104 protein-coding genes, 3 rRNA genes and 1 pseudogene (2 of these 108 only partly in view) are annotated in these 114953 nt (G+C 62.9%); 64 read left to right on the forward strand and 44 right to left on the reverse strand.

Going from position 1 to position 114953, the window contains the following annotated elements:
- Both FA94_RS24920 and FA94_RS24925 read left to right on the forward strand, forming a co-directional pair.
- Positions 1-426: the 3' portion of a GGDEF domain-containing protein gene (locus tag FA94_RS24920; protein WP_035562963.1), read on the forward strand. 738 nt of this gene lie to the left of the window's left edge; 426 of the gene's 1164 nt are visible here — the last part of the coding sequence; its start codon lies beyond the left edge, outside the window; its stop codon occupies positions 424-426.
- 178 nt (positions 427-604) lie between these two features.
- Positions 605-2932: a bifunctional diguanylate cyclase/phosphodiesterase gene (locus FA94_RS24925; RefSeq protein WP_035556227.1), complete on the forward strand. Its 2328-nt coding sequence runs from the start codon at positions 605-607 to the stop codon at positions 2930-2932.
- 49 nt (positions 2933-2981) lie between these two features.
- On the opposite strand, the gene hpaI is transcribed toward FA94_RS24925, so the two are convergent.
- Genes hpaI through FA94_RS24960 form a run of 7 tightly spaced genes read right to left on the reverse strand, consistent with a single transcriptional unit; the run spans position 2982 to position 8987 of the window.
- Positions 2982-3791, reverse strand: coding sequence for a 4-hydroxy-2-oxoheptanedioate aldolase (gene hpaI / locus FA94_RS24930; protein ID WP_035556229.1), 810 nt, complete (start codon positions 3789-3791; stop codon positions 2982-2984).
- 8 nt (positions 3792-3799) lie between these two features.
- Positions 3800-4603: a 2-oxo-hept-4-ene-1,7-dioate hydratase gene (hpaH, locus tag FA94_RS24935; protein ID WP_035556232.1), complete on the reverse strand. Its 804-nt coding sequence runs from the start codon at positions 4601-4603 to the stop codon at positions 3800-3802.
- 37 nt (positions 4604-4640) lie between these two features.
- Positions 4641-5039, reverse strand: coding sequence for a 5-carboxymethyl-2-hydroxymuconate Delta-isomerase (locus FA94_RS24940; RefSeq protein WP_035556234.1), 399 nt, complete (start codon positions 5037-5039; stop codon positions 4641-4643).
- Between the two features lie 30 nt (positions 5040-5069).
- Positions 5070-5933 carry a 3,4-dihydroxyphenylacetate 2,3-dioxygenase gene (hpaD, locus tag FA94_RS24945; protein ID WP_035556236.1) on the reverse strand — a complete coding sequence of 288 codons (864 nt, stop codon included), beginning with the start codon at positions 5931-5933 and terminating at the stop codon, positions 5070-5072.
- A 10-nt stretch (positions 5934-5943) separates the two neighbouring features.
- Positions 5944-7401 carry a 5-carboxymethyl-2-hydroxymuconate semialdehyde dehydrogenase gene (gene hpaE, locus FA94_RS24950; protein ID WP_035556237.1) on the reverse strand — a complete coding sequence of 486 codons (1458 nt, stop codon included), beginning with the start codon at positions 7399-7401 and terminating at the stop codon, positions 5944-5946.
- Between the two features lie 45 nt (positions 7402-7446).
- Positions 7447-8205, reverse strand: a complete 759-nt coding sequence (locus tag FA94_RS24955) for a fumarylacetoacetate hydrolase family protein (RefSeq protein WP_035556240.1) — start codon at positions 8203-8205, stop codon at positions 7447-7449.
- Positions 8202-8987 (reverse strand): fumarylacetoacetate hydrolase family protein, encoded by a 786-nt coding sequence (locus FA94_RS24960; RefSeq protein WP_035556242.1) that lies wholly within the window; start codon positions 8985-8987, stop codon positions 8202-8204. The genes FA94_RS24955 and FA94_RS24960 overlap by 4 nt, the downstream gene beginning before the upstream one ends.
- A 179-nt stretch (positions 8988-9166) precedes the next feature.
- On the opposite strand from FA94_RS24960, the gene hpaR reads away from it, so the two are divergent.
- Positions 9167-9574, forward strand: coding sequence for a homoprotocatechuate degradation operon regulator HpaR (gene hpaR, locus FA94_RS24965; RefSeq protein ID WP_035556244.1), 408 nt, complete (start codon positions 9167-9169; stop codon positions 9572-9574).
- Between the two features lie 9 nt (positions 9575-9583).
- On the opposite strand, the gene FA94_RS24970 is transcribed toward hpaR, so the two are convergent.
- On the reverse strand, positions 9584-10720 hold the full coding sequence (locus FA94_RS24970) for a response regulator transcription factor (RefSeq protein ID WP_035556246.1): 1137 nt from the start codon (positions 10718-10720) through the stop codon (positions 9584-9586).
- A gap of 467 nt (positions 10721-11187) precedes the next feature.
- On the opposite strand from FA94_RS24970, the gene FA94_RS24975 reads away from it, so the two are divergent.
- The 5 genes from FA94_RS24975 to FA94_RS24995 all read left to right on the forward strand — a co-directional run bounded on the left by FA94_RS24975 (position 11188) and on the right by FA94_RS24995 (position 16553).
- Complete coding sequence (locus tag FA94_RS24975; protein WP_051980723.1) at positions 11188-12195, forward strand: porin; 1008 nt, start codon at positions 11188-11190, stop codon at positions 12193-12195.
- A gap of 115 nt (positions 12196-12310) precedes the next feature.
- A complete protein-coding gene (locus FA94_RS24980) occupies positions 12311-13561 on the forward strand; it encodes an MFS transporter (protein ID WP_035556249.1) in 1251 nt (416 codons plus the stop codon).
- A gap of 56 nt (positions 13562-13617) precedes the next feature.
- The gene (locus FA94_RS24985; RefSeq protein WP_035556251.1) at positions 13618-14745 is read left to right on the forward strand and encodes a histone deacetylase-like amidohydrolase; all 1128 of its coding nucleotides are present in this window, start codon (positions 13618-13620) and stop codon (positions 14743-14745) included.
- Between the two features lie 165 nt (positions 14746-14910).
- The gene (locus FA94_RS24990) at positions 14911-15750 is read left to right on the forward strand and encodes a MoaF C-terminal domain-containing protein (protein ID WP_035556253.1); all 840 of its coding nucleotides are present in this window, start codon (positions 14911-14913) and stop codon (positions 15748-15750) included.
- Positions 15747-16553 carry an SDR family oxidoreductase gene (locus FA94_RS24995; protein WP_035556255.1) on the forward strand — a complete coding sequence of 269 codons (807 nt, stop codon included), beginning with the start codon at positions 15747-15749 and terminating at the stop codon, positions 16551-16553. The genes FA94_RS24990 and FA94_RS24995 overlap by 4 nt, the downstream gene beginning before the upstream one ends.
- Positions 16554-16638: 85 nt before the next feature.
- Here the strand turns inward: FA94_RS24995 and FA94_RS25000 are convergent, their stop codons facing one another.
- The gene (locus FA94_RS25000; RefSeq protein ID WP_035556257.1) at positions 16639-17424 is read right to left on the reverse strand and encodes an SDR family NAD(P)-dependent oxidoreductase; all 786 of its coding nucleotides are present in this window, start codon (positions 17422-17424) and stop codon (positions 16639-16641) included.
- A 248-nt stretch (positions 17425-17672) separates the two neighbouring features.
- On the opposite strand from FA94_RS25000, the gene FA94_RS25005 reads away from it, so the two are divergent.
- From FA94_RS25005 to FA94_RS25045, 9 genes are all read left to right on the forward strand, one after another.
- On the forward strand, positions 17673-18398 hold the full coding sequence (locus FA94_RS25005; protein ID WP_035562969.1) for a helix-turn-helix transcriptional regulator: 726 nt from the start codon (positions 17673-17675) through the stop codon (positions 18396-18398).
- A gap of 13 nt (positions 18399-18411) precedes the next feature.
- Positions 18412-18879 carry a hypothetical protein gene (locus tag FA94_RS25010; RefSeq protein WP_051980725.1) on the forward strand — a complete coding sequence of 156 codons (468 nt, stop codon included), beginning with the start codon at positions 18412-18414 and terminating at the stop codon, positions 18877-18879.
- Positions 18880-19052: 173 nt separating this feature from the next.
- Positions 19053-20552, forward strand: coding sequence for an aldehyde dehydrogenase family protein (locus FA94_RS25015; RefSeq protein ID WP_035556258.1), 1500 nt, complete (start codon positions 19053-19055; stop codon positions 20550-20552).
- A gap of 56 nt (positions 20553-20608) precedes the next feature.
- A complete protein-coding gene (locus tag FA94_RS25020) occupies positions 20609-21949 on the forward strand; it encodes an aspartate aminotransferase family protein (RefSeq protein WP_035556260.1) in 1341 nt (446 codons plus the stop codon).
- A 273-nt stretch (positions 21950-22222) separates the two neighbouring features.
- Positions 22223-23164, forward strand: a complete 942-nt coding sequence (locus FA94_RS25025; protein WP_035556262.1) for a helix-turn-helix domain-containing protein — start codon at positions 22223-22225, stop codon at positions 23162-23164.
- A 308-nt stretch (positions 23165-23472) separates the two neighbouring features.
- The gene (locus FA94_RS25030; RefSeq protein WP_035556264.1) at positions 23473-24921 is read left to right on the forward strand and encodes an APC family permease; all 1449 of its coding nucleotides are present in this window, start codon (positions 23473-23475) and stop codon (positions 24919-24921) included.
- Between the two features lie 137 nt (positions 24922-25058).
- Positions 25059-26792: an arylsulfatase gene (locus FA94_RS25035; RefSeq protein WP_051980727.1), complete on the forward strand. Its 1734-nt coding sequence runs from the start codon at positions 25059-25061 to the stop codon at positions 26790-26792.
- Positions 26793-26803: 11 nt separating this feature from the next.
- Complete coding sequence (locus FA94_RS25040) at positions 26804-27913, forward strand: formylglycine-generating enzyme family protein (protein ID WP_081936098.1); 1110 nt, start codon at positions 26804-26806, stop codon at positions 27911-27913.
- Between the two features lie 86 nt (positions 27914-27999).
- Complete coding sequence (locus FA94_RS25045) at positions 28000-29148, forward strand: porin (protein ID WP_063771799.1); 1149 nt, start codon at positions 28000-28002, stop codon at positions 29146-29148.
- Positions 29149-29179: 31 nt separating this feature from the next.
- On the opposite strand, the gene FA94_RS25050 is transcribed toward FA94_RS25045, so the two are convergent.
- The 3 genes from FA94_RS25050 to FA94_RS25060 form a co-directional block, all read right to left on the reverse strand.
- On the reverse strand, positions 29180-30337 hold the full coding sequence (locus tag FA94_RS25050) for a DSD1 family PLP-dependent enzyme (RefSeq protein ID WP_035556266.1): 1158 nt from the start codon (positions 30335-30337) through the stop codon (positions 29180-29182).
- Positions 30338-30362: 25 nt separating this feature from the next.
- Complete coding sequence (locus tag FA94_RS25055; protein ID WP_035562981.1) at positions 30363-31019, reverse strand: HAD family hydrolase; 657 nt, start codon at positions 31017-31019, stop codon at positions 30363-30365.
- Positions 31020-31152: 133 nt separating this feature from the next.
- Positions 31153-32058 (reverse strand): LysR family transcriptional regulator, encoded by a 906-nt coding sequence (locus FA94_RS25060; protein WP_035556268.1) that lies wholly within the window; start codon positions 32056-32058, stop codon positions 31153-31155.
- 263 nt (positions 32059-32321) lie between these two features.
- Here FA94_RS25060 and FA94_RS25065 point away from each other — a divergent pair, with 263 nt between their 5' ends.
- The 7 genes from FA94_RS25065 to FA94_RS25095 all read left to right on the forward strand — a co-directional run bounded on the left by FA94_RS25065 (position 32322) and on the right by FA94_RS25095 (position 42814).
- Positions 32322-33434 carry a hypothetical protein gene (locus FA94_RS25065; protein WP_231585028.1) on the forward strand — a complete coding sequence of 371 codons (1113 nt, stop codon included), beginning with the start codon at positions 32322-32324 and terminating at the stop codon, positions 33432-33434.
- A 243-nt stretch (positions 33435-33677) separates the two neighbouring features.
- A complete protein-coding gene (locus FA94_RS25070; RefSeq protein ID WP_035556269.1) occupies positions 33678-35201 on the forward strand; it encodes a CoA-acylating methylmalonate-semialdehyde dehydrogenase in 1524 nt (507 codons plus the stop codon).
- Between the two features lie 240 nt (positions 35202-35441).
- Entirely contained in the window at positions 35442-38207 is a 2766-nt protein-coding gene (locus FA94_RS25075) for a type VI secretion system Vgr family protein (RefSeq protein WP_035556271.1), read from the forward strand.
- 22 nt (positions 38208-38229) lie between these two features.
- Positions 38230-39480 carry a VRR-NUC domain-containing protein gene (locus tag FA94_RS25080; RefSeq protein WP_035556273.1) on the forward strand — a complete coding sequence of 417 codons (1251 nt, stop codon included), beginning with the start codon at positions 38230-38232 and terminating at the stop codon, positions 39478-39480.
- A 34-nt stretch (positions 39481-39514) separates the two neighbouring features.
- On the forward strand, positions 39515-40852 hold the full coding sequence (locus FA94_RS25085) for a type VI immunity family protein (RefSeq protein ID WP_035556275.1): 1338 nt from the start codon (positions 39515-39517) through the stop codon (positions 40850-40852).
- A 139-nt stretch (positions 40853-40991) separates the two neighbouring features.
- On the forward strand, positions 40992-42329 hold the full coding sequence (locus tag FA94_RS25090; RefSeq protein WP_035556277.1) for a type VI immunity family protein: 1338 nt from the start codon (positions 40992-40994) through the stop codon (positions 42327-42329).
- Entirely contained in the window at positions 42326-42814 is a 489-nt protein-coding gene (locus FA94_RS25095) for a hypothetical protein (RefSeq protein WP_035556280.1), read from the forward strand. The genes FA94_RS25090 and FA94_RS25095 overlap by 4 nt, the downstream gene beginning before the upstream one ends.
- 109 nt (positions 42815-42923) lie before the next feature.
- Here the strand turns inward: FA94_RS25095 and FA94_RS25100 are convergent, their stop codons facing one another.
- The 5 genes from FA94_RS25100 to FA94_RS25120 all read right to left on the reverse strand — a co-directional run bounded on the left by FA94_RS25100 (position 42924) and on the right by FA94_RS25120 (position 47892).
- Complete coding sequence (locus tag FA94_RS25100) at positions 42924-44264, reverse strand: MFS transporter (RefSeq protein ID WP_035556282.1); 1341 nt, start codon at positions 44262-44264, stop codon at positions 42924-42926.
- Between the two features lie 64 nt (positions 44265-44328).
- Positions 44329-44892, reverse strand: coding sequence for an isochorismatase family protein (locus tag FA94_RS25105; protein WP_035556284.1), 564 nt, complete (start codon positions 44890-44892; stop codon positions 44329-44331).
- A gap of 17 nt (positions 44893-44909) precedes the next feature.
- A complete protein-coding gene (locus FA94_RS25110) occupies positions 44910-45383 on the reverse strand; it encodes a MarR family winged helix-turn-helix transcriptional regulator (protein ID WP_035556286.1) in 474 nt (157 codons plus the stop codon).
- 150 nt (positions 45384-45533) lie between these two features.
- Positions 45534-46676: a porin gene (locus tag FA94_RS25115; RefSeq protein WP_035556288.1), complete on the reverse strand. Its 1143-nt coding sequence runs from the start codon at positions 46674-46676 to the stop codon at positions 45534-45536.
- Positions 46677-46977: 301 nt separating this feature from the next.
- Positions 46978-47892: a LysR substrate-binding domain-containing protein gene (locus tag FA94_RS25120; protein WP_035556290.1), complete on the reverse strand. Its 915-nt coding sequence runs from the start codon at positions 47890-47892 to the stop codon at positions 46978-46980.
- A 121-nt stretch (positions 47893-48013) separates the two neighbouring features.
- Here FA94_RS25120 and FA94_RS25125 point away from each other — a divergent pair, with 121 nt between their 5' ends.
- The 6 genes from FA94_RS25125 (at position 48014) to FA94_RS25150 (ending at position 54313) form a co-directional block, all read left to right on the forward strand.
- Entirely contained in the window at positions 48014-48901 is an 888-nt protein-coding gene (locus tag FA94_RS25125) for a HalD/BesD family halogenase (protein WP_035556292.1), read from the forward strand.
- Positions 48902-48946: 45 nt separating this feature from the next.
- Positions 48947-50173 carry a M24 family metallopeptidase gene (locus FA94_RS25130; protein ID WP_035556294.1) on the forward strand — a complete coding sequence of 409 codons (1227 nt, stop codon included), beginning with the start codon at positions 48947-48949 and terminating at the stop codon, positions 50171-50173.
- Positions 50174-50265: 92 nt separating this feature from the next.
- Positions 50266-51303: an ABC transporter substrate-binding protein gene (locus FA94_RS25135; RefSeq protein ID WP_035556296.1), complete on the forward strand. Its 1038-nt coding sequence runs from the start codon at positions 50266-50268 to the stop codon at positions 51301-51303.
- A gap of 143 nt (positions 51304-51446) precedes the next feature.
- The gene (locus FA94_RS25140; RefSeq protein ID WP_035556298.1) at positions 51447-52415 is read left to right on the forward strand and encodes an ABC transporter permease; all 969 of its coding nucleotides are present in this window, start codon (positions 51447-51449) and stop codon (positions 52413-52415) included.
- 63 nt (positions 52416-52478) lie between these two features.
- On the forward strand, positions 52479-53312 hold the full coding sequence (locus tag FA94_RS25145; protein WP_051980731.1) for a quaternary amine ABC transporter ATP-binding protein: 834 nt from the start codon (positions 52479-52481) through the stop codon (positions 53310-53312).
- Positions 53313-53443: 131 nt separating this feature from the next.
- Positions 53444-54313: a hypothetical protein gene (locus tag FA94_RS25150; protein ID WP_156126701.1), complete on the forward strand. Its 870-nt coding sequence runs from the start codon at positions 53444-53446 to the stop codon at positions 54311-54313.
- Between the two features lie 113 nt (positions 54314-54426).
- Here FA94_RS25150 and FA94_RS25155 read toward each other — a convergent pair whose 3' ends face one another.
- The 4 genes from FA94_RS25155 to FA94_RS25170 are packed head-to-tail and all read right to left on the reverse strand — an operon-like array spanning position 54427 to position 58954.
- Positions 54427-56130 carry an ABC transporter permease gene (locus tag FA94_RS25155; RefSeq protein ID WP_051980733.1) on the reverse strand — a complete coding sequence of 568 codons (1704 nt, stop codon included), beginning with the start codon at positions 56128-56130 and terminating at the stop codon, positions 54427-54429.
- On the reverse strand, positions 56130-57104 hold the full coding sequence (locus tag FA94_RS25160) for an ABC transporter substrate-binding protein (protein ID WP_035556302.1): 975 nt from the start codon (positions 57102-57104) through the stop codon (positions 56130-56132). The genes FA94_RS25155 and FA94_RS25160 overlap by 1 nt, the downstream gene beginning before the upstream one ends.
- A gap of 13 nt (positions 57105-57117) precedes the next feature.
- Positions 57118-57798 (reverse strand): ABC transporter ATP-binding protein, encoded by a 681-nt coding sequence (locus tag FA94_RS25165; protein WP_035556304.1) that lies wholly within the window; start codon positions 57796-57798, stop codon positions 57118-57120.
- A 10-nt stretch (positions 57799-57808) separates the two neighbouring features.
- Positions 57809-58954, reverse strand: coding sequence for a porin (locus tag FA94_RS25170; RefSeq protein WP_035556305.1), 1146 nt, complete (start codon positions 58952-58954; stop codon positions 57809-57811).
- A 247-nt stretch (positions 58955-59201) separates the two neighbouring features.
- On the opposite strand from FA94_RS25170, the gene FA94_RS25175 reads away from it, so the two are divergent.
- Together FA94_RS25175 and FA94_RS25180 are read left to right on the forward strand one after the other, a co-directional pair.
- Positions 59202-60218: a YncE family protein gene (locus tag FA94_RS25175; protein ID WP_035562989.1), complete on the forward strand. Its 1017-nt coding sequence runs from the start codon at positions 59202-59204 to the stop codon at positions 60216-60218.
- A gap of 68 nt (positions 60219-60286) precedes the next feature.
- A complete protein-coding gene (locus FA94_RS25180) occupies positions 60287-61294 on the forward strand; it encodes a sterol desaturase family protein (protein ID WP_035556308.1) in 1008 nt (335 codons plus the stop codon).
- A 90-nt stretch (positions 61295-61384) separates the two neighbouring features.
- On the opposite strand, the gene FA94_RS25185 is transcribed toward FA94_RS25180, so the two are convergent.
- Positions 61385-62182 carry an AraC family transcriptional regulator gene (locus FA94_RS25185; RefSeq protein ID WP_035556310.1) on the reverse strand — a complete coding sequence of 266 codons (798 nt, stop codon included), beginning with the start codon at positions 62180-62182 and terminating at the stop codon, positions 61385-61387.
- A 97-nt stretch (positions 62183-62279) separates the two neighbouring features.
- Here FA94_RS25185 and FA94_RS25190 point away from each other — a divergent pair, with 97 nt between their 5' ends.
- The 5 genes from FA94_RS25190 (at position 62280) to FA94_RS25210 (ending at position 65009) form a co-directional block, all read left to right on the forward strand.
- Complete coding sequence (locus tag FA94_RS25190; protein ID WP_231585141.1) at positions 62280-62591, forward strand: hypothetical protein; 312 nt, start codon at positions 62280-62282, stop codon at positions 62589-62591.
- Positions 62588-63541 (forward strand): quinone oxidoreductase family protein, encoded by a 954-nt coding sequence (locus FA94_RS25195; protein WP_035556312.1) that lies wholly within the window; start codon positions 62588-62590, stop codon positions 63539-63541. Before FA94_RS25190 ends, FA94_RS25195 begins: the two co-directional genes overlap by 4 nt.
- A gap of 143 nt (positions 63542-63684) precedes the next feature.
- The gene (locus FA94_RS25200) at positions 63685-64146 is read left to right on the forward strand and encodes a VOC family protein (RefSeq protein ID WP_035556315.1); all 462 of its coding nucleotides are present in this window, start codon (positions 63685-63687) and stop codon (positions 64144-64146) included.
- 3 nt (positions 64147-64149) lie between these two features.
- Positions 64150-64506, forward strand: a complete 357-nt coding sequence (locus FA94_RS25205) for an ArsR/SmtB family transcription factor (protein WP_035556317.1) — start codon at positions 64150-64152, stop codon at positions 64504-64506.
- Positions 64503-65009 carry an SRPBCC family protein gene (locus tag FA94_RS25210; protein ID WP_035556319.1) on the forward strand — a complete coding sequence of 169 codons (507 nt, stop codon included), beginning with the start codon at positions 64503-64505 and terminating at the stop codon, positions 65007-65009. Before FA94_RS25205 ends, FA94_RS25210 begins: the two co-directional genes overlap by 4 nt.
- A 15-nt stretch (positions 65010-65024) precedes the next feature.
- Here FA94_RS25210 and FA94_RS25215 read toward each other — a convergent pair whose 3' ends face one another.
- Entirely contained in the window at positions 65025-65672 is a 648-nt protein-coding gene (locus tag FA94_RS25215) for a VTT domain-containing protein (protein ID WP_035556322.1), read from the reverse strand.
- A gap of 138 nt (positions 65673-65810) precedes the next feature.
- Between FA94_RS25215 and FA94_RS25220 the strand changes: the two genes are divergently transcribed.
- Positions 65811-66338: a GNAT family N-acetyltransferase gene (locus FA94_RS25220; protein ID WP_035556324.1), complete on the forward strand. Its 528-nt coding sequence runs from the start codon at positions 65811-65813 to the stop codon at positions 66336-66338.
- Between the two features lie 144 nt (positions 66339-66482).
- On the opposite strand, the gene FA94_RS25225 is transcribed toward FA94_RS25220, so the two are convergent.
- The 3 genes from FA94_RS25225 to FA94_RS25235 all read right to left on the reverse strand — a co-directional run bounded on the left by FA94_RS25225 (position 66483) and on the right by FA94_RS25235 (position 68428).
- A complete protein-coding gene (locus tag FA94_RS25225) occupies positions 66483-67544 on the reverse strand; it encodes an alkene reductase (protein ID WP_035556325.1) in 1062 nt (353 codons plus the stop codon).
- An 83-nt stretch (positions 67545-67627) separates the two neighbouring features.
- Complete coding sequence (locus tag FA94_RS25230) at positions 67628-67945, reverse strand: ArsR/SmtB family transcription factor (protein WP_035562994.1); 318 nt, start codon at positions 67943-67945, stop codon at positions 67628-67630.
- A 168-nt stretch (positions 67946-68113) separates the two neighbouring features.
- Positions 68114-68428 carry a DUF6566 family protein gene (locus FA94_RS25235; protein WP_035556327.1) on the reverse strand — a complete coding sequence of 105 codons (315 nt, stop codon included), beginning with the start codon at positions 68426-68428 and terminating at the stop codon, positions 68114-68116.
- Between the two features lie 178 nt (positions 68429-68606).
- Here FA94_RS25235 and FA94_RS25240 point away from each other — a divergent pair, with 178 nt between their 5' ends.
- The gene (locus tag FA94_RS25240) at positions 68607-68987 is read left to right on the forward strand and encodes a TraR/DksA family transcriptional regulator (RefSeq protein WP_035556328.1); all 381 of its coding nucleotides are present in this window, start codon (positions 68607-68609) and stop codon (positions 68985-68987) included.
- A 63-nt stretch (positions 68988-69050) separates the two neighbouring features.
- Here FA94_RS25240 and FA94_RS25245 read toward each other — a convergent pair whose 3' ends face one another.
- Positions 69051-69725 (reverse strand): HAD family hydrolase, encoded by a 675-nt coding sequence (locus tag FA94_RS25245; protein WP_035556331.1) that lies wholly within the window; start codon positions 69723-69725, stop codon positions 69051-69053.
- A gap of 236 nt (positions 69726-69961) precedes the next feature.
- Here FA94_RS25245 and FA94_RS25250 point away from each other — a divergent pair, with 236 nt between their 5' ends.
- Complete coding sequence (locus FA94_RS25250) at positions 69962-71350, forward strand: cytochrome ubiquinol oxidase subunit I (protein WP_035556334.1); 1389 nt, start codon at positions 69962-69964, stop codon at positions 71348-71350.
- Between the two features lie 4 nt (positions 71351-71354).
- Entirely contained in the window at positions 71355-72362 is a 1008-nt protein-coding gene (gene cydB / locus FA94_RS25255; protein ID WP_035556336.1) for a cytochrome d ubiquinol oxidase subunit II, read from the forward strand.
- Positions 72363-72452: 90 nt separating this feature from the next.
- Here cydB and FA94_RS25260 read toward each other — a convergent pair whose 3' ends face one another.
- Entirely contained in the window at positions 72453-73256 is an 804-nt protein-coding gene (locus FA94_RS25260) for a family 1 encapsulin nanocompartment shell protein (protein WP_035556339.1), read from the reverse strand.
- On the reverse strand, positions 73253-74344 hold the full coding sequence (locus tag FA94_RS25265; protein ID WP_051980735.1) for a Dyp-type peroxidase: 1092 nt from the start codon (positions 74342-74344) through the stop codon (positions 73253-73255). The genes FA94_RS25260 and FA94_RS25265 overlap by 4 nt, the downstream gene beginning before the upstream one ends.
- A 209-nt stretch (positions 74345-74553) precedes the next feature.
- On the opposite strand from FA94_RS25265, the gene FA94_RS25270 reads away from it, so the two are divergent.
- On the forward strand, positions 74554-74994 hold the full coding sequence (locus tag FA94_RS25270; RefSeq protein ID WP_035556340.1) for an ester cyclase: 441 nt from the start codon (positions 74554-74556) through the stop codon (positions 74992-74994).
- Between the two features lie 88 nt (positions 74995-75082).
- Here FA94_RS25270 and FA94_RS39245 read toward each other — a convergent pair whose 3' ends face one another.
- From FA94_RS39245 to FA94_RS25285, 4 genes are all read right to left on the reverse strand, one after another.
- Positions 75083-75241, reverse strand: a complete 159-nt coding sequence (locus FA94_RS39245) for a hypothetical protein (protein WP_176059233.1) — start codon at positions 75239-75241, stop codon at positions 75083-75085.
- A gap of 190 nt (positions 75242-75431) precedes the next feature.
- The gene (locus tag FA94_RS25275; RefSeq protein WP_035556342.1) at positions 75432-77438 is read right to left on the reverse strand and encodes a bifunctional DedA family/phosphatase PAP2 family protein; all 2007 of its coding nucleotides are present in this window, start codon (positions 77436-77438) and stop codon (positions 75432-75434) included.
- 113 nt (positions 77439-77551) lie between these two features.
- Positions 77552-78289, reverse strand: a complete 738-nt coding sequence (locus FA94_RS25280; protein WP_035556345.1) for a glycine zipper 2TM domain-containing protein — start codon at positions 78287-78289, stop codon at positions 77552-77554.
- Positions 78290-78402: 113 nt separating this feature from the next.
- Positions 78403-79047: an HD domain-containing protein gene (locus FA94_RS25285; protein WP_035556347.1), complete on the reverse strand. Its 645-nt coding sequence runs from the start codon at positions 79045-79047 to the stop codon at positions 78403-78405.
- Between the two features lie 699 nt (positions 79048-79746).
- On the opposite strand from FA94_RS25285, the gene FA94_RS25290 reads away from it, so the two are divergent.
- A complete protein-coding gene (locus tag FA94_RS25290; protein ID WP_035556350.1) occupies positions 79747-80223 on the forward strand; it encodes an OsmC family protein in 477 nt (158 codons plus the stop codon).
- A gap of 98 nt (positions 80224-80321) precedes the next feature.
- On the opposite strand, the gene FA94_RS25295 is transcribed toward FA94_RS25290, so the two are convergent.
- Together FA94_RS25295 and FA94_RS38795 are read right to left on the reverse strand one after the other, a co-directional pair.
- On the reverse strand, positions 80322-81980 hold the full coding sequence (locus FA94_RS25295) for an NRAMP family divalent metal transporter (protein WP_035556352.1): 1659 nt from the start codon (positions 81978-81980) through the stop codon (positions 80322-80324).
- A gap of 130 nt (positions 81981-82110) precedes the next feature.
- Positions 82111-82266: a hypothetical protein gene (locus FA94_RS38795; protein ID WP_156126702.1), complete on the reverse strand. Its 156-nt coding sequence runs from the start codon at positions 82264-82266 to the stop codon at positions 82111-82113.
- Positions 82267-83406: 1140 nt separating this feature from the next.
- On the opposite strand from FA94_RS38795, the gene FA94_RS25305 reads away from it, so the two are divergent.
- Positions 83407-84987: a carbohydrate porin gene (locus FA94_RS25305; RefSeq protein ID WP_231585029.1), complete on the forward strand. Its 1581-nt coding sequence runs from the start codon at positions 83407-83409 to the stop codon at positions 84985-84987.
- A 39-nt stretch (positions 84988-85026) separates the two neighbouring features.
- On the opposite strand, the gene FA94_RS25310 is transcribed toward FA94_RS25305, so the two are convergent.
- Positions 85027-85260, reverse strand: coding sequence for a hypothetical protein (locus FA94_RS25310; protein WP_035556356.1), 234 nt, complete (start codon positions 85258-85260; stop codon positions 85027-85029).
- Positions 85261-85334: 74 nt separating this feature from the next.
- Positions 85335-85802 (reverse strand): Lrp/AsnC family transcriptional regulator, encoded by a 468-nt coding sequence (locus FA94_RS25315; protein ID WP_035556359.1) that lies wholly within the window; start codon positions 85800-85802, stop codon positions 85335-85337.
- A gap of 154 nt (positions 85803-85956) precedes the next feature.
- Here FA94_RS25315 and FA94_RS25320 point away from each other — a divergent pair, with 154 nt between their 5' ends.
- On the forward strand, positions 85957-86598 hold the full coding sequence (locus tag FA94_RS25320) for a LysE family translocator (protein ID WP_035556361.1): 642 nt from the start codon (positions 85957-85959) through the stop codon (positions 86596-86598).
- A gap of 98 nt (positions 86599-86696) precedes the next feature.
- Here FA94_RS25320 and FA94_RS25325 read toward each other — a convergent pair whose 3' ends face one another.
- Positions 86697-86870: a DUF1289 domain-containing protein gene (locus FA94_RS25325; protein WP_035556363.1), complete on the reverse strand. Its 174-nt coding sequence runs from the start codon at positions 86868-86870 to the stop codon at positions 86697-86699.
- 172 nt (positions 86871-87042) lie between these two features.
- Complete coding sequence (locus FA94_RS25330; RefSeq protein ID WP_035556365.1) at positions 87043-87552, reverse strand: DUF1993 domain-containing protein; 510 nt, start codon at positions 87550-87552, stop codon at positions 87043-87045.
- Positions 87553-87866: 314 nt separating this feature from the next.
- Between FA94_RS25330 and FA94_RS25335 the strand changes: the two genes are divergently transcribed.
- The 6 genes from FA94_RS25335 (at position 87867) to FA94_RS25355 (ending at position 93146) form a co-directional block, all read left to right on the forward strand.
- Positions 87867-89426, forward strand: coding sequence for a S53 family peptidase (locus FA94_RS25335; protein WP_035556367.1), 1560 nt, complete (start codon positions 87867-87869; stop codon positions 89424-89426).
- Between the two features lie 51 nt (positions 89427-89477).
- Positions 89478-91133: a S10 family peptidase gene (locus tag FA94_RS25340; protein WP_035556368.1), complete on the forward strand. Its 1656-nt coding sequence runs from the start codon at positions 89478-89480 to the stop codon at positions 91131-91133.
- Between the two features lie 154 nt (positions 91134-91287).
- Complete coding sequence (locus tag FA94_RS25345; protein ID WP_035556370.1) at positions 91288-91950, forward strand: hypothetical protein; 663 nt, start codon at positions 91288-91290, stop codon at positions 91948-91950.
- 128 nt (positions 91951-92078) lie between these two features.
- Entirely contained in the window at positions 92079-92429 is a 351-nt protein-coding gene (locus tag FA94_RS25350; RefSeq protein ID WP_035556373.1) for a hypothetical protein, read from the forward strand.
- Positions 92430-92715: 286 nt separating this feature from the next.
- Positions 92716-92874, forward strand: a complete 159-nt coding sequence (locus FA94_RS39250) for a hypothetical protein (RefSeq protein WP_197070244.1) — start codon at positions 92716-92718, stop codon at positions 92872-92874.
- Positions 92875-92879: 5 nt separating this feature from the next.
- Positions 92880-93146 (forward strand): RNA-binding protein, encoded by a 267-nt coding sequence (locus FA94_RS25355; RefSeq protein WP_035556375.1) that lies wholly within the window; start codon positions 92880-92882, stop codon positions 93144-93146.
- 226 nt (positions 93147-93372) lie between these two features.
- On the opposite strand, the gene nadE is transcribed toward FA94_RS25355, so the two are convergent.
- Positions 93373-94233 carry an NAD(+) synthase gene (gene nadE, locus FA94_RS25360; RefSeq protein WP_035556377.1) on the reverse strand — a complete coding sequence of 287 codons (861 nt, stop codon included), beginning with the start codon at positions 94231-94233 and terminating at the stop codon, positions 93373-93375.
- Between the two features lie 301 nt (positions 94234-94534).
- Between nadE and FA94_RS25365 the strand changes: the two genes are divergently transcribed.
- Positions 94535-95569: a L,D-transpeptidase gene (locus FA94_RS25365; RefSeq protein ID WP_035556380.1), complete on the forward strand. Its 1035-nt coding sequence runs from the start codon at positions 94535-94537 to the stop codon at positions 95567-95569.
- A 131-nt stretch (positions 95570-95700) separates the two neighbouring features.
- On the opposite strand, the gene FA94_RS25370 is transcribed toward FA94_RS25365, so the two are convergent.
- Together FA94_RS25370 and FA94_RS25375 are read right to left on the reverse strand one after the other, a co-directional pair.
- Positions 95701-96573: a DMT family transporter gene (locus tag FA94_RS25370; RefSeq protein ID WP_035556382.1), complete on the reverse strand. Its 873-nt coding sequence runs from the start codon at positions 96571-96573 to the stop codon at positions 95701-95703.
- Between the two features lie 135 nt (positions 96574-96708).
- Positions 96709-98268 (reverse strand): ABC1 kinase family protein, encoded by a 1560-nt coding sequence (locus FA94_RS25375; protein WP_035556384.1) that lies wholly within the window; start codon positions 98266-98268, stop codon positions 96709-96711.
- Between the two features lie 175 nt (positions 98269-98443).
- Here FA94_RS25375 and FA94_RS25380 point away from each other — a divergent pair, with 175 nt between their 5' ends.
- On the forward strand, positions 98444-99199 hold the full coding sequence (locus FA94_RS25380) for a DeoR/GlpR family DNA-binding transcription regulator (RefSeq protein WP_035556386.1): 756 nt from the start codon (positions 98444-98446) through the stop codon (positions 99197-99199).
- Positions 99200-99210: 11 nt separating this feature from the next.
- On the opposite strand, the gene FA94_RS25385 is transcribed toward FA94_RS25380, so the two are convergent.
- A complete protein-coding gene (locus FA94_RS25385) occupies positions 99211-100323 on the reverse strand; it encodes a 2-aminoethylphosphonate--pyruvate transaminase (protein WP_156126704.1) in 1113 nt (370 codons plus the stop codon).
- 383 nt (positions 100324-100706) lie between these two features.
- Here FA94_RS25385 and phnS point away from each other — a divergent pair, with 383 nt between their 5' ends.
- The 11 genes and pseudogenes from phnS to rrf all read left to right on the forward strand — a co-directional run bounded on the left by phnS (position 100707) and on the right by rrf (position 114679).
- Complete coding sequence (gene phnS, locus FA94_RS25390) at positions 100707-101798, forward strand: 2-aminoethylphosphonate ABC transporter substrate-binding protein (RefSeq protein WP_035556390.1); 1092 nt, start codon at positions 100707-100709, stop codon at positions 101796-101798.
- Positions 101799-101944: 146 nt separating this feature from the next.
- Positions 101945-103045 carry a 2-aminoethylphosphonate ABC transport system ATP-binding subunit PhnT gene (gene phnT / locus FA94_RS25395; protein WP_035563002.1) on the forward strand — a complete coding sequence of 367 codons (1101 nt, stop codon included), beginning with the start codon at positions 101945-101947 and terminating at the stop codon, positions 103043-103045.
- Positions 103023-103979: a 2-aminoethylphosphonate ABC transporter permease subunit gene (gene phnU / locus FA94_RS25400; RefSeq protein ID WP_035556392.1), complete on the forward strand. Its 957-nt coding sequence runs from the start codon at positions 103023-103025 to the stop codon at positions 103977-103979. The genes phnT and phnU overlap by 23 nt, the downstream gene beginning before the upstream one ends.
- Positions 103969-104831 (forward strand): annotated as a pseudogene (gene phnV, locus FA94_RS25405) (2-aminoethylphosphonate ABC transport system, membrane component PhnV). The gene phnU and the pseudogene phnV overlap by 11 nt, the downstream one beginning before the upstream one ends.
- Before the next feature lie 76 nt (positions 104832-104907).
- Positions 104908-105654 carry a phosphonate utilization associated transcriptional regulator gene (locus FA94_RS25410; protein WP_035556393.1) on the forward strand — a complete coding sequence of 249 codons (747 nt, stop codon included), beginning with the start codon at positions 104908-104910 and terminating at the stop codon, positions 105652-105654.
- A gap of 54 nt (positions 105655-105708) precedes the next feature.
- Positions 105709-106998 carry a phosphonoacetate hydrolase gene (gene phnA, locus FA94_RS25415; RefSeq protein WP_051980739.1) on the forward strand — a complete coding sequence of 430 codons (1290 nt, stop codon included), beginning with the start codon at positions 105709-105711 and terminating at the stop codon, positions 106996-106998.
- On the forward strand, positions 106995-108446 hold the full coding sequence (gene phnY / locus FA94_RS25420; protein ID WP_035556395.1) for a phosphonoacetaldehyde dehydrogenase: 1452 nt from the start codon (positions 106995-106997) through the stop codon (positions 108444-108446). The genes phnA and phnY overlap by 4 nt, the downstream gene beginning before the upstream one ends.
- A gap of 4 nt (positions 108447-108450) precedes the next feature.
- Entirely contained in the window at positions 108451-109011 is a 561-nt protein-coding gene (locus tag FA94_RS25425) for a phosphonate degradation HD-domain oxygenase (RefSeq protein ID WP_035556397.1), read from the forward strand.
- 555 nt (positions 109012-109566) lie between these two features.
- Positions 109567-111097 (forward strand): 16S ribosomal RNA (locus FA94_RS25430).
- A gap of 388 nt (positions 111098-111485) precedes the next feature.
- Positions 111486-114366, forward strand: a 23S ribosomal RNA gene (locus tag FA94_RS25435).
- A 199-nt stretch (positions 114367-114565) separates the two neighbouring features.
- Positions 114566-114679: ribosomal RNA gene (rrf, locus tag FA94_RS25440) — 5S ribosomal RNA — on the forward strand.
- The 16S, 23S and 5S rRNA genes sit together here, the layout of an rRNA operon.
- Before the next feature lie 246 nt (positions 114680-114925).
- On the opposite strand, the gene FA94_RS25445 is transcribed toward rrf, so the two are convergent.
- Positions 114926-114953, reverse strand: the 3' portion of a protein-coding gene (locus tag FA94_RS25445; RefSeq protein ID WP_035556399.1) for a LysR family transcriptional regulator. The gene runs 965 nt beyond the window's last position; 28 of the gene's 993 nt are visible here — the last part of the coding sequence; the start codon falls outside the window, past its right edge; it ends in the stop codon at positions 114926-114928.

Genomic DNA, 114953 nt, shown 5'->3' on the forward strand with positions numbered 1-114953 from the left:
CGGCAAAGCGGTTTGCCGCTGGCGCTGGCGATCATCGACATCGATTCGTTCAAGGCCGTCAACGACCGCCACGGTCACGCGGCCGGCGACCAGGTGCTGAGCCATTTCGCGACGTTCGTCACCGCTCATCTGCGGGACGGCGATGTGCTCGGCCGACTCGGCGGCGAAGAGTTCGGCGTACTCTGTCCGGCGACCGGCGCCGCCGAAGCGGTGAACCTGCTGGACCGGCTGCGCGCCAGGCTGGCCGCGGCCACGTCGGCCGAGTTGCCGCCCGGCGGCTTGCGCTACACCTTTAGCGTCGGGGTGGACCAGCATCGGCAGGATGAATCGCTCGCGCAGTTGATGGTGCGCGCCGACAACGCGCTGTATGCCGCCAAAGCTGCCGGGCGCAATCGCGTGATGGCCGCCACGGCACAAGCCGCGTGAAGCGCGTGGGAAGAGGGGGGAGGTAGCTTTGATGCAGCCCAAAGCAACCCAAAGCGGCCTGAAGCAGCCGTAAGCGAACAGGCGTTCGTATCGATTTGCGTGGAAAGGTTAAATATTAGTCAGATGTTTGCCGATAACCATGGGCAGAGTGACCGGAACGAGCCTGATACCAATCAATATGCTTTCGAACTCCACGCAACATCTGTCCGATTCCGGTTTACGCGATCGCTTCCATCGACGATCGCTTGAACACCAGCGCCCACTCTCCACAGTGACCATGGCGTTCACGGTGGTCGCGTTCCTATGCTTCGTCGGGGCGCGCAACCTGGTCGGCGGTCCGGCCGCGCCGCTCGCCTACCGGCTCGCGTGCGCGCTCGTGCTCGCCCTGCTGGTGCTGGCGATTCCGCGCGCCCGAACCATCTGGCTATTCGGCGCGATCGGCATCGTCTATCTGCAGGTGCTGGTGGCCGGCATGGCGTTGAACGTCGCCGGTGTCGAAGCGCCGCTGCTGTGGGTGCTGCCGGCCCTCGCGGTGATCCCCATCTGCGCCGCGCCGCTGTGGCTCACGCCCACGCATTTCTTCACCGGCACCGTGCTGTTCTATGCGGCGGCCCTCGCGCTGCTGTCCGGCGAGCCGCGCCCGCATGACGTCAACGTGGTCGTGTGGATGTGGATCGCGGCGATCGGCATGCCGACGTCGGCGGTCTTTCACTTCGGGTTCTACCGATTCCGGCGCAATCACTTTCTCCTTGAGAGCCAACTGGCGCAACTCGCGGCGACCGATCCGCTGACCGGCCTGCAAAACCGTCGCGCGTTCGTCAAGCAGGCCGAGCGCCGGCTCGACGCCGGCGCGCCCGACGAGCGCATCAGCGCGATCTTTCTGGACATCGACAGTTTCAAATCGCTGAACGACCGCTTCGGCCATGCGGTCGGCGACCACGCGCTGTATCAGGTCGCTCAGGTGCTGATGGAGGAGACCTCGGCGGAAGACAGCGTGAGCCGGATCGGCGGCGAGGAGTTCGCGGTGCTGCGGCGCGACGGGCTGGCCGGCGCGTTGCATCTGGCCGAGCGGCTGCGCGGCGCGATCGCCGCGATCGAGCGGCCGGACGGTCATCTGACCGCGAGCTTCGGCGTGGCCGAACACCGGCGCGGCGAAAGCATCATGGTGCTGCTCGATCGCGCCGACGAGGCCTTGCTGCGCGCCAAGCACTCCGGCCGCAACCGCGTGTGCGCCGAACGCGCGCTGCCGCTCGAAGCGCTGCAACTGCTCGGCGACGATTTCTTCACGGACGGGGAGGTACGCCGGCATCGTTGGGAAGAGTATTACCTGACCTCGCACTTCCAGCCGCTCTACAGCCTGTCGCATCAGAAGCAGGTCGGCTTCGAGGCTTTGCTGCGCGGCGAACAGGACGACGGCACGCTCGTGCCGCCCGTGGTGCTGTTCGCGCCGAGGCCGTCCAGCGACGAAGGCGCGCTCGACCGCGCGAGTCATGCAGTCCACCTGGGCAATGCGCGCAAGTCGCTGCCCGCCGATGCGTGGCTGTTCCTCAATATTTTGCCGGCCACCTTCATCGCCGAGGGTTACGCGGATCAACTCGCGAAGATCGTGCGGGCGGTCGGGCTCGATCCCGAGCGCGTGATCCTCGAAATTCTCGAATCGCATGGCGGCAGTGTGGACGACATGTCGCGCGCGGCGGCCTTGTATCGCGAGCACGGCTTCCTGATCGCCGTCGACGATTTCGGCGCCGGTCAGTCGAATCTCGACCGCTTGCTGCGTATTCGCCCGGACCTCGTCAAGCTCGACGGCGAACTGATTCGCGCGACCAGTCACGGGACCGAACAGCCGATCCTGCCGAAGCTCGTGTCGCTGCTGCACCAGGCGGGCATGCTGGTGGTGGTCGAAGGCGTGGAGACGACCGAGGAGCTGATTCTCGCGGTGGAGTCGAACGTGGACTTCGCGCAGGGCTATCTGCTCGGACGGCCGGCGGCGGAGATCGCGCCGCCGGAGTCGGTGCATCGGCGCATCGACGACGCGTTCGACGTGATCGCGCAAGGCCGCGCGCATCAGCATGCGTTGTTTGAGTCGGAGGTGGAGCCTTACCGGGTGGGTTTGCGCGCATCCGCGGACGCGTTGCTGGCGGGCGTCGTGATGGACGACGCGTTTGCCGCGCTGTCGCGCTTCGAGCGCTGCATCAGTTGCTTCATTCTCGACGACTCCGGCCGGCAGGTCGGGCCCGAAGTGCCGGGGCCGGCGCATAACAGCGAGGGCGCGTCGCTGCATCCGGTCGCGAATCCGCGCGATGCGCGCTGGGATCACCGGCCGTATTTCCGCAACGCGGTGCTGCTGCCGGGCGTGGCGGTGGCAAGCAATCCCTACCTCTCGCTGGCGAGCGGCCGGCCGTGTGTCGCGGTGACGTTGGCGGTGCAGTTCGCGGCCGGGCGCTCGGTGATCGGCGTGGAGCTGGACTGGTCGGCGCTGGGCTTGCCGTGGCCGGCGGGGGATTAGCGATTAGGCTGGGCGATAAGGCTGAGCGGCTACTAAATCGGCTACTGAATCAATACCCGCCTTTAACCGGCGCGGCCGCGCCCGCCGTGTTCTTATACGACGCCGCCAGATCCGCCGCCGCGCGACTCAGCAAGCCGGTGTCCGTGCCGACCGCCACGAACGTCGCGCCCGCCGCGAGATAGTCCGCCGCGAGCGCCGGGTCCGGCGCCAGCACACCCGCCGCCTTACCCGCCCGCCGCACGATGTCGATACCTTGACGGATCGCTTCGCGCACGCCCGGATCGCCGGGTTTGCCCAGCAAGCCCATCGACGCGCTCAAATCCGCCGGCCCGAAAAACACGCCGTCGACGCCGTCCACCGCCGCGATGGCCGGTAAATTCTCCATGCCTTGCACGGTTTCCACCTGCACCAGCACGCACAACTCGCTCGCCGCCGCGTTCAGATAATCGGGAATCCGGTTCCAGCGCGAGGCGCGCGCCAATGCGCTACCCACCCCCCGAATGCCTTGCGGCGGATAACGCGTGGCGGCGACCGCGTCGGCGGCTTGCGCGGCGGTATCGATCATGGGCAGCAGCAGGGTCTGCGCGCCGATGTCGAGCAACTGCTTGATCAGCGCGCTGTCGCTGCGTACCGGCCGCACCACCGGATGCGACGGGTAAGCGGCCACGGCCTGCAATTGCGCGAGCGTGCTGCGCACGTCGTTCGGTGCATGTTCGTTGTCGATCAGCAGCCAGTCGAAACCGGCCGTGGCCAGCAATTCGGTGACGTACCCATCGGCGAGCGCGGCCCACAGGCCGAATTGCGGTGTGCCTTCGCTCAGCGCGCGTTTGAAGGGGTTCTGCGGTAGGGATAAGGACATGAGCCGCCTCAGATGAAATTCAAACCGATGCCGCCCAGCGGACCGTAGTCGACATGGAACGTGTCGCCCGCGCGCGCCGGGATCGGGCTCGTGAAGGAGCCGCTCAGGATCACGTCGTTGGCGTTCAGCGATTCGTCGTAAGGGGCGATCTTGTTCGCGAGCCAGGCCACGCCGGTTGCCGGATGGTTGAGCACCGCGGCGGCCAGGCCGCTTTCCTCGACTGCGCCGTTCTTGTAGAGCAGCGCGCCGACCCAGCGCAGATCGACGTCCAGCGGTCGCACCGGTCGACCGCCGAGCACGATGCCCGCATTGGCCGCGAAGTCCGAGATCGTGTCGTAGACCTTGCGCGGCGCTTTGGTATCGCGGTCAAACTGTTCGATGCGCGCGTCGATGATCTCCACTGCGGGGGTCACGTAGGCGGTGGCGTCGAGCACGTCGAACAGCGTCACGCCGGGGCCTTTCAGCGGCTTGCTCAGCACGAACGCCAGTTCCACTTCCACGCGCGGCGAGATGAAGCGATCCGCGCGAATGTCCTGGCCGGCTTCGATAAACATGCTGTCGAGCAACGGCGCGTAGTCGGGTTCGTCGATCTGCGACGAACGCTGCATGGCGCGCGACGTCAGGCCGATCTTGCGACCCTTGATCACGTGGCCCGCGGCGAGTTTGAGCTTGACCCACTCGCGTTGAATCGCGTAGCCGTCCTGGACGGTCATGGTCGGAAACCGGGCGGAGAAATGGCGCAGTTGCGTGCGGGTTTTCTCGGCGTGGTCGAGTTCTGCCGCGAGGTCGCGGATAGTTTGTTCGTCTAGCATGATGGGTTCTCGATGAGCCGCGCTTTTTCCGGTTGGATCAGGCCTTGAGCCGTGCGTGCAGATTGTTGTGCTTCCATGTGCCGGCTTCGCTGAACTCGTTGATCTCCAGCGACAACGCGAGGCCGTGCTGCTCGAATTCCGTGGCGAAGTGCTGTTTGATCAACGCGAACAGGGCCTCGCCGGTGGCCTTTCTGGCGGCCTCCGAGCGGCCCGCGCCGATCTTCAGATTCGCGTGCAGGAACGCGGCGTCGGGGCGGCCGTCGGCAATGCAGTACTGCTCGCAGCGCAACGCGCGCACGCGGATGCCGCCGAGCGGATAGACCCGTTGTTCGTTTTCGCGCTGGGCGTCGAGGCACTGCGCGAGTGCGTTGCACAATTGCCCGATACTGTCGGCGTTCGCGAGATTGGCGCTGTATTCGAGTGTGAGATGCGGCACGTTAGGCTCCTAACTCTGATTCAGGCGAATTCAAACGGGCAGCGGTGTGACCGGAAAGATCGCATTGATCTGGCCGGTGCCCGAACTGCCGAAATACGGCGTGACGACTTCAACCTTGCCGTCGTAGCGATCCCAACCGAGTGCGCCGAGTAGCATCGCGGTGTCGTGCATGCCGCCTTCGCCCCAGCATTTCTCGTTGTAGAGCGGCAGCATGTCGCAGAAGGTTTTCCAGTCGCCGGCTTCCCACATCTCGACCACTTTGCGGTCCATCTGTTCGAGGAACGGGTTCCACACCTTGTGCATGAACTGCTCGGCGGTGCCGTTATCGGCGAAGTGGTGGCTGAGCGACCCGCTCGCCAGAATCGCGACGGTGCCGTCGTAGCGCTCTTCGATCGCCTTGCGCACCGCGAGGCCGAAGCGGGCGCTGGTGGCGAGGTCGTGCCACATGCACCAGCCCGCCACCGAGACGGTCTTGAAGTGCTGATCGGCGTTCATATAGCGCATCGGCACCAGCGTGCCGTACTCGAGTTCGAGCGTGGTCTGGCTATGCGCGCGGCTTTTCACGCCCATTTCGTTCGCGACTTCCGCGATCAGGTCGCCGAGCCCGACATTGCCGGGGTACGCGTACGGCATGTTCTTGATGAAATGCGGCAGTTCGTTGCTGGTGTACACGCCTTCGAACTTCGGCGCGCAATTGATGTGGTATTCGCTGTTCACCAGCCAATGCACGTCGAACACCACGATCGTATCCACGCCGAGTTCGCGGCAGCGGCGGCCGATTTCATGATGACCGTCGATCGCCGGTTGACGGCAGCCTTTATGCGGGCCGTCGAGTTCGGACAGATATAACGACGGGACGTGCGTGACTTTTGCTGCTAATGCCAGTTTGCCCATGACAGTCTCCTTAGACGCCCCAGCGCGGAATGTGATGCGAGCCCAGCGACACGCAGACGTTCTTCGGTTCGAGGAACACTTCATAGCTCCACGTGCCGCCTTCGCGACCCACGCCCGAGGCTTTCGTGCCGCCGAACGGCTGACGCAGATCGCGCACGTTCTGACTATTGACGAAGCACATGCCGGCCTCGACCGCCGCGGCGACGCGCAGCGCGCGACCCGTGCTCTCGGTCCAGATGTAGCTCGACAGGCCGTACGAGATGTCGTTGGCGAGTTTGATCGCCTCGGCTTCGTCGTCGAACGGAATCAGGCAGGCCACCGGGCCGAAGATTTCTTCCTGCGCGATGCGCATGCGATTGTCGACGTCGACAAACACCGTCGGTTTCACGAAGTTGCCTTTGCGCATGGCGTCCGGCAAATCCGGCGCGTCGAGTCCGCCGCACGCGAGCGTTGCGCCTTCTTTCGGGCCCAGTTCGATATAGCTGCGCACTTTCGCCAGATGCCCCTGGCTGATCATCGGTCCGACGATCGTGCTGTCGGCGAGCGGATCGCCCACCGTCAGACGCCTGGCACGCTCCACGAAGCGCTCGGCAAAACGCGCGTAAATCGAGCGCTGCACGAGAATGCGCGAACCGGCGGTGCAGCGTTCGCCGTTGTTCGAGAAGATCATGAACACGGCGGCGTCGAGCGCGCGTTCGAAATCGGCGTCGTCGAAAATCACGAATGGCGACTTGCCGCCCAGTTCCATCGAAAACTTCTTCAGGCCGGCGCTCTGCACGATGCGGTTGCCGGTTGCGGTCGATCCCGTGAACGACACGGCATGCACGTCGGGATGCGCGACCAGCGGTTCGCCGGTGTCTTTGCCGAAACCGTGCACGACGTTCAGCACGCCCGCCGGAATGCCGGCTTCGAGCGCGAGCTGGCCGAGCATCGACGCGGTGAGCGGCGACAACTCGCTCATCTTCAGCACGGCCGTGTTGCCGAAGGCGAGGCAGGGCGCGACCTTCCACGTGGCGGTCATGAACGGCACGTTCCACGGCGAGATCAGCGCGCACACACCGACCGGATGGAACAGCGTGTAGTTCAGATGCGTCTCGGTCGGATACGTATGGCCGTCGACGCGCGTGCACATCTCGGCGAAGTAGTTGAAGTTGTCGGCGGCGCGCGGCACGAGTTGCTTGCGCGTTTGCGAGATCGTCTGACCGGTGTCCTTCGTTTCGGTCTCGGAGATTTCCGGCACGTTCTTCACGATCAGCTCGCCGAGCTTGCGGATCAGTTTCGCGCGTTCGGCGGCGGGCTTGGCGGCCCATGCGGGAAACGCGTCTTTGGCCGCGCGCACGGCGGCGTCCACTTCCTGCGCGCCGCCGCGGGCCACTTCGGCGAGCACGTCTTGCGTGGCCGGATTGACCGTTTCGAAGTAATCCTGCGCGGCGCTGGTTTTGCCGTTGATCAGATGGTCGATTCGCATTGCCTTGTCCTTTCTCTATTCACTGTCGATCAGGCGATCAGCCGATCAGGCGCGGCCGAAGTCCGCGTCGGAGACGATCGTATTGACGAGACGGCCCAGGCCGTCGATTTCGCAGATCACTTCGTCGCCGGCATTCACGTTGACGATACCTTCCGGCGTGCCGGTCAGGATCACGTCGCCGGGCGCGAGTGTCATGAAGCCGCTCAGGTATTCGATCAGCGCGGGAATGTCGGTGACGAGATCGCGCGTGTTGCCGTGCTGCTGGCGCGTGCCGTTCACGAACGTGCGCAACTCCAGTTGCGTGACGTCGGCGATATCCGCGGCGTCGACGAACCAGGGGCCCAGCACCGTGCCGCCGTCGCGATTCTTCACGCGCAGGTTGGGGCGGTAGTAGTTTTCGAGGTAGTCGCGGATCGCGTAGTCGTTGGCGATCATGTAGCCGGCCACGTGCTGCATGGCGTTGCCGCGCGTCACGTTCTGCGCGGTGCGGCCGATCACCACCGCCAGCTCGCACTCGTAGTGCATGAAGGCGACGCCGGCCGGGCGACGCGTGACGCCGCGATGGCCGATCACCGTGCCCGGTCCCTTGAGGAACACGAGCGGTTCTTCCTGCTTGCTGAACTGCAATTCTTTGGCATGCTCGGCGTAGTTCAAGCCGAGCGCGAAGATCGTGCCGACGTCGATCGGTGCGAGCCAGACCACTTCCTCTTCGCGACACACGCGGCCATCGGCAAGGCGCACGCCTCGTGCATCCGGATAGGCTTCATGAATCGCGCCTGCATACGCTACACGGCCGCGCATCATGACGGTTCTCCAACTTGTTCTGCTGCGCTGGCGGATGCGGCGACAAACGAAATGGTCAGCGGCGGGAAGCCGCCGATAGACAGCGTGGCGGTGTCGCCGACATGCGCGACCGGCGAACCGTGCGGCACGCCGAGCGTGATGACGTCGCCCGCGTTGAGGGTCATGAAATCGGTGACGTCGGCGAGCAATTGCGCCACGTTACGCACCGACGAAGCCGTGTTCGCCGTGAACGGTTCAGCGCCGTTGAGCGACACCGCGATGTCGAGCCGATCCGGCGCGGCAACATGATGCGCTGCAACGACTGCCGGTCCGATCACGCAAAAACCGTCGCGCGCCCGGAACCGTACCGAGGGGCGGTACACGCTCGCATGCGGCACGCTGAGGTCGCCCACCAGCGTGTAACCGGCGACGTAGTCCAGCGCGCTAGCCGCATCGACCCGTGTTGCAGTGCGGCCAAACACGATACCGAGCGACGCACCCACTTCCACGCCCAACGCGTTGTCCGGCACGACGACTCGGGCGCGATGCCCGGCGAACGTATTGCGCGGCTTCAGATACAGCACCGGCGCTTGCGGCGGCGCCTTGTACGGCGCGGCGTGCATCGCGTCGCCGAGCGCCGCGAGCGCGGCGCGGTCGTTCAGCAAGGTTCCATAAACCGCGCCGCTTACCGGCGCGCGGCATGCGATGCCACGGCCCAGCCGGGCGGCCGCAGTGGCGGCGTCCACATCGCGAGGCAGCGCGTCGCCTTCGGGATGCAGCAGATGATCGGCAAGTGCAAACATAGTCTGGCTATCTCTCAGCAAAAACACTAACATGTTAGTAGTGTCGCGCTTGATATGATCCATGGTCAATAGCCATGTCGGCTGATCGCGGGTTTTCCCTTAAGCTTCGACGGCTGCTTTTAATTCTTCTTCGAAACATGTCCGCTGCCTCCACCCGAGTTTTGCACCGCAACCTGCCCATGCTGTTGTTGCGCGCCCGAGAAAAAATGATGGAGCGTTTCCGTCCATTGATTACCGCGCATGGATTGACCGAGCAGCAATGGCGCGTGATCCGCGCGCTCAACGAACACGGCCCGATGGAGCCGCGTCACATCTCCGACATCTGTACGATTTCAAGCCCAAGCATGGCCGGCGTGCTCGCGCGGATGGAGAGCATGGAACTGGTGATCAAGGAGCGTTTCGCGGAAGACCAGCGCCGCGTGCTGGTGTCGCTGACCGATACCAGCGTGGAACTGGTGCGGGTGATTTCAAAAGATCTCGAAGCGCATTACCGCGAGCTGGAGCGCCGGGTCGGACCGGAGATCGTCGAACGGGTTTATCGCGCGGTGGACGATCTGCTGGCCGGTCTCGAAGAAGAGGACGAGTAACTCGGAGGCCTAGTTGCCCGCGTCGGCGCTCGTAGCATGGCCGGCGTTGTCCCGCAGGCCGAGCAGCCAGGGAATCTGACTCTTGTCGTGCATGCCGAGCTTCTTGTACGCGCAACGCAGATAGTGGCGCACGGTAGCGGGTGAAATCGCCATGCGCTGCGCGACTTCCTTGTGCGAGAGACCGTCGCCATAGAGTTTGATCGCGCTGAGTTCGCGCGGACTCAACCGGTCGAGCGGCGAACGCTGGCGCGCTTCGAGCTGAAACAGGCCGACCACCGGCGAGCAACTCACGGTGACCGTTTCGCCCACATAAGGCTGCCCTGTGTCCGCATGCAGATGCGCGATCAGCGGCGCCGGCAGATGCTGGTTCTGATAAACCGGCCACTCGCTGCGCAGAATCGTTTCGAACGCTTTATCCGCCTGGTGCACTGCACCGAAACCATCGCAGATCGCGCGAGCCGGTGTGGCGACGCTTTCACCACGCTCGCGCGTCAACTGGAATGAACGGCTGATCGTGAGTGCCGCGGTCAGATGCGGGATCACGTCTTCGAGCGTTTGCGCGTCGGTGGGGGAGAACGGTTTGTCGAGCGCGCGGCGGTAGACCGACAGAAATGTCGTGAGGCCGAAGCGATGATCGAGCGCCGACACCACCATCAGTTGCGCGAGCCCGTATTTGATCGCCCAGTTGCGAAACCGCGGGTCGATGCCCTGCGCGACGATCGATACCTCCAGCGCGCGCCCATAGCGATTCATCGAACCGATCGCGAGCGGATCGCAGTCGCGCACACGCTGCCAGTCGGTGAAGAATTCGCCCGGCAGGCCATACACGAAACTGTTGTGCATCACGGGACCGTTCGCCGTGTGCGTCGTCACGCCGGTCCAGCCGGCGTCGAACGGCAAGTGCCGCGATAGCAGGCGGAAGAAGCCGTGCTCGAATTCGCCGATACCAGTGCGGTTGGCGAGTGCGTACAGGTCGAGTAGAAACAGACTCAGGCCGCGCGCGGCGGTGCCGTTGCCGGCGAGCGGGCCTTCGAAGTCGGCGCTGCGCGGGTCGAGCGGCGCGCCCGCGTAATCGTCGAGTGGAATCGCGGCGGGCATTTCGCCCCACTGATCGATAAACCGCTTGGTGTCTGCGATGCCTGTCACGCTGGCTCCTTCGGCTGTCGATAACGCGCGTTCCACGAGTGTTTCGCGAATGTCCCGCTGGTGCCCCGCTTGTGTCCCGCTTGTGTCCAGCGGATGCGGCGTGCCGGTCGATTATACGTGGCGCTTTTTTTGAAAAGCGCGGTGCCGGAAAGCACGTTTTGCCCCCCTCATTTGAACGGCCCCCTACCGTGAATTGCGCGCCGCAGCACGTCTAGCGTCGGTTCAACGCGTGTTGCTCGAACGCGCGCAGCGGGCCGCATCGACCCATCGCCAAGCCTCGTGCGGGTTTTCCATACCGTTCATCTGGACGTCTATTCAGCGCAATTGCCGCTACCGACACTGCCGTTGCACTCGATACGGGATGCAGGCCGCCGCGGCGGACCTACGACAACAACATCGGACGGTTTGGAGCCTCTCAATGAAACGAATCATGGCAGCGCGGCGGTCGACGAACGTGGGCAGCGGCATTGAGCGCGGCGGCTTGCGTCGGCAGTGGCGCCGCGCATGCGCAGTCTACGGTGACGTTGTACGGGTTGATCGACGCGGGCGTTCAGTACCGCACCAACGCGGACGGCCAGCACAGCGCGGTGAATCTGCAGAACTACGGCGTGCTGCCGTCGCAGGTCGGCCTGACCGGCACGGAAGATCTGGGCGGCGGATTGCAGGCGCTGTTCCGCCTGGAGCAGGGCATCAATGTCAACGACGGCACCGCCACCGTGCCGGGCTATGCGTTCTTTCGCGGCGCTTACGTGGGCTTGAGCGGCAAGTTCGGCACCGTCACGCTCGGGCGGCAGTTCAGTGTGCTGTTCGACCGCACGGTGTTCTACGACCCGTTGCTGTACGCCGCGTACAGCGGTCAGGGCGTGATGGTGCCGCTGTCGGCGAACTTCATCGACAACTCGGTGAAGTTCAAATCCGCCGACTACGGCGGCTTCAGCGCCGAAGCGCTGGCGGCGACCGGCGGCGTGGCCGGCAACTCGCGCTCGGGCCGCGTGCTGGAAATCGGCGCGCAATACGCGGGCAACGGTTACGGGATCAGCGCAGCGCTGCATCGCGCGCAAGGCACCGTGTCCGGCGACGTCGACACCTCGGGATTGCAACAGACCATCGGCACGCTAGCCGCGCATTGGGACATCGCGACGCTGTCGCTCTACGGCGGCGCGGAACGCCAAACCGGTCCACTCGCGCCGTCGAAAACCGTCGCATGGGGCGGCGCGCGCTATCAGGCGACGCCGTTCGTCGGCTTCGCGGGCGGCATCTACAAGACCTGGTCGAGCACGCCGAGCGTCGGTCACCCGACGCTGTTCATCGCGAGCGGCACGTATGCGCTGTCCAGGCGCACGGTCGCTTACGTGAATCTGGGCTACTCGCGCAACAGTAGCCAAAGCTCGCAACCGGTCTATGAATACGACCCGACGCCGTTGAATGGCGCGTCGCAGTTCGGCGCGATGCTCGGCATGTATCACACGTTCTGAGTTGGCCCGGCGCCGGCGCCGGCGTGGCGCTTCAGCTTGCGGCAGTGCCGGTGATTTGCGTTTTCTGTCTTCACCGCGCTGTCGTTGCAACCGCAACCGTTACCTCTGAGCCCCAATGAAAACTCCTTCGACTTCTTTTGCTCCGTCTGTCGCCGCGCCGCGCGAATTCGCGACGTCCACGCTGCTATCGCTGGTCGTGTTCGCGGCGATCACGCCGTTGCTGCTGCTGGTCGCGCCGGCGGTCGCCGCGCAGCTCGGCGGGCAACTCGGTCTGAGCGCGTCGCAGATCGGCACGTACTTTTTCGTCGAACTCGGCGCGTTCAGTTGCGCGACCTTGCCTTCGCTGCTGTGGCTCGGACGCGTGGACGCGCGACGCGTCGCGGCCGTCGCCACGGCGGTGTTCTGTATCGGCAATGTCGCCACCGCCGTGCTGATGCCGGGTTTCGTCGCGCTGCTGGTGCTGCGCGCGTTGACCGCGCTCGGCGGCGGCACGCTGATGGTGCTGTGCATGACGAGCGCGGCGACGAGCGGTAATCGGGACCGCGTGTATGGGCTGTGGGTGGTCGGGCAGTTGGTGGCCGGTGCGCTTGGTCTGTTCCTGCTGCCGCATCTGTTCGACGCGTTCGGTTTGCGCGCGCTGTATGGGGTGCTGGCGGTGTTGGCGTTGCTTGCTTCGCCGTTGACGCGTGGGTTCGATGCGGCTTTGGGTGGGGCGAATCGTGCGGGTGGTGCGGGTGGTGCGAGTGGTGGAAGCGGTGCGGACGTCAAGCAATCGCAAAACGAAGGCTCCGGCGCACGCGGCACATGGCAACTGGCCACGCTGGTCATCGGCGGTGTGCTCGCTTTTTACGTGGCGATTGGCGGCGTCTGGACCTTCGCGAGCAAGGCCGCGTCGCTTGCCGGACTCGATGCGGGACACACCGGCGAACTGCTGGCGATCGCCAGCGTGATGGGGATTATCGGCGCGGCGTGCGCGTCGCTGATCGGCAACCGGCTCGCGCGCGCGGCGATGATGCTGACGGGTTACGCGATTCTCGTCGCGGCCTTGCTCGGCCTGTCGACCCACCCCGGCGCGACCGGCTACGCCGCCGCGATCTTCGCGTTCAAGTTCGCGTGGACCTTCGTGCTGCCGTTCATTCTCGCGGCCGCCGCGAAAACCGATACGTCGGGCCGCTTGATCGCCACCTTGAACTTCGTGATCGGCGCGGGTCTCGCGGTCGGTCCGCTGATTGCAGGCGTGCTGCTCGACGCCGGCGCAGGACTTTCCAGCCTGTTTCTGGGCGCGGCGGCGATCAGCACGCTGTCGTTCGTGTGCCTGCTGCGAGTGGAGCGCAGCGGGCGCGAAGTAACGGCCGCGCAGCGTTGAAAGCGCGCGTGGCCGGTCGATCTGAATCCACAAGTGAACTACAGGTAACGGACATCATGAGCAAGACAGCTTTTTTCACGGACGAACGCACTTTCTGGCACACGGGCGGCACGCATGCGCTGTTCTTCCCGGTCGGCGGCTGGGTACAGCCGCCGTCGAGCAGCGGCTACGCGGAGTCGCCCGACTCGAAGCGCCGCCTGCTCGCGTTGATCCAGACCTCGGGGCTCGCCAATACGCTCGCCATGCAGGGCGCGCCGCTCGCGACCCAGGACGATCTGCTGCGGGTTCATCCGCGTGACTATCTGAGCCGTTTCAAGGCGCTCAGCGACACGACCGGCGGCGATCTCGGCGACCTCGCGCCGTTCGGCAAGGGCAGTTACGAAATCGCGGCGCTGTCGGCGGGTCTCGCCATTGGCGCGCTCGACGCCGTGCTCGCGCGGCGTGCGAGCAATGCGTTCTCGTTGTCGCGGCCGCCCGGTCACCATTGTCTGCGTGACAAGCCGATGGGCTTCTGCCTGTTCGCCAACATTCCGGTCGCGATCGAAGCGGCGCGCGCCAAGCATCGCGTGGAACGGGTCGCCGTGATCGACTGGGACGTGCACCACGGCAACGGCACGCAGTCGATCTACTACGACGATCCGAACACGCTGACCGTGTCGCTGCATCAGGACCGCTGCTTTCCGCCGGGCTATAGCGGTGCGGACGAACGCGGCGCGGGCGCTGGCATCGGCGCCAATCTGAACGTGCCGTTGCTACCGGGCGGCGGCCACGACGCGTACCTGTATGCATTCGAGCGGATCGTGCTGCCCGCGCTGGACGCGTTCAAGCCCGATCTGATCGTGGTGGCGAGCGGGCTCGACGCCAGCGCGGTCGATCCGCTCGCGCGCATGCTGCTGCACAGCGAAAGCTATCGCACGATGACGCAGTTGATGCGCGACGCCGCCGAGCGGCATTGCGACGGCCGGCTCGTGATCGTCCACGAGGGCGGCTATTCGGAAGCGTATGTGCCGTTCTGCGGCCACGCGATCGTGGAAACGCTGGCGGACGTGCGTACTCAGGTGAGCGACCCGATGCTCGAACTGGCCATCGCGCAGCAGCCCAACGCGCGTTTTCAGGCGTTTCAGCGTGGGTTGATCGATGAACTTGCCGACGAGTTCGGGTTTTCACGCCTGATGAGTGTGTGAGCGTGTGAGCTTGGAAGCTTTTGAGCCTTTGAGCGCGGCGTCCCACGGGCACGTTGTCATCCTTCTGGTGGATGCCGCCGCGCCCGTGGCCTCCGTACAGTAGCCACAGGCGCTGCGGCGGATAACAACCGCGGCTATTCATCGAACTACTGGAGCAATACCGTCATGAGATCTCAACCCGTTTTCATCCAGGTCGGCGCGCTGGCCGAAGGCTTTGCACCCGACAGTCACATTCTTTCGCCGGTCGGCGATCTGAGCGGCCGCACGTTGCGGCTTGATTTCGCCGACGGCCCGGCGGTCACGCTGACGTTCGTGTCGGCGGACGTGGTGCGGACCGAACATGGCGAATTCGAATGCCGGGTCACGTCGGTGCGCGACAGCATCTATTTCGTCGATTACATCGGCGGCGATGCTGGCGTCGACAAGCAGAGCGACGGCAGCGCGCGACCGGTTTCCACGAGCTACGTGCTCGACGTGAAGCAGGGTCTGTGTACGTCGGTCACCGGTACGCTGCCGAACGAAAGCGAAGCCCGCACGGATGCGTTCACGCGTGTTGAACGCGGCATGGAACTGACGAGCGTGCAGGCGAATTTTCGCCACGGCCGGATTGCGCCGCAGGGCAGCGCGGCCGCATCCCAGACGACTTTGCATCATCCGACGCGCGAGCTGATCGGCATGCGCAATCTGTACACGTACAGCGCCACGGAGCGCTACGAGCACGTCTATCTGAACGAAAACTTCTACGCGTGGCAGTGTCTGTCGGGTGTGGAAGCCGGTCTCGCGGACGTGGATCGCTGTCATTACATTGCCATCGCCGACGATCTGTTCCTGTTCGTCTGGCGCGAAAAAATCATTCCGACGCTCGGCGTGGTGATGATCGATCTCGCGCGCAATAAGACCGACGGCAAGATTTTCGGCTACCAGGGCAACCAGTTCGGCGCGCTGTCGAACTTTCCGGTCGGCGCGCTGGCGCAGGTGCTCAACGTGACGCAGTACCCGCAATGAACAGCGCAGCGCAAATGCCGCTACAGGTACGCGATTTCGCGGGCAAGGCGGTGCTGGTCACGGGCGGCGCGCAAGGCATCGGCTTCGGCATCGCCGCGGCGTTTGCGGCGCGCGGCGCTGATGTGGCGATTGCCGATTTGCGCGGCGAGGCGGCTTCGGCTGCCGCGCAGCGCATCGCGCAACAGGGCAGCGGCACGGCACGCGCTTATGAGGCGGACCTCGCCGAGCACGCGCAAATCGCGCGCCTCGTCGCCGAGGTGGAAGCGGATTTCGGTCGCCTCGACGTGGTCGTGCACAACGCCGCGTATTTCCCGCTCACCGCGTTCGACGCGATCACGCCCGCCATTTTGCAGCGCACGTTAGCGGTGAATCTCAGCGCGCTGTTCTGGCTCGCGCAGGCGGCGACGCCCGCGTTTATCCGGCAGGGCGGCGGGCGGATGCTGGCGACGTCGTCGGTCACGGGGCCACGAGTCGCCTATCCTGGGCTCGCGCATTACGCGGCGTCGAAGGCGGGCGTGAACGGCTTCATTCGCGCGGCTGCACTGGAACTGGCTCGGCACAGGATCACGGTCAATGGCGTCGAGCCCGGCATGATCCGCACGCCTGCCATGGACAACCTTGGCGACGACGCGCACAACCGGCGCATCGAACAGGGCATTCCGCTCGGGCGTCTGGGCGAGCCGTCGGATATCGCGGCGGCCATGCTGTTTCTCGCTTCGGATGCGGCGTCGTATATCACCGGGCAGACCATCGTGGTCGACGGCGGCGCGACGCTGCCCGAGTCGACCGCTGTGCAGGGGTAGGGCACGGCGGCGTTGTTCAATTCGAAGCGCTCGCGAGCAACGCTCACGAGCGCTAACCAGCGCATGCAAACGCATCAAAGACGTATCACAGATGCTCGAACGCCAGCGTCGGCACATCGACAATCGACGAACCACCGTCGGCGACCAGCGTCGCGCCCGTCACGATCGACGCCGCCGGCGACGCCAGAAACTCGCACACGCCGGCGATTTCCTCGGCGGACGCGGGGCGGCGCAACGGCACGTCGGCGCAGACACGCTGATAGGCCGCATCGAGCGATTCGTCGTAGTGCTGCATCAGCGGCGCCATTTCCGCGTCGGCCATCGGCGTGCGGACCCAGCCGGGGCACACGGCGTTGACGCGCACGCCGTGCGGGCCGTAATCGCGTGCGAGCGAACGGGTCAGGCCGATCAGCGCGTGCTTCGATGTGGTGTAGCCGCATACGGCCGGGCCGGCCGCAAGCGATGCGATCGACGCCACCAGCACGATCGCGCCGCGTCGTTCGATCAGATCCGGCAGGCAGGCGCGCGCGGCAACGAAGGCGGTGTCGAGATTGGCGCGCATCGCGGCGGACCACGCGGCGTCGTCGGTGTCGGTGGCGCTGCCCATGCCGAAGCCGCCCGCGCAGGCGATCAGCGCGTCGACGCTGCCGCCTTGCGCCTTGATCGCGGCGTTGAAGCGGGCCCAGTCGGCGCTGCTGGCGGCGTCGCCGACGAGCACGAGGCCGCCGGTTTCGCGCGCCACCTGTTCGAGCGGTTCGCGGCGCCGGCCGATCAGCGCCACGCGCGCGCCGCGTGCCGCGAAAAGCCGGGCGCAGGCTTCACCGATGCCGGTGCCCGCGCCTGTAATGACCACCGTGCGTTGTTTGGACATGGGGTTCCTTATGACTGTCGTGTTGAGTTGAATTCGCAGAAGCGAGGAGGTGAAGCATGAAACCAGAGTCTAGGCACGCTGGCGGCGGTGCGAAATCAGGCAAAAGGATGACAACGCAAGCATCGTCCGCGGGTTCGGTGAATGCGCTCGGTGAATGCAATGAGCCGCATCGATTTGCCGATTCGTGCTCACGCGGCGCCGACCCCCATTCGTACGATGGGTTCGAGCTGGCGAACCGGGAGCGCGCAATGCTGAATCTGATCCGCGACGAAGCCGCACCGACAGGCGCCTTTCTGCCCGCGCTGGATGCCGCCGTGAACGCGCTCGCGCAACTGGTGCGGCCCTCCGCGACGGTGTTTTACTGGGTCGGCGCGGACCATCAGCCGTCGGGCTTCGAACTCTTCGGGATGGCGGAGGCGATGCATCGAATGTATCTGCAGCGTTATTGCGCGCTCGATCCCATGCATCCCGCGCGCTTCGCAGGGCATGCGGGCAGCGTGCTGACGCTGGCGGGCGCGTTGCCCGAACCGGCGCGTGGCGGTTCGGTGTACTGGCGGCGCTTTCTGAATCCGCATCAGGTGGTCGACGTGATGGAAGTGCTGTTGCGCGATGGCGCGCGTCCGGCGGCGGCGTTTTCGCTGCTACGCATGGCGCCCGCCGACACCTTTTCCAACGACGACCAGCAACGCGCGCAGGCCATACAGCCGCTGCTCGAAGCCGCGCTCGTGCCCGCGTTGCGCGATCAGCGGCCAATGCGTACGCACACGCGCGCCGACGCCGAGACGGCGCTTCGTCCGACCCTCACGCACCGCGAACAGCAGATCGCGCGGCTGGTGCGCAACGGGTTGTCGAACAAGGAAATCGCGCGCGATCTCGCGCTCGCGCAGCCGACCGTCAAGACCCACTTGCTGCGCATGTTCCGCAAGCTCGGCGTGTCGAGCCGCACGGAAATGATCGGCGCGCTGTTTCTGTGAGGAGGCCGGGTTCATGATCGACAGCGAATTGCGACGCAGCTTGCGCGATGAACCGCGCGGGCCAGTCGGGACTTTTGAAAGCACGGAGAGCGCCGAGCCGATGCTGCTCTACGCGGTCGCGGCACTCGCCGTGCAGCGCGCCAATGGCTCACCTGACGAGCGGTGGTTCCAGCGTCGCCCCTCAGCGCTAGCCGCCGTGATTTCACGCGAAGAGGACGTGTCGGACATTCTGCTGCGCCTGCCCGATAGCTGGAACATTGTCGACGGCGCGCGCTGCGTCGGCTTGCACGACGACGTCGACATTCTGGGTGGCGATCCGCGTTTCAACCGTGGCTTCGTGAAAGCGAACTGCGCGATTGTCGGCCATAGCGACGGCGTGCGCTTCGCGCTGCTGATGCAGATCAACGCGGCCGAAGCGGTGCTGTTGCCGGAGCGTCTGTTCGCGCGTCGCGACGCGTTCGAGGCCTGCCTGAAGGCATGAATCCATGAACGCACGAACGCAAGCCTCGCTAGATGTTTTCCCTGACCGCACGGACGGCCTGCCGATTTGCGCTAACGCTGCATGGGCGGGCCTGACTACATTGATCCCACAGCAACACAGTCACGCATTCAGGCAGTCACAGTCACGCGCAACACCAACAAGAGACCCAGGATATGAGTAACGATGCAACGGTGGTCGTCAGCGACGCGGTTCGCGCGTTCGTGCAACGCGATTTCGGTTTGTTTATCGGCGGTACGCAGCAAGCGGCGCATTCGGACCGGCGTCTGGACGTGTTCAATCCGGCAACCGGCGAACGTCTCGCCACGGTCGCGGATGCGGACGCCAGCGACGTCGACCGCGCGGTCGTCAACGCACGCGCCGCATTCGACACCCGCGTGTGGAGCGGTCTGCGTCCCGCCGACCGCGAACGCATTCTGCTGCGTCTGGCCGATCTGCTCGAAGCCAACGCCGAAGACCTCGCGCAACTCGAAACGCTGAATCAGGGCAAGTCGATCAACATTGCCCGCGCGGTGGAAGTCGGCGCGACGATCGAATATGTGCGCTACATGGCGGGCTGGGCGACCAAGATCACCGGCGAAACGCTCGACGTGTCGATTCCGTTTCCACCCGGCACGCGTTACACGGCCTATACGCGCAAGGAGCCGGTCGGCGTGGTGGCGGGCATCGTGCCGTGGAATTTCCCGCTGATGATCGCCGTCTGGAAGCTCGTGCCGGCGCTCGCGGCAGGGTGCACCGTCGTGATCAAACCGTCGCCGGAAACGCCATTGACCGCGCTGCGGCTGGCCGAACTGGCGCTCGAAGCGGGCGTGCCCGCGGGCGTCTTCAACGTCGTGACGGGCGGGCGCGAATGCGGCGCCGCGCTGGCTGCGCATCCGGGTATCAACAAGATTTCGTTCACCGGTTCCACGCCGACCGGCAAGCTGGTCGGCACGGCCGCGGTGCAGAACATGACGCGTTTTTCGCTGGAACTAGGCGGCAAGAATCCGGCGGTGATGCTGGCCGATATCGATGTTGAACAGGCCGTTCAAGGCGCGCTCGCGGGCGGTTTCTTCAACCAGGGGCAGGTGTGCGCGGCGGCCTCGCGCATCTACGTGCATCGCAGCAAGTACCGGCAGGTGGCCGACGGTCTCGCCGCTGTCGCCAGTGCGATGACGCTCGGCGCCGGCCTCGACCCGAACGCGCAGATCAATCCGCTGGTGTCCGCGCAGCATCGCGAGCGGGTGGAGCAGCACATCGCGCGGGCGCAGGCTGCCGGGCTGACGTTTCTCACGGGTGGCAAGCCGGTCGATCTGCCGGGCTATTACGTGCGCCCGGCGGTGATCGCCGACGTCCCGCACGACGCGGCGATTTTGCGCGACGAAGTGTTCGGTCCGGTGCTCGCGATCGTGCCGTTCGACGATCCGCTCGACGCGCTGCGCCTCGCCAACGACACGCCCTATGGTCTCGCCGCGAGCCTGTGGAGCAACGACCTCAAGACGGTGATGAACCTCGTGCCGCAAATGGATGCGGGCACCGTGTGGGTGAATTGCCATGTGCCGCTCGACCCGGCCATGCCGTTCGGCGGCTTCAAACAATCGGGCATGGGCCGCGAATTCGGCAAGTACGCGATTGAAGGCTTCACCGAAACCAAATCGGTGTGTATCGCGCATTGAGCGTCACACCAGCATCCGTACACGACAAGCAATCCGCACTTCATGGAGTAGGTCCTATGAGCACCAACGAATCCGCCTTCTGGCATCCCATGCAGCATCCCGCTGAAATGCAGCAGCGCGAGCCGATCCGCATTGTGCGCGGCGACGGCTGTTATGTGTTCGACGATCGCGGCAACCGGCTCGTCGACGGCGTGGCGGGACTGTGGAACGTCAACGTCGGCCATAACCGGCGCGAAGTGAAAGACGCGATCGTGCGTCAACTGGACGAGCTCGAATACTTCCAGTTGTTCGACGGCATCTCGCATCCGCGCGCGGAAGAACTGTCGATGCGGCTGATCGACATGCTCGAACCGGAAGGCATGCGCCGCGTGATCTACAGCTCGGGTGGCTCGGACGCGGTCGAATCCGCGTTGAAGCTCGCGCGTCAATACTGGAAGCTGGAAGGCCAGGCGGATCGCACCAAGTTTATTTCGCTGAAACAGGGTTATCACGGCACGCACTTCGGTGGCGCGTCGGTGAACGGCAATACCGTGTTTCGCCGCAACTACGAACCCAATCTGCCGGGCTGTTTTCATGTCGAAACGCCGTGGCTGTATCGCAATCCGTTCACGCAGGACCCGGCTGAACTCGGTCGTATTTGCGCCGAGATGCTGGAGCGCGAGATCGTTTTCCAAAGCCCCGACACAGTGGCGGCATTTATCGCTGAGCCGGTGCAGGGCGCGGGCGGCGTGATCGTGCCGCCGGAGAACTACTGGCCGCTGATTCGCGAAGTGTGCGACAAGTACGGCGTGCTGCTGATCGCCGACGAAATCGTCACGGGCTTTGGCCGCACCGGCAGTCTGTTCGGCAGTCGCGGCTGGGGCGTGAAACCCGACATCATGTGCTTCGCGAAGGGCATTTCGTCCGGCTACATTCCGCTCGGCGCGACCGCGTTCAACGAACGGATCGAGCAGGCCTTCATGCGTAACGCCACCTTCACCGGCGCGTTGATGCACGGCTACACCTACGCGGGTCATCCGGTGGCGTGCGCGGCGGCGCTGGCGAACCTGAAGATCGTCGAAGACGAGAATCTGCCGGCCAATGCCGCGCAACAGGGCGCGCATCTGATCGAAGCGCTGCGGCCGTTCGCGCAGCGTTACGAGGCGGTCGGCGACGTGCGCGGCAAGGGCCTGATGGTGGCGCTCGATCTGGTGAAGTCGAAAACGACCCGCGAGCCGATCGATCCGACCTCCGGCTATGCGAACGCGGTGGCCGAAGTGGCGCGCGCGCATGGCGCGCTGGTGCGGCCGGTCGGCACGAAAATCATCCTGTCGCCGCCGCTGGTCGTGCAGGCCGAACAACTCGACGCCTTGGTCGGCGCGCTGGCGGCAGGTTTCGATGAGGTGAAATTTGCATAATTGACTTGGTCAAGTGTTGGCGCGCGCTGCAGAATGCACAGGTGCATTCCGGGTTGGCGCAGCGCGCAACGAGAGGGAATCCGCGGCAACGTCCTCGCGGTGTGGTGTGTTCAACTCGCGCCGTATCGCCCAGCCTGGAATTACATTGCGCTTTCATTTGCAGCAGCGGCGCCGCATGTGGCGGCCGCCGTTTGCGTCCAGGCTGGCGTCCGCTATGACAGGCCGGGCCGTCATCGTATGAATGTAGCCTGTTCAGAGTAGGCGGGAGGGGACATGGACTTCCGGATCAGTACGCTGGCCGACGTGCACGATCATTCACTGGCCGTGAGCGGCTGGGAACAGGTCTACCGGCAGATGACGCCGGGCCGTTTCCAGAGCACGCTCGTGCAGGCGAGCTCGACTGATTTTCATTTTTTTCGCGAGACCACCAATCGCCGCGTGGCGCAGCATGGCGTGTCGCCGGCCGGTCTCGCTTCGATTGCCGTGCCGCTATATGCGCCGCTCGTCGGCACGTTCCAGGGGCAACGGGTGGATGGTTACGCGCTCCTGTTGCTGGGGGCGGGTGAAGAATTCCGCTTCTACACGCCGGAGTCGATGCACTACGCCGGCATCAGCGTGTGCGCCGACCTGATGGAAGAGTTGTTGAGCTTCGCGGTGGGCGAGCACGCGGGCCGGCAGGCGAGGCGTGGCGTGCTCGCGCTGTCCGACGCGCAGGGCGTGATGCTGCGCGAGCGGCTCGCCCCTTTCCTCGACGCCGCCGAAGGCAATCCCGCCGCATTCGCGCACCCGGGCGCCACCAAAGTTTTCCGCGACGAGATGGTGAGCGTGCTGATCGGTCTGATCGAAAGTGCCTCGCACACCCCGCCGCGCGACCTCACGCACACCACGTATAGCGATATTGTGCGGCGCTGCGAACGCATCCTGCAGGAGAACGCGGAGCAGCCCATCACGGTGCTCGATCTGTGCCGCGCGCTACGCTGTAGCCGCCGTACGTTACAAACCAGCTTTCAACGCGTGGCCAACGTCACGCCCGTCGAATATCTACGCTCGATCCGGTTGAACGCGGTGCATCGGCTGCTGCGCACGACGAACGCCGAGCAGCTCCTGATCGGCGACGCCGCCTGTCGTTGGGGGTTTACTCATCTCGGCTATTTCGCCCGCGAATATCGCGACCTGTTCGGCGAACTGCCTTCGCAGACGCCGCGTTTGAGCTAGCGCGCTGCGCGTGTTCAGGGCCGCATGACGGCGCGGCCCTTGGCGCCCCATCGCGCCCGATCATTTCCGACGCTCTTCCGTTCACTGCCGTACCTCGCCCGCATGCGGGCGCGCCGGCGCGCGTCCCGTTCGATCTCTCACGTCCCGTTTCGATGCACAAGCCGACGTCTAGGCGTAAACCCAGATTCGCGCCGCGTTGCCGATTTGTGCTCCCGCTCGACATTATTGGCTTTCTACAGTGCATCAACACTTGCACTGCGCACGACCTCTTCGCGATGCAGACGAAGGACCATTCTGGAGAAAGAAGCATGAGCATCGTCGCTGAACCGGCACCGTCCACCGAATTGCGTAAGGGCGCGCTGGGACTGGGCTTCATCATTTTCTTCGTGATCTCGGCGGCCGGACCGCTGGTCGCGATCGCGGGCGGTTTTCCGATCGGCATCATGCTCGGCAACGGCGCGGGGACACCGGCGTTGCTGGTCGCGACGGTGGCGATTCTGCTGATGTTTTCCGCCGGCTACACGGCGATGTCGCGGCACGTGACCAACGCGGGCGGCTTCTACGCGTTCACGGCGCGCGGCCTCGGCGGCACGGCGGGCGGGGCGGCCGCATTGATCGCGCTGCTTGGCTACAACACGATGCAGATCGGGCTGTACGGCATGTTCGGCGCGGTCGCGTCGGGTTTCCTGAAGACCCACTTCAACCTCGATACCCCGTGGTGGATCTGCTCGCTCGCGGCGATGGCGAGCATCGGCGTGTTCGGCTACCGGCAGATCGATCTGTCCGCGAAGGTGCTCTCGCTGCTGGTGTTCGGCGAATACATCGTGGTGTTGATCCTCGATCTGGCGATTCTGAAGAGCGGCGGCGACAGCGGCATCAATGCGGCGTCGTTCGCGCCGCATACGTTCATGAGCGGCACGCCGGCGATCGGTTTCCTGTTCTGTTTCGCCAGTTTTATCGGCTTCGAAGCGACCACCATCTATAGCGAAGAGGCGAAAGACCCGCAACGCACCGTGCCGTTGGCGACCTACATTTCGGTGCTGCTGATCGGCGTGTTCTATGCGTTCTCCGCGTGGTGCATGGTGATTGGCGCGGGCAGCGACAAGATCGTCAAGACGCTCACCGCGTTGAGCGACCCGACCACCTTCCTCTATTCGCTATCCGATCACTACGCCAGCAAGACCCTGACCGCGGCCATGAGCGTGCTCTTCATCACCAGTGTGTATGCGGGCTTGCTGGCGTTTCACAACTCCGCCTCGCGCTACTTCTTTGCCACCGGCCGTGAAGGTTTGCTGCCGCAAGTGCTGGGCCGCACGCATCGCGTGCATTGCAGCCCGCACGTCGGCTCGCTGCTGCAGACGGCGCTTGCCGCCGTGGTCGTGCTGGTGTTCATCGTCGCGCATGCCGATCCGGTGCTGACGCTGTTCTCCTGGCTCACCAACGTGGCGACGCTTTGCATCATCGCGTTGATGGCGCTGTCGTCGGCGGCGGTGGTGGTGTTCTTCCGACGCCACCATCGTGGCGACGCCGGGGTCATGCGGGTGGGCGTGTTGCCGGTGCTGTCGGGCGTTGCTCTCGCGGTGGTGCTGGTGCTGGCGATCGTGAATTTTCCGCTGCTGACGGGGGCGGGCGTGGGCGTGTCCTACGCCTTGACCGGCTTGCTGCCGCTGTTCGCCGTGGCCGGTGTGATCGCGGCGAGAACGCTCAAACGACGCGACCGTGCCGCGTTCGAGCGGCTGGGGCGATCGAGGTTGTGAGGCCGGTTTGTGGGCCTGGTTGTGAGCCTGGTTGTGAGCCTGGTCGTGAGCCGGTTCGTCTCGGCGCCGCTTAGGAACAGGCCTTGATTTTCAGGTTACGAAGACATCGTGGGTAACGGATCAATGACGGAGAAGAAATGAGCTTTCGCACTATCCTTGCAGCAACCTTTGTCGGCGGCGCGTGCACGGTTGTGATGCCGTTCGCGCACGCGGCGGACGCGGCCGCGGCGGCGGCGGCATCGACGCCCGCCGCGACACCCGCGGCGACACCTGTCGCGCGTCCCAACGTGCTGCTGATCCTCGCCGACGACGTCGGGCGTTCGGACCTCGGCGCATTCGGCAGCGAGATCGCCACGCCGAATCTCGATGCGCTGGCCGCGCACGGCCGGCTGCTCGACACGATGTACGTTGCGCCGACCTGTTCGCCCACCCGTTCGATGTTGCTCTCCGGCATGGACAATCACCTGGCCGGCGTCGGCAATATGGCGGAGATGATCACACCGCATCTGACGCCCGAAGAGATCAACCGTCCCGGCTACGAAGGCGGCCTGAATCAGCGGGTGGCGGCATTGCCGGAGATCATGAAAGACGCCGGCTACTGGACGGTGATGGCCGGCAAGTGGCATCTGGGCGGCAGCGACGGCATGCGACCCGACCAGCGCGGCTTCGAACGCTCCTATGCGTTGATGAACGGCGGCGCGTCGCATTTCAAACAGAAGGTCATGACGATCGCCTCGGACGCGCCGGAGCCGACCTATCGCGAGAACGGCAAGAAGATCGATCTGCCGGCCGACTTCTATTCGTCGCGCAACTACACCGACAAGCTGATTGCCTACCTGCAGGACTCGCAGCGCGGCGGCAAGCCGTTCTTCGCGTATGCGGCCTACACGGCGGCGCATCTGCCGCTGCAGGCGCCGGACGACGAGTTGCAGAAGGTGCGCGGCCAGTACGACGTGGGCTACGACGTGATCGCGCAACGCCGCATCGACAAGATGAAGCGCCTCGGGCTGGTACCGAAGGACGCGCAACCCGCGCCGCTGCCTCAAGGCACGAAGCCGTGGAACGCCTTGAGCGCTGACGAAAAGGCGCGCTCGGCCCGCACCATGGAAGCCTACGCGGCGCTGGTGGGCGATCTCGACCGCAATGTCGGCCGGCTGATCGCCTATCTGAAAGCGAGCGGCCAGTATGACAACACGCTGATCGTCTTTCTGTCGGACAACGGTCCGGAAGGCAATGCATGGGACCTCGACGACGGTAACGCGAAATGGATTACGCAGACTTTCGACAATTCACTCGCCAATATTGGCCGCGCCAATTCGTTCGTGTTCGAGGGACCGGCCTGGGGACAGGTGAGCGCGCAACCATTCCGCCTCTTCAAGGCGTACACCAATGAGGGGGGCATTCGCTCTCCCGCGTTCGTGTCGTTTCCGGGGCATGTTCAGGCCGGCAAGAGCGAGCAGGTGCTCACCGTCAAGGACCTGACGCCGACCATTCTCGACTTCGCCGGTATCAAGCAGCCCGGTATTGAGTTCCACGGCCACACCGTCTTGCCGATGCAGGGCATGTCGATGAAACCGTATCTGACCGGCGAGCGCAAACGCGTGCACGTGGACGACTACGTGTACGGCATGGAACTGATGGGGCGTAACGCGCTGCGCAAGGGCAACTGGAAGCTCGTCTATTCCTACGACAACGGCAAGGGGCACTGGCAGTTGTACGACCTCGCGCACGACCGTGGCGAGTTGCACGACCTGTCCGCGAAACGTCCCGAAGTTCTCGAGCAGATGCTGACCGAGTGGGCGCAGTACGTGCAGCAGAACAACGTCGTCGAGACCGGGCGCGATACGTCCTATCCGCGCGCGGACTACTGAGGAGCGTTGGCATGAGCAGGCAGGTCCGTGGAACGATCGTGCGGTATGGGGCGGCGGCGTGCGTCGTGCTGACTCTGGCGGTGTCGGCGGCAGGGATTCCCGCGGTGGCGGCTGTGGCCACCACGGCCACTGCGGCCACCGCCGCGCAGCCGGCCGTGCGGCTCGGCAGCTTGCCGGCGTGCAAGGCCTTCAACGGCTTGCCGCCGGCGTCGGAACAGAACGATCAGGTGCGTGTGCCGGCCGGCAGCTTCGTGATGGGTTCGGATGGCGGTTATCCGGAAGAAGCGCCGGCGCGGCCCGTGAAAGTGGGCGGCTTCATGATCGATCGATACGACGTGACGAACGCGGAATTCGCGCGCTTCGTCGCGGCGACCGGTTACCGGACGCTCGCCGAACGCGGGCTCGATGCAAAGCGCTATCCGTCGTTGCCGGCGCAGATGACGCGCCCCGGCTCGACGGTGTTCCTACCGCCGAAAGATCTGCTGGTCAGTGCGATGCAATGGTGGCATTTCGTGCCGGGCGCCGACTGGCGGCATCCGACGGGACCGGACAGTTCGATTGACGGGCTCGCCAATCATCCGGTCGTGCATATCGCGTATGAAGATGCGCTGGCCTATGCGAAGTGGCGCGGCCGCGATCTGCCGACCGAAGCGGAGTACGAGTACGCGGCGCATGGCGGCACCTCGACTACTTACCCGTGGGGCGACACCTTCGAGATCCGCGCGAAGCTGATGGCCAACACATGGCAGGGCGCTTTTCCGTTTCAGAACACCGCGAAAGACGGCTTTGTGTCGACCTCGCCGGTGGGCTGTTTTCCGGGCAACGGCTACGGCCTTTACGACATGGTCGGCAATGTCTGGCAATGGGTGAAGGACCCGTGGCAGCAGAACCACGCGCAGCGGGCGAACGAGCCGCCGCCGAACCCCGATGTCGATCTCGAAGACGCGCTGGTCGCCAAGGCGCGTAGCACCGAACTCGGCACCATTAAAGGCGGCTCGTTTCTGTGTTCGCCGATCTATTGCAAACGTTATCGGCCCAGCGCGCGTCACGCGCAGGACGTGACGATGGGCACCAATCACATCGGCTTTCGCACCGTCTTGAGACTGCCGCCCGGGTCATAAGCGCGACCACGGCGGCGCCGTCAGCAGAAAAACTACAACCGATACACCTGGATCTGGAGAGTACTTTGAAATCACGAGAAAGAGCCGTGAGGGTGACGCTCGTCGCCGCGTCCTGTGCATGGCTGTTAAGCGCGCCTCTCGCCGCTCATGCCCAAAGCCGTGTGACCTTGAGCGGCATTATCGACGCAGGCGTGCTGTACGCGAACAACAGCGGCGGCCATGCCGACTGGTCCACCACCAGCGGGCAACTGACCGCCTCACGCTGGATCATGACCGGCAGCGAAGACCTGGGCGGCGGATCGCACGCGATCTTCCGCCTGATGAGTCCATTCAATATTCAGAATGGCAATGGCACGGGCCGCGCGTTCAACGTCGCCTATCTGGGCCTCGCCGACGACCGGTTCGGCACGCTGACGATAGGCCGGCAATGGGACACGACCATCGACACCGTCTCGGGATTCGCCACCAACGAAACATGGGCCGGCTACGTCGGCGCTCATGTCGGCGACGCGGACAACACCAACGCGAGTTTCAAGGTCAGCAATACGGTCAAATACGCGAGCCCGCAATTTGCGGGTCTGAGCTTTGGCGCGACCTATGGCTTCAGCAATCAGGCCGCTGCAACGGACGGCTCGGGCGGCTTCGCGAACAACCGCATGATGAGCGCGGGGGCGGCTTATGCTCACGGGCCGTTCGCGGCCGGCATCGGTTTTCTGCAGGCGGACCGGCCCGATGCGCAACCGGCCGGCGCGTTGGGCGCGCCGGGCGCCAGCGTGTACGACGACTATGAGAATACGTTTTCAACCAGCATCGCCAGCACGGCCGGGGTGAAACGGCAGCGCATCTGGCTGGCGGGAGCGTCGTACCAGTTCTTCGGCGCGCTCACGCTGGGCGGCATGTACTCGAAAACGCAGTATCGCTATCTGGATGCCACCGCGTTGACGCTCGATAACTACGAGGCGAACCTGACGTGGCAGGTCACGCCGGCGTGGCAAACCGGACTGGCCTACATCCGTACGAACGGAAGTTATTCGGGCAGCGGGACCGGCAACGCGGAACCGGGCTGGGATCAGATCAACCTCGGCACCTCGTATTTGCTGTCCAGGCGCACAACGCTTTATCTGATCGGCGTCGCGCAACAGGGGCGTCATGCCGTCGCGCAGATCTATGGCGTAAGCCCGTCGAGCACGCGCCGGCAACTGGTGGTGACAACGGGTATTCAGCACCAGTTCTGATCACGGCGTGACAGGGGCGTACCTGAGCCCCTCACCAGCCGTGAAAGCGTCGCCATTCCACGCTGGCGCCGTCCGGCGTCACCGCGTGATACTCGGGAAACTGCGCGCCGGTTGCGCACGCATGGTTCGGCAGAATGCGCAGTTTCATGCCGAGCGGAAAGCGCTGGGTGATGTCGTCGGCGGAACCTGTGTGTGCTGCGGCCGACGTTGATCTCGACGTCGACGACAGTATCCCGTGCTCCTGATTCGCGCCGCTCACCACGTACCCGGCTAGCGGCGTGCCGTTCAGCAAACACGGCTGGCCGTAGCCGAAATCGTGCGCCTGCTTCGACGTGCCGCGATCGCGGCTCAACGCCATCCAGCCCGCGTCGAGAATCGCCCAGCCCTTGTCCGCCTGATGACCGATCACAGTGGCGAGCACGCTCAGCGCGATGTCGTCGAGCGCGCACACGCCGACGTTGTGCATGACCAGATCGAACAGCACGTAGACGCCGGCGCGCACTTCGGTCACCCCGTCCAGTTGCGCGGCGGCCAGCGCGGTCGGCGTCGAGCCCACGCTGACGGCGGGGCACGCAATGCCGGCTTCGCGCAGCCGCTCCGCCGCGCGCACGCAGCCCGCGCGTTCCTGCTCCGCGAGCGCGGCGAGCGCTTCGGGCGTATCGAGTTCGTAGCTGGAACCGGCGTGCGTCATCACGCCGCCTACCTTGACGCCGTTCTCATGCAGAATCCGGCCGACCACGAGCAAGGTGTCCTGTTCGGGCGTAATACCGGAGCGGTGTCCGTCGGTGTCGACCTCGATCCACACCTCGAACGCTTCACCGTGCTGGTCGCCGAACGCGGCAATCGCCGACGCCGCGCCCGGGTTGTCCACCACCAGCTTCAGATCGCAGCCCTGGCGGCGCAGCGCCAACGCGCGCGGCAACTTGGCGGGCACCATGCTGACCGCGTACAGAATGTCGGCGACCCCGGCCGCGAAGAACGCCTCCGCCTCCTTCAGCGTGGACACTGCTATGCCGCGCGCGCCGGCAGCGATCTGCGCGCGCACCACGTCGATACATTTGGTGGTCTTCACATGCGGGCGGAACGCCACGCCCAGCGTGTTCATCTGCCCCTGCATGCGGGCGATGTTCTTCTGCATGCGCGCGACGTCGATCAGCGCGGCAGGCGTTTCAATGCGGTCGAGTTTCATGGTTTCACCGGTAAAAAGCGTGAGTTCAGTTCGCGCCGAAGCGGCGCAGCCACGGCGTCAGCAGATCTAGCGCGGGTGACTCGATCTCGGGCGGCTGCGCGCCGCTGACGAGCGGCAAGCCGACGCGGTTGTGCCAGTATGTTCGCAAGCCGACGGCGGCGGTGCCGAACATGTCGTAACTGGAGCCCGCGACGAACGCGGCTTCGTGCGCTTGCACGCCGAGTTGGTCGAGGGCGAGCCGGTAGGGCAGCGGATCGGGTTTGTACACGCCGGCTTCTTCGGCGGTCACGATGGCGTCCCAGTGAACCGGGAACAGATTCGCCGCCTGCTTGCCGAGGCGCGCGGAGCAGTTGGTGACCACCGCCAGTTTGCAATGCGGCGCGAGCGCCTGCAACGCGTCCACGGCGCCGCTCCAGGGCGCAAGCTTTATCCAGTCGGCTTCGAGCGCGAGCGGCGCGGATTCGGGCAGGCCGACTTCTTTGGCCGCGTCGCGCACCAGTTGTTCATACGGAAAGTAGTGGCCGCAGCCGTAGGTCAGACGCAGGTAGGCGGCCCGCCATGCGCGGCCGGTTGTCTCGGACCCGGCGGCGTGGTTCCACGACGTCCATGAGTCGAGCAGCGCGGTCAGAAGGTCGAAGAGCACCGCTTTCGGGTAGGCGGCGGGTGCGGATGTGTCGGTCATGATGTGCCCGGCTTTGAGTGTGAACCGATTATAGATTTGCATCGGCACCGTGGCGTTTAGCCGGCTTTACTCATAGATTCAGCCAGACTGAATCTTCCTGCGACCATGCAACCCAGCCACCGTGCTTTGATATTCAGCGCCGCCACGGCGGCAGCGGCCTGAAGCGGCCTTGCAGATACTGCATGAAATGACGGGTGCGTGCGGGCAGTCCGGCGCGCTGGTGCGTGAGCGCGACCACGTTGGCATCCGGCGTTTTCCAGCCTGGCAGCAAACGCACCAGCTTGCCTTTGGCGAGGTCGTCGGCGACATCCCATTCCGAGCGCAGAATCACGCCGCGACCTTCGCAGGCCCACTGGCGGATCACGTCGCCGTCGTTGCAGCTCATACGCGGCGCCATGCGTACGCTGTGACGCGCGCGGCCCTTGCTGAACTGCCAGAGCGTGACGTCTTCGTTATTCTCGCGCAGCACGATGCAGGGCAGCCGGCTCAGTTCTTCGGGCGACGCCGGCGCACCGACGCGGCGGATCAGTGCGGGCGCCGCGCAGACGAAGCGCGCATTCGGCGCGATCGTATAGCCGACCCGGTTCGACACCGGCAGCTCGCCGATATGCACGACGATGTCGAAGCGATCCATGGTCTCGGTCAACGGCTGGTCGGAGAGCGTGAGCGCTACGTCGATATCCGGATTCTCCTGCTGGAAGGCCGCAATCGCCGGCGCGAGGTGGCGCCGGCCGAAACCGAGCGGCGCGTTGATTTTCAGTGTGCCTATCAAGCCGCCGCGGCGCATCTGCAAATCGTCGAACAAGGCGTCGAACTGCTGGACCAGTTCGGCGCCGCGTTCGCACAGCAAGGTGCCTTCTTCCGTGAATTGCAGGCGGCGCGCGGTGCGGTTCACCAGTTGCGTGCCCAACTTCTTTTCGAGTTGCTGAAGACGCTGTGTCACCGCCGACGGCGATAGCCCCAGTTTTCGCGCCGCGGCGATCAGGCTGCCGCTGTCGCGAATGGTTAGCAGGAAACGGATATCGGTCGAATCGTTCATATCGGCGACGGTTGAATGCTGGAATCTGGCAGCTTAAAGCCTTTCAACGGGCTTCAAACCGTTTTAGCGGTTTGGGACACACGGTTTCCACCACCGTGCTGTCTGCGCCGCCCAACATGCACGGCCGGCGTTGCAAGGTAAAGTGATGCTTCTGTAACGCGGTCGACAGCTTGACCCGCTAAAGTGGGCGCCAGGATTGAAGCGGCGCAGGCCGCGTCCATTTTCCATCGCCTCGCTGCCGCTTTTACTGGAAGAGAAGTCTCATGTCGTCTTCAGCCAATCCGTCAGGCGCCGCTTCATCGAACGATCCGGCCGTGCAACCGGACGCTACCGTGCAAGAAAATCCCCTGAAACAAGGGGTATTTCTGCATACGGGCTGGCGTAGCGCGGGAACGTGGGTCTGGTCGCGCCTGCGCGCGCTCGACACGGCAACCGGTTTCTACGAACCGCTCAGCAACGTGCTCGCGGACCTGAGCCTCGCGGATGTTGCCGCGTCGCGTCCCACGCTGACATCCGGTCATCCGCCGCTCGCCGCGCCGTATTTCGACGAATACCGGCCGTTTCTTCACGAAGGCGCGCGGGGTGTCGAGGGATATAGAAAGCGCTTCGGCATCGATCGTTTCGCCATCGCACCGGATGCGGAATTCCCCGCGTTGCAGGCCTATTTGCGCACTCTTTCCGAGCGCACGCTCGAAGAAAAACGTGTGCCGGTCTTCAAGTTCTGCCGTTCATCGGGCCGCTTGCCGTGGCTGAAGCAGGCCTTTCCGCAAGCCATGCATGTGGGTGTGTTGCGCAATCCCGCGTCGCAGTTCGCGTCGGGCTGGCTGCTCAGTCAGCAGTGGAGCAATGCATTTTTTGTCGCGGCGCCGTTTCGCGTGCTGGGTTTGAATCAGACGGACCCGCTGGTCAGGGAGGCGATTGCCGTCTGCGGCGTGAGCCTGCCGCCCGTCGCGCCCACCTCGGACGATGCGTACGCGCTGGCGTGCGAACAATATGCGCGCAGCGCGGAAGCCCATAACGCGTACCGGGCCTTCGTGGCGTTGTGGATTCTTTGTGCGTTGCGGATGGCCGACGGCGTGGATCTGCTGGTCGATATGGACCAGCTCGGGCAGTCGCGCGACTACGCGGCCGGCTTACGCGCCGCGTTCGAGACGCACAGTGGTCTGTCGCCCGACTTCAGTAGCGCGCGCGACCTGGTGGACGAGACGCGGCGTAGCGCGTCGCGCATTACCGGCATCGACGGACGGTCCATGCGTACCGTTCACTCCGCCGCGCTGAAATTCCTCAAGGCGCAGGGCGCGACCGATACAGCGTTCATCGAACGGGTTCGCGAGAAGATGGTGCTGGCCAACGAGCTGACGGAGCTTTGGCGCTGATTGCGTCAGCCGGCACACCCGCCGGACCAATACAGTTGCCGCACAAAAAACAATACAGTGAGGCGCGGTTTTATTGCGCTGTATCGGGAATCCGACCGGCGCCGTCGATACAGTTTGCAAGTCTTGGCGAGCCTGCCGGCGAGCGGAACACCGCTCGCGCGCGGCGCGACTCAGCCTGATCTTTTTGCCTGCGGCCGGGAACCCGACCTGCGTCGCGGCCGATCCCGAACCCGAGGTAAGGACATGAATGCAGTGAACGAGCAGGCGAAGCTGTCGGTGCAGCAGTTGGGCCACTTTATCGGCGGCGCGCCGGTTGCGGCGACCAGCGGCCGCTTCAAGGACGTGTTCAATCCGGCCACCGGCAGGGTGACCGGTTCGGTTGCACTGGCTTCGGTCGAGGAAGTGGACGCCGCCGTGCAGGCCGCCAAAGCCGCATTCCCGGCCTGGAGTGAAACCGCACCGCTCAAGCGCGCGCGCATTCTGTTCAAGTTCAAGGAATTGCTGAACCAGCATCACGACGAACTTGCCATGCTGATCACGCGCGAACACGGCAAGGTGTTCACGGACGCGCAAGGCGAAGTGGTGCGCGGTATCGAAGTGGTCGAGTTCGCATGCGGCATTCCGAACCTGCTGAAGACCGACTTCACCGACCAGATCGGCGGCGGCATCGACAACTGGAATCTGCGTCAGGCGCTCGGCGTGGTCGCGGGCATCACGCCGTTCAATTTCCCGGTCATGGTGCCGATGTGGATGTTCCCGGTCGCGCTGGCTTGCGGCAATACGTTCGTGCTGAAGCCGTCCGAGCGCGATCCTTCCGCGTCGCTGCGTATCGCGGCGTTGCTGAAGGAAGCCGGTCTGCCCGACGGCGTGTTCAACGTCGTGAACGGCGACAAGGCGGCGGTCGACGCGCTGATCGAGCACCCGGACGTCGCGGCGCTGTCGTTCGTCGGCTCCACGCCGATTGCCGAATACATTCACGCGGAAGCGTCGAAGCGCGGCAAGCGCGTGCAGGCGCTCGGCGGCGCGAAGAATCACCTCGTGGTGATGCCGGACGCGGATCTGGACCAGGCGGTCGACGCGTTGATCGGCGCGGCCTACGGATCGGCGGGCGAGCGCTGCATGGCGATTTCGGTGGCGGTGGCGGTCGGCCATGTCGCCGACACGCTGATCGAGAAGCTGGTGCCGCGCGTCAAGTCGTTGGTGATCAAGAACGGCGAGCATCTCGATGCGGAGATGGGCCCGCTGGTGACCGCTGAACATAAGGCCAAGGTGGCCGGTTATATCGCTTCGGGCGTGGAGGAAGGCGCGAAGCTGATCGTCGACGGGCGCACGCACCCGGTGGCGAATGAGGCCGGCTTCTTTATCGGCGGCACGTTGTTCGATAACGTCGGGACCGAAATGAAGATCTATCAGGAAGAGATCTTCGGCCCAGTGCTGGCAGTGGTACGCGTGCCCGATTTCGCGAGCGCGGTCGCATTGATCAACGCGCATGAGTTCGGCAACGGCGTGTCGTTGTTCACGTCGGACGGCGGCGTGGCACGCGCGTTTGGCCGCCAGATTCAGGTCGGCATGGTCGGCATCAACGTGCCGATTCCGGTGCCGATGGCGTGGCACTCGTTCGGCGGCTGGAAGCGCTCGCTGTTCGGCGATCATCATGCTTATGGCGAAGAGGGCGTGCGCTTCTATACGCGCTACAAGAGCATCATGCAGCGCTGGCCGGATAGCATCGCGAAGGGTGCGGAATTCACGATGCCGGTAGCGAAGTAATCGGTAGAGAATAAAAAAGTATTGCTGTAGTGAGAAAGCCACGCCTGAATCAGGCGTGGCTTTTTTTCATTTGAGGCCTGGAAATAGGCTAGATATTCGTTATGCATTGAATCAGGTTGCTTTCTGAAATTTCTCATCTTTGCCTCGTCAATTTCGTCATCGCGTCCTACGTAGAATCGCGCCTTCTGGCCCGTTAGCATTGGCAGCGCGAGCCGAGGGAGACAAAATTGGGCATAGAGAATGAAGCTAACCGATTTGATTCAGGCCATTCGCAGCGATCTGATCCAGCACGAGCGACTGCTAAAAACGGATATTCCGTCGCTGCCTGCCAACACGCTATTACCACGCCGGGCTGTGACGGTTGCCGAACTCGGTCGCGATTTCAGCGTCACGATCGACATGGTCTCGGTCGACAGCGATATCGAACTCAAGAAGCTGATGTCTCAGCCGATGACGCTCTGGATTCAGCAGGCCGACAAATCCTATTTGCCTATCAACGGCTATGTTCATCGCTTCCGGCGACTCGGTACTAACGGCGATCTGACCAGCTATCAGATTAGCGTCGCGTCATGGCTGCATTTTCTGCGCTTGCGCAGCGACATGCGGATCTGGCAGGACCGATCCGTCGACGACATCCTCAGCGACGTATTCAACGAGCACCCGCAGGCGCAGGGCAAATTCACCTTCGCGCTATCGCGATCCTTGCCGTTGCTGTCGTATTGCCGTCAGAGCGAAACCGACTGGAATTTCGTCCACCGACTGATGGAGTCGGAGGGGCTATACGGATTCTTCCGGTACAGCGCTGACGGGCAATCGCATACGTTCGTTATTACGGACAATCTTCGGTACGTCGACGAGATCGCGCCCGTGCGCTACTACCGATCCGATAGATGCGGCAGCGACGTCGACGCGCTCACGCTGTGGACGGGTTCGCGCACGCTGCAAAGCGCCGCGTATGCGACACGTACCTCCGATTACAAGAATCCGCCCAGTCCGTCCCGTCCGAAAGGCACGCTTGTTCACGCTCGCCCGAATCAGGGTGCGTTGCCGCGGCAAGCCGAAATCTTCGACTACACCGGCTCGTACACGTACCGGGAAAGCGAGCGGGGCCATGCGCTGTCGAAGATTCGTGTCGAAGAATGGGAGTCGCGCGCGAAGCGGTTTCATGGCGTGGGCGGACTGCCCGGTATCGATGCGGGCCGCGTTTTCCAGTTGGTGGATCATCCCGAACACGATCGCGAGCCGGAAGAGCAGCGGCAATTCGTTGCGCTCAAGGTATGGCGCTACCTCGAGAACAATCTGCCCGTCTCGCGTCAGGAGCAGGATTATCCGCACAGTCTGAAACGCGAGTTGAAACAGGCGATGGCGGGACGCACCGACGACGAGTCCTTGAAGATTCGTCACTTCGATGGCAGTGAAGGATGCTGTCTGGTCGAGATCGAAGCGCAGCGTACAACGGTGCCGTATCGCAGCCCGTTCGACCATAAAAAGCCGGTGATGCATCTCGAGACCGCGATTGTGGTCGGGCCGAAGGGGGAAGAGGTCTACACGGACGAACTGAACCGTATCAAGGTGGTGTTTTTGTGGGACCGGCACAACCCCGGCAACGCGGGCGCGTCATGCTGGATTCGTGCCGCGCAGGCCGATACCGGCGCGGGTTACGGCGGCGTGCATGTGCCGCGAGTAGGCGAAGAGTTAATCGTCGATCACGTCGGCGGGGATTGCGACAGACCGCTTGCTGTCCATCGGGTCTACAACGGAGCGGTGCGTCCGGCGTGGCACACGAACGGCATTCTTTCGGGCTACCGGTCGAAGGAATATCACGGCTCGGATTTCAGTCACTTCGTCATGGACGATGCGACGGGCCAGACACGCGCTCAATTGTTGAATAGCGGCAGCAACGGCATAACTCTGCTGCAAATAGGCTACCTGATCGATCAGAGCGGCAATACACGCGGCGACTATCTCGGCTCCGGCTTCGACCTGAAAACCGATGCATGGGGCGCGATACGAGCCAATCGCGGCCTGTATGTGAGCACGTATGCGAAACCGTCGGGCAGCCAGCCGCTCGATGCGCGCGAGACGCAGGAGCAACTCGGCAATTCGGCAAGTCTGCTCGAAACCTTGGCCGACGCGAGCGAACAGATTCAGGCCGAAAGCCTGAATCCGGGGCATCAGGAACTGAAAGACTTTTCCGATGCGACGCGGCACAGCGTGTCAGGCACTTCGAAGGGAGGGCGGACAGCCGGTGGCGGCACCGGCAATGCGAATGTGTTTTCCAAACCGCTGCTGGCGCTCGGAAGCCCGGAGCACATTGGTTTTTCGAGCGAGGCTTCCATTCATACCACTGCCGATCGGCACATCAATCTCGCGAGTGGCCTGAGTACTTTCGTGGCGACGGGAAAGTCGTTCATTGCGGGTGCGGTCGAGAAGATCAGTTTGTTCGCACAGCGAAGCGGAATCGATTTGTTCGCCGCCAAGGGGTCCGTCCGGATTCAGGCTCACGACGACGATATCGAATTGATCGCCGAGCGGGTGATCAAGCTGCTGGCAATCAAGGGGAAAGTCGATATCGCGGCGCTGGACGGCATCCGGCTGTCGTCTGGCGAAGGTTATATCGAGTTAGCTGGCGGCAAGGTCAACATTCAGGCGCCCGGCGAGATCTCTTTCAAGGGCAGTCAGTACAGCTTCGAGGGGCCGGGCGGTGAGCCCTATCTTCTGCCGATGTTCAGACCGCCGTATCAGGCGCAGTACGTTCTGGAAAGCGAAACGGACGGCGCGCCGATGATTCACCACCCTTATGAATTGAAGCTGCCTTCCGGTCGGATGTTGTCGGCGCGCACGAATGATCTGGGGGAGACGGTGCCGGTGTTTACGTCCAGTGCGCAGGATGTGAATTTGCGGGCGCTTGAACAGGATTCGGCTGAGGTGAAGCCCTGGACGTTTGCGGGTGGTGGGCAGGCGGATATTGAAGCCGACTATCTGGGCGATACCGGTAACGATTGAATAAGACAGGAGGCTATATAGCATGGGGGCGTCGCTTAAAGAAGCAGGGTCGACTTGCACGACGATCAATGAGAAACCGGAATACGCGCGTATTCCGCCAGGAAAAAAGGGTTATTTACAGGAGAAGGTCGAGCACGCGTTGCAGATGCCGAAGATCGTGTACATCCGGTTGCCGGATGGTAAGACGACGGTCAATTTGTTGAAGCAGGTCGCGATGACACTGGCGATTCGCTACGATGAAACGAAGGCGTTGTTTTACTGGCAGTACAAGGCGGAGGTGAGCTTTGATATGTCGCCGTATTTTGCATCGAACAAGATCGTTGCTCCGATTCCATTTTTGAGCGGTGACAAGACAGAGGGGCCAGGTCGGCGTCACAGTTTGAATCCGTTTCCGCCGGGAATGAAACCTGGCTATCTCCGCCGCCCCGACGTGATTATCGTAAAGAATCCGGCGGACAGATGGCCCGGTCGTGGTGACGTCGATCAGGACAGTAAGCCTCATGTCGATAACATGTTACGACTGGTAGAGATCAAGTTTCCGGGGGATCGTTGGAATGAGGACCAAGAGACGGCCTATCAGATCATTGCAGGCAACTTCAAAAATCGCATGACGGTGATTGACGTAAGCGATTGTAATGGCGAGTTGGAGAAAGTGCGTCAGCGTGCCTTGGCAAACGTACCTGCTCCGCAGTCTGCTAATGGAAGGCAACGACAACGCGTGCCTATCCGCACGATTGCGCCCGTGACTGAGCCGGTCTGGTATGAGGACTGGTGGTCGTCGGCGGAACGGCACGCCGAAGATGTTGCCGACGCGGTCGCGCCGGTATGGGATGCTGTTCATCGCGGCTACACCTACCTGTCAGAAGAAACGAGCGCTTTTCTCCACGAACAGGCACCTTGGATATTCACGGCTGGTCAATGGGTCGCGGATAAGGCGAGTGACGCATGGGTATGGGTTGATGAAAAAGGGCAGGAGATTTATCGCTACACGATGGAGCAGTTACGGGCCGGTTGGAATGAGATTGTTCGCACCACCGACATGACTTGGGAATTTCTGAAGCAGATTGATTGGGCACAAGTCGCCATTACTACGCTCAAGGTGCTGGCTGCAATTGTCGTCGTGGTTGCTGGCGTCGCAATTGTCGTCTTGCTTGCTCCGGTACTGGTCGCAATCTTCACTGCGCTGGCCGCGATTGTTTCTGCGGCTAGTGCAGAAGCGCTTGCGGCACTCGCCTTGGGGCTCGGCGTGACGGTGGTTGCGTCGGCTGGCTAATCCTTCAATAGACTCAATAGATACAGAACAGACTATGACGCTGCGTGATTCAAAACCCGTATTGACACCCTTGCAGGCGCTGGCACGCTACAAGGAAGATTTGAGTGTGCGCCTTGCGGATAACAGTATGGGCGTGCTGCCGGGTGTAATTGGCACGGTGAATTTCGAGCGTGGTGCCCAGCCGGCCGTGCGTCAAGCCATTCTCGATTGCTTTGACCGTTTCGAGGAAATGTTCGGCGAGCATCTGAAGGGGGGCAAAGATATCGATCTCAGTAATTTCACCAAGCGTACCGCGGCCGGTGTCGAAAAGATAAGGCGCGCTATTCTTGATACTCCGTCACACCTCGGAGTCAGCGCGATTCGTTCCAGCGCAACCAGTCAGGACATGGCCGCTGAATACAACATCAAAACGCTAACCGGTGTCGCGACAAACTTCGACTATGTTTCGCCCACAGGGAGATTAAAAGTAGCCAAGGGCAAAGAGTCCTGCCTGTCGTATCTAAAATTCAATGTGCCGATGGATTTGGTGACGACGGAAGAGGGCATCGCGCAGTACGAAAATTTCCTGTGTTACGTATGTGAAAAGTTGGTTGTACGCGGCGGTTACGGTGGACTTTCTCCGATTCTTCCCTATAGCTATCACCGCTATACATCGCAGGAATGGGCACTTGCTAGCCGATTCAGTGGGCTGGAAATCGACAGCACTGCGCATCTATCGATCGATACCTATAACCCCGCCTCATATGAAGGCGAATCCAGGGACGATCCGACCGCAACGTACGATCACCTGCACCCCGGCGCTATAGTCAACGAGTGGGGTTTCATCAAAGGCGTGAACTGGTACACGATTCTCGGCGATTTCTTTGTGGAGCGTTTTGGCGGCGAAGCCGCACTGCGCAAAGCACTCGACCGCCCCGACATCCATATCGAACATATCGGGTCGTCATTACTGATTCGTGCAGGTGACTTCCCGCGTCTCGGCGCACCCGAAGAAGGTCTACCCGAACCATATGTCTTCGTGAACAGCGTATTGCGTGTGCTGCGCGACCCGAAGCCGGATGGCCTGCATCTATACGACCCGTATCTTCCGCATGCGGATACGAAGAATGCACGGACTTGGACAGCGCGTTTCGATCTACCCGATGCGCCGCCCATTCCCGAGCCGCCGACTATCGTGCCGTACCCCGTCAAACGTAAACCCGTTCGCCATAGCGTGCCGGGTGGTAATCCATGCCCCGAAGCGGGATGGTGGCAAACCCCCGCGAAGGCGGACAGTCGTCGCTATTTCGAAACGGGAGAAATCATGCCGGTCTTTGCGGGCAGCAGATGGGGCGCAACAAACTGGATCTGGTCTGAAGACGAGAGTACATGATGACGGACAGACAAGGGATGGTACGTCGAACGAAGGCCGATTTTTCGTCGGACTTGAATCGTAGTCTGGTTAGCGCGAGTGACAGTGGTTACGTCGGCTGGTTAGTCCTTTGATAGCACCAACAGATACAGAACAGACGATGACATTTCGTGATTCAAAACCCATATTGACGCCCTTGCAGGCGCTAGCACGCTATAAGGAAGATTTGAGCGTGTGCCGTGCGGATAACAGCATGGGCGTGCTGCCGGGTGTGATTGGCACGGTGTACTTTGAGCGCGGTTCTCAACCGGCTGTGCGTCAAGCCATTCTCGATTGCTTCGACCGCTTCGAGGAAATGTTTGGTGAGCATCTGAAGGGAGGAAAGGATGCTGATCTCGGCAAATTCACGAAGCGAACCTTTGCCGGTGTGGAGAAGATTCGGCGAGCCATTCTTGAGACTCCGTCACACGAGCAGGTCAGCGTGCTTCGTTCTAGCTCTACCGATCAAGACACCGCTGCGGAATATAGCATCAAGACATTAACCGGCATCGCGGCAGATGAGGACTATGTTTCCCCGAAAGGTTGGACAGCATCCAAGGGTCAAGAGTCAGGTCTGTCGTATCTGAAATTCAATCTGCCGATGGATTTGGTCACCATAGAGGACGGCATCACGCAATATGAAGGATTCTTGCGCTATGTGTGTGAAAAGCTTGTAGTGCACGGTGGCTATGGTGGACTAGCCCCGATTCTTGCCTACAGCTATCACCGTTATGCACCGCACGAATGGGCACTCGCCAAACGCTTTAGCGGACTCGAAGTAGACAGCAGCGCACATCTGCAATCGCAGGAATACGACCCAATTTCCTACGAAGGCGAGTCTCTCGACCACATGACTGCTTTTTATCCGGGCCTACACCCCGGAGCAAAGGTTGGTCGGTGGGGCTTCATCAAGGGCGTCAGCTGGTACACGATTCTCGGCGAACTATTCGTTGAACGCTTGGGCGGCGAAGCCGCACTACGCAAAGCACTCGACCGCCCCGACATCAACATCGCACATATCGGATCGTCGTTACTGATTCGTGCGGGTGATTTCCCGCGTCTCGGCGCGCCCGAAGAAGGTCTACCCGAACCATACGTCTTCGTGAACAGCGTCTTACGTGTACTACGCGACCCGAAACCGGACGGCCTTCGCCTATACGACCGGTATCTTCCACACGCGGATACGAAGAATGCACAAACGTGGACAGCGCGCTTCGATCTACCCGTTGCGCCGCCCATCCCCGAACCGCCAACCATCGTCCCATACCCCGTCGAACATAAACCCGTTCGCCACGGCGTACCTGGCGGTAGTCCATGCCCCGAAGCAGGATGGTGGCAAACCCCCGCGAAGGCGGACAGTCGTCACCATTTCGAAGCCGGAGAAATCATGCCGGTCTTTGCCGATAGCCGCTATGGCGCAACAAACTGGACCCAGTCCGACAACGAGAGCACATCATGACCGACAAGCAAGAAATGGTACGCCTGAACGTGGCCGATTTCGCCGCCGACGTAAATCGTAGCTGGTTAAGCCGTCACGCGCCGTGGACCCTGACAACAGGGCATTGGCTCACTTCTCCATCGCACGAAAACTGGATGTGGGTCGATGACGAGGGACGAGAGATTTCCCGCTATACATCTTCGCAGCTAGCGGTGGGTTGGGACGACATCGTGCGTCAGTCGGATATGACGTGGTCGACGCTTGAACGGATCGACTGCATGCAACTCGATCTGATGATTATCCAGGGCGTGGTGTCGGTGATTTGTACGGCGGAAGAGACGATGTTCGGCGTGTCGCTGAACGATGGCAACACACCGCTGCAGCGGAGAAACGAAGCGCCGGCAGCCATCTTTATCGCGCTGGTCGTCATGATCGGCACGGCTGACGCGGAAGCACTCAAGGCACTCGCCACGAGCCTTGGTGTCGATGAATCGAACACCGGTTGAAACCAGTGCTGAATGAGTCGGCCTCGACGAGACGAGACGAGTTTGCTGACTCCCGAACACGGCGACGGACAGCGGCTACGTCAAATACCCGCTCGTCGCCGCTTCATCCTCACACGCTCGACGACGTATCCTCTTCGGCCTCGTTCAACACCGCGTTCTGCACCGCCGTAGCCGGGCTCACATAAGCCGGCGCCTGGCGAGGATCGTCGATCGTATAGCGCAACCGTCCACCCTCTACATATACGCGCAACTGCCGGTACTTCACCAGATACATCAACCCCACCAGCGCCGCCGCGAACCCCGACGCCGCCCCCACGCCGAGTGCCCAACGCGGCCCAAAGCGGTCCGCAACCCAGCCGACTACCGGCGCGCCGAGCGGCGTGCCGCCCAGCGCAATCGCCAGCAGGATCGCGATCACGCGGCCACGCATGGCGGGCTCGGTGGAGAGTTGCACGAGACTGTTGGTCGACGTGGTAAAGGTCTGCGTCGACATGCCGATCAGGACGAGCGCGATACCGAACAGCACGTAGTTCGGCATCAACGACGCCACCGTGCAGCCCACACCGAAAACCGCGGCTGCGCCGAGCAGCAGCGCCATGCGCGGTTTTGACCTACGCGCCGCGAGCAGCGCGCCGGTCACCGAGCCGATCGCCATGGTCGAACTCAATAGACCATATTGACTCGCGCCCGCATGAAACGCGGTGACCGACATGGTCGAAATGAAGATCGGGAAGTTGAGCCCGAACGTGCCGATCAGGAACAGCATCAACAACGCGGCCTTCAGATCGGGACGCGTCCATACATACTTGAAGCCTTCCACGAAACTGCCGCGCGCACGTTTCGCGCGTGGCTTCAGATACAACTGGTCGAGCCGCAGCATGCGCAGCGAACCGAGTACGGCGACGAACGAGAGCGCGTTGATCAGAAACACCCAGCCGGTTCCCACCGAGGCAATTAATAGCCCCGCGACCGCCGGCCCGATCATCCGCGCGGCGTTGAACGACGTGGAATTCAACCCGACCGCGTTGGAGAGATCTTCTTCGCCGACCAGATCGGATACGAAAGTCTGACGTGCGGGCGAATCGAACGCGGTCACACAGCCGAGCAAACCCGCGAACACGTACACCTGCCAAAGCTGCACGAGTCCGGTGACGGTGAGGAGCCCGAGGCCGAGCGCCAGCGAGCCCATTGCCGCCTGTGTGATGAACAGCAGCTTGCGGCGGTCGAAGTGATCGGCCGCATAGCCGGTGAGCGGCAATAGCAGCATTTGCGGGCCGAACTGCAGCGACATGACGATGCCGACGGCCGTCGCGTTGTGATGCGTGAGTTCGGTGAGGACGAGCCAGTCCTGCGCCGTGCGCTGCATCCACGTACCGATGTTGGACACGATCGCGCCGCTAGCCCAGACCCGGTAATTGAACGTGCGCAGCGAACGGAAAGTACCTGTCACCGGATCGTTTCCGTTGTGGAGAAACGAGTGGCGAGCAGCGCTACGCGCGGACTGGCGAACTCGCTCATGCGTGGGACTGTTCGAGCAGATCGAGCACTTCCTGCGTCGTGCCGGTTTCGCCGATTCGCGGGAAGATGCGCGCGAGCGTGTTGTTGTGCGCGTCCAGATGCATATCGGTCATGGCGTCGACCACCAGCGTGAGGTTCAGCCCGAGTTCATGCGCGAAGCGCGCGGTCGATTCGACGCCGATGCTGGTCGCCACACCGAGCAATACCACTTGCGTGACGCCTTGCTGTTGCAGATACGCCTGCAGATCGGTGTTCGTGAACGCGCCCCACGTTCGCTTGGTGACCACGTGATCCGACGGCTGCTGGTTCAGCTCAGGCATCAGGTCCGCGAAGCCGGCCGGGAAGTCACCCTTCGGACCCGTCTGGTCCGCGCGACCCGGCGCGCCGCCGGCAACGTTGACCAGCACGACCGGCAAACCGTGGCGGCGAAACGCTTCGGTCAGCAGCGCCGCGCGTTGCACGACCTCGGCGGCGGGGTGCGCGGTGGGCAGCGCAACGATGCCGCGCTGCAAATCGATCACGACCAGTGCGGTCTTTGCGTCGAGAGTGGTGAGTGCCATGGGGTTTCTCCTGCGGGTTACGAGTCGATGAGGCGTTTGAGCAAGTCGACGCCGATAGCGAGTTGCTGCTGCTCGGCCGCCGAAAAGCGCGTCTGGATGGTGCGGAACAGCCAGTCTTCGCGCGCCGCGCGGCTGGCTTTGACCTTCTTGCGGAAAGCGGGGGTGAGAGAGAGAACCGTTTGCCGGCCGTCGTTCGGATCGGGCGCGCCGGTCACTAGTCCGGCGGCTTTCAGCGCTGAAAGCATTTCGCCCATGGATTGCGGGCGCATGCCGTGCAGGCGCGCAAGGGCGCTGACGGTGGCGGAGCCTTCGCGTTCCAGCAGACTCAAGACCTGAATCTGCGACGGCGTGAAGTCGCCGATATGCGCTTCTTCGCGCAGCCGCCGGCGCAGTTTGCCGGTCACCACGCGCAGATCTTCCGCCATGGTGTGCAGGGCGTCGGCACTGGGTGCCGAGGCAGGTGAAGCGGCAGGGGTATCGCTCTTACTCATGGCTTACAGATATGAAGGTTACCTACAAAGGTTACCTTCATATCTGCGTCGAGTCAAGGCGATGCAGGCAGGGGGAGAAGAACGGTTGGGTGGCGGCGCGACCACCCAGGCTTAAATCGGTCGCGCGCGCCGTCCGCGGTTTAGCGGACCTTAGAACTTATGACGCAGCGCCACGCGCGCCACGACCTGATTCTGCGTCGACGACGGCGACTGCACGCCGGGAATGAACGCGTCGTCGAGAATCGAGTGGGTCGAACTGCCGGCCACCTTCTGATATTCGCCCTGCACGTAGACGTCCGTGCGTTTCGAGATGTTGTAGTCCGCCATCAAACCGACCGAGTGAATCTTCGGCTTCACGCTGCCCGACGACGCGTCGTAGTTCTCCAGCGTGTAGACATATTGCGCGCCGACAAAGAACGCGGGTGTGAACTGGTATTTCGCGTTCACCTCGAAGTTTTGATACTTCAGCGTGTTCAACGTGACGCCGGCCGCGGCGAGCGGAATGCCGATATAACCATTGCCGGTCGGGTTCTGGTAATTCGAGTTGGTGTACGCGAAGCCCAGGGTCGTCGAGCCGAACGTGTAGTTGATGCCGCCGCCGAACACGCGCATGCGTTCGGCGATAAAGCTCGCGTCGTTCGCGGTGATTGCGCCGTTCGAGCCTACGCCCGGATTGTCCGCCTGCAAATAGGCCGCGGCGACCAGCAGGCCACCGGTCGCGTATTGCGCGCCGAAGCTATACGCGCGGTTATTGGCGAAGTTCGTATCGTTGCTGAAGCTATACGTGCCGCCGAACTGGAAACCCGAGAACTGGGGGCTCGCGTATTTGATGGTGTTGTCGAGGCGGAACGAGTTGTCGGTGTTGTCGTTGTCGTACGGATGCGCGAACAGATAGCCGGCCCAATTGCCGTTGGCGGTTGTCTGCGCGAGGTAATCGACCACGGAATCGTACTGACGGCCCAACGTCACCGTGCCGAATTTGTCGCTGCTAATCCCCACATACGCCTGACGTCCAAACATACGGCCGCCCTGATTGAGTCGGCCGGAATTCAGGTCGAAGCCGTTCTCGAGTTGAAAGATCGCCTTGAGTCCGCCGCCGAGATCTTCCGCGCCTTTCAGGCCCCAGCGGCTGCCTTGCGCATAACCGCTGGCGAGTTCGACGACGCTGCCGTGTCCGACGTTATTCGTGTAGTCGATGCCTTCATCGATCACGCCGTAGAGCGTGACGCTGCTTTGCGCGAACACGGGGGAAGCGGCGCCCAGCAGGGCGAGGGCGATGACTTTCTTTTTCATGTGATCTCCAGTGTGGATTGGCTAGGGGCCGTCGCATGATTTTCCGGCCAATACTTTTTGCAAAGCGAGGAATTCTGATGGGATCAATCGGCTTCGCCGATGGAGCAAGCGCTGGAGAACGCGAGCTCGCAGTGAAACGTTGGCGATCCGAAGTACTTCGAGGAGAGGCGAAGGGTTTCGCCAGAGAGAAGAAGCGTGTGAAGTCTGGCTAACTGTTTCGATGAATCGCGGCGGCGCTCTGTGCAGCGCCGCCGGAAAAGTCACCGCCTCGCAATGAAGATCGCAAAGGCGGACTCCATCGTCAAGCGGCCACGCCGACCGCCACGTTTCTGCGTTCTTCGACCATCGCTTCGATCAGCGCGGCGAGATCGTCCACCGCCGGATCGCGATTGACCGATGAGCGATGCAACTCGAGATCCGCCGCCGGCAACAGCGGCAGGCCGTCACACACGCCGAGCACACGCCAGTTCTCCGGCAACGTGCAGCGGTCGATGATCGTCACGGCCGCGCCGTGATTGACGGCCACCTTGATCCCCGTCGGACTCTGGCTGGTGTACACCACCTGGTACTGCCGCTGGAACGCGGCGAGCGCTTCAAGTCCGCGCTGACGGTAGCAGCAGGTCTCGGGAAACAGCGCCAGCGGCACGGGCGCGTCGGGCTCCAGCACGAAATCCCGGTGCGCCGCCCACACCACCTCTTCACGCCCGAGATGCCGCCCGCTCGTCTGCGAGCCGTGCCGCACCACCAGCGCCAGATCCAGTTCGCCGGCCTGCAGTCGCTCCAGCAATTCGAGCGACATCCGGCAATGAATATGCGGCCGTGCGCCAGGCCGCAGCGCGTAGAACTTCTTCAGCAACTCCGGCAGCCAGAGCTCCGCGTAATCCTCCGGGAGGCCGAAACGGATCACGCCGTCGCTATTGCTCCGGTTCAGTGCGGCGATCGCTTCGTTTTGCACCTGAATAATGCGGCGGGCGTGAATCAGAAAGTTTTCGCCGTCGCGTGACAGCGCGAGCCGCCGGCTGTTGCGCAGAAACATGTGCGTTTCCAGCCGCTCTTCCAGCGTACGAATACGCAGACTGATGGTCGATTGGGTGCGGTGCAGCAACTTCGCCGCCGCGGTGAATCCGCCGCTGTCGACCACGGCCACAAAGGCTCGCACCAGTTCGGGATCGAGAGAACTCAGTTTTGACCAATCGGGTCCGCTGATGGAAGCCATCGGAATTACTCGCTTTCCAAAGAAATTTGGCGATCAAAACATGGGGGCGTCAGTGAGGTGATTGTTGTCGAAAACAATTCGCGTCACAAATCAGTCCGAACCCCTAATCTGGAGTCCCGCCGTGTCAGTCAGTCTTCCTCTTGCCGATGCCGAATGCAACGATTTGAGCGACATCGTCGATACCGGGCGTTATCCGCTGCACGATCCGGACCACCCGCGCATGCGCGAGCTGGTGGCGAGCTGCCGTGCCCACCTGGCGGGCAACGGCAGTGCCGTGCTGCACGGCTTCCTGCGGCCCGAGGCGCTGGCCCAGGCGCGCGCCGAAGGCGTGGCGCTGGCCGCCAAGACCTACTTTTCAACCCGTAAGGTCAACGCCTATTTCACCGCGGACGATCCCTCGCTGCCCACCGACGATCCGCGCCGCGTCTTCATGGACCGCACCAGCGGCTTCGTGACCCGCGACGTAATTCCGGCCGACGCGATCGTGCATCGCATCTATGTGGCGCAGGCCATGAAGCGGTTCGTCGCAACCTGCCTCGGCGAAACGCGTGTGTGGGAATACGCGGACCCGTACGCCGGCCTGGTGCAGAACGTCATGCCACCCGGCACCGAGCAGCCGTGGCACTACGACACCAACGAATTCATCGTATCGATGATGACGCAACAGCCTGAAGCGGGGGGCGACTTCGAGTACTGCCCGAATATCCGCTCGCCCGAAGGCGAGAACTACGGCGGCGTGGGCAGCGTGGTGCGTGGCGAGACGCGCGCGCCGATCAACGTGATCACGTTGCAACCGGGCGATCTGCAACTGTTCAAAGGGCGCTTTTCGCTACACCGCGTCACCCGGGTGGAAGGCACGGTGGAACGTCACACGGCGATCTTCGCGTACTCGCAGAAGCCGGGTGTGATCGGCCGGCTCGAACGAACCCGGCAGTTGTACGGGCGCGTCTCTGAAATGCACCTGGAAGCCGAACAGAGGCTGGTGCGTGCCGACAACCTGGTCGATTGAAACCGCTTTACCAAACTGATAACCCCGTCCCCCTGTCGAGAAACCATGACGATTATTCGCCCGACTCATCTTCCGGAAGATTGCGAACCGACCGCGGAAGAAATCGCGCAGATTCAACGCGACCGGCTCGCCGCCGTGCGCCGTGAACTGAAGAAGCGCGACCTCACCGCCGCGATCCTGTTCGACCCGACGCATATGCGCTACGCCACCGGCTCGCGCAACATGCAGGTGTATTCGATGCGCAATCCCGCGCGCTATCTGTTCGTGCCGGCCGAAGGCAAGGTCGTGCTGTTTGAATACGCGGGCTGTGATTTCCTCGCCGACGGCCTCGACACCGTCGACGAAGTGCGACCCGCTACCGCGATTTCCTACTACTTCTGTGACGACATGCTGGGTCGCGTCACCGAGCGCTGGGCCGACGAGATCGACGAACTCGTCAGGCAAAGCGGCGGCGGCAAGCGGATCGCGATTGAAAGCGCGACCTCGGCGGCGGCCTTCGCGCTGCAGGCGCGCGGCTATCAGATCAGCGACGCGCAGGAACCGCTGGAACGCGCCCGTTCGATCAAGGTGCCCAACGAGATCAAGATGATCCGCTCGTCGCTGCGTGCCGCCGAAGAAGGTGTGCGCCGGCTCGAAGCGGCGCTGGTGCCGGGCATTAGCGAAAACGAACTGTGGTCGTATCTGCACAAGCACATCATCGAGACCGACGGCGATTATGTCGAGACGCGTCTGATCAGCTCGGGGCCGCGTACCAATCCGTGGTTCCAGGAAAGCAGTCCACGCAAGATCCAGGCGGGTGAACTCGTCGGACTCGATACCGACGTCGTGGGCCGCTTCGGTTATTACGCCGATTTCTCGCGCACCTTCCTGTGTGGCGATCTGCCCGCCACCACGGCACAGAAGACGCTCTACACGCTCGCCTATGAGCAGGTGCATTCGAATATGGAGAACGTGCGCGCCGGCACGACCTTCCAGGAGTTCATCGCGAAGGCGTGGAAGATTCCCGGTCCTTATCAGGCGCGCCGCTATTTCGCGCTCGCGCATGGTGTGGGCATGACGGGCGAATATCCGTACATCGTCCATCGCGAGGATAACGAGGCCAAGGGGTACGACGGCGTGATCGAGCCCGGCATGACGCTGTGCATCGAAAGTTATATCGGTCATGAAGCCGGCGGTGAGGGGGTCAAGCTGGAAGAGCAGGTTTACGTGCGTGACGACGGCCGTGTCGAACTGCTGTCCGACTATCCATTCGAGAAACGCCTGCTGGCCTGAACGCTCAGCGCGGCCGCATTCGGAGACATTGCGGCCGACGTTTCCCATGCCAACCCATTCAATGCAATTCATTACTCCAAGGGTGATCCACGATGCAATGCAGACAACTCCGCGCGGTGCTATGCGCCGCCGCCATCGCCTTGACCGGCACGACCGCGCACGCCGCGGATAGCTGGTGCGCGCAAGGCAAGACCGTCCACTTTGCCGGTATCACATGGGAAAGCGGTTCATTCGCGACCGAAGTATTGCGGCAGATTCTGGAGAAGGGCTACGGCTGCAAGACCGACGTCGTGCCGGGTAGTACCGCCGCCACCGAAACCGCGCTCGCGCACAACGACGTGCAGGTGTGGGCCGAACAATGGACCGGCCGCAGCGAGATCACCGCGAAGGCGGTCGCATCGGGTAGCGTGAAACTGGTCGGCGATACCTTGCCGGGCGGTACGAAAGAGGGCTGGTTCGTGCCGGAATACGTGGTGAAGGGCGATCCGAAACGCGGTATCAAACCGCTCGCGCCGGGCCTCGTTGCCGTCACCGACTTGCCGAAATACAAAAGCGTATTCGCCGACGACGAGGAACCGGACAAGGGCCGCTTTCTCAACTGCCCGACCGGCTGGGATTGCGAGCGCGTGAATACGCGTCTGCTGAAAGTACTGAATCTGGACGCGACCTATACCAACTTCCATCCGGGCACCGGCGCGGCACTGGATGCGGCGATCGCCTCCGCGTATCAGCGTGGCGCGCCGATCGTGTTCTATTACTGGGGACCGGCCGCGCTGATGGCGAAGTACAAGTTCGTCGAATTGAAAATGCCTCCCTATAACGACGCCTGCTGGAAGACCTTGCGCGACGAGAGCAGCACGTCGCAGTGCGCGTCGTCGTACATGGTTTCGCATGTCACCGTCGGCGTGTCCACGCCGTTCTACGACGCCGACCCGCAACTCGTGTCCATGCTCAACAAGGTCAAGTTTCCGATGGACTTTCTGAACAGCACGATCCTCGAAATGAGCACGAAGAAACTCGATGGTTCGGCCATGGCCACGCAATTCCTGCGCGAGCATCCGGAGATGTGGAAGCAATGGGTACCGGCAGACGTCGCGTCGAAAGTGCAGGCCGGACTCAGCGGCGCCTGATCGATAGCTGAGTGCGATAGCGAAGTGCCGGACCGTTGTGACGTCCGACCGATTTCGACGGCGTGAGGTTCTCGCGGCTTCACGCCCGACCGCAGATGCGAGAGCGAGCTGACCCGCTGTCCATTTGCCGTGGAGGCTTGATCATGAATTCGTTTTTTCTGCATCTTTCGATTGCCGACTGGGTGAACGACGCCGTGCAATCGTTCGTGACCCGCTACGGCGACGGTTTTCATCAGTTCAGCATTACCGTGTTGCGCTATGTGCTGGTGCCGCTCGAAGGCGCGCTGCGCGCGTTGCCGCCGTGGCTGATCCTGCTCGCGGTCGGCGCGATCACGTGGAATGCGACCCGGCGATTGACCATCGCCGGGTTCTTTATCTTGCTGCTGTATGCGATCGGTTGCTTTGGGCTGTGGGAAAAGCTGATGCAGACGCTTGCGTTGATGCTGGTGGCCACCGTGCTATCGGTGTCGTTCGGTGTGCCGCTCGGCATTCTGACCTCGCGCAGCGCGTGGTTGCGTCGCGTGCTGTTGCCCACGCTCGACGTGATGCAGACGCTGCCCAGTTTCGTCTATCTGATCCCGGTGCTGATGCTGTTCGGTCTCGGCAAGGTGCCGGCGATTCTCGCGACGATCATCTACGCGTTGCCGCCGCTGATTCGCCTGACCGATCTCGGCATTCGTCACGTGGATGGCGAAGTGGTCGAGGCGGCGCGCGCCTTCGGCACCACGCGCTGGCAATTGCTGGTCAACGTGCAGTTGCCGCTGGCGCGCCCGAGCATCATGGCCGGCATCAACCAGACCACGATGATGGCGCTTTCCATGGTGGTGATCGCCTCGATGATCGGCTCGCGCGGTCTCGGCGAAGACGTGCTCGCCGGGATTCAGACGCTCGACGTGGGCAAGGGCATGCAGGCCGGCATTGCCATTGTGATTCTCGCGATCGTGATCGACCGTATCAGTCAGGGCTATGGGCAGGACCGTCGCACGCGGCGTCTGTTCGCGCAGCGTAAAAAGGCGAAGGCGGCCTCGCGGATTCCTTATCGCGTGAGTAGCGTGGAGGCGAACGAGCAGGGCGCGGCGGAAAGCGGACTCGAAACCCGCGCGGCGAAGTAATTGCCGCACCCGATAGCTCAATAGCCCATTAGTCGATTCAGAGCAAAGCACCAGGAGAGCGAGATGGCAGCGATCGAAGTCAAACACGTGTACAAGCTGTTCGGGCCGCCCACGAGTCACGCGCGCGTGCTGGATCTATTGCGCGGCGGTAAAGGCAAAGCCGACGTGCTCGCGCAAACCGGCTGCAATGTCGGCCTCAACGACGTCAGCCTGAACATCGGTTCGGGTGAAATTTTCGTGATCATGGGCCTTTCCGGCTCCGGCAAGTCGACGCTGGTGCGCCACTTCAACCGGCTGATCGAACCGACCGCGGGCGAGATCGTGATCGACGGGTCCGACGTCATCAAGCTCGGCGCGCAGGGCTTGCGCGAACTGCGCCGCTACAAGGTCAGCATGGTGTTCCAGAACTTCGGGCTGCTGCCGCATCAAACCGTGCTCGACAATACCGCGTACGCATTGCGCGTACGCGGTGAGAGCCGCGCGCAGGCCAACGACAAGGCGCGCGTGTGGCTCGGCAAAGTGGGCCTCAACGGTTACGACGAGCACTATCCCGACGAGTTGTCCGGCGGCATGCGTCAACGTGTCGGCCTCGCCCGTGCGCTTGCCGCGGATACGGACGTGCTGCTGATGGACGAAGCGTTCTCCGCGCTCGACCCGCTGATTCGCACGGAGATGCAGGATCAGTTGCTGCAATTGCAGGCCACGCTGAAGAAGACGATTGTGTTTATCACGCACGATCTCGACGAGGCGCTGCGAATCGGCAATCGCATCGCGATTCTGCGGGACGGCAAGCTGGTGCAGCAGGGTACGCCCGACGAAATTCTGACGCGTCCGGCGGACGATTACGTGAGGCGTTTCGTGGAGCGCCGTTCAGATCGGAGCGCGACGCGACAGTGAGGTAAACGCCGGCTCGCTGCAACGCGAACCGGTCTCACGGAATCGGATTCTGAATCGCTTCGCTTCACTGCGTTGTCACTCGGTACTCGTAGATTGGAGGGGCTGTACCCTTTCAATCCATGAGAACCGAAATGACAAAGATCAGATGGCATCATGCAGGAACCGTTGCCTTGCTATGCGCAAGCAGCGTCGCTCACGCGGGCACACCGTCGGTGGGCAGTCGTGAATACAAAGTACTGCTCAACCCCGCGAGTTTCGCGAGCCAGCCGGCGGATGCGGCCAATCGCTTTCTCACAGACCTGCAGGCGAGTCTCGCGGCGAACGGCTTCGATCGTACGGTCACCGGCAGCTTCGCGGTCGACAACGATCGCACCGTGCTGTACTACGATTCGCCGGGCACTTGCGCGGTGAAGCAGGCCGGCTATTCGATGCGCGAACGCGACGACAGCAGTGGCCGCAATATCGAACTGAAGTTCGGCTCGCCGAACCAGACGACCTCAGCGAATACCGACGTGAGCGGCAGCTCATCGAAGGCGAAGAGCAAACTCGAAGACGACATCACGCCGCCGTCGAACCAGACCTATTCGCATTCCACCAACGAACCGCTGTCGGACTCGAAGAACATCAATCATCTGAGCGACATCAAGGACCTGTTCCCGACCACGCACGTGTTCGACAGCATCAGCACTCAAACGCTGGTGCCGGTGAGCGGCCTGTCGATTCATGAAGTCACGTACGACGGCGCGGTCAGCGATCTCGGTCAGGAAGATGCCGACTTCACGATGACGGTCTGGTACGCGAACGGGTCGACGACGCCCGCGCTGGCCGAGATTTCTTTCGAGGTCGACGTGAACAGCGACGGTGTTTTCACCGACAAGGTGACCTCGCGTTCGCAACTCATGTTCAGCGTGATTCAGGGCATGACGAACTGGGTGCAGTCGCCGAGTTCGACGAAGACCGCATGGGTGTACAAGTATCAGCCGACGTTCTGCGGGCAGTAAGGCAGTAGGACGGTAGGGCGGTTCTGCGTTAATGCAAAGGCCACGGTATTAGCGCAGGACCCAGGCGAGTGCAGTGAAACTGATCAACTCATTGCACTCGCCTCTAATCACATTCAAGCTGCGTCGTCGAAACGTTTCGCCCAGCGTGCGCCGCAACCGAGCAACGCGCCGCTGATCAACAGGGTCACGGTGCCCATCGCCATTCCGTCACCGATCGAGCCTTGCTCGAACTGCTGCCAGATAAAGATCGACGCGGTTTGCACGCCGCTCGGCGCGAGTAGCAACGACGTCACCAGCTCACGCGAAGCGACCGCGAACACGATCATTACGGACGATATCAATGCCGGCGCAACCAGCGGCAATACGATCCTCAGCAACACGCGTGCGCTCGTCGCGCCATGCACGCGCGCCGCGGCTTCGAGTCCCGAACCGAGCTGACGCAACGCCGCGCTCGTATAGCGAATCGGATACGGCAACAGCAGGCAACTGTACGACAGCAGCAGAATGCCCCACGTGTTGTACGGCGTGACGGGCCAGATCGGCAGGTTCCACGCCAGAATCAACCCCACGCCGACGACAATGCCGGGCAGCGCATGCGGCAGCAGCGTCAACGCGTCGAGCGCGGCACGGCCCCGCAGGCGCGTTTTCACGACGACCCATGCGCTGAGAAAACCCAAGCCACCCGTCACTAACGCCGTCGCGGCGGCAAGCGCGAGACTCGTGCCGAGCGCGCTGGCGCCGTCGCTGCCTGCGGAAAGCGCCTTGAAGTGCGCGAGCGTGAGGTTGTTGATCGCGAAACCGCCCGACAGTGTGCGCGAAAACGCTGTCGTGACGATCGCGAACAACGGCGCGATCGCGGCGCATAGCGCAACGAAGCCGAACATCGAAAGCACCGGCCAACGCCAGCGGCCCAATTCGCGCCGTAACGTTGCGGTGGGTTTGCCGGTCTGCGTTTCAAAGTCGCGGCCCGCGAGCACTCGCCGTTGCAGCACAAAGGCCGCTAACGCAAGCAATGCAAGCAGCAGCGCGAGCACCGAAGCGCCGGGCAGATCGATCGGCCAGTCGGAGAAGCGTTCTTCGATCGACGTCACCATCAAACTGAAACCGGCACGCGAACCGAGCGCGGACGGCACGCCGAATTCTTCGATCGCCATCGTGAAAGTTAGCAACGCGCTGGCGGCGATGGCGGGCAGCATCAACGGCAACGTAATGCGCGCGAAACTGCGCCACGGGCCCGCGCCGAACACGCGCGCCACGTCGGCGAGGCGTCCGCCCAACGCGGCCAGCGTGCGCGACACCGAAAAGTAGACGACCGGAAACACGCCGAGCGTCATGGCCGCGACCACACCGTTGAACGAGAACAGAAAGCGGCCGAGATTCACGCCGGTCAACTGTTCGAGATAGCCGCTCGGTTGCAGCAGCAGAATCCAGCCGAACGCCGCGAGGTACGGTGGAATCAGAAATGGCGCGAGAAACAGCAGATCCCACAGACGCGCGCCCGGCAGCCGGAACAAACCACGCACGACGCCAAGCGGCAAACCGAGCGCCACGCTGGCGAATGCGACGCTCACGCCGAAGCGCACCGTATTGCCGAGCAAGGGGAGGGTATCGGCGCGCACCAGCGCCGCGCCGAATGCGCTAAACGGATGCGCGAACGAGCCGCGGTTGAGCAACGGAAAGATCGCCTGCAACACGACGAAGCCGATCGGCAACGCGATCAGCACGGCGAGCGCGGCGAGCAGCGGCGTCAGCAGCCAGGCCGAACCGCCGCGCGGCGCACCGCTGGGCGGCGCGGCGCGCAACATCACGCGAGCCATTAGTGATCGCCGAACAGCGCATTGAAACGCGCGAGCACTTCGGCACGCGTCTTGGTGTTCGAGCCGTCGTCCTGCGGCAGCAGCTTCAGATCTTTCAGCGGCGGACGGGTGCCGGCGATATCGTCGCGCGCCGGAATCAGCCATGCGTCGGCGACCAGCTTCTGACCTTCGTCGGACAACACGTAGTCGATGAACGCGCGTGCTTCGTTCTGCACGTGCGAGGTCTTGAGGATCATCATGGGTCGCGGCGCGATCACCGTGCCGCTGCTCGGAAAGATCACCTTGACCGATTCGCCGTTCGAGGCCGCGCCATACGCCACGTAATCGACCGCGCCGAATACCGCCGACTTCGCGCCTTGCAACACGGGGTTGATGGCCTGCGCATTCGGACCGAGCACGACCATGCCGTTCTTGTGCAGGCTGTCGAACAGTGACCACGCGGATTCACCCAGGCGATCCTGCAGGCCGAGCAGCAGATCGAGCGAGGCCCCCGAGAGCGCCGGATTCGGCGTGGTCACCTGATTGCGATAGGCGGGCGCCGCGAGATCGCGCCAGTCGTGCGGCTCCGGCTTGCCGGTGCGCGTATTCCACACGATACCAAGCGCGGAGATGCCTTGCGCGACATACGCGGGGCCTTTGAACATGGGCGACACGTGCGCGGCATTCGGGCTCTGATAGTCGAGCAGCCAGCCGCGTTTTTCCAGATCCTGCGCGGTGTCCCATGAAGCGGAGATCAACACGTCCGCATGCGGATTGCTCGCCTCGGCTTCGAGACGCGCCATCACCTTGCCGGTGGTGGCCTGGAACAGATCGACCTTGATGCCCGTCTTGCGCTCGAAACCGAGCGCCAGTTTCTTGCTGAGGTTGCCAGGTCCAGCGGTATAGACGGTAATAGAAGCAGCTTCGGCTGAGGCAGTGCCCAGCCCGAGGGTCAACGACATGGTGAGAATAACGAAGAAAATTGACTTGAACATTGTAGCGATTCCTTTACCGGTGAAGGACGCTTTCCACGCGCCCGTGTGCGAGCGTGACGATCGTATGGGCGAGGGCTTCGGCTTCCTTGCGCTCGTGGGTCACGTACACCGCGGTGGTGCCGAGTTGCGCGAGCAGGCCGCCAATCTCGTCGCACAGACTCGCGCGCAACTGGCTGTCTAGATTCGACAGCGGCTCGTCGAACAGCAGGATGCGCGGTTCGGCGACGATCGCGCGGGCCAGCGCGATGCGCTGCTGCTGGCCGCCCGACAACGCCGACGGACGCCGCGCGCCCATCCCGTCGAGACCCACGCGCGCGAGCGCCGCGGCGACCCGCTCGCCGCGTTCGCGCCGGCCGACGCCGCGCATTTCCAGCGGAAACGACACGTTGCCGGCCACCGTCATATGCGGCCACAGCGCATAGTCCTGAAACACCATGCCAAGACCACGCGACTCGGGCGGCACACAGGTCGCCGCATCGGCGACGGTTTCGTCGCCGAACATCACGCGGCCCGCGTCCGGTTTCAGCAGCCCGGCCAGCAGCTTGAGCAGCGTGCTCTTGCCGCAGCCGGACGGTCCGAGCAGCGCGAGCGTGGTGCCCGCCGGCACGTCGAGATCGACGCCGTCGAGTACGGCCTGCGCGCCGAAAGTCTGACGAAGTCCGCGCACGCGGATCGATACGCTCGCGCTATCCATCCTGCCGTCCTCAGAACGTGTGGCGAATGCCGGCCATCAGGCCGACCTGGTTCTTGCCTGCCACCACGTCCGTGGCGAAACCGTTCAGGCCGAGATTCGAGCCGTTGCGGTTCAGCGCATACGCGAGGTTCAGGTACAGATCGGTGCGCTTGGACAGGAAGTAATCCGCGTCGACCTGGAACGACCACGGATCGCGCGACGTGCCATAGAAGTTCTGGTACATCGCCGTGCTCGACAGGTTCAGCGCGGCGCTCGCGTGGTAGGTCGCGCCGAGCCAGTAGAGGCTGGTCGCTTCGACCGGTCCGGTGGAGAGCGTGCTCAGGTGGATCGCTTTCGAATTCAGGTAGCGGTAGCCGCCGAACAGATCCGTGGAAGCCAGCGCATAGCGCACGCCGACGCCGATACGCCGGTCGACGTTGCCTTCGTAACCGCCTGCCTTGGTGGTGTGCGCTGCGGTCGGACTGGTGCTGCCGCCGTTTTTCTGGTCGTACGCGATGGCGGCGCTGAGCGGGCCGCTCTTGTAGCGCAGGCCGGCTTCGATCACGCGCGCGTTGCGCGTGTCGCCCGCCGGTTGCGCGCCGTACGTGACATTGTCGTAACCGAGGCTGTACTGGACGAGCGCGGTGACCGGGCCGAAATGATGTTCATAGCGGACCGTGTTGTCGAGCCGGTCGGAGAACGCCGGGTCCTGCATCTTGATCGCGTAGACCGCGTTGCCGAGCGGGTTGTAGAGGCTCATCCAGTCGAGGAACAGGCCGCCTTGACGACCCAGCGACAGCGAACCGTAAGTGGTGTCCGACAGGCCCACGTACGCGAGCCGGCCGAATTCGCGGCCGCCTTGCAGCAGTGCGCCGCTGTCGACGTTGAAGCCGCTTTCCAGCCGGAAGAAGGTCTTCGCGCCGCCGCCGAGATCTTCGGTGCCGGTCAGGCCCCAGCGCGAGCCCGACAGATTGCCGGAGGTCAGGCGCGTGACGTCGTGCGTCTGGCCCTTGGTGGCCGAAGCATTGTTGAGAAATTCGACACCGGTGTCGATGATGCCGTACAGCGTGACGGAAGAAGAGGAAGAAGCTTCTGAGGCGGCGAAACTGGTGTTCGACTGACAGACGGAAACGGCCAGACAGCAGCCGACCGCCGCGATGCGGTAGGAGTGGTTCACGGATTGTGTCCTCTTTGGGATTAAGTTTGAGCCGTGAATGTAAGCTGGGCTTAAGTCAAATGAATGACAGCGTAACGTCCGGCATTTTTTCCGGTGTTTCCTGTGGCGAATGTCCGATTCGTGTCATCGGCGAGCCGGGTTGTCACGTTATGAAGGGACAGCCGTGCTTGCCGTCGTTGTCACGCCGACGCTCGCCAGTCTGCCCCTCATTCCCCATCGGTTCTTTTTCGCGCGCGAAATTCATCACATGTCATTTCCTCTTTCAACGATCACGACGATTTCCAAAGCAGGCGTGCGCGCCGCGCTGCTGTGCGGGCTGTTCGCGAGCGGGTTCGCGCAGGCCGCGGACAACGTCATCGTGCTCGATTCCGGCGAAGCGAAACTCTCGCTCGTCGACGAAGCCACCCACCAGGTGATCGGCACCGAGCCGACCGGTAAGGAGCCGCACCATCTGATGATCACGCCCGACGGCCGCTCGCTGATCGTGGCCGATTCGGTGTCCAACGACCTGATGTTTCTCGACCCGCACACGGGCAAAGTGCAGCGCCGCGTCGAAGATATCGAAGACCCGTATCAACTGGGTTTCTCGCCGGATCACAAGTGGTTTGTGACGGCCGGTTTGCGGCTGGATCGCGTTGATGTGTATCGCTACGACGGTCAGAACGTGTCGCTCGCGAAGCGCGTGCCGTTGTCGAAAACGCCGAGCCACATGACGTTTTCGTCGGATAGCCGCACGGTGTTCGTCACGCTGCAGGACACCGGCGAAGTCGCCGCGATCGATCTCGCGACGCAAACGGTGCTGTGGAAGCTGCATATCGGCAACACGCCGGCCGGTTTGTGGATGACGCCCGGCGATCGCTATCTGTTGATCGGTATGACGGGTGAAGACGACGTGGCCGTGGTCGACTGGCACAAGCAGCAGCTCGTGAAAAAGATCCCGACCGGCCGTGGCGCGCACAATTTCCGCAATCTCGACGACGGTCAGCACATCGCGGTGTCGAACCGCGTGGAGAGCACGATCAGCATTCTCGATTACAACACGCTGACGAAAGTGGGCGACATTACCGGTCTGATGCCCGGACCCGACGACATGGAGTTGTCCGCCGATCGCCGCTACCTGTGGGTGACGTTCCGTTTTGCGAAGCACGTGGGCATTATTGATCTGACGACGCGAAAACTTATCGACACGATTGCTGTCGGACGTTCGCCGCATGGCCTGTATTTCGCGAATCGCGCGCCGGTCACCGCGCCGAATCCGGATTGAGGCTGGAGGCCCACTGAGGCGTTAAGCTTCCGCTTTCATTACAGCACCTGTTTTCCAGAGGTTTTTCGATGATTCACGACATCCTCGCGCTGCTCGACAACGGCATCTCGGCGCTGCAAACGCTGCTGTATGTCGACGTCGTGCAGCCGTTCTTCTTCAAGTTCGGCTTGATGGGCTATGACGAAGACACGTACGACGCGCTGTACTGGGTGATCATCGGCGTGCTCGAAATCGTCGTGACGTATGTCGCGTTGCGGCCGCTCGAAGCGTTGCGGCCGATCGAGACCTGGCAGGATCGCAAGGCGCTACGCGCCGACGTGATCTACACGTGGATCGCCAAGCTCGGCATCATCAATATCGCGGTCTTTTTCATGCTCACGCCGGCGTTCAATCACTGGCAAAGCCTGATGGCGATCTACGACGTGCCGAATATCGACGTCGATAGTTTGTGGCCCGGCGTGACCGATCAGCCGGTCGTGTCGTTCCTGATCTATCTGATCGTGCTCGACTTCTTCGGCTACTGGTATCACCGCTGGCAGCACCGTTTCGGCGTGTGGTGGGAATTGCACGCGGTGCATCACAGCCAGCAGCAGATGTCGCTGTGGGCCGACGACCGCAACCACTTTCTCGACGACATCATCCAGGCCGCGTTTTTTGCGGCGATTTCGCTGTTTATCGGCGTGCAGCCGACGCAGTTCGTCGTGCTGGTCGCCGTCGGCAATTTCATGCAGAGCGTGCAGCACGTCAATGCGCGTTTGCCGTATGGATGGCTGCTGGAGCGCGTGATCGTCAGCCCGATTTTTCATCGCCGGCATCACGCGGTGGGGTATGGGCACGAAGGCACGCGTTATGGATGCAACTTCGGCGTGCTGTTTCCGTGGTGGGACATGATGTTCCGCACTGTCTCCTGGAATGCTACCGTCGAGCCGACTGGCATTCGCGATCAGTTGCCCGTGCCGCATGGCGCCGGCCGTTCGTATGGCACGGGGTTGATCGCGCAGCAGTGGTATGCGTTCGGCCGTATCGTGCAGCGTTTGCGCGGTCAGCGGAACTATGCTGGTGGGGCGGCTGAATAAGCTTGATAGGCGGATGAATGATTGACGGGGTAAGACGCCGAATCCGCGCGGCTCACTCCCGCACTACCTCGCCGACACACCTGATGCTGATTAACCCGGCGACGACTCTCGCGCTTCGGCCGCCAGATAGCGCCCAGGTGTCGTGCCCATCGCGCGGCGAAACATGTCGATAAACGCGCTGACGTTGTCGTAGCCGAGTTCGAGCGCGATCGTCGTGACGGGCATGCCGTCCGCGACAAGTTCAAGCGCACGCAGCAGGCGCGCCTGCTGCCGCCACTGCGCGAACGTCATACCGGTCTCCGCCACGAAACGACGGCTCAGCGTGCGCGGCGCCAGACCCGCCCACACCGCCCATTCATCAAGCCGGCGATTGTCGGACAGATCGCCGACCAGCGCGTCCGTGAGACGCACGAGCCTGGCGTCGTCAGGGCGCGGCAAATCCAGCGATTCCTCTTTCGACGCCGCGAGTTCGTCGACGATGACTTCCGCGATGCGCGTTTGCGCGTCGTCGAGTTCGACGCCCGGCCAACTCGCCACGCGCCGGACGGCTTCGCGCAGCAACGGCGTGGTTTTGATCGCGCGCGGCTCGCGCGGCAGTTGCTCGCAGCGCTGCTCGGTAATGAACACGCTCCAGCCGGAAAACGGTCCATAGGAGCGCACCGAGTGCTCGTAATGCGGCGGAATCCAGATGGCGTGGATCGCGGGCACGACCCATTGCTGTCGGTCGAGGCCCACCGAGACGAGCCCGCTCAACGCCCCCATCAGCTGCCCGCGCGCATGACTATGCGAGGACGTCGAACGCGCCTCGGTTTGCGTCAGTTCGGCCGCGGCGAGGAAAGGACCGGCCGGCGAGGTGACGAGATCCGGGCGAATCAAAGGTTGGATCATGGCCTGAATACCGTATTGATTGGCCTTTATACCGGAGACTGGCCGCTTTTGCACGCCTACACTGGATTCCATTGTGACCAGCAAGGAGTGCAGTGCGATGCGAGCTGAACAGGTTCTTCCCGATTCAATCAATCAGACCGAGATTGGCGGTACGACGATCCGCAAGGGCACCGTCGCGGCTTTTCTCGCCAATGCGCGTGTGTGGACCGATCCCAACGCGAGCGAAGCGGCGTACGCCGAGGCCGAAACCGATATGGTCGATGCGCTGCCTGCGTTGCACCTTCTTGGTTTGTTCGACGTGCTCGAGATTCGCGATCATGCGTTGCGCGAGTGGGTTCAGGTGCGGCAGCGCGCGCTTCAATCCCAAGCTTCAGCACAATCCCAGGCTAACAGCAAGGAAGCATCATGAAAGCAGCCATTGTCAAAGCGGCGGGCGAGGCGCCCGTCTACGCGGATTTCGATCGACCCGAAGCGTCGAGCGGATTGAGTGTCGTCGATGTGACGGCGTCCGCGCTCAGTCACGTCACCCGCTCCAGGGCGGCGGGCTCGCATTATTCGTCGACGGGCGGCTTTCCGTTCGTTGCCGGCGTGGACGGCACCGGTCGACTGGACGACGGACGGCGCGTCTATTTCTTCAAGCCGCAGGCGCCGTTCGGTGCGATGGCGGAACACAGCCTCGTCGCGGACACGCATTGCATTGCGCTGCCCGATACGCTCGACGACGTCACGGCCGCGGCAATCGCGATTCCGGGCATGTCCTCGTGGGCGGCGCTCGTCGAGCGGGCGGGTTTCGTGGCGGGTGAAACCGTGCTGATCAACGGTGCAACGGGCACCTCGGGACGGTTGGCCGTGCAGATCGCGAAGCACCTCGGCGCGGCGCGAATCATTGCGACGGGGCGTAATGCTGCTTCGCTGGAAGCGCTCAAGCTCATCGGCGCCGATGACACGATTTCGCTCGATCAGGAGGAAGCCAGCCTGAGCCGCGCGTTCGAAGCGGTGTTTCGCGACAGCGTGGACGTGGTGCTGGATTATCTGTGGGGCGCGAGTGCGCGGTCGTTGTTGATCGCGGCGGCGAAAGCATCGGAGGACGATCACCCGGTGCGCTTCGTTCAGATCGGCGCGATTAGCGGCGCGGAGATCGCGTTGCCGGCGGCCGTGCTGCGTTCGGCGGATATCAGGCTGGTGGGGAGCGGGATTGGCAGCGTTCCTTTGGCGCATTTGTTCGGGGCGCTGAAAGCGGTGTTCGATGCAGCGGGGCCTGCCGGCTTGCAGGTGACGACTCAAACGGTGCCGCTGGCGGAGTTGGGCGCGCATTGGGGGCATCCGGATAGTGCTTGCCGGACGGTGTTTGTGCCGTAGGAGGAGGGGGCACAACGCCTCGCTGCACGTTCACCTTTGTCTTTGTCATGACCGAACGCGATCGCTCATGTCGTCCTTGCCTTGTCGGTTTATTTAACTATAGTGTGAAATATTAACCGTAGGGTTTATCAAAGGAGGCAATCATGAGCGAATCGTTTGAACGTCCTTCGTTGGGGGCGTCGGTGTACTACCAGGACGCGTTTGCCGCGCTCGACTGGCTCGAAAAAGCCTTTGGCTTCGAGCGGCAGATGGTCATTACGGACAACGATGGCCAGTTGGCCCACTCGGAAATGCGTTTCGGCGACAGCTACGTGATGATCTGCCGCGAATGGTCGGAAGATGCGGCGAGCCCGGCGTCGATCGGCGGCAAGAATACGCAGTCGGTGCATGTGCAATTACGTGACGGTATCGACGAGCACTGTGCTCGCTCGCGCGCTGCGGGGGCGGTGATTACGCGTGAGTTGGCTGATCAGTTTTACGGCGACCGTGTGTATGCGGCTCGCGATCCGGAGGGGCATATCTGGAGCTTTGGGCAGACCGTGCACGAGGTGTCGCGTGAAGAAGCCGAGCGTGTCAGCGGGTTGAAAATCGAAGGCTGGGTGTAACGCATGGGACTGCCCGCGAGTGTCTCGCTCGATCGCACGCTGGCCGCGCTGGCCGATCCGAACCGTCGTCACGTGGTCGATCTGTTGAGCCGGCAACCCATGCGCGCCGGCGAACTCGCGCAGGCCACCGGCCTCTCGCCGCAAGCGATGAGCCGGCACTTGCGCGTACTGCGTTCGAGTGAGTTGATAGAAGAATCGCGCGGCGGCGACAGCGTCGACGCGCGCGTGCGGCTTTATGTATTGCGATCGACGCCGATGAACGAATTGAAAACGTGGCTCGAGCAGACCGAGGCATTGTGGTCGGAGCAACTGTTGTCGTTCAAGGCGCACGTTGAGGCGCACGTCGAGGCGCAGGGATGAGTTCGCGCGTGCAGGTGTCGCTGCGCGTTGCGGCTGCGCCGTCGCGTGCGTTCGAGGTATTCACGCGCGATATCGGCCGATGGTGGCGGCCTAACGGGCTGTTTCAATTCACGCCGCAAGGGGCGGGGGTGTTGTCGTTCGAACCGGCTGAGGAGGGTGGCGGCGACCATGGACGTCTGGTCGAAACACAGCCGGACGGCAGCGTGTTCGAGGTGGGCCGCGTCACCGTGTGGGAGCCGGGCGAACGTTTGGCATTCGGCTGGCGGCAGGCGAGTTTTTCCGCTGCGCAGCACACGCATGTCGAGGTGCGTTTCGAAGCGGTGGGCGACGAGACACGGGTGACGGTCGAGCATCGTGGCTGGGATACGGTGCCGCAGGACCATGTGGCGCGCCATCATTTTCCCGAGCGGGTGTTTCTATTGCGGCACGGGGAGTGGTGGCAGGTTTTGTTGGCCGCGTTGCGCGTGGAGGTTGGGGATGGAGTGCTACCGCCTGCGCTTTAGCAGAGCGGAACCGAATTAGCGGGCGCGCCAGCGCCGATTAACGAACCGCCACACCGCACTCACCAGCAACGACCCGACGCCAAGCCCCACACCCAGCAACACGATCGAACTCATATGATCGCGCACCAGGGGCACATTGCCGAACAGATAACCGGCGGCCACCAGCGACACAATCCACAGCGCCGCGCCCGCGCTGACGAACGACAGAAAACGCGCGAACGTCATGCGCGAAACGCCCGCGACGAACGGCGCGAAGGTGCGCACCACCGCAATGAACGGCGACAGCAGAAACGTCAGCCCGCCACGCGCTTCGTAAAACACATGCGCCTTGCGCAACGCGTTCTTGTCGAGCCAGCGATAGTCGGCGGTATAAACCTTTTCACCGATCGCGCGGCCAATCGCATAGTCGACGACGCTGCCGGCCACCGTGGCCGCGAACAGCACGGGGATCACGAGCCAGACGTTCAGCGCGCCGGTCGCCGCGAGTCCGCCGCAAATGAAAATCAGCGGATCGCCGGGTAAAAAGAACAGCGGCAGAAAACCGATCTCGACGAATATCACCAGAAACAGCATCGCGTAAACGGCGGTGCCGTATTGCACGATCAGACCGCTCAGGTGCTGGTCGAAGTGCAGGGCGACCTGCAACACATGCATCAGATCCATCTCGGGGCGCGGGGAAATTGGGATGTTCGGGAGTGTAGCCCGGTGGCGGCGCGGATACCTGTCTATTTCCTTGGAGAGATGTCAATATCGCTCAGTGTCATGCGCAAATAAAACCTGAAAAAAACCTGCGAAACCTTTATGCCACAAGCTTCTGCCGTTATCTTTCGTTTTGCCGCGCCGCCCGATGCGAACGCGATCCGAGCCATCGAATTCGAGGCGGGCCAGCGTTTCGCCAGCGTCGGCTTGACGGGCATTGCCGATGCCCCGCCGATGGATATCGAGCGTGTCGAGAGCAAGATCGCCGCGCGCGAGATCATCGTCGCCGTGGATGCCGATGCGACACGCGTCGGATTCGTTATGTTCGAGCCGCAAGCCACACGCATCTATATTCAGGAGCTCGATGTGCTCACGTCGCATGCGGGGCAGCGTATCGGCGCGGCGTTGATCGAGCAGGTCGCGCAACACGCATTGGACCGGCAACTCACGCAACTGATTCTGTCCACGTATCGCGAGGTGCCGTGGAACGCGCCGTACTATCGACGGCTCGGGTTTCGCGATATCGAAGCAGCGGAACTCGACGCGCATCTGATCGAGCGGCGCGACGCGCATATCGCGCGTGGGCTCGACGAATCGAAGCGCGTGTTCATGCGGCGCGATCTGGCGTGAGGCGGTGCGAATCAGGCATGCGGCCGGCGCAAAGAAAAACGCGGCGGATGGGACCGTTATTTCTTTCCGGTCCCATCCGCCGCGTCGTTTTTACCGCTTGCTACAGCGAGCGCGCTTCCATGTAGGCGGCGCTCATTTCCCCGCTCATTCCACCGTTTCCAGCGCCGGATAATCCACATACCCGGTTTCACCGCGCGCATAGTACGTCGACGGATTCGGCTGGTTCAGCGGCGCATCCGTTTCGAAGCGGCGCACCAGATCCGGATTCGCGATGAACAGTTGGCCCCAGGCCACCGCGTCTGCTTCACCCGCGTCGAGCACGTGTTGCGCGCTTTCCTTGGTGAACTTTTCGTTCGCGATGTACGGGCCGCCGAATGCCTGCTTCAGTTGCGGGCCGAGGCGGTCGTCGCCGAGCGCTTCACGAGCTGCGATGAACGCGATCTTGCGCTTGCCGAGTTCGCGAGCCACATAACCGAACGTAGCGGCCGGATCGGAGTCGCCCATGTCGTGCGCGTCGCGGCGCGGCGCAAGGTGCACGCCCACGCGATTCGCGCCCCACACGTCGATGCACGCATCGGTGACTTCGAGCAGCAGACGCGCGCGGTTTTCGATCGGGCCACCGTAGGCGTCGGTGCGCTGGTTCGTGCTGTCCTGCAGGAACTGATCGAGCAGATAGCCGTTCGCGCCGTGCACTTCAACGCCGTCGAAACCGGCCGTCTTCGCGTTCTCGGCGCCCTTGCGGTACGCATCGACCAGACCGGCGATTTCGTCGAGCTCCAGCGCGCGGGGCGTCACGAACGGACGTTCCGGACGCACCAGGCTCACATGCCCTTGCGCAGCGATCGCGCTCGGCGCAACCGGCAATTCGCCGTTCAGGAACACCGGGTCCGAAATACGGCCAACGTGCCACAGTTGCAAAAAGATCTTGCCGCCGGCGGCATGCACCGCATTCGTGACGAGCTTCCAGCCTTCAACCTGTTCCTGCGACCAGATGCCCGGCGTGTCGGCGTAACCCACGCCTTGCGGAGTGACCGAGGTGGCTTCGCTGATGATCAGGCCGGCGCTCGCGCGCTCGGCGTAATAACGCGCCATCAACGCGTTCGGCACGCGGATTTCTTCAGCGCGCTGACGCGTCAGCGGCGCCATGATGATGCGGTTCGACAGCGTGATATCGCCAATATGCAGCGGATCGAAAAGAGTCGGCATAACAGTTCACCTTCGGCAACGAGCTTGTGGCCCCGCCTTAAAAAATACGTGATGAAAAAAGCGTGCTGACGCGAATGAAGTCCTCAAAGCTGCTCGTTCATATGCTCGAGAAAGGCCTGAATGACGGGCTCATTGCGTTTGAAAAACACCCACTGACCAACCCGCTTCGACGTGACGAGCCCCGCGCGCTGTAAGGCCGCGAGGTGCGCCGACACGGTGGACTGCGACAGACCGCAGCGGGCGTCGATCTTGCCGGCGCATACGCCGTGGTCGAGCGGCAACTCCTGATCGGCGAAATGCGCGTACGGTTCCCGCAGCCAGCCGAGAATCTCCCGGCGTAACGGGTTGGCCAGCGCTTTGTGAATCGCGTCGATGTCGGGTGTCGTTCGGGTCGGTTTCATGGTTGTCAACAACACGCAGGCGTGGAACGCCGGTTGGCGCCCATGCATCTGCATCGCTACAAGACGAATCATATATCGTATTTTGACGATATGCTTGAAGACACTACTCTCTATGTGGGCGATAGGTGCGGGCAGGGCTTCAACGGCGCGCAAGCGCCGACGCAACTACTACGCAATGAACTTGCCGCTACGCGCTTCTTCGGCGTCGCGGAACCAGGTTTCCGCGTGAGAGCGATCGGACACCCACGAACGCGCTTGCGGCGTATTGAACTCGCGATCGATGAACCGGCGTCCCCATTCGATCCCATCTCTCGCCGCTTCTTCTTCGGTGAGCCATTGGGGTTGAATCGTCGCCGGACGAATATCGACGACGGTTCGCGCGCCGTGACTCACGCTCACACTCGTGACCCACGCGCCGAGCCTGTTTGTCTCGGGGTGGACGATGATTTTGAACTCGCCGTAAGAAACAGTGCTTGCCGGCATTGCGTTCTCCTTTAGCCGCTCTCTGCTTATAGATTAGTTGAAACGGTACGCCGCGCGAGGGGTCAAAAAGGCAGGAAGCCGGTTTCTACATTAATCTGAAGAAGCCGACACGCGTGCAACGCCAACGCGGGCAACGCGGACAAAGCCGGACAACGCAATCAAGCCAAGGGAGCGAATCATGGCCGACCAACAGAGCGACTTGAGTGAAGAGTTCATCGCGCAGCAGCGCACGCGCCTTATGGCGCTACGCCGGCAACTACTAGGCGGTGAAGAGAACACCACTGCGGACGAGCGCACGGCTCACGAGGAGCACGGCGACGAAGCCGAAGAATACGAAGACGACGCGCAGGACATGGCGCAGAACGAGATCACCCAGTCGCTGCACGATGTGAACGACCACCGCGTCGCCGATATAGAACGCGCGCTGCAGAAGATCGACGAAGGCACCTACGGTCTGTCCGACGACAGCGGCGAGCCGATCCCGAAGGCCCGGCTCGAAGTCATGCCCGAAGCGATCCTGACCGTGGCGGAGCAGAGTCGCCGCGAAGCGGGCCAGTGAGCGCGTTTCAACGCGACTCACCGTGGTTTTTGCTGCGTCTCGAAGCAAATTGCCGCGGGCCTGTCAGGGTCTCGCGGCAACCTCATCCAGATGTTCCAGCAGATCGGCAGGATCGTCGTAAACGCGCAACGCGCCGGCACGTTCCAGTTCCTCCGTGCCATATCCTCCCGACAACACACCCACGCCGAGTGCGCGGCAGCGCTTGGCGGCCAGCATGTCCCAGATACTGTCGCCGACCACCACGCTTTGCTCGACCGGCACGCCGAGCCGGATCGCCGCGGCAATGAACAGATCCGGGTCAGGCTTCGCGTATTTGACGTCGTCGCGTGTGACGACCACGGCTTTGGCCGGGTCGACGCCGAGCGCCTCCAGATTGACCGCCGCGGTTTCCATCCGGCCGCTGGTTGCCACTGCCCAAGGCGTACCGGCTTTCGTCAGCGCGGCGAGCAACTCGCGTGCCCCCGGCAGCGGACAGACCTGATCGCGTAAGCGCCGATACGAAGCGGCGTGCGCCTGGCGCAGCCGTTCCTGGAGTTCCGGACTGATCTCCTTGTGCGTTTCGCGCAGCAACTGATTGGTGAACAGGCCGCCGCTCATGCCGATCTTGCGGTGAATTCGCCAGACCGACAGCGGAATGCCTTCGCTATCGAGCGCTTCTTTCCACGCCAGCACATGCTGATAAACGCTATCGACGAGCGTGCCGTCGAGATCGAACAGGAATGAGGTTTGAATTCGCATCGTGAGCTCCCAGGGCAATTCGGTGCGGAGATCATAGCAAGCCGGTGTGATGTCATGCACTCGCGGATGCAACAGGCGGGCAGGTCGCCGGGCTAAAAAAATGCCCCTGAAAAGGCCCGGGCCGCCGCGTTCCGTCGCCAATGGCAGCCTACGCGCCACGCAATAGAACATCAGGTGATAATCAGGGCTCCCGTCGTTACGCAAAAGCCGTTGCCACCCGGAGCCGCCGATCCATCATGGAACTCTTCGATGCTTTCCATCTCGCCAGGCTGCAGTTTGCGTTCACCGTATCGTTTCATATTATCTTTCCCGCGATCAGCATCGGCATGGCGAGCTTTCTCGCGGTGCTGGAGGGGCGCTGGCTGCTGACCGGCGACGTCGTTTATAAAGACATGTTCCTGTTCTGGTCGAAGATCTTCGCGGTCGGCTTCGGCATGGGCGTCGTGTCCGGCGTGGTGATGGCTTACGAGTTCGGTACCAACTGGAGCGGGTTCTCTTCGTTCGCCGGCAACATCACGGGGCCGCTGCTGACCTACGAAGTGCTGACGGCGTTCTTTCTCGAAGCCGGCTTTCTCGGCGTCATGCTGTTCGGCTGGCAGCGCGTCGGTCCGCGCGGGCACTTCTTCGCCACGCTGATGGTCGCGCTCGGCACGCTCATTTCGACCTTCTGGATTCTCGCGTCGAACAGCTTCATGCAGACGCCGCAAGGCTTCGCCATCGAGAACGGCCGGATCGTGCCGGTCGACTGGTTCAAGGTGATTTTCAACCCGTCGTTTCCGTATCGTCTCGCGCATATGACGATCGCCGCGTTTATCGTCGCGGCCTTTATCGTCGCGGCTTGCGGCGCGTGGCATCTGCTGCGTGGCCGGCGCGACGGCCCGATCACGCGCAGTTTTTCGATGGCGCTGTGGATTCTGCTTCTGCTCGCGCCGGTGCAGATTTTCGTCGGCGACGCGCACGGCCTCAACACGCGCCAATATCAGCCGGCCAAGATCGCGGCGATCGAAGGGCTGTGGCAAACCGAGAAGGGCGGCACCGCGCTCAATCTGGTCGGCCTGCCCGACATGGACGCGGAAGTCACGCGCTACACGCTGCAAATACCGCACCTGGGCAGCCTGATTCTGACCCATAGCTGGGACGGCGAAATTCGCGGACTGAAGGAGTTTCCCGCTAAAGACCGCCCGTATTCGCCGATCATTTTCTGGACCTTCCGGATCATGGCGGGTCTCGGCATGCTGATGCTGCTGACCGCGCTGCTGGGGCTGTTTCTGCGGGTGCGCGGCCAGTTGTATGAGACCCGCTGGTTTCAGGTGCTCGTGCTGTGCATGGGACCGTCGGGCCTCGTCGCGCTGCTGGCCGGATGGATCACGACCGAAGTCGGCCGCCAGCCCTGGACGGTGTACGGCGTGTTCCGTACCGAAGACTCGCTGTCGCCGATCAGCGCGCAGCAGGCCGGCGTGTCGTTGCTGATCTTCGTGCTGGTGTACTTCCTCGTGTTCGGCATGGGCGTCTACTACATGCTGAAGATGATGGCCCGCGGACCGGAGGCGCAGGTCGACAGTCCGCCGTCCGTCAAGCATCCGGTATTGCGGAATCGTCCGCTCGACGCGCTGAAAGGAGAGTGACGCCATGCAAATCGATCTTCCCGTCGTGTGGGCTGCGATCATCGGCTTCGGCGTGTTTCTCTACGTGATGCTGGACGGTTTCGATCTCGGCATCGGCCTGCTGTTTCCGTTCTTCGAACAGAAAGCCGACCGGCAAGTGATGCTCAATACCATCGCGCCGGTCTGGGACGGCAACGAGACCTTTCTCGTACTCGGCGGCGCCGGACTCTACGGTGCGTTCCCGGTGGTCTATTCGACGCTGTTGCCGGCGAACTATCTGCCGCTGATCCTGATGGTGGTGGGCCTGATCTTTCGCGGCGCGGCCTTTGAACTGCGCGCGCGCGCCACGCGCACGCAGCATGCGTGGGATCTGGCGTTCATGGCCGGTTCGGCGTTGGCGGGTTTTTGCCAGGGCATCGTGCTGGGATCGCTGCTGCAAGGGATCAAGATCGTCGACGGCCGGTTTGCCGGCGATCCGTTCGACTGGTTGTCGCCGTTCAGCCTGTTGTGCGGCATCGGTGTGCTGACCACTTATGCGACGCTCGGCTGCGGCTGGCTGATCCTGAAGACCGACGGCGACCTGCAGCGCCGCATGCGCGAAGTGATGCGGCCGCTCGTGAGCGTGCTGCTGGGGGCCATGGCGGTAGTCAGTCTGTGGACCGTGATCGGTTTGCCGGCGGTCGCGCACCGCTGGTTCGGCAGCGGCAAGCTCGGCTGGTTTCTGCCGGTGCCGATCCTGGTGGTGGCCTGCGTCTGGGGGATTTTTCGCACGCTGCGGCTACGGCATGAAGCGACGCCGTTCCTGCTCACGCTCGCGCTGTGTTTTCTCGGCTACAGCGGCTTGCTGATCAGTATCTGGCCGAACATCGTGCCGCCTTCGCTGACCATCTGGGAAGCCTCGTCGAGCCATTCGAGCCAGTTGTTTACGCTGGTCGGCACGGTGATCGTGCTGCCGGTCATTCTCGTCTACAACCTGATGCAGTACCGCGTATTCCGCGGCAAGGTGCGCGAGGGTGATGCCGGTTATCACTGAGTGGTTTGATACGTGGCGCCATCGCCGCGTGTGCGGAACACGCGGCGATGGAGCAAGCGACGGACTGCAGGCGCGGTTTATTTAGCCTGACTACTCAGCCTGACTCAACGTCACCGACGCTTCGCTCGTCAGCATCAGGAAGGTCAGCGTTTCGCGCAGATAGAGGCGCACCGTCGTATCGGTATGGCTCACATAACCGATCGACACATCTTCGCCGAGATGCAGTTCGAAGTCGCCGCCGCGCATGGACAGCACGCTGCCGCCAGCGAGCGCCGGCGCCCAGATAATCTCGCCGTTCACGATCCGCTTGATGTGTTCGAGGATCGGATAGCCCTGGTCGCGTGCTTCGCCGAGCGCCGTGTAGGCATCGGCGCCGAGCAGCACGGAATAGGGACCGTCCACGCCGGCCAGCCGCAACTGTTCGAGCGCTTCGCCGATCGCGTTCGGATAATCGCTGATGTCGGCCGGTAGCGCGAGCAGCGGATTCGACGAGCCTTCGCGCAGTCCGCCGATACCCGCCGCCTGATAGCCGTCGAAGATCGCCCGGTCTTCGGCATAGGCGAGCTGCCTGGCCGCTTCTTTCGCGGGTTGCCAGTCGGCGTCTTTCGCGCCGCGCAGCACGCTGTCGATCGCTTCGCGCTGCAGTTCGAACGGCACGGTCAGTTCGACCAGACTTTTGACTTCGGCCAGTTTCGCCACCACGCCGTCCTGCGGCGCGCCGATCGTGGTCTGATGCCCGGTGCCGACGCCGGACAGTTCCGTGCCGCCCGGACCCTTGACGTCGACCACCCGGCGGCCGGCTACGCTGCGTTTGAAGGTGCGCGCCACTTCCTCTTCGAGTTGCGACCAGGCGGCGCGGGAGATGGGGGCCAGCTCGCGATGCAGATTGTTCATGTTGGGCGATTCCCTTGAGTGATTCCCTTGAGTGAGCCAATATTCAGCGAGCCTTCGTGATGCGGCTCGGTGGATGAAGACGTGTCCGGCGGCGTGTCGACCGCCGCGGCGGCTTGCGGCTCGCGGTCCGCGAGTTCGTCGAGCATGGTGGCCGACGGAACGAAGTACAGGCTGCCGGTCGTCGCGCGGCTGTAGTCGAGCAGCCGGTCGTAATTGCCCGGCGGACGGCCGACGAACATGTTCTCCAGCATCTGCTCGATCGGCGCAGGCGAACGCGCATAGCCGATGAAATACGTGCCGAATTCGCCCGAACCAGGGCGGCCGAACGACATGTTGTCGCGCAGGATTTTCACTTCCTTGCCGTTCTCGGTCAGCGTGGTCAGCGAGCTGTGCGAGCGGGACGGTTTCACCGAATCGTCGAGCTCGATATCCGACAGTTTCTTGCGGCCGATGATCAGTTCCTGAGTCTCGACGGGCAGCGCGTTCCAGCCCGCCATGTCGTGCAGGTACTTCTGCACCAGCACATAGCTGCCGCTCTCGAAGTCCGGGTCTTCGTCGCCGATGAGGGTGAACTGCACCGCCTCGCGGCCCGCCGGATTTTCCGTGCCGTCCACAAAGCCCACCAGATCGCGCATATCGAAGTAGCGGAAGCCGTGTACTTCGTCGACCACGGTTACGGCGTCGCCGAGCGGCGCCAGCAACTGGGTGGCGAGCTCGAAACACAGGTCCATGTGTTCGGCGCGAATGTGCAGCAGGATGTCGCCCGGCGTCGCGATGGCCCGGCGCTCGCCCGTGCCGAATTCGCGGAACGGATGCAGGCGGGCGGGGCGCGGCTCGCCGAATAGCATGTCCCATGCGTCGGAGCCGAAGCCGCACACGCACGAGAGGTCGCCGGACGGCACGCGCTTGCCGACGGCGCGCACCAGCGCGGCGACGTCGCCGGTCCACGCGCGCACTTTTTCCACGGCGTCGCTGTCGCTGGAAAGGGTGGCGACCAGGAAGATCGCGCTACGGGTGAGGTCTTTACAGATGCCTTGCGGCTCCGGGGGATCGGCGCGCTCTGGAGTGTCGAGGGGTTCTTTAGTCATCGGATTGAATGTGGGTAGGTCGTGACGAATTCCGATCGCAATGGAACGACTGTCGCCAACGGATGTTATACCGACCGCGTATTTCATGACCGCTACGCTGCCTATGTTCGAACTCGCGCACCTTGCGCGCAGGCATCCCGGATGCGGGCTTATGATGAGGGCGGCGAGCGGATTGGGTTCGCCGCGACCTTTCCCCGGAGCCACCGATCATGACGCCGCCCGCCAGCGAAGATCTGATTCATCACGCCATCGACACGTTCTATCGCGCCTTCGAGCAGAAGAGCGTCACCCTGTTGCGAACCGTCGTCACGTCCGACTGGGAATACGTTCCGGAGCCCGCCGGCGTGGCGCCGGGACCGGACCAGATGATTCCGATCTTCGAGGACATCGCCACGGCGCTGCCCGACATGCACGTCACCCTTCTCGACGTGCTGATTCACGGCGAGCGGGTCGGCGTCCGCGCGGAGATCAGCGGCACGCAAACCGGGAAACTGCTCGGCATTGCGGCAAGTTCCAAACCGATCAAATTCGCGATTCACTCGTTCCATGAGATGCGCGGAGATCTGATTGCGAAAACCTGGCACCTCGAAGACTGGCTCGCGGTGTTCCGGCAACTGGGGCAGTTGCCGGCGTCGATCGAGCGGCCTTGAGCCGAGGCGAGGCGCTTAACTTCGCGATTGGCGATTTGCCTGGCGCTTCGGTTGGCGTCCGAACGACGAACGACATCGGGCGGCAAGCCTAATGATGCATTGCCGCGGCGATCATAAGATGAAACGGCAGCACCAGCAGTGCCGTGCCGGCGACGCCGAGCAGCCACAAGGCCACGAACCACAGGAAGCGGTGACGCGGCGCCGGCTTGGCGGCGTCGCGGGGTGTGGGTGGTGCTGGGGGTGACATCGCATCTCTCCTGGCGGTCTTGCCATCGCGCATCTTATCCACAGAAAATGTTCATATCCTTGTGGACAAGTCCTGGCCAACCGCGCCAACTACTTGAACACAGAGCGTTTTCCCGGCGGGAGCAGCGAACGCGCGATCGCCTGCTTCATGTGGATAGCCAGGCATCCCACGCCTTTGTCAAACCGGCGTTTTATTCTACCGGCGAAGCCAGCAGCGCCACCTGTACGCCGTCGCAAATCACCTTGGCCACCACCGACGCACCGAGCGCCGCCCCGGCGCGCGCATGAGAATCGAGCGTGCTTTCCGAGCGGTCGACCCGCAAGATGTTGATCGGCCACGAGTCCCGCGACAGCCGCTCATGCGCGAACGAGCCGACCCACAGCGGCGTTGCCGAAATGCCATTCTCGACCGCGTAACCGCTCGGCCAGAAGCGCAGCACGTCGCGTTCGTCGCGGGTGTCGCCGGCGCGCATGAAGACCAGCGACGACGGCACGCCGTTGTTGAGCTTCGGCAAGACCGGTAGCGACACCGCCGCGACGTTGGGCGACGCGAGCGAGAGCAGGCTGTGCGCGGACAGGTCCGTGCCTTCGATCCACCCTTGAGCGCGCAGTTGCCCGCGAATCGAATCGGCGTTCGACAGCCACTGCAGCGTGAGCGGCTCCTTGTGATCGCCGCCCATGTCCGAGCGATAGCAGGGCAGGCGCTTCCAGGCCGAGAGCGTCCATTGCGACTGGGTGACCAGCACGGGCGGGCGCCGCAACGTAGTGTCGGGCCGCGGCGCCGGCATCGCGACACCCAGTTGCACGCCGACGCTGACCAGCACGACCGCCAGCACCACGACCGGCATCAACGTACGGGCCGGCGGCGCCTCCGGATGCCGCCACATCGCGGTCAGCGCGACGATCGCGACCCACACATACGCGAGCGCCGCGCCGCCGATCGCGTCGGATACCCAGTAGCGCCCGAAGTACAGTCCCGCGAGCGCGACCACGATCACCACGACCGTGCTCACGGTCGCGACGAACACGCCCTCCAGTTTGCCGACCCGCCGCGCCAGCAGGAAGGCCAGGAAGCCGTAGACGATCACCGTCGCCGCCACGTGATTGCTCGGAAACGCGTACGCGTTGGACATCAATTCGTTGGGCGGCGCGCGGCGCATCGCGAACTGCAACGCGTAGATCAGCAATTGGGAAAAGACGACCGCCGCGAGCCAGTAGCCGATGGTGCGCCAGCGCCGCTCCAGCAGCATCCACACGACAACGGTGACGACCAGCGCCGCCAGCGTGAGCCCGCTGCCGAGCATCGCGAGACTCGCGAGCACGGTGTCGCCCCACGGCGTGCGAACCGACTGCAGAAAGTGATAGACCGACAGATCGACCTGCGTCAGCGGGTCGCCGCTGATCACGTCGTCGAGTACGCCGAAGAACAGCGCGCCCGACACCAGCACGATCAGCGAGGTGAGCAAAATGCTGCTGGCGTCCGGCGTCTCGGGGTCGAGCATTTTGCGCGCGAAGCGGCCGATCGGCCCTGGGTGCCGGCACGCCCAACTGCCGATATGGCGGCCGCCGGCGCTCGACCAGGCATTCGCATGCGAGAGCAGAAAGCCGGCCACGCGAAAGCTCAGCCAGACGATAGCCACCAGCAGCGCGAGAATCACGACGAGCCGGAACGACACCGCGCCCGCCAGCAGCACCGACGCGCCGAACACCACGCCCGGCAGGATATGGGCGGGCGCCCACAGCAGCGCGGACAGCACGTTCATGGCGTAGAAGCGCAGCGGCGGCATGCCCAGCATGCCGGCCACGACCGGCACGATGGCCCGCAAAGGTCCGATGAAGCGGGCCAGCACGACGCTCTTCGCGCCATGCTTGCGAAAGAAGCGGTGGCCCGCTTCGAGGACTTCGGGATGTTTGCAGAACGGCCACAACTGGACGATGCGGTCCTTGTAGCGGCCGCCGAGCCAGAAGCTCATGCCGTCGCCGGCAACCGCGCCCGCGATCGCCCAGACGAAGACCCAGACGAGACTGAGCGAGCCGGTGCCGGTCAGCGCGCCGGCGAGAAACATCGCGGTGCTGCCCGGAATGAAGGTGCCGATGACGGCGACGGCCTCCAGAAAGGCCGCGAGAAAGACGACCGCGAGCATCCATTGCGGATGCCCGGCGAGCGAATGCAGGAAGTGAAGGTAGGCGTGCTCCATCGTGCGCGATCGGGCGTCCTTGGGTAACGCTTGATCATAACGCGCACGGGAGCGTTCTTATTCCCTCGCTGACAAGTGCCGGCCGGCCAGACTGGCCGGAAGCGGTTAAATGTTCACGAAGCGCTCAACGAGTCGCCCGAGACGCGCACGCGTTCGCCGATCTGCACGGGCGGTTGCGTTTCATAGTTGAAGTTGCGGTAGCTGCCGTCCTGCATGCGGACCTGGACCTGGTAGGAGGTCTGCTTGCGCACCGCATGCTCGATGCCGTTACCCGCCAGGCCGCCGCCGACCACGCCCGCGATGGTCGTGAAAATCTTGCCGCGTCCACCGCCGATCTGATTGCCGACGAGACCGCCCGCCACCGCGCCGCCCAGCGCGCCGAGGCCCGTGGTCGGCTCGGGCGTTTGCACCGTGTTGATGGCGACGACTTCGCCCGCGTACGGATCGGCGACCGGCCGCTGCGCCGAAGAGGGATACGGAGCCTGGTATTCCTGATTGTTCGCGTAGGTCGGCGCGTTCACGGGCGCGCGCGGGCGCGTGTGATGCACCGGCGGGCGAACCGGCGCGGCTTGTTGCACGGGTTGCTGGGCGATTTGTTGCGTGGGTTGTGGAACCTGGGCCGGCTGGGGCGCGGCGATCTGCGCGCTCGCGGTCGGCGCAGGTTGCGCGGAGATCGCGCCGATTGCGGTGGCCGGCGTCGCCGGTTCCGTGACGGCGTGCGAGGTCGGCAGCAGACCGGTCATCGCGGCGATGCCGGTGGCGCTCGCGAGAATCACGGCGACCGCGGCCCCCGCGACCAACGGATGAATACGGCTGCGCTGCGGCTGGGTGGAAGTAAGGTTGTTGTTCATGGCGGACTCCGCGTGTAGGTGCCTGCAATAACGCGGCAGCGAGGCGAGCGGTGTACGCAAACAGCAAGCGGCTTTGTAAGGATTTGTACAGCTTTGTCCGAGTTGTTACAGATTCAGATTTCGTCGCTGAATTCGTCGAGAAAACGCTGCAAACGGGCGTGCCGAATACCGGCTAAACGGGTGCCGGTCGCGGTCTGAAAACCGGAGGCCAGTTTCAGCAGCTTGGTGTGGAAATGGTCGAGCGTGTAGCGCGTATCGTCCAACGGCCGGTGTGCCGCGTGCGGGTCCGCCGGATCGTATAACGCGCGGCCCATCCGTCCGGCGACGTAGAAGCAGCGCGCCACGCCCAGCATGCCGAGCGCGTCGAGGCGGTCGGCGTCCTGCAGCGTTTTCGCTTCGAGCGTGACCGGGGTCACGCCGGCTGAAAAACTGTGCGCCTCGATCGCGTGCGCGGTGGCCTGGATGGCCGCGTCCGTCCAGCCGAGCGACGTCAGCACGCGCGTCGCTTTCTCGGCCGACAGGCGCGAGGCCTGCGCACGCAGCGGCGAGTTCTTCTCGACGGCGACGCAGTCGTGCAGCAGCGTCGCCGCGAACAGCACTTGCGCGTCGCCGCCTTCTTCCGCGTGGATGGCCGCGGCGTTTTTCCAGACGCGCTGCAGATGCGAGGTGTCGTGCGAGCCGTCGCCGTTGTCGTCGTAGGCTTGCGGCAACAGGGTCTGCGCGAGGTCCTGGAAGGGGGCGAAGGCGGTGGCGGTCATCGGTGCGGTCCGTGAGGAAAGCCGCCGATTATCGCGCATCGTCTGGTGATTGCGGATTGCTGATCCGGCGACGCTGAACAAAGCGGGTTTTGCATCGTCATACTCTTTGAGCGGTCGCGTTAGGCGCGCCGCAGTGGGTGAGAGCAGTTCGACGATGTATTGGAGTGAGCTATGAAGATCGTAACGGGCAGGTTTGCCGTGTCGGTGTTGATGTCGGCACTCGCCTTGGGTGCCGCCAGCGCGGCGTACGCGCAGTCGGGCGGCAATAGTAGTGGCGCCGGCATGAGGGGCGCGCAGTCCGGGGCCGGGAATAATGCAGGCGTCCCGGGACTTGGCGTGACGCCGGGGGCCGGTCCGAGCGCCAGTCCCAGTCCGATGCCGGGCTTGGGCACAGCACCCGCCGCGCCTGTGATGGGTGCAACAGGCGGCGCGAGCTCCAATCCCAGCACCGCACGCGCCAACGGCACGAGCCTGTACGCGAATCCGGACCCGCGTGCGCCGGGGCTTGCGGGCCGAGTTGCGCCGCCACGTTAGTGAGCAACGCTGCCCGAACTCTGCGCGCTACGCGACTGCGTAACACTGTCCGACTAACTCCACCACGCTAGCGCTTAACGCCGGCCGCCACGCCAATCCCCAATAGTCCCCGATAGAATGCACGTCCCGACAACCGAATCCGGTTGAACCAGCAAGGAGAAGGGTATGGCGCACGGCGAGCACAAATACGACGTATCGGTACAGTGGACAGGTAACCGCGGCAGCGGCACCTCGGGATATCGCGCTTACGGCCGCGATCATGTGATCACGTCAGGCGGCAAGCCGGCGATTCCCGGCTCGGCGGACCCGGCCTTTCTCGGCGACGCCGAGCGCTGGAATCCCGAGGACCTGCTGGTCGCCTCCGCCAGCGCATGCCACAAGCTCTGGTATCTGCACCTGTGCTCGGACGCCGGCATTATCGTGCTCGACTATCGCGACGACGCCGAAGGCACCATGCTTGACGATCCGCAGCAGGGCCGTTTCTCACAGATCGTGTTGCGCCCACACGTAGTGATCCGGGCGGGCGGCGATGTCGAACTGGCCGCGCATCTGCATCACACGGCTCACGAAAAATGCTACATCGCGAATTCGGTCAACTTTCCGATTCTCTGCGAGCCGTCCATTTCGACCGACGCGGCTTAACAGGCATAGAACCCGCATTAACGCGGCGTAGCCGCAAACAATACCGTTGCCGCGCCCGCACTGAACAATCGCGAGCGCGGCAACCGGCGAAACTTCCGTCAGTGCAGCAACGTCATCTGCACGACCTTCACGATCACCAGCGCGACCGCCACGATCAGATAGCCGCGCAGCACCCCCATCCACACGCGTTTTGACATCGTCAATTGCGGCGCCGGCAGATCTTCCAGCGGCGGCATGCGCCATGTGTCGCGAGCCCCCTTCGCATAGACCGGCTCCGTTTCGCGTGCCATGCCGTTAGCGGAGTCGAGCCGGCGCTTGCGGACCACCAGCGTCGCCACATAACCTGCCACCGCCATCAGCGTGCCGCCTGCGAGTACTTCGATAATCGTTTCGCCGGTAATGTCCGGGTACATGACCGATGCCGTCAGAATGATGGAGAGCATGACGAGTACCCACACCACCGCGCCGGTGAAGAAGTTGAGTTTCTTCGAGTTCACCCACGGGCCGAGGACCGCGCGGTCGTTGCACAACAGCAGCAGGAACACGGTCGCGCTCGGCAGCAGCACGCCCGCGAGCGTTTGCACCGCTTCCGTCAGCAGGCCGAGCGGGCTGCCGGGAATCAGCACCAGCGTCGCGGCCGCTGCAATGATGCCGAAGTAGACCAGGTAGAAGCCCTTCGCGTCCGACACGCCGCGATGCAGCGAGTGACGAATCTTGAACACGTCGCCGATCGCGTAAGCGGTCGACAACGATACCGCCGCCGCGCCGATGATGCACGCGTCGAGCAACGCGATCGCGAACAGCACGGCGGGGGTGCGCCCGGCGTATTTCTCGAGGCCGGCTAGCACGCCGCCCGCGTCCGTGAAATTGCCGAACTCCGGCTTGCCGGCGTACAGCGCCGCGCAGAACGAAATCATCGCCACCGCGCCGATCATCACGAAGACGATACCGATCCACAGGTCCGCTTTTTCATACTTCATGAAGCGTGGCGTGATGCGCTTGTCGACAATGTAGCTCTGCTGGAAGAACAGCTGCCACGGCGCGACGGTGGTGCCGACAATGCCGATCACGAGCAGCATCACGTCGCTGAGTTTCGAATGAGCGGGCCAGTTCGGAATGAAGAAGTCGTGCGCCATCTGGCTGACCGGCGGATGAATCGACACCAGCACCGGCACCAGCAACAGGCTCAGCAGACACAGCACCACGGCGAAGCGTTCGAAGCGCCGGAAGTTGCCGGTACTGACCGCGGCCATCGTTACCGCCGCGGCGATACACACGCCGGCCACCTTCGGAATGCCGAAAAAATCCAGCACGAAAGTAATGCCGATGAACTCGGTCACGATCGTCAGCGCGTTCAGAATGAACAGATCGACCACACTGAACGCGCCCCAGAACTTGCCGAAGCGCTCGAAGATCAGCCGCGCATGGCCGACGCCGGTCACGGCGCCCAGACGCAGCACCATTTCCTGATTGACGAACAGCACGGGCACGAGCAGCAGCATGGTCCACAGCAAGGTGGTGCCGTAGTTCTGGCCCGCTTGCGTGTAGGTGCCGAAGGCGCCGGCGTCGTTATCGCCGACCATCACGATGAGACCGGGGCCGAGAATCGCGAGCAGCGTGCGGAAACGCGCCCACCAGGTGTTACGCGGCGCGGTGTCGTGATGGGCGATGGTGCCCAGCGCGCCTTTGATATCGCCGATGTGCGCCTCGTCGAGAACCGCGCTGCGTGGCGGTGAGACGTTGATGGGAGTGGACATGATGTGCCGCCTGATTGGATTGACTGGTTGAACGGATGCGGCGCGCCTTCAGGATCCGCTGGGCGTCAGTCGTCGAACGACGGCCGATCATGCGGATCGCGAAGGCGTGCTGCGGATAGGGGTGAGTCGATTACGACAGCGAGAACGTCGCGGCGTGAGCAGCCAATGCTTTGACGCGATGCCAGAACACGACGAGCCAGTGCGGCTTGATGCTGTGCAGCGCGAGGGCTGCGTCGCTGTGAATGTGGGTTTGTTGCAGTGTCGGAACGAGGATAGCGATGTACATGTTTTTTCTCCGTGCGTAATGTCTTACGTGGCATTGACGCGGGCTTTACGCGGTGTGCGGAAAGCCGGCAGACACGGAGCGGCGGCGCTAGGCGCGCGGCGGCATACGTCTACCTGCTTTCCTTAGGCAAAACGAAACTTGAATGGCGATGGGTCGGCATCTGGGATAACTGTCACTGTCCGGCATGGCGGCTCCTTATTTGCGGTGTGTACCGGCGCGGGCCTCGAATCGCGGACGACTGGAAGCCTGGTGCGCTCGATACCCACGTGTTTAGCCACGCCGGACCACGCCGCGATTCGAACGAAACGAACGATTCGAACCGGCGTGAGCCAGCGAGGCCGCGAGCCAGGGCTCGCGACGCGGTGCCAGACGGAATGCGGAGGTACGAAAGCACGCCGCGCCCGAATGGCGCTAGTTAATAAGGTGCACGGAGAGGGTTACTACGGCGCGCACCGTCTGCCTGCTGGCAAGACGGCGGCTGAGAAAAGAGAGCGCGGGCGTCGTGCTGGTCAGGCAGTGAAACTGTTCGAAGATCGACTACTGCTTGAGTCCAAGGCATTGGCCCCGTTTGTGAAGACGGGCGAATTTTATGCACTCCCGCAAGCAGAAGTCAACATGCTTCGTTAAGCGAAGCAAATATTCTTTGGCTGTCTCGCGAATCACGCGCGACGCGTTGCAAAAAGGCCATGAAGTCTTTCAGAAGCGACAGGAACGGCTGGCCGATGAAGGATTCCGGGGTCGTGTTCAATGCGCTCAGGTGCGTGCTATCGCGCGTTAGTTACGAGGATTCGGAGTGCGATATCTTTTACGCGGCCTTTACGCGGTTTTTACTTGCGATTCTCCAGACGTGCCGAATACAATCCGCCCGTCTCGTCAAATGGAGTCCCTCGTGGACACATGCTCTAGTAGTGGAAGTCCGACGCCGGTTTGCGCCGGCGCAGTATCCGCGGGTTAGCAGCAGGATCGTTCCTTCGCCGCTAACTCGCTCCGTTCGGGTTAGCGCGCTTCTTCAGTGACCGGTTCTCGCCGGTCAGTCAGCAGCACGCTCCCTCTTTTTGATCGCTATCGCAACGTCGCTTGCGAGGGACGGTCACGTCTTTACATCGCCCGGTTCAAGCCAGGCTCGATGGGAGTGAGCTTATGTTCGAAAAAATGTCGTCGGCGGGTGAGGTGGCGCGCTGTGCGCGCAATGTGCGGTTTGGTGGGGCGGAACTCGACGCCGCCAGGATCGTTAAAGCAGGGCGATGGAAGGCTGGGATTCCGGTTGGACTCACGTTGCTGTTGTCGGTTGGGAGTGTGTCTTCGGTGTTGGCGCAGACAGTAGGGCCTGCGGTTGTGGCGGTGCCCGTGTCTTCATCGGAGCCGACGCCTGCCGCGTCGGAGCCGACATCCTCCGCATCGGAGCCGACGCCTGCCGCACCGGCCGGTTTCTGGGAGCGCGCCACGCTGCTCGGCGACATGGGCGGCTTGCGCCCCTGGCTCGGCCATTACGGCGTGACCTTCAGCCTGCAGGAAACCAGCGAGTATCTGAACAACCTGAGCGGCGGCACGAAACGCGGCGGCGCCTACGACGGCTTGACCCAGTTCGGCCTCGTCGTCGATACGGACAAAGCGCTCGGCCTGCCCGGCGGCACCTTCAACGTGTCGGGCTTGCAGATACACGGCAGCAATCTCAGCACGCGCAATCTGCAGACGTTGCAAAGCGCGAGCGGCATCGAAGCGGATAGCACCACGCGACTGTGGGAGCTCTGGTATCAGCAATCGCTGATCGGCGGCAAGGTCGACGTGAAGGTCGGGCAGCAAAGTCTCGACCAGGAATTCATGGTGAGCCAGTTCGCCACGCCCTTCCTCAACGCAACGTTCGGCTGGCCGGTGTTGCCGTCGATCGATCTGCCGGCGGGTGGGCCGGCTTATCCGCTGGCGTCGCTCGGGGTGCGCGTGCGTGCCAAACCATCGGATGCATGGACCGTGCTGGCCGGCGTGTTCAACGGTAATCCGGCCGGTAGCGACGTCGGCGATCCGCAGCAGCAGAACCGTCACGGCACGAATTTCACTCTGCGCGGCGGCACGTTGTTCATCGGCGAAGTGCAGTACGCAATCAATCCGCCGCCGGCGAGCGGCTTGGGCGTAACGTCGACCGGCTTGCCGGGGACCTACAAGCTCGGCTTCTGGTACAGCACGCAGCATTTCGCCGACCAGCGTTTCGACAATACCGGGCTCTCGCTTGCGAATCCGGCGAGCAGCGGTGTGGCGGCGAACCATCGGGGCGATTACAGCGTCTATGCGGTCGCCGATCAGACCGTCTGGCAGCGCGGCGGCGATAGCCCGCAATCGGTCGGCGTGTTCGCGCGGATCATGGGCGCGCCGGGCGATCGCAATCTGGTGGACCTCGGCGTGAACGCGGGCGTGACGCTCAAGGCGCCGTTCAAGGGACGTGATAACGACGTCGCCGGATTGGCGGTGGGCTACGCGAAGATCGGCTCGCATGCACAGGGTCTGGCGAGCGATAGCGCGGCGCTGGGCGCGCCGGGTTATCCGTCGCGAAGTGCGGAGACCGTGGTCGAGGCCACGTATCAGTATCAGGTCGCGCCGTGGTGGCAGCTGCAGGCGGACGTTCAGTACGTGTTCCGGCCGGCGGGCGGCGTGCCGGATCCGCTGAATCCGGCGCAGCGCGTGGGCAATGAGGCGGTCGTGGGGCTGCGGACCACTATTGTTTTTTGAGGAGGCGGTTCGAACCCGGCCGGCTCGAACCCACTCACCTCAACGATTGCCGTCGAGCAGGTCGCCCAGCAGTTCGTCGAACGCAGCCTGGGCGTCTTCGAGTTCCTGCAGGGCGGCGTCAAATGTGGTCAGCGCGAATTGCGACGGCTGGCCGCTACCTGCCGGCGGAAATTGCGATTGCAGCGACGTGAACGCCGTCTTGACCCGCTGGGTCGCGGTCAATACGCGTTCCATCGCGGCTGCTTCTTCGGCTCGCGCCTTGTCGTGTTCCATGAAAAACTCCGTGCTCGTTCAGGCGGCTCGCGCCGCATCAAAGGCGTGACTATGCCACGATCCGCGGTTCGCGTTCAGAACAGCGGCAGGCCACCGTTGGCCTTCACTTCGCGCAACGACAAGGCCGATTCCACCGACGTTACGCCCGGCAAACTGCGCATCTCGTCGCGCATGAAGGTGCCGTAATCGTCGAGATCGCGCGCTACCACCTGCAGGATGTAGTCGGCGCTGCCCGACACGTTGTGACACGACAGGATGCGGGGAATCGCCTGCACCTCGCGCTCGAAGCGGGTCGCGAGCGCGCGGTCGTGCACCGCGAAGCGCACATGGACGAACGCCACCACGCCCAGGCCGAGCGCGGAACGCGACAGCACCGCGCGGTATTCGTCGATATAGCCGTCGTGTTCGAGGCGCTTCAACCGACGCGCGCAAGGCGTCTCGCTCAACCCCACCAGATCGGCCAGGCGCGCATTCGACATGCGGCCGTCTTTCTGCAGCGCGGCCAGGATCGCGCGGTCGGTTTTATCGAGGTCGGTTGTCATGATTTTGGGCGCTTGCGAAGGGCTTAGGGCGAATCGTGCCGGGGAGGCAAGATTTTAGCGTATTCCTCCAATTTTTACGTGGTCGGTCAAGCAATTCGCCAGCAAACCCTCCATCGACAGCGGCAAGATAGAGCCCTTAAAACAAGAGGCTTCTATGATTTCCGCACACCTGTTGGTCGTCTATATCGCTGCGCTGTTCGTCGTCTACGCCGTGCCCGGGCCGGACATGGCGCTGGTCCTGCAAACCAGTATCGGACGCGGCGTGCGTAGCGGTTTCGCGGCCGCCGGCGGCCTGGGTCTGGCGCGCGCGACGCACGTCACGCTGTCGGCCTGCGGAGTGGCTGCGCTATTGCGCAGCGCGCCCTGGTTGTACGAAGTGGTGCGTTATGGCGGTGCGGCGTATCTGGCGTGGGTCGGGATTCAGATTTTCCGTTCGCCGGTGTTTGCGTTGCCCGAAACGGGCGCAGCGGCAGCCGTTGCGAGCGTGGAGCCGCAGCCGTTGCGGGCGTCGTTCGTGAAGGGCTTGCTGACCAATCTGCTGAATCCGAAAGCGCTGTTGTTCTGTTCCGTGCTGTTGCCGCAATTCGTGCGCCCGGAGGCGGGGCCGGTGGCGTTGCAGATGGTCGAACTGGGGCTGGTGCTGCTAGCCGTCGGCGCGTGCTTCGATGTGTCGTTCGCGGTCGGCGCGGCGCGCATTGCCGGCTGGATGCGGGCGCATCCGCTCGCACAGACTTTGCAGCGCTGGACGTTTTCGGCGGCGCTGATCGGTTTCGCGCTGCGGCTTTCGCTGGATTGAGCGGCTTGACCTGACTCGATGAGTCAAGGCGGCGCGACAGTGGCCTGATGGGCCGCCGCTGCGCCGGGTTTCCAACGCGGCGTGCCTGGCCGTCGCGTCTATTTATTTAGCTTATGCTCGCGGCGCGAACGGTCCTCGATGATTTTCCTGCGATGCTTGTCTTTCATCTTCTTCCAGCTTTTGCACTCGTCGCGCGTGCGCAAGCAGCCAATGCATAAACCGGTTTTGCTGTCGAACTTGCAGATGTCGATACAGGGAGACTCGGTGCTCATGGTGGGTAGCGATCGGTAAAGGACAGCAGGACTCTCGCATGCACCGTGCCTGCACGCCAACTGATTGTGTTAATACAGCCGATAGAGAACCGCGCACGGGGATGCGGTTCACGCACGCTGGCCGGCATGGCCGTCATCGCCTTCCAGCCGCGTGTTTAAGCGTCACTAAGCGTTACTTGATCCCGCCCAGATAATCGAGCTTGCCGAGTTCGACGCCGTTGTGACGCAAGATGTCGTAGGCCGTCGTGACGTGGAAAAAGAAATTCGGCAGCACGAACCCCAGCAGATAAGACAGGCCCGTGAACTCGATCGGGCCGGTGCGCATTTTCAGCGTGATCTCACGCGCTTCCGAACCGTCGATCTGTTCTGCATTGAATTCCTTCAGATAATCAATCGTCTTTTGAAGGCGGGCATGCAGGTCGTCGAAACTCAGTTCGACGTCTTCATATTTCGGCGCTTCGACGCCGGCCAGACGCGCGGCGCATCCCTTCGCCGTGTCGCTCGCGATATACACCTGGCGCACCAGCGGCAGCATGTCCGGCGCGAGTCGCGCGTTCGTGAACACCGACGGCTCGATCTGTTTTTCCGCCGCGTGCGCCTGAGCCTTGCCTAGGATGACTTGCAGGTTCGTCAGGCCGCGAATCAGTACGGGCAGGGATGCTTGATACATCGAAATTGACATGGGGTTCCTCTGATTCTTTGATCGTGCGCGCGGGTGGCGCGCGAGGCAATGTAACGGCTGGATTGCCGCTGCAGCATCATAGCGCGGGCGGTCGGTCATGCGCATTGATGCGGCGCGACGTTAGCCATTCGGCTAACTGCCGCGCGCGCCGGAACTGTGGTCGAATGCATTGGTCGGACGGTTTGGCGAAGTCCTTGAATCAGCACAGTGCCGCGCGAGTCCGTCTCGTCCGGCAATGAGCTTGTAGCGACGCGTGCGGTGCGTCAGGTCCGCTTTGCGGTCTGCGCCGTCACGCCAACAGGAGAGTCGACACCATGGTCAATAAGCACCCGCTGCCAGGCAGCGAGCGAAAGGCAGAGGAAGGTTCGAAAGTCGTCGGGCAATGCGATCCGTCGGAGCGGATCGAAGTGTTCGTGATGGTGCGCCGTCAGCAGCAGGCGCAGTTCAATGCGTTGATGAGCCGTATCGAAGCGGGCGACCCGGGCGTCAAGCCGTTGTCGCGCGAAGCCTTCGCCAAAGACTACGGCGCCGCGCCGGAGGACCTCGCGAAGGTCAAGACATTCGCCGCCGCGCACGGTTTGACGGTGGTGCGTGAAGATCCGGCAGCGCGCTCGGTCCTGTTGAGCGGCACGATCGCGCAGTTCCAGACCGCATTCGGGGTCCAGCTGGAGCACTACGAACATCACACCACCGGCCAGTTCCGCGGCCGCACCGGCACGATCAGCGTGCCGGACGACCTGCACGGCGTGGTCGAAGCCGTGCTCGGGCTCGACAATCGGCCGCCGGCGCGGCCGCACTTCCGGATCCGGCCGCCGTTCCAGCCGGCGAAGGGGCATCAGGTTTCATTCACGCCGCCGCAGATCGCGGCGCTCTATCAGTATCCGCAGGGCGACGGCAGCGGGCAGTGCGTCGGCATCGTCGAACTCGGCGGCGGCTACAACACGTCCGACCTCAAATCGTATTTCGCGAGTCTCGGCGTCGGGTCGCCCACGGTGAAATCGGTCGGCGTCGACCAGGGCAGCAATCAGCCGAGCGGCGACCCGTCCGGTCCGGATGGCGAAGTCACGCTCGACGTCGAGATCGTCGGCTCGATCGCGCCGGGCGCGACGGTCGCGGTGTATTTCACGCAGAACAGCGACGCCGGTTTCATCGACGCGGTGAGCCGCGCGATCCACGACACGACCAACAAGCCATCGGTGATTTCGATCAGTTGGGGCGGCCCGGAATCGAACTGGACCAGCCAGTCGTTGCAGGCCTTCAACAGCGCACTGCAGTCGGCCGCCGCGCTCGGCGTGACAGTTTGCGTGGCCTCGGGCGACAGCGGGTCGAGCGACGGCGTGAGCAGCGGCAACGAGGTCGACTTTCCGTCTTCAAGTCCGTATGTGCTGGCCTGCGGCGGCACGAATCTGACCGCGTCGGGCACGTCGATCACCCACGAGGTGGTGTGGAACGACGGCTCGCAAGGCGGCGCGACCGGCGGCGGCGTGAGCCGGGCGTTCCCGGTGCCGGTGTGGCAGCAGGGTTTGTCGTCCACCTCGGCCAAGGGCGTCAAGACGCCGCTCAGCGGGCGCGGCGTGCCGGACGTGGCGGGCGACGCCTCGCCGGTGACCGGCTACAGCGTGCTGATCGACGGCACGCAGACGGTGGTCGGCGGCACCAGCGCGGTTGCGCCGCTGTGGGCCGCGCTGATCGCGCGGATCAATGCGGCGAAAGGCCAGCCGGTCGGCTTTATCAACCCCAAGCTGTACAAGGCGGCCGGCGTGTGCAACGACATCACGCAAGGCAATAACGGGAGTTACGAGGCGTCCGTGGGCTGGGACGCCTGCACGGGACTCGGCAGTCCCAATGGTCAGAAGGTAGCCGCCGCACTATAGTCTGGTTGGCAGATACGGCCAACCAGACGTGAACGTACCCATGGAGCGATCATGACGAACACCGAGTCAGCTTCCGCTAGTCCGCAGTCGTCGCACAATGCGCATGCTTCGGCCGCAGCCGGGGCCGCTGGCGCAGCGCACAAGGGCGGCGATCAGCCGTTCTTCGATCCGGTTGCCTACGGCAATGGGCCGGACGATTCCATTACCAATACCGCCGAGACCGCCGCGGTCACTCATCATTCGATCTCGATCGGCGGGCACAAGATCGATTACACGGCGACTGCGGGCCACCTTGTCATCGTCGACCCGAGCAGTTCGCTGCCCGAGGCCAGTCTGTTCTACGTGGCTTTCACGCAAGATAACCAGAAGGAAGAAACGCGCCCGGTCACGTTCTTCTATAACGGTGGTCCGGGGTCGTCTTCGGTGTTCGTGCTGCTGGGCTCGTTCGCGCCGCGCCGCATCAAGACCGCGATGCCGAGCTTCACGCCGCCCGCGCCGTACGCAATGGAAGACAACCCGGACAGTCTGCTCGACAAGAGCGACCTCGTCTTCATCAATCCGGTCGGCACCGGCTACTCGGCGGCCATTGCACCGAAGACCAATCGCGCCTTCTGGGGTGTCGATCAGGACGCGGATTCGCTCAAGCAGTTCATCAAGCGTTTTCTGACCAAGAACAACCGCTGGAATTCGCCCAAGTATCTGTACGGCGAGTCGTACGGCACGGCGCGCAGTTGCGTGCTGGCCTACCGGCTGCATGAAGACGGCGTCGATCTGAACGGCATTACGCTGCAATCGTCGATTCTCGATTACACGCAGTCCGGCAATCCGGTCGGCGCGCTGCCCACCGCGGCGGCGGACGCGTGGTATCACAAGAAACTCGGCATCGCGCCACGGCCCACGGATCTCGGCACGTTCGCGGAAGAGGTGGCGCAATTCGCGCGCACCGACTATCTGGCCGCGCTGCGCAAATTTCCGACTACCGATTCCGCGACGGTCGAGAAACTGAGCGAATACACCGGCATCGACAAAGCGACCCTGCAAGCGTGGAGCCTGGATATCGCGTCGTACGACAGTCGCGGCAATTCGCTTTTCCTGACCACCTTGCTGAAATCGCAGGGGCTCGCGCTCGGCGAGTATGACGGCCGCGTGACGGCGATCGAAACGGGCATTGCCGGCAAGATCGACCCGAACTCGGGCGGCAACGATCCGACCATGACGGCGGTTACCGGCGTCCATACGACGACGTGGAACGTGTATCTGAACGAGCAGTTGAAGTACACGTCGAATTCGTCGTTCACCGATCTGAACGATCAGGCGTTCCAGTACTGGGATTTCAGCCACATCGATCCGACCGGCGCGCAGAAGGGCAAAGACGCGAAGGGCAACGTCATTCTCTACACCGCCGGCGATCTCGCCGCCGTGATGGCGCTCAATCCCGATCTCAAGGTGCTGTCGGCGAACGGCTTCTACGATTTCGTCACGCCGTTCTATCAGACCGTGCTCGATCTTCAGCAAATGCCGTTGCTCAGCGCGCAGGTCCGGCAGAACCTGTCGGCGCGCTTCTATCCGTCCGGGCATATGGTGTATCTCGACGGCGCATCGCGCACGGCGCTGAAGGCCGATCTCGCAAAGATGTACGACACGACGGTGTCGAACACGCAGGCGCTCACCCGGATCCGCGCGTTGCAGGCTCGCGTGGCGAAGTAAGCGGCGTTGTTAGCCGTGTGCTGACGCGAGGGAACGAACCCTCACGCTTGTCCACGGACAAGCGTGAGGCACGGAGTTTTACGTAAGCATTTTGAATGTGTTCTAATTGGTCCGCGAATTGAACTATTGCGTGCCGCTACCGGCGCGCCGACCGATGAACGCAGGCATTGCAAACGGGCGTCGCTCTTACCATTCCAGCGACCCGACCAGCGGTACTTACGAATACGAAGAGGCAGTTGCGCCGGTGCTGACACGCCGTTGCGGCTTGGCGCGTTCGCGCGACAGGGCGCGCGTCGTGTTGCTGCTCGGCTTCGCCGTGGCACTCGCGGTGCGTATGGGCGAGGCCTGCGCGCAAGAGGCCGGCATGCTCGACGAACGCGTCACGCAGCAATCCGTCGGCGAGACGATTTGCCGGACCGGTTACGCGGACACCGTAGCGCCGCCGTTCGGCGAACTGATGGCGCACAAGAATCGCTTGCTTGCCGAACGCGGCATCGAGTCCGATAACGGCGCGGCGTTCGCCATCGACCGGCGCGTGCCGGTCGTGTTGGGCGGTTCGCCGAACGCGCCCGCCAATCTCGATCTTCTGCCGTGGGCAGGCCAGCAGGGCGAGCGCCGCAAGGCGCGCGCGGCGGTCATGCTCAAGCGTTGCGTATGCGAGGGCAAATTGAGCCTCGCCGAGGCGCAGGCGGCGATCGTCGGTAATTTGTCGGTGGTGTATTCGGGCTTCAGTCAAACCTCTTGCGACATCAGCCGGCTCGACGTCGCGACCGGCGAAAGCGCTGAGCGCGGCGCCGGGCACGATAGTCCGCCATGACACCGTGCGACCGTGCGACCGTGCGCCTCCGCGCGCGGCATCGGTTTCGTTCATCCACCCGTATTGAATCGCGCCGCTTTGTTTGTCGAGGGCGGCGCGCTGCCCCACATTTTTTCCGGAGAATCACCATGAACCATTCACGTCTTGCCGCCGCGGCGCTTGCTTCTAGCTGTCTGTTCGGCAGCGCCGCCGCATTGGCCGCCGAGCCCGTGCTGTGCGGTAAAGCCGACGCGTTGCGGATTCGCGGCGACGTGCCCGCCGCCATCAGCTTCGACGTGTACAAGCAACTGCGACCGTTGAACGCGCAACGGGTCGCGCTGTTCCAGGAGGCCGGCGAGGTCAGGCATCTGCCCGACGGTCTCGCGGTGTGCGAAGTCGCGGACGACGGCGTCGACGATCCTTCGGCGGTGCTGGTTCAGCAGCCGCACGGCAAGAATGCGTGGTGGGTGAGCGCCGCCAACGTGCAAGCAGCGGACTGATCGGCTCCCCGCGATCAGCCCGCGCGTTGCGCACGTCCCCCGGCAGGATGCTGCGGCACTGCATATCGAGGCCCGTTTTTTGCAACCGACGTGTCACGTTGGTCGCATGACCGGGCCTGGATCGTTAAATGAACAGCTGTTTTGCTATTTTTGACCGACGTTATTCAGGTACAGTGCATTCAGGCAGGTCTTTAAAAGCTCATCTTTGACGACACTGTGTCGCATCGCTTTTGTGGTCGATTGTGACTATGCTGAAAATAGGACGAATTTCGCTGGGGAGATTTAAATGATTGCCTTCTATTTGTCATTGGCTGCATTGGGCGCTGCCGGCGCCGCGTTGATCCGCGAACTCGCGGCCGCGCAGGCGAAGCAACGCGCGGCACTGCGCCCCGTGCGCGTGCAGAGCGCGGACCGTAATTCCGGTCGCGGCGCGCGCCGAGGGTAGGCCGCATGAACCTGATCGTGCGCAACATTGCGGAATCCTGTAGCGCCGAAGAGGTGCGGGAATTCCTCAAACGCGAGCTCGGGCATTACGCGAAGCATATCGAGGTGGTCGACGCCGGCAAGCCCAGTGCGTACGCCACGGTCGAACTGAATGCGGAAGTGCCGTATGTGGGCGACGTGATTGCGCGCGAGATTCACGGCAAGCAGTTGCACGGCCAGACACTTGAGGCGAGCGCCGATCTGTTTGGCGATGAACCGCCGGCTGCTCGCTGATCTGCTTTACTGCTTTACGCGGTTTTGTCGACAGACATCGCCGGTATGACGTAGGTTTGTCCACGTACGCCCGCGTGCGTAGCGTCGTAGAGGTTCGCTTTCGCCTTGGCCTGTTTTTGCGGCCGGTGGTGAGACGGGGGCGCGCGCTTTTTTCCATGCTCCGCGCTTTGCACTCCACCGTCTGCCGTCCACCTTCCTTCGTCTTTCGTTGGCTAACTTCCTGGTGTCATTCCCCGCTTGCCGGCGCCGGCCAGTCGAACGGCGTGTACGGCAACGCCCGCTTGTGCCGGGTGGCCTCGTAGAAACGCAAGATGACGTGACGCGCCGCATCGCTCACAGGCTTGCCTTCCAGAAAGTCGTCAATGTCGTCGTACGGGATGCCGTAAGCGTCCTCGTCGGGTCGTTGCGGACGCAACATTTCGAGGTCGGCGGTCGGCACTTTGTGCGCTAACGCCTCGGGCGCGCCCAGCGCTTTGGCCACCGCGCGCACGCGGCGCTTGTTCAGGCCGGCGAGCGGCAGCACGTCGGCGCCGCCGTCGCCGAACTTGGTGAAGAAGCCCATTAGCGATTCGGCCGCGTGGTCCGTGCCGATCACCACGCCCGTGCGGGCGCTGGCCACCGCGTATTGGGCGATCATGCGCTGCCGTGCCTTGATATTGCCGTGCACGAAATCCTGTTGCGAATCGTCCGAGAACGGCACGCCGCTGTGATGTAGCGCGGCTAGCATGGCGTCGGCGGCGGGCTTGATGTCGATGGCGAGATTTTCATCCGCGCGGATGAAACGCAACGCTTGCTGTGCATCGGCTTCGTCTTTCTGCTCGCCGTAGGGCAGGCGAACCGCGACGAAGCGCGCGTCGTAATGCTCGGCGCGCAGCCGCTCGACGGCGAGTTGCGCAAGCCGTCCCGCCGTGGTCGAGTCGACGCCGCCGCTGATCCCGAGCACGTAGGTCTTCAGTCCGCTGCTGCGCAGATAGTTCGCCAGAAAAGCGACCCGGCGCTCGATCTCCTGCGCGGCGTCGAACTCGGCACCCATGTGCATTTCCGCGGCGATGCCGGCTTGACGTGCGACTGGATCCTGTTGCGTCATGATGCTTTGCTGCTCCCTCGCGCGATCGCGCAATGTTGAAGCTTTGGCGCTGGTGCGCCGGAGAAAGTGGATTGCACGTCGGCTCGCGAGACATGATCGACAGATCGCAATGCGCTAAGTAACATTCTCGTTCCGAGCGCCGCATGAGCCGGCGAGCTGTCAATAATAATCAGGTTTGCTCAAACACGCGATGAACTACTCCAATCGGCCTGGCCAGCCTGTTTCCGATCGCTCGACCTCTGTGTCAATGGAGCGTCGGCACGAAGTAATTGAAGTAATTGAAGTAATTGAAGTAATGGGTATGTCGGATTTCTTTTCTGCTTCGCGCGCGAGTTGCGCGGGTCGTTCTTTTTATCGTCTGACGAGCGCGTTGGGCGCTGTGTTGTGTGCGCTGTCGTGTAGCGTGGCGTTGGCGGCGGGGCCTGTGGCGGCTTCTGCTTCTGCGGCGGTGTCTGCGTCTGCTTCTGCGTCTGCGACGGTGTCTGTGGCGCCGTCGGAATCGGATGGGCCTTCCGCCTCGGCGGTGGCATCCCCCGTCGCCGCGCCTGACGCGGCCGGTGTCGTCGACCCGCATCGCGCATTACTGCTGCGTGACATGTTCACGAAAGACGTCACGCGCCGGTTAAAAGTACCGGCCACGGAGCAGCGCGCCTACGCCGAGCGCCTGCAAACGGCGCTCGTCGAACACGCGCTGGGCAATCTGTCGGGCCAATACGTCGTGATGGTCGACCGCAACGCCAACGTGCAGGCGCTGTTCATCTACTTCCGCGCCGCGCCGGCCGACGCCTGGCAGATGATCGGCGCGTCGCCGGTTTCCACCGGCCGGCCGGGCGAGTACGACCACTTCATCACACCGCTCGGCGTGTTCGAACATACGCCGGCCAATATGGATTTCCGTTCCGAGGGCACGCAGAACGAAAACCATATTCGCGGTTACGGCAAACGCGACATGCGGATCTTCGACCTCGGCTGGGCACAAGGCGAACGAGGCTGGGGCAAGGGCGGCATCTCGCAGATGCGCTTCCAGATGCATGCCACCGATCCCGACCGTCTCGAGCAGGTGCTCGGCATTCGTCACTCTAAGGGTTGCGTGCGGATTCCCGCGTCGTTGAATACCTTTCTCGATCACTACGGCATTCTGGACGCCGGCTATGTCGCGTTGGTCGAATCGGGCAAATCGCTGTGGGTGTTGAAGAGCGATCGTCAGGTCACGCCGTGGGCGGGCCGCTATATCGTCGTGGTGGACTCCGAGCGCAAGAGCCGCCCGGCGTGGTCGCCGCTGCCGGGCGGCAAGGCGCGCGCGAAAGTGCCGGCCGCGGCGGACACGGCGGATTGATTCGCTGCCGTCGCCGTGGCTGATGGTTGTGCCGGTAACTTGCCTGCCGGCGCATTGATTCGCTGCGCTTTGCCGGCCATGATCGCCGCACCGCACCGCACCGCACCGCACCGCACCGCACCGCGCCACACTCACGAGCGCGCCAGCAACACCCCCACCAACGCCACGCCGAACCCCGCGATCTGCACCGGCAGCAACGTCTCGCCGAAGCCGATATACCCTTCGAGCGCGGCGAGCGGCGGGGCGAGGAACATCAGCGCGGTGGCGCGCGCCGCGTCGCCGCGCCTGACCATCCACACCAGCAACGTGACGCCGATACCGGACAGCATCACGATGCCCCACGCCAACGACGCCCACAACGTACCCGAAGCAATCCAGCGATGCTCGCCCAGCGCGAGCGCAAGCAGACCCGCGACGAGCGCCGCGCCGAAATTCTGCACCGCGCTTGCGCTGCGGATATCGGCCTTGGCCAGCGATGTTTTCTGAAACAACGTACCCGCTGTAATCGCGCCGACCGCGACCACTGAAATCAGCACGACCAGCCACGATGGCGCGCTGCCCTGCGACGCGGGCACCGCGGCGGAGGCGAGCTTCGGTTCGAGCACCAGCGCGACGCCGGCCAGACCGAGCGCCATGCCGGCCCAGCCACGTCGCGACAAACGTTCGCCGAACAGCGGTGCCGCGACGGCGGCGGTCGCGAGCGGCTGCAGCGCGCCGAGCAACGCCATTACGCCGGCGCTGAGTCCCTGCGCCACGGCCCAATAGCCGGCGCCAAGATAGACGCCTTGCAGCAGCGCGCCCGCCAGCAGATGCTTGCCGAGGTCGCGCCCGCTCGGCCATGCGGCGCGAGCGACGAGCGCGACGAGCGCGAAGATCGTTGCCGTGCCGCCGAAGCGCGCGAGCAAAAAGAGATTGGGATCGGCGTAGGGCGTGATCGCGCGGGCGACCACGAAACCGGTCGACCACAACACGACGAACAGCGCGGCGATTGACGAAGCGAGCATCGGAAAAGGTGGTGTGGAAAACCGCCATCTTGTCGAGGTACACGAAGCGTGTCTTGTTCGAAGCTGCAATGGGCGTAGGGCTAGTGGGCCGCATCTGCGTCGCACAGACATCAGCACCTCACACGCCCACCCACCTCACCACATCAACAAAACCGTCCCCGCCCCCAGCACCCCGCCGCACACCGCGCACGCCCACAGCAAAACCCGCGTGCGCCGGTATTCACGACCGATATCCGCCATCAGTTCGGCACTCTGCCGCGGCGTCCGCGCGCGGTCGTGTTCATGCTGCAGGTAACGCACCGCCAGTTGCGGCACGCGCGGCAGCATATGCGCGAGATGCGGCAACTCGCGCGACAGACGCTTGATCCAGCCGCGATGATCGAGATCGCGCCGCGCGATACCCGCTAACACGCCCCGCGTGATATTCCACGTATCGACGCCCGGATGCAGCGCGCGCGCCAGCATTTCCGCCTGCTGGAACGAGCGTTGCGCACTGGCGAGCCGCCCCGGCACCGCGCCGTCGAACGGATGCACCGCATGCAGCAGATGATGAAACAGCGACCCCGCCGAGCGGTCTTCCGGCGCCGCTGCGAAATGCGCTTCGGCGCGCGTGCGCAATTCGGCTTCGAGCATTTCCGCGCGCGTGTCGTGCGGCACATGCCCGGCCGCGCGATGCATCTCGGCAAGGCGTCCGTAATCCTGGTCGAACAATGCGCTCGCGCCGTGCACGAAGAACTCGCGCTCGCCGGTCGACAGACTCGACATGATCGAAAACTCCGCCAGCACGAGACGCCCCAGCGTGTCCGGCTCGATGCTCACGCGCACGCGCCGGGAGTCGAGCGTGGCGTGGAAAAAGCCGTGCTCGAACGCCTGCTCGGTCACCACCTCGACGATATGCGCGGCGAGCGGCGCGAGCTTGACGTGATGCGCGTGCAGCCCCGGCAGATCGCTCGCCGGCAAGGTGCTGATGCGCTGCATGGTCAGCGTGTGGTTCGTGCACAGGTCCCAGATCACGTCCGGCACGACGATGCGTTTGTCGCCGTCGAAATGATGGCCGGTCTGGCTCAGATTGGCGGCCTCGGCGCGCAGATCGAAGCGGCGCTGAATGTCGTCGGTAAAACTCTGCGCGAGTGTGCGCAATTGCAGGCGGCGCGCGCGGCGGGAAAGCTTTTCCATCCAGCGCGCGACCCAGCGCAGCAGCGCGAGTTCGTCGCCGATCTGCTGCAACTGGTCGGCGCGCACCAGTTTGATCGCCACTTCGCTATGACCGTTGACCGGCACGAGCAGGCGCGCCAGATGCGTTTGTTCGGCGAAGCCGCCGCGTACCGGCGTCAGATCGACGGCGCTAAAAAGGGTGGCGAGCGGCCGGCCGAACGCGCGCGCGAGCGCTGCTTCGGATTCCGCGGGCGGCAGCGGGGCTTCCATGTGATCGATCGCGTCGATCGCGTCGTGCAACGTGCCCGTGGCGAGTTCGGGGCGTTCGGCGAGCGTCTGCGCAAAGCGGCTGGCGAGCGGCCCGAGCGCCGGCAGCACGCCGTGCAGACTCGCGCCGCTGCGGCCGGACGCGCGCGCCCGGTCGAGCAACTGGATCATCCAGTGCAGTTTGTGGTCGGGGGGCGCGGCCAGCCAGATCAGACGCGCGCCGTAGCGCAGCGCGTGGAACAGCAGCAGTAAGCGGCGAAGCAGTGGCGGCATCGGCAGTTCAGTGGAGGGACGAGGCGGGTTCGGCAATCGTCGGCGCGCGGCCAGGGTGATCAGGTTAGCAGGTCGGCGCGTCAATTGGCGCATCGCCGCGTCACGCGTAATACAATACGCCGGCCTTCTCCAACCGTGGCGAAACCCAAGTGTGCCGGCTCCCGGCCATCACCCGATGCTCGCAGAACAACGTCATCAATACATCCTGGCGCAAGTCGCCAAAACCGGCGCGCTTTCGGTCGCTGAGCTGGTGCGCGAACTGAACGTGTCGCGCGAGACCATTCGTCGCGATCTGAATGCGCTGGCCGGGCGCGGTCTGCTGGTCACCACCCACGGCGGCGCGCTCTCGAGCGACCGGCGCGAGCCCGATCTCGATACGCGCGAAGCCGCGAATGCCGGCGCGAAGCGCGCCATCGGCGAACGCGCGGCGGAGTTCGTGCCGGACGGCGCGTCGCTGATCGTCGATTCGGGCAGCACCACGCAGGCGGTGGCGCGGGCGCTACTGGACCGCCATCGGCTAACGGTCTACACGAACGACTGGCGCATCGCGCTGCTGCTCGGCCGGCGCAACGACAATCGCGTCACGCTGCTGGGCGGCGAGCTGTCGGATATCGAAGACGCTACTTTCGGCCTCGACACCGTGCATCAGCTCACGCAGTACCACGCGGATTTCGCGTTCATCGGCGCGGGCGGCATTTCGCCGGACGGCTATCTGAGCGACTACAGCCGCATGGCCGCCGAGTTGCGCAGCCGCATGATCGCCGCCGCCGACATGGTGGTGATCGTCGCCGACCATTCGAAGTTCGGCCGCGTGACGCCGGTGCGTATCAACGGGATCGAGTCGGCGCGCTATCTGGTGACCGAGCTGGCGCCCGAGCGCTCGCTCGGCAAGGCGATCGCGGCGCACGGGCCGGAAATTCTGATCGCCTGAGGCCACGCGGCTTAACGCACCTGGATTCCCAGCCGCACGAGCGTGCGATCGATCGCGGCCACCGCATTGCGCAGATCGTCCGCATCGATCGCGCCGATGCAACCCACGCGAAAGGTCTCCACCTGCGTCAGCTTGCCGGGATACAGCACATAGCCTTCGTCCCGCACCGCCGCATAGAAATGCGCGAAGTTCCACGCCGGATCGCGCGGCGCGTGGAACGTGACGATCACCGGCGCCTGCACCTCGGCCTGTAGAAACGGCTTGAAGCCGAGCGCTTTCATGCCGCTAACCAGCGTCGCGCAGTTCCGCGCGTAACGCGCGCCGCGTGCCGGCTGACCGCCTTCGGCAATGAACTGGTCGAGCGCCTCGCGCAACGCGGCGACCACGTGAGTGGGCGGCGTGAAGCGCCACTGCGTCGTCTTCTGCAGATAGGCATATTGATCGTACAGATCCAGCGCGAGCGACGGCGAACGTCCTTCGCTCTGTTCGAGCTCGCTGCGGCGCACAATCACAAAGCCCATCCCCGGCACGCCTTCGAGGCATTTGCCGCTCGCCGAGATCAACGCGTCGATGCCGCCGCGCCGCAGATCGATCGGCAGCGCGCCGAACGAACTCATCGCGTCGACGATCAGGCGCCTGCCGTGCCGCTGACATACCGCGGCGATATCGTCGAGCGGATTGAGCAGGCCGGCGCTCGTTTCCAGGTGAACCAGCGCGACGTGGCTGATGCGAGAATCGCGATTGAAAGCGTCTTCCACGGCGGCGGCGCTGACCGGTTGGTCCTCGCGCAGCGCCAGTTCGACGTAAGCGAGCCCCATACGCTGCAATATCCGGATCAGACGGGCACAATACGCGCCGTTGTTCGGCACCAGCACGCAGCCTTGACGCGGCACCAGCGTACCGATGGCCGCTTCGACCGCGAATGTCCCGCTGCCTTGCAGCGGCGCGCACACGTAGTCGCTTTCGCCATGCACGATATTCACCAGCTCGGCGCACACGCTGTGCGTCATGCGATTGAAAGCTGCGTCCCACGAACCCCAGTCGCGCAGCATCGCCTCGCGGGTTCGCAATGAAGTGGTGAGCGGCCCAGGAGTCAGCAGGATCGGGTCGTTGGCAGAGTTCACGCAAGCCTCCGTCGGCAGGGGAAAATTGACGGTGAAGGATCGCCGTCCATTCGGGTCGACGAAACGACGATTTGGATATTATTGGCGAATTGTGTCATTTTTTGGAATTTGCCAGAATCGTCATGGCGTTGTCACGGAAACCTGTGATCCTTGCTATGCCCGTTCAGGCATGGCAGCGCAGCGCGAGTGTCGTAGGTGAGCTGTAAGTCAGGCTGAAGAGGAAGCAGCAAAGTTGTCGGCAATCTGCAATCTGTAATGTGCGGATCCGGGCACGACAGCTGGTTGCGGGCAACACGCATGCGGCGCGGCGCTACCGCCGTTCAATCACAACAGGTATCGGGACATCCCGACCGTCTGGTTTTTTGCCTTTCGGAGAGAGCGACATGACAAAGACGAATTCCCTTCACGCCACCGCCGGTCTCGCACGCAAGCTGTTGCCGGCGCTGGTCGCCGCGGCAGCGTTCGGCGGCACGGCCATCCAGGCTCACGCGGCTGACGCCGTGGTCCTGTACACCGCCGACGGCCTCGAAAACCTTTACAAGGATGTGCTGCCGGCCTTCGAAAAGAAGGAAGGCGTGAAGGTCAACATCGTCACGGCAGGCAGCGGTGAAGTAGTGAACCGCGCCACCATCGAAAAAGATCAGCCGAAGGCCGACGTGATCGTCACGCTGCCGCCCTTCATCCAGCAAGCCGATCAGAGCGGCCTGCTGCAGGCTTATCAGAGCGCCAACTACAAGAACGTGCCGGCTATCGCCAAGGCGCCGAACGGCGCGTGGGCGACTTTCGTGAACAACTATTTCTCGTTCGCGATCAACCCGGAAGTCACGAAGACCCAGCCGAAGACGTTCGCCGATCTGCTGCACCCGGACTTCACGGGCAAGATCGCTTACTCGAACCCGGCCACGGCCGGCGACGGCATGGCGGTGATCATCCTGACGTCGTCGCTGATGGGTGAAGACAAGGCGTTCGACTATCTGAAGAAGCTCGAAAACAGCGCCAAGTTCCACACCAAGGGCACGGGCTACCTCGACGTGCTGCTGTCGCGCAACGAAATCGCGGTCGCCAACGGCGATCTGCAAATGGATCTGGACGACGCCGCCAACGGTGGCCTGTCGCTCAAGCCGGTGTTCCTCGCGGCCACGGCCGGCGGCCAGCCGACCACGTTCCAGTTGCCGTACGCGATCGGCCTGATCAAGAACGGTCCGAACCAGGCGGAAGGCAAGAAGCTGATCGACTACCTGATGTCGACGGACGTGCAGTCGAAGGTGCCGGACATCTTCGGTATTCCGGGCCGCACCGACGTGCCGCTCGCCGGCAAGAACGGCGAAGCCGTCAAGCAGGCAATCGCCGGCGTGAAGCTGATTCCGGTGGACTGGAACCAGGTGATGGCGAAGAAGGCCGACTGGACCGCACGCTGGAAGAACGACGTGATCGGTTCGTCGGGCAAGCAGCTCGACGTGGTCAAGCCGAAGTAAGCCGTAATTCGCAGCGCGGCTGAACCGCGCTGTTGAAGCAGCAACGCCGCTGACGTAACCACGCGGTTGAAGCAATAGAGTCAGGCGGCGCCTCCGGGTCTCCCGGGGCGCCGCGTCAGCATTAATCTTGTTGGAGGATGAACCCGGTGAATACGGCCAGTCTTGCTCACCCAGGCGCGCTCGGCGCCTCACCGGACGCGCTCGACGCCGCGCGTTCGACTACGCCGGGCGGCGTGCAGATCGACCATCTGACGGTGCGCTTCGGTTCGCGCACGGTGCTCGACGATCTGTCGTTGACCATTCAGCGCGGCGAACTGCTCACCGTGCTAGGCCGCAGCGGTTGTGGCAAGACCACGTTGTTGCGTTTCATCGCCGGGTTTATCGAGGCGGACGGCTTGTCCGGCACGCTGACCGTGGCCGGTCACGACCTCACGCACGTGCCGCCGCACAAGCGCAATCTGGGTCTGCTGTTCCAGAGCTATGCGCTGTTTCCGCATCTGTCGGTGTTCGATAACGTCGCGTTCGGTTTGCGCGCGCGACGCACGCCGTCCAAAGACGTCGCACGGCGCGTGGCCGATGCCTTGAAGCTGGTGCAGCTCGGCGACGCCGGTCACGTGATGCCCGCGCAACTGTCGGGCGGCATGCAGCAGCGCGTGGCCCTGGCCCGCGCGCTGGTGATCGAGCCCGACGTGCTGCTGCTCGACGAACCCCTTTCCGCACTCGACGCCAATCTGCGCGCGTCGGTGCGTTCAGAACTGAAGGCGCTGCACGAGCGGCTGCCGAATCTGACGATCGTCTGCGTGACGCACGATCAGGACGACGCGCTGGTGCTGTCCGACCGCACGCTGCTGATGCGCGAAGGCCGCATCGCCCAACTCGGCACGCCGCAGCAGTTGTACGACACGCCGAACGACGGCTTCGTCGCACGCTATCTGGGCGCGGCCAATCTGCTGCCGCCGCAGGTCGCCTTCGGCATGGGCGACGTGCGTTACAACGAACGCGACCGGGTTGCCTGTCTGCGTCCGGAAGCATTGCGTATCGTGCCGCTCGGCGAAGGTCAATTGCACGGCGCGATTACCTCGGTCGAATGGTATGGCGCGGTGTTGTCGGTATCGGTCGTGCTGGACGCCATGCCCAACGAACCCGTGCTGGTCCAGATGCAGCGCGGCCACGGCATGATGCCGGAGAAGGGCGCGCGTGTTTCCCTGCATTACGAGGCTGACGATGTCGTCCTTATCAACCCCTGATACGTCCGATTCGCTCGGCGCAGCGGCCGCCGCCGATGCCGCCGCGGCCCGCCGCCGCGCCAGCGCGGCTTCGCACACGGCGGCGGTGAAGCGGCGCGAGCGCAGGGCGCAATGGCACCTGCTGTTCATCGCGGTGGTGGTGCTCGGCCCGCTGGTGATCTATCCGCTGATCCGCCTCGTGCTGCTGAGTCTGACCGGCGCGCACGGCTTGAGCGTGCAGGCGTATGTGCAGTTCTTCGGCAATCCGGAAACGCGCGGCGTGATCGGCACGACGCTGTGGATTCTGTTCGCGAGCGCCGGGCTGGCTTCGCTGCTCGGCGTGGCGCTGGCTTCGCTGCTGTTTTTCAAGCCGTTTCCGGGCGCGCGCATGGTGACGCGCTTTCTCGAACTGTTCGTGGCGTTCCCGTCGTTTCTTGTCGCGTTCACGCTGATCTTTCTGTACGGCTCGCAAGGCTCGGTCAGCATCGGCTTGCAGCGGCTGTTTCATCTGCAGGCGCCGCCGCTCGATTTCCTGTTCGGTGTGGGCGGCGTGATTCTCGCGGAAGTGGTGTTCTACGCACCGTTCGTCGTGCGTCCCACGCTGGCCTCGTTCGCCACGCTCGACATGCGTCTGATCGAAGCCGCGCGCAGCCTCGGCGCGAGCACCTTTATGGTCGCGTTCAAGGTGATCCTGCCGCTCGCGTGGCCGGGCATCGCGGCCGGCACGATTCTGTGTTTTCTGCTCACGCTGAACGAGTTCGGCATTCTGCTCGTGCTCGGCAGCGCGCATCTGATCACGCTGCCGGTGGCGATCTATAGCTCCGCCACGGTCGATCTCGATCTGCCGACCGCCGCCGCTGGCGCGGTCGTCATGCTGATCATGTCTTTGTCGCTGTACGCGTTGTACCGTCAGGTCAACCGTCGCAAGGTGAAAGGAGCGGGCCATGGCCGTTGAACTCGACCCGACCGTTTTGCCGGTCATGCACAAGAAAGCGCGGCCGGTGCGCCGCAGTCTGCTGACACGCCTGCTGAGCGGGCTGTTTCTCGGCTTCGCCGCGCTGCTGTGTTTCTGGTTGTTCGTGTTGCCGGTGCTGGTCGTCGCGTTGTCGAGCGTGGCCGCGCACTGGTCCGGCACGATCCTGCCGGACGGCTTCAGCATGCGCTGGTTCGAGCGGCTCGGTTCGAGCGACTTCGACGCGCTCACCACCAGCCTGGAAATCGGCATGGGCGTCGCGGTGCTCGGCACGATTGTCGGCCTGTGGCTCGCGCTGGCGCTCGAAGGGCGCGACCGCCGCGGCCTCGGCGCCGTGGTCGACACCATCGCGATGATGCCCAACGGGGTGCCGAGCGTGGTGCTCGGGCTCGCCGTGCTGATCGCGTACCACAAGCGGCCGCTCGATCTGTCGAGCTCCGCGGCGATCGTCGTGTTCGTGCAGCTCGCGCTGGTGCTGCCGTTCTGCTACCGCTGCGCGGCCGCCGCGTTGCGCCCGAGCTGACGATTCTGCGCGAAGCGGCCGCGAGCCTTGGTGCGCCGCCGTCGATGGTGCTGCGCCGCGTCGTGTTGCCGCAACTGGTGCCGGCCATCCGCGCCAGCCTCGCGCTCGGCTTCGCGTTGTCGCTCGGCGAACTCGGCGCCACGCTCACCGTGTATCCGCCGGGCTTCGCGACGGTGCCGATCGTCGTGGTCGGTCAGGTGGAGCGCGGCTACTACCTGCCGGCCTCCGCGCTGTCGCTGATTCTGCTGATGGTCTCGCTCGCCGCGTTGCTGTTGATCGCCGCGCGCGTGCCGCGTCGCCGGGCAGACTGACGAACCTCTTTCGGGAAGCGTGCGGGCGTGCCGCCGTCGCACGTCCGCACATTTCGATGTGGCAAAATTTGTCAAAATGACCGAATATATGCAAACGTCTTCAGTCGATCCGATCGACGTGGTGCGCAGGCATTCGTTGACCACGCTGGTCCGCGACGAAATCGAACGGCACATCGTCGAAGGCGCGCTGACACCCGGCGACAAACTCAATGAAGCCGACTGGGCCGCGCGTTTGCAGGTGTCGCGCGGACCGGTGCGCGAAGCGTTTCGTGCGTTGGAGCAGGCCGGTCTCGTGCGCACCGAGAAGAATCGCGGGGTGTTCGTGCGGACGGTGTCGCTGGCTGAAGCGGATGAGATTTACGCGGTGCGCGCGGTGCTCGAAGAGGCGGCGTGCCGGATGCTGGCGGCGCATATCGACGCCCGCAAGCTCGCGGTCCTGCGCGATTGGCTCGACGCGATGCGCGCGGCGCTCGACACCCAGGATCACGACGCCTACGCGCGCGCCAACGTGGGGTTTCACGATGGGCTGGTGGCGGCGTCGGGCAATCTGAAGCTGTATGAGACGTATCGCAGGCTGGTCAGCGAATTGAGTCTGTTCCGGCGTGCCGCGCTGGAGGTGCATGCGAGCGCGATGGAGCGCTCGCTGGCCGAACACCGCGCGATTCTCACGGCGCTCGCGTCGCGCGACGCCGAGCAGGCCGCGGCGCTGATGCGCGCGCATGTAACTGGCGGCCAGCAGCGCGCGCATGCGGCGTGCGAAGCGGTCTGCGAAGTGACGGGGACGTCGGGCGCGGCGCGGATGTCGTCGGCGTCGAACGAGTGAGAGTCGTGGCAACCTGAATACAACGCGCGTGGCGCGCACGCATGGAAGGCAACGATGGCAGATGCAAACCTGAACGCAAACCTCGACGCAAGCGAACGTACGATCGACGTCAACGGCCGCCGTTACCGGCTACCCACGCAGTCGACGGTGGTGGTGTGCGTCGACGGCTGCGAATTCGACTACCTCGAAGCCGCGGTTGCGGCCGGCGTCGCGCCGTTCATCGGCACGATGCTCAAAGGCGGCGCCGCGTTCAAGGGCGACTGCGTGATCCCGTCGTTCACCAACCCGAACAACCTGTCGATCGTCTGCGGCGTGCCGCCGTCGGTGCATGGCATTTGCGGCAATTACTTCTGGGACCCGGACGCGAATGGCGGCGAGGGCGCGGAAGTGATGATGAACGACCCCGCCTATCTGCGCGCCGGCACCTTGCTGGCCGCCGCCGCTGAAGCGGGCGCGGCCGTCGCTGTAGTCACCGCGAAAGACAAACTGCGCCGTCTGCTCGGCTGGCAATTGAAGGGCATCTGCTTCTCGGCGGAGAAAGCCGACAAGGTCTCGCTCGAAGAAAACGGTATCGCCGACGTGCTCGATCTGGTCGGCTTGCCGGTGCCGGACGTGTACAGCGCCGGGCTGTCCGAATTCGTGTTCGCGGCCGGCGTGCGGCTCGCGCAAACGCGCAAGCTCGACCTGATGTATCTGTCGACCACCGACTACATCCAGCACAAATGGGCGCCGGGCACCGAAGGCGCGAACGCGTTCTACGCGATGATGGACGGCTACCTCGCGAAGCTCGACGCGCTCGGCTGGGTGATCGGCCTGACCGCCGACCACGGCATGAACGCCAAGCACGATCCGCAAACCGGCGAGCCGAACGTGATCTATCTGCAGGACGTGCTGGACGACTGGTTCGGCGACAGGACCACACGCGTGATCCTGCCGATCACCGATCCGTACGTGGTGCATCACGGCGCGCTCGGCTCGTTCGCGACGATCTATCTGCCGCGCGAGGTCGACGCCGCGCAGGTGATCGAACGGATCGGCCGCTTGCAGGGCATCGAAGCCGTGCTCGATAACCGCACCGCGTGCGAGCGTTTCGAGCTGCCGAACGACCGCGTCGGCGATATCGTCGTGGTCAGCACGAAGCATGTCGTGCTCGGCACGCGACGCGCCGACCATGATCTGTCCGGGCTCACGGTGCCGTTGCGTTCGCATGGCGGTATCTCCGAGCAGGAGGTGCCGTTGCTGTTCAACCGGCGTGTCGAAGGATTACCGTCAGGCAGCGGTGGCAAACGCCTGCGCAACTTCGATATCTTCGACATTGCCTTGAATCGCGTGTCGTCATCATGAACGCGACGCTGCGGGACCATCCGGCTTTTCGGGCGGAAGCGCTGCGGCTCAAAGGTGAGCGTGCCCTGCGCTCGCGCACGCTCGACGTGTTCGATCCGTATACCGGCACGCGCGTGGGCACGGTTCCGCTGGCCAGCGTCGACGACGTGCGCGCCGCGTTCGAATACGCCGCCGCGTATGACGCGAAACTCACGCGCTACGAGCGCTCGCAGATTCTCGAACGCGCGGCCGCGTTGTTGCGTGAGCGAACCGAGCAGGCGTCGGATCTGATTTCACTCGAGTCCGGTTTGTCGAAGCAGGATTCGCGCTACGAGATTGGCCGTGTCGCCGACGTGCTCAAGTTCGCGTCGATCGAAGCGTTGCGCGACGACGGCCAAAGTTTTTCCTGCGATCTGACGCCGCATGGCAAGCAGCGTCGTGTGTTTTCGCAGCGTGAGCCGTTGGCGGGCGTGATCGTCGCGATTACGCCGTTCAATCATCCGATGAACCAGGTCGCGCACAAAATCGCGCCGGCGATCGCGACCAACAATCGGGTGCTGTTGAAGCCGTCGGAAAAGGTGCCGTTGTCGGCGTTCTATCTCGCCGACGTGCTGTACGAAGCCGGCTTGCCCACGCCGATGCTGCAGGTGCTGACCGGCGATCCGCGCGAAATCGCCGACGAACTGATCACGCATCCGCTGGCGGAACTCGTTACGTTCACGGGCGGCGTGGCGATCGGTAAATACATTGCGGCGAAGGCGGCGTACCGGCGCGTGGTTTTGGAATTGGGCGGCAACGATCCGCTGATCGTGCTCGAAGACGCCGATCTCGAACGCGCCGCGACGCTCGCGGTGCAGGGCTCGTATAAGAACTCCGGGCAGCGCTGCACGGCAGTCAAGCGGATGCTGGTGCAGAAGAGCGTCGCGGCGGATTTCACCGATCTGGTGGTCGAGAAAACGCGGGCGTGGTCGTTCGGCGATCCGTTCGACGCGGCGAATCAGATGGGCACCGTGATCGACGTGGCCGCCGCGCAGCTTTTCGAAACGCGCGTGAACGAGGCTGTCGCGGCCGGTGCGCGGCTGCGGCTCGGCAACCAGCGCAACGGCGCGCTGTATTCGCCGACGGTGCTCGACGGCATCGATCCGTCGATGGCGGTGGTGCGTGAGGAAACCTTCGGGCCCGTGTCGCCCATCATCACCTTCGACACGCTCGACGACGCCATTCGCATCAGCAATGGGACGGCGTTCGGGTTGTCGTCGGGCGTGTGCACGAACCGGCAGGACGCGATCACGCGCTTCATCAACGAATTGCGCGTGGGCACCGTCAACGTGTGGGAAGTGCCCGGTTACCGGATCGAGTTGACACCGTTCGGCGGCATTAAAGATTCCGGGCTTGGCTATAAGGAAGGCGTTCAGGAAGCCATGAAGAGCTTCACCAATCTGAAGACCTTCTCATTACCGTGGGAGTAAGACCGTGGCATTGAGTTTGAACGACATCCGCTCGCTGTTCGAGCAGTACGGCAAGATCGCCTACAGCGGCGAGCCGGTGACGCAACTGGAGCATGCGCTGCAGAGCGGGGCGTTGGCGGAACAGGCGGGCGCCGGCGACGAGCTGGTCGCCGCGGCGTTCCTGCACGACCTGGGGCATCTGCTCAATCTGCAAGGCGAAACGCCGACGGAGCGGGGCATCGACGATCTGCATCAGTATTTCGCGCTGCCGTTTTTGCGGCCGGTGTTGTCGGACGCGGTGCTGGAACCGATCCGCTTGCACGTCGACGCCAAGCGCTGCCTGTGCGCGATCGACGACACGTACTTCGGGCAACTGTCCGCCGACTCCGTGCGGAGTCTGGAACTGCAGGGCGGCATTTTCAGCAGCGCGGAGGCGAGCGCGTTCCTGCAGAAGCCCTACGCGGAAGATGCACTGCGTCTGCGCAGATGGGACGATCTTGCCAAGGAAGAACATCGCGCGACGCCGGACCTCGATCACTATATGAACCTAGTCGAGCGAGTGATGAGCCGGCGTTTGGTTGCTTGAATGTGAGTGTTGTCTCTGCGCCCCGGCCGGTGCCGGGACGTGTCTTTTGCGCCAATTCTGGCGCGATCAATGCAGATCAAAATAACGCTTGCAAGGCCCTGCGCGGGTCGCTAGAATCTCGCTCTTTCGTGCTTCGGACACCGAGGCACGGGAGGCGGGGGAGCCAGCAATGGCAAGGGTTTCAGCGAAGTGAACGGGTTGAGAAAGTTATAAAAACCTGTTGACGACGTAGCGGAAGTTCTTCATAATCTCGTTTCTCTGCTGCAGATGCAGCGACGCAGAACGAAGCGGTGCCGGGTAGTTGTGAGGTTGGCGACACGTGGTGCTGGTTTGGTAGTGAATGCGTAATCGATCTTTAAAAATTAACAGCCGATAAGTGTGGGCGCTTGATGCGAGACGCGAGGTGGATCTTTCGGGGTCTGCCGCAAAGCGAAAGTATCAAGTCTCACACAGTAATGAAAGGAAGGTTTGACTGTCGAAAGACGATCGAACAATTCGTCAGTACGTTGAGTGAGCGACCGGTTCTTAACGGAACCGAAAAACAGTAACAGGTTTGAACTGAAGAGTTTGATCCTGGCTCAGATTGAACGCTGGCGGCATGCCTTACACATGCAAGTCGAACGGCAGCACGGGAGTAATCCTGGTGGCGAGTGGCGAACGGGTGAGTAATACATCGGAACGTGTCCTGTAGTGGGGGATAGCCCGGCGAAAGCCGGATTAATACCGCATACGCTCTACGGAGGAAAGGGGGGGATCTTAGGACCTCTCGCTACAGGGGCGGCCGATGGCAGATTAGCTAGTTGGTGGGGTAAAGGCCTACCAAGGCGACGATCTGTAGCTGGTCTGAGAGGACGACCAGCCACACTGGGACTGAGACACGGCCCAGACTCCTACGGGAGGCAGCAGTGGGGAATTTTGGACAATGGGCGAAAGCCTGATCCAGCAATGCCGCGTGTGTGAAGAAGGCCTTCGGGTTGTAAAGCACTTTTGTCCGGAAAGAAAACTTCTGTCCTAATACGGCGGGAGGATGACGGTACCGGAAGAATAAGCACCGGCTAACTACGTGCCAGCAGCCGCGGTAATACGTAGGGTGCAAGCGTTAATCGGAATTACTGGGCGTAAAGCGTGCGCAGGCGGTCCGCTAAGACAGATGTGAAATCCCCGGGCTTAACCTGGGAACTGCATTTGTGACTGGCGGGCTAGAGTATGGCAGAGGGGGGTAGAATTCCACGTGTAGCAGTGAAATGCGTAGAGATGTGGAGGAATACCGATGGCGAAGGCAGCCCCCTGGGCCAATACTGACGCTCATGCACGAAAGCGTGGGGAGCAAACAGGATTAGATACCCTGGTAGTCCACGCCCTAAACGATGTCAACTAGTTGTTGGGTCTTCATTGACTTAGTAACGTAGCTAACGCGTGAAGTTGACCGCCTGGGGAGTACGGTCGCAAGATTAAAACTCAAAGGAATTGACGGGGACCCGCACAAGCGGTGGATGATGTGGATTAATTCGATGCAACGCGAAAAACCTTACCTACCCTTGACATGTATGGAAGTCTGCCGAGAGGTGGATGTGCCCGAAAGGGAGCCATAACACAGGTGCTGCATGGCTGTCGTCAGCTCGTGTCGTGAGATGTTGGGTTAAGTCCCGCAACGAGCGCAACCCTTGTCCCTAGTTGCTACGCAAGAGCACTCCAGGGAGACTGCCGGTGACAAACCGGAGGAAGGTGGGGATGACGTCAAGTCCTCATGGCCCTTATGGGTAGGGCTTCACACGTCATACAATGGTCGGAACAGAGGGTTGCCAAGCCGCGAGGTGGAGCCAATCCCAGAAAACCGATCGTAGTCCGGATCGCACTCTGCAACTCGAGTGCGTGAAGCTGGAATCGCTAGTAATCGCGGATCAGCATGCCGCGGTGAATACGTTCCCGGGTCTTGTACACACCGCCCGTCACACCATGGGAGTGGGTTTCACCAGAAGTAGGTAGCCTAACCGCAAGGAGGGCGCTTACCACGGTGGGATTCATGACTGGGGTGAAGTCGTAACAAGGTAGCCGTATCGGAAGGTGCGGCTGGATCACCTCCTTTCTAGAGCTGAACGTGTCGAACGTTGAGCGCTCACGCTTATCGGCTGTGATTCTGAATGGACAATCTTCAGTGCATAGTGTTCTGCGAGCAGGTAATGCGCAGAGTACTTTGCATTGGCGATTGAGCCAGTCAGAGTGATACGTGGTTATAGCAACCATGATATCGGCTGTCGTTCTTTAACAATCAGGAAGAAGTAGTAAAGAGATTCACGAAAGCATATCTAGAGATGGGTGTGTGAGTAGGTGAATCAGGGTTGTGATTGTATCAATGTATGAAAAGGTGATCGAAAGATTGCCTTGGAATACGGCGCAACACGAATACTCAACCTGTAACGATGTGACCCGCGCTGCGTTCCCAGTGAACGCGGTATGAGACACACCCGTTATAGGGTCAAGCGAACAAGTGCATGTGGTGGATGCCTTGGCGATCACAGGCGATGAAGGACGCGGTAGCCTGCGAAAAGCTACGGGGAGCTGGCAAACGAGCTTTGATCCGTAGATGTCCGAATGGGGAAACCCACTCCGAATGGAGTATCCATGACTGAATACATAGGTCATGCGAAGCGAACGCGGTGAACTGAAACATCTAAGTAACCGCAGGAAAAGAAATCAACCGAGATTCCCAGAGTAGTGGCGAGCGAAATGGGATCAGCCTGTACTCTTTATCTTCATTGTTAGTCGAAGGCTCTGGAAAGTGCCGCCATAGCAGGTGATAGCCCTGTAGACGAAAACAGCGAGGAAGAACTAGGTGTACGACAAGTAGGGCGGGACACGTGAAATCCTGTCTGAAGATGGGGGGACCATCCTCCAAGGCTAAATACTCGTGATCGACCGATAGTGAACCAGTACCGTGAGGGAAAGGCGAAAAGAACCCCGGGAGGGGAGTGAAATAGATCCTGAAACCGCATGCATACAAACAGTAGGAGCCTCCTTGAGGGGTGACTGCGTACCTTTTGTATAATGGGTCAGCGACTTACATTCAGTGGCAAGCTTAACCGATTAGGGCAGGCGTAGCGAAAGCGAGTCCGAACAGGGCGATTCAGTCGCTGGGTGTAGACCCGAAACCAGGTGATCTATCCATGGCCAGGATGAAGGTGCGGTAACACGTACTGGAGGTCCGAACCCACTAACGTTGAAAAGTTAGGGGATGAGCTGTGGATAGGGGTGAAAGGCTAAACAAACCTGGAAATAGCTGGTTCTCTCCGAAAACTATTTAGGTAGTGCCTCGTGTATCACCTTCGGGGGTAGAGCACTGTCATGGTTGTGGGGTCCATTGCGGATTACTACGCCATAGCAAACTCCGAATACCGAAGAGTGCAATCACGGGAGACAGACATCGGGTGCTAACGTCCGGTGTCAAGAGGGAAACAACCCAGACCGCCAGCTAAGGTCCCCAAATATTGCTAAGTGGGAAACGAAGTGGGAAGGCTAAAACAGTCAGGAGGTTGGCTTAGAAGCAGCCATCCTTTAAAGAAAGCGTAATAGCTCACTGATCGAGTCGTCCTGCGCGGAAGATGTAACGGGGCTAAGCAATATACCGAAGCTGCGGATGCACATTTATGTGCATGGTAGGAGAGCGTTCCGTAAGCCTGCGAAGGTGCATTGAAAAGTGCGCTGGAGGTATCGGAAGTGCGAATGCTGACATGAGTAGCGATAAAGGGGGTGAAAAGCCCCCTCGCCGTAAGCCCAAGGTTTCCTACGCAACGTTCATCGGCGTAGGGTGAGTCGGCCCCTAAGGCGAGGCAGAAATGCGTAGCTGATGGGAAGCAGGTTAATATTCCTGCACCATTGTTAAATGCGATGGGGGGACGGATCGCGGAAGGTTGTCCGGGTGTTGGAAGTCCCGGTCCTTGCATTGGAGAAGGCGCTTAGGCAAATCCGGGCGCGGAATTCAAGGGTGCGAGGCCATTCACCTAGGTGAAGAAGCAATCGGAAGTGGTTCCAAGAAAAGCCTCTAAGCTTCAGTTTAACAAGACCGTACCGCAAACCGACACAGGTGGGCGAGATGAGTATTCTAAGGCGCTTGAGAGAACTCGGGAGAAGGAACTCGGCAAATTGGTACCGTAACTTCGGGATAAGGTACGCCCCTGTAGCCTGATGCGCCTGCGCGCGTAGGGTGAAGGGGTTGCAATAAACTGGTGGCTGCGACTGTTTAATAAAAACACAGCACTCTGCAAACACGAAAGTGGACGTATAGGGTGTGACGCCTGCCCGGTGCCGGAAGATTAAATGATGGGGTGCAAGCTCTTGATTGAAGTCCCGGTAAACGGCGGCCGTAACTATAACGGTCCTAAGGTAGCGAAATTCCTTGTCGGGTAAGTTCCGACCTGCACGAATGGCGTAACGATGGCCACACTGTCTCCTCCCGAGACTCAGCGAAGTTGAAGTGTTTGTGATGATGCAATCTCCCCGCGGCTAGACGGAAAGACCCCATGAACCTTTACTGTAGCTTTGCATTGGACTTTGAACCGATCTGTGTAGGATAGGTGGGAGGCTATGAAGCGTGGACGCCAGTCTGCGTGGAGCCATCCTTGAAATACCACCCTGGTTTGTTTGAGGTTCTAACCTTGGTCCGTAATCCGGATCGGGGACAGTGCATGGTAGGCAGTTTGACTGGGGCGGTCTCCTCCCAAAGTGTAACGGAGGAGTACGAAGGTACGCTAGGTACGGTCGGAAATCGTGCTGATAGTGCAATGGCATAAGCGTGCTTAACTGCGAGACCGACAAGTCGAGCAGGTGCGAAAGCAGGTCATAGTGATCCGGTGGTTCTGTATGGAAGGGCCATCGCTCAACGGATAAAAGGTACTCTGGGGATAACAGGCTGATACCGCCCAAGAGTTCATATCGACGGCGGTGTTTGGCACCTCGATGTCGGCTCATCTCATCCTGGGGCTGTAGCCGGTCCCAAGGGTATGGCTGTTCGCCATTTAAAGAGGTACGTGAGCTGGGTTTAAAACGTCGTGAGACAGTTTGGTCCCTATCTGCCGTGGGCGCTGGATATTTGAAGGGGGCTGCTCCTAGTACGAGAGGACCGGAGTGGACGAACCTCTGGTGTACCGGTTGTCACGCCAGTGGCATCGCCGGGTAGCTATGTTCGGAAGAGATAACCGCTGAAAGCATCTAAGCGGGAAACTCGCCTTAAGATGAGATATCCCCGGGGCTTCGAGCCCCTTGAAGGGTCGTTCAAGACCAGGACGTTGATAGGTCAGGTGTGGAAGCGCAGTAATGCGTTAAGCTAACTGATACTAATTGCCCGTAAGGCTTGATCCTATAACAGGTGTGTCTCTCTCTCGACCCGCGTTAGCGCTTTAGCGCTTACACGGGTCCGATCCCCGAAGGGGAAGACACACGGTTGAGATCAGTGTTGTGCAATACAGGCACAACCCAAAGTAACACTGAGAGGCATCCTCTCAACTACTTCTTCCAGATTGGCTGTATTGCCCCAAAGGCAGTGCGGCAACAAGTCATGCCTGATGACCATAGCGAGTCGGTACCACCCCTTCCCATCCCGAACAGGACCGTGAAACGACTCCACGCCGATGATAGTGCGGATTGCCCGTGTGAAAGTAGGTAATCGTCAGGCTCCCTAGCAGAAAACAGAAACCCCACCCAAAAAGGTGGGGTTTCTGTCGTTTACGGCCGTGGAAATAGCACGACATACGCCACCGCTCACTAGCAATCACGCGTGCAAAAAGAACCGCACAGACTCATGCACGCGCAAACAACGGCACACCTAGATTGCCGCGCGCTTAGCTCCAACCATCCAACGCGGCCCGCAGGGCCCAAACGACATCAAACTACCCCTGCGGCACCTGTCGTCAGCTCGATATCACTGCGCGCTAATGTCGCCTGTACCG

Origin of the sequence: Burkholderia sp. 9120, from assembly GCF_000745015.1 — a bacterium.
Taxonomy (GTDB): Bacteria; Pseudomonadota; Gammaproteobacteria; order Burkholderiales; family Burkholderiaceae; genus Paraburkholderia.

Bases quoted from the DNA above. Each gene is read 5' to 3' on its own strand.
- FA94_RS25015 (WP_035556258.1), top strand. From the start codon at position 19,053: ATGAGTAACGATGCAACGGTGGTCGTCAGCGACGCGGTTCGCGCGTTC.
- FA94_RS25105 (WP_035556284.1), bottom strand. From the start codon at position 44,892: ATGGCACTCACCACTCTCGACGCAAAGACCGCACTGGTCGTGATCGAT.
- FA94_RS25375 (WP_035556384.1), bottom strand. From the start codon at position 98,268: ATGCCGCCACTGCTTCGCCGCTTACTGCTGCTGTTCCACGCGCTGCGC.
- FA94_RS25150 (WP_156126701.1), top strand. From the start codon at position 53,444: ATGACAAAGATCAGATGGCATCATGCAGGAACCGTTGCCTTGCTATGC.
- FA94_RS25350 (WP_035556373.1), top strand. From the start codon at position 92,079: ATGAACCATTCACGTCTTGCCGCCGCGGCGCTTGCTTCTAGCTGTCTG.
- FA94_RS25310 (WP_035556356.1), bottom strand. From the start codon at position 85,260: ATGGAACACGACAAGGCGCGAGCCGAAGAAGCAGCCGCGATGGAACGC.
- hpaR (WP_035556244.1), top strand. From the start codon at position 9,167: ATGCTGTTGTTGCGCGCCCGAGAAAAAATGATGGAGCGTTTCCGTCCA.
- FA94_RS25295 (WP_035556352.1), bottom strand. From the start codon at position 81,980: ATGTCCACTCCCATCAACGTCTCACCGCCACGCAGCGCGGTTCTCGAC.
- FA94_RS25410 (WP_035556393.1), top strand. From the start codon at position 104,908: ATGACCGAATATATGCAAACGTCTTCAGTCGATCCGATCGACGTGGTG.
- FA94_RS25240 (WP_035556328.1), top strand. From the start codon at position 68,607: ATGGCCGACCAACAGAGCGACTTGAGTGAAGAGTTCATCGCGCAGCAG.
- FA94_RS25355 (WP_035556375.1), top strand. From the start codon at position 92,880: ATGAACCTGATCGTGCGCAACATTGCGGAATCCTGTAGCGCCGAAGAG.
- FA94_RS25200 (WP_035556315.1), top strand. From the start codon at position 63,685: ATGAGCGAATCGTTTGAACGTCCTTCGTTGGGGGCGTCGGTGTACTAC.
- FA94_RS25095 (WP_035556280.1), top strand. From the start codon at position 42,326: ATGACCGACAAGCAAGAAATGGTACGCCTGAACGTGGCCGATTTCGCC.
- FA94_RS39245 (WP_176059233.1), bottom strand. From the start codon at position 75,241: ATGTCACCCCCAGCACCACCCACACCCCGCGACGCCGCCAAGCCGGCG.
- FA94_RS25035 (WP_051980727.1), top strand. From the start codon at position 25,059: ATGAGCTTTCGCACTATCCTTGCAGCAACCTTTGTCGGCGGCGCGTGC.
- FA94_RS25180 (WP_035556308.1), top strand. From the start codon at position 60,287: ATGATTCACGACATCCTCGCGCTGCTCGACAACGGCATCTCGGCGCTG.
- hpaD (WP_035556236.1), bottom strand. From the start codon at position 5,933: ATGGGCAAACTGGCATTAGCAGCAAAAGTCACGCACGTCCCGTCGTTA.
- FA94_RS25340 (WP_035556368.1), top strand. From the start codon at position 89,478: ATGACGAACACCGAGTCAGCTTCCGCTAGTCCGCAGTCGTCGCACAAT.
- FA94_RS25110 (WP_035556286.1), bottom strand. From the start codon at position 45,383: ATGAGTAAGAGCGATACCCCTGCCGCTTCACCTGCCTCGGCACCCAGT.
- FA94_RS25075 (WP_035556271.1), top strand. From the start codon at position 35,442: ATGAAGCTAACCGATTTGATTCAGGCCATTCGCAGCGATCTGATCCAG.
- FA94_RS25325 (WP_035556363.1), bottom strand. From the start codon at position 86,870: ATGAGCACCGAGTCTCCCTGTATCGACATCTGCAAGTTCGACAGCAAA.
- FA94_RS25185 (WP_035556310.1), bottom strand. From the start codon at position 62,182: ATGATCCAACCTTTGATTCGCCCGGATCTCGTCACCTCGCCGGCCGGT.
- FA94_RS24990 (WP_035556253.1), top strand. From the start codon at position 14,911: ATGAGATCTCAACCCGTTTTCATCCAGGTCGGCGCGCTGGCCGAAGGC.
- FA94_RS25290 (WP_035556350.1), top strand. From the start codon at position 79,747: ATGGCGCACGGCGAGCACAAATACGACGTATCGGTACAGTGGACAGGT.
- FA94_RS25130 (WP_035556294.1), top strand. From the start codon at position 48,947: ATGACGATTATTCGCCCGACTCATCTTCCGGAAGATTGCGAACCGACC.
- FA94_RS25250 (WP_035556334.1), top strand. From the start codon at position 69,962: ATGGAACTCTTCGATGCTTTCCATCTCGCCAGGCTGCAGTTTGCGTTC.
- phnA (WP_051980739.1), top strand. From the start codon at position 105,709: ATGGCAGATGCAAACCTGAACGCAAACCTCGACGCAAGCGAACGTACG.
- FA94_RS25040 (WP_081936098.1), top strand. From the start codon at position 26,804: ATGAGCAGGCAGGTCCGTGGAACGATCGTGCGGTATGGGGCGGCGGCG.
- FA94_RS25235 (WP_035556327.1), bottom strand. From the start codon at position 68,428: ATGCCGGCAAGCACTGTTTCTTACGGCGAGTTCAAAATCATCGTCCAC.
- FA94_RS24980 (WP_035556249.1), top strand. From the start codon at position 12,311: ATGAAAACTCCTTCGACTTCTTTTGCTCCGTCTGTCGCCGCGCCGCGC.
- FA94_RS25065 (WP_231585028.1), top strand. From the start codon at position 32,322: ATGTCGTCTTCAGCCAATCCGTCAGGCGCCGCTTCATCGAACGATCCG.
- nadE (WP_035556377.1), bottom strand. From the start codon at position 94,233: ATGACGCAACAGGATCCAGTCGCACGTCAAGCCGGCATCGCCGCGGAA.
- FA94_RS25085 (WP_035556275.1), top strand. From the start codon at position 39,515: ATGACGCTGCGTGATTCAAAACCCGTATTGACACCCTTGCAGGCGCTG.
- FA94_RS25165 (WP_035556304.1), bottom strand. From the start codon at position 57,798: ATGGATAGCGCGAGCGTATCGATCCGCGTGCGCGGACTTCGTCAGACT.
- FA94_RS25115 (WP_035556288.1), bottom strand. From the start codon at position 46,676: ATGAAAAAGAAAGTCATCGCCCTCGCCCTGCTGGGCGCCGCTTCCCCC.
- FA94_RS24995 (WP_035556255.1), top strand. From the start codon at position 15,747: ATGAACAGCGCAGCGCAAATGCCGCTACAGGTACGCGATTTCGCGGGC.
- FA94_RS25210 (WP_035556319.1), top strand. From the start codon at position 64,503: ATGAGTTCGCGCGTGCAGGTGTCGCTGCGCGTTGCGGCTGCGCCGTCG.
- FA94_RS25005 (WP_035562969.1), top strand. From the start codon at position 17,673: ATGCTGAATCTGATCCGCGACGAAGCCGCACCGACAGGCGCCTTTCTG.
- FA94_RS25285 (WP_035556347.1), bottom strand. From the start codon at position 79,047: ATGACCGCCACCGCCTTCGCCCCCTTCCAGGACCTCGCGCAGACCCTG.
- hpaH (WP_035556232.1), bottom strand. From the start codon at position 4,603: ATGCTAGACGAACAAACTATCCGCGACCTCGCGGCAGAACTCGACCAC.
- FA94_RS25345 (WP_035556370.1), top strand. From the start codon at position 91,288: ATGAACGCAGGCATTGCAAACGGGCGTCGCTCTTACCATTCCAGCGAC.
- FA94_RS25215 (WP_035556322.1), bottom strand. From the start codon at position 65,672: ATGGATCTGATGCATGTGTTGCAGGTCGCCCTGCACTTCGACCAGCAC.
- FA94_RS25275 (WP_035556342.1), bottom strand. From the start codon at position 77,438: ATGGAGCACGCCTACCTTCACTTCCTGCATTCGCTCGCCGGGCATCCG.
- FA94_RS25010 (WP_051980725.1), top strand. From the start codon at position 18,412: ATGATCGACAGCGAATTGCGACGCAGCTTGCGCGATGAACCGCGCGGG.
- FA94_RS25090 (WP_035556277.1), top strand. From the start codon at position 40,992: ATGACATTTCGTGATTCAAAACCCATATTGACGCCCTTGCAGGCGCTA.
- FA94_RS25080 (WP_035556273.1), top strand. From the start codon at position 38,230: ATGGGGGCGTCGCTTAAAGAAGCAGGGTCGACTTGCACGACGATCAAT.
- FA94_RS25160 (WP_035556302.1), bottom strand. From the start codon at position 57,104: ATGTTCAAGTCAATTTTCTTCGTTATTCTCACCATGTCGTTGACCCTC.
- FA94_RS24955 (WP_035556240.1), bottom strand. From the start codon at position 8,205: ATGATGCGCGGCCGTGTAGCGTATGCAGGCGCGATTCATGAAGCCTAT.
- FA94_RS25335 (WP_035556367.1), top strand. From the start codon at position 87,867: ATGGTCAATAAGCACCCGCTGCCAGGCAGCGAGCGAAAGGCAGAGGAA.
- phnS (WP_035556390.1), top strand. From the start codon at position 100,707: ATGACAAAGACGAATTCCCTTCACGCCACCGCCGGTCTCGCACGCAAG.
- FA94_RS25280 (WP_035556345.1), bottom strand. From the start codon at position 78,289: ATGAACAACAACCTTACTTCCACCCAGCCGCAGCGCAGCCGTATTCAT.
- FA94_RS25195 (WP_035556312.1), top strand. From the start codon at position 62,588: ATGAAAGCAGCCATTGTCAAAGCGGCGGGCGAGGCGCCCGTCTACGCG.
- FA94_RS24925 (WP_035556227.1), top strand. From the start codon at position 605: ATGCTTTCGAACTCCACGCAACATCTGTCCGATTCCGGTTTACGCGAT.
- phnY (WP_035556395.1), top strand. From the start codon at position 106,995: ATGAACGCGACGCTGCGGGACCATCCGGCTTTTCGGGCGGAAGCGCTG.
- hpaI (WP_035556229.1), bottom strand. From the start codon at position 3,791: ATGTCCTTATCCCTACCGCAGAACCCCTTCAAACGCGCGCTGAGCGAA.
- FA94_RS25175 (WP_035562989.1), top strand. From the start codon at position 59,202: ATGTCATTTCCTCTTTCAACGATCACGACGATTTCCAAAGCAGGCGTG.
- FA94_RS25060 (WP_035556268.1), bottom strand. From the start codon at position 32,058: ATGAACGATTCGACCGATATCCGTTTCCTGCTAACCATTCGCGACAGC.
- FA94_RS25315 (WP_035556359.1), bottom strand. From the start codon at position 85,802: ATGACAACCGACCTCGATAAAACCGACCGCGCGATCCTGGCCGCGCTG.
- FA94_RS24960 (WP_035556242.1), bottom strand. From the start codon at position 8,987: ATGTTTGCACTTGCCGATCATCTGCTGCATCCCGAAGGCGACGCGCTG.
- FA94_RS25205 (WP_035556317.1), top strand. From the start codon at position 64,150: ATGGGACTGCCCGCGAGTGTCTCGCTCGATCGCACGCTGGCCGCGCTG.
- FA94_RS25270 (WP_035556340.1), top strand. From the start codon at position 74,554: ATGACGCCGCCCGCCAGCGAAGATCTGATTCATCACGCCATCGACACG.
- FA94_RS25190 (WP_231585141.1), top strand. From the start codon at position 62,280: ATGCGAGCTGAACAGGTTCTTCCCGATTCAATCAATCAGACCGAGATT.
- FA94_RS25030 (WP_035556264.1), top strand. From the start codon at position 23,473: ATGAGCATCGTCGCTGAACCGGCACCGTCCACCGAATTGCGTAAGGGC.
- FA94_RS25265 (WP_051980735.1), bottom strand. From the start codon at position 74,344: ATGACTAAAGAACCCCTCGACACTCCAGAGCGCGCCGATCCCCCGGAG.
- cydB (WP_035556336.1), top strand. From the start codon at position 71,355: ATGCAAATCGATCTTCCCGTCGTGTGGGCTGCGATCATCGGCTTCGGC.
- FA94_RS39250 (WP_197070244.1), top strand. From the start codon at position 92,716: ATGATTGCCTTCTATTTGTCATTGGCTGCATTGGGCGCTGCCGGCGCC.
- FA94_RS25000 (WP_035556257.1), bottom strand. From the start codon at position 17,424: ATGTCCAAACAACGCACGGTGGTCATTACAGGCGCGGGCACCGGCATC.
- FA94_RS25380 (WP_035556386.1), top strand. From the start codon at position 98,444: ATGCTCGCAGAACAACGTCATCAATACATCCTGGCGCAAGTCGCCAAA.
- FA94_RS25230 (WP_035562994.1), bottom strand. From the start codon at position 67,945: ATGAAACCGACCCGAACGACACCCGACATCGACGCGATTCACAAAGCG.
- FA94_RS25305 (WP_231585029.1), top strand. From the start codon at position 83,407: ATGTTCGAAAAAATGTCGTCGGCGGGTGAGGTGGCGCGCTGTGCGCGC.
- FA94_RS25220 (WP_035556324.1), top strand. From the start codon at position 65,811: ATGCCACAAGCTTCTGCCGTTATCTTTCGTTTTGCCGCGCCGCCCGAT.
- FA94_RS25225 (WP_035556325.1), bottom strand. From the start codon at position 67,544: ATGCCGACTCTTTTCGATCCGCTGCATATTGGCGATATCACGCTGTCG.
- FA94_RS25050 (WP_035556266.1), bottom strand. From the start codon at position 30,337: ATGAAACTCGACCGCATTGAAACGCCTGCCGCGCTGATCGACGTCGCG.
- FA94_RS25025 (WP_035556262.1), top strand. From the start codon at position 22,223: ATGGACTTCCGGATCAGTACGCTGGCCGACGTGCACGATCATTCACTG.
- FA94_RS25330 (WP_035556365.1), bottom strand. From the start codon at position 87,552: ATGTCAATTTCGATGTATCAAGCATCCCTGCCCGTACTGATTCGCGGC.
- FA94_RS25155 (WP_051980733.1), bottom strand. From the start codon at position 56,130: ATGGCTCGCGTGATGTTGCGCGCCGCGCCGCCCAGCGGTGCGCCGCGC.
- FA94_RS25020 (WP_035556260.1), top strand. From the start codon at position 20,609: ATGAGCACCAACGAATCCGCCTTCTGGCATCCCATGCAGCATCCCGCT.
- phnU (WP_035556392.1), top strand. From the start codon at position 103,023: ATGTCGTCCTTATCAACCCCTGATACGTCCGATTCGCTCGGCGCAGCG.
- FA94_RS24985 (WP_035556251.1), top strand. From the start codon at position 13,618: ATGAGCAAGACAGCTTTTTTCACGGACGAACGCACTTTCTGGCACACG.
- FA94_RS25140 (WP_035556298.1), top strand. From the start codon at position 51,447: ATGAATTCGTTTTTTCTGCATCTTTCGATTGCCGACTGGGTGAACGAC.
- hpaE (WP_035556237.1), bottom strand. From the start codon at position 7,401: ATGCGAATCGACCATCTGATCAACGGCAAAACCAGCGCCGCGCAGGAT.
- FA94_RS25120 (WP_035556290.1), bottom strand. From the start codon at position 47,892: ATGGCTTCCATCAGCGGACCCGATTGGTCAAAACTGAGTTCTCTCGAT.
- FA94_RS25320 (WP_035556361.1), top strand. From the start codon at position 85,957: ATGATTTCCGCACACCTGTTGGTCGTCTATATCGCTGCGCTGTTCGTC.
- FA94_RS25135 (WP_035556296.1), top strand. From the start codon at position 50,266: ATGCAATGCAGACAACTCCGCGCGGTGCTATGCGCCGCCGCCATCGCC.
- FA94_RS25055 (WP_035562981.1), bottom strand. From the start codon at position 31,019: ATGACCGACACATCCGCACCCGCCGCCTACCCGAAAGCGGTGCTCTTC.
- FA94_RS25370 (WP_035556382.1), bottom strand. From the start codon at position 96,573: ATGCTCGCTTCGTCAATCGCCGCGCTGTTCGTCGTGTTGTGGTCGACC.
- FA94_RS25070 (WP_035556269.1), top strand. From the start codon at position 33,678: ATGAATGCAGTGAACGAGCAGGCGAAGCTGTCGGTGCAGCAGTTGGGC.
- FA94_RS25260 (WP_035556339.1), bottom strand. From the start codon at position 73,256: ATGAACAATCTGCATCGCGAGCTGGCCCCCATCTCCCGCGCCGCCTGG.
- FA94_RS25365 (WP_035556380.1), top strand. From the start codon at position 94,535: ATGTCGGATTTCTTTTCTGCTTCGCGCGCGAGTTGCGCGGGTCGTTCT.
- FA94_RS25145 (WP_051980731.1), top strand. From the start codon at position 52,479: ATGGCAGCGATCGAAGTCAAACACGTGTACAAGCTGTTCGGGCCGCCC.
- FA94_RS25245 (WP_035556331.1), bottom strand. From the start codon at position 69,725: ATGCGAATTCAAACCTCATTCCTGTTCGATCTCGACGGCACGCTCGTC.
- FA94_RS38795 (WP_156126702.1), bottom strand. From the start codon at position 82,266: ATGTACATCGCTATCCTCGTTCCGACACTGCAACAAACCCACATTCAC.